Annotated in this window: 100 protein-coding genes and 1 pseudogene (1 of these 101 running past the window's edge); 61 read left to right on the top strand and 40 right to left on the bottom strand. The window is 41.7% G+C overall.

The features are described 5' to 3' along the window. On the top strand, window positions 1-775 hold the 3' end of the coding sequence (locus tag RM553_RS10000; protein WP_311534779.1) for a ligase-associated DNA damage response DEXH box helicase. Its footprint begins 1,694 nt before the window's first position; only the last 775 of its 2,469 coding nucleotides appear in the window; its start codon lies beyond the left edge, outside the window; it ends in the stop codon at window positions 773-775. Here RM553_RS10000 and RM553_RS09995 read toward each other — a convergent pair whose 3' ends face one another. Then, window positions 776-1,279, bottom strand: coding sequence for a DUF1440 domain-containing protein (locus RM553_RS09995; RefSeq protein ID WP_311534778.1), 504 nt, complete (start codon window positions 1,277-1,279; stop codon window positions 776-778). Between the two features lie 100 nt (window positions 1,280-1,379). Between RM553_RS09995 and RM553_RS09990 the strand changes: the two genes are divergently transcribed. After that, window positions 1,380-2,159 (top strand): amidohydrolase, encoded by a 780-nt coding sequence (locus tag RM553_RS09990; protein WP_311534777.1) that lies wholly within the window; start codon window positions 1,380-1,382, stop codon window positions 2,157-2,159. On the opposite strand, the gene RM553_RS09985 is transcribed toward RM553_RS09990, so the two are convergent. Then, window positions 2,146-3,759: an Ig-like domain-containing domain gene (locus RM553_RS09985; protein WP_311534776.1), complete on the bottom strand. Its 1,614-nt coding sequence runs from the start codon at window positions 3,757-3,759 to the stop codon at window positions 2,146-2,148. The two genes, RM553_RS09990 and RM553_RS09985, sit on opposite strands and share 14 nt — an antisense overlap. Before the next feature lie 54 nt (window positions 3,760-3,813). Continuing rightward, window positions 3,814-4,494: a ComF family protein gene (locus RM553_RS09980; protein ID WP_311534775.1), complete on the bottom strand. Its 681-nt coding sequence runs from the start codon at window positions 4,492-4,494 to the stop codon at window positions 3,814-3,816. Window positions 4,495-4,554: 60 nt separating this feature from the next. Between RM553_RS09980 and RM553_RS09975 the strand changes: the two genes are divergently transcribed. From RM553_RS09975 to RM553_RS09950, 6 genes are all read left to right on the top strand, one after another. Next, complete coding sequence (locus RM553_RS09975; RefSeq protein ID WP_311534774.1) at window positions 4,555-5,439, top strand: DUF8428 domain-containing protein; 885 nt, start codon at window positions 4,555-4,557, stop codon at window positions 5,437-5,439. A gap of 65 nt (window positions 5,440-5,504) precedes the next feature. Beyond that, a complete protein-coding gene (locus RM553_RS09970; RefSeq protein WP_311534773.1) occupies window positions 5,505-7,043 on the top strand; it encodes a glycine--tRNA ligase in 1,539 nt (512 codons plus the stop codon). Window positions 7,044-7,160: 117 nt separating this feature from the next. After that, window positions 7,161-10,127, top strand: coding sequence for a GEVED domain-containing protein (locus RM553_RS09965; RefSeq protein ID WP_311534772.1), 2,967 nt, complete (start codon window positions 7,161-7,163; stop codon window positions 10,125-10,127). 90 nt (window positions 10,128-10,217) lie between these two features. Continuing rightward, on the top strand, window positions 10,218-10,979 hold the full coding sequence (locus tag RM553_RS09960; RefSeq protein WP_311534771.1) for an exodeoxyribonuclease III: 762 nt from the start codon (window positions 10,218-10,220) through the stop codon (window positions 10,977-10,979). A gap of 10 nt (window positions 10,980-10,989) precedes the next feature. Then, window positions 10,990-11,943: an OmpA family protein gene (locus tag RM553_RS09955; RefSeq protein ID WP_311534770.1), complete on the top strand. Its 954-nt coding sequence runs from the start codon at window positions 10,990-10,992 to the stop codon at window positions 11,941-11,943. Between the two features lie 213 nt (window positions 11,944-12,156). After that, entirely contained in the window at window positions 12,157-13,191 is a 1,035-nt protein-coding gene (locus RM553_RS09950) for an NADP(H)-dependent aldo-keto reductase (protein WP_311534769.1), read from the top strand. A 1-nt stretch (window position 13,192) separates the two neighbouring features. Here RM553_RS09950 and RM553_RS09945 read toward each other — a convergent pair whose 3' ends face one another. From RM553_RS09945 to panC, 6 genes are read right to left on the bottom strand one after another with little or no spacing between them, the layout of a single operon-like run. Beyond that, window positions 13,193-14,326, bottom strand: coding sequence for a peptidoglycan DD-metalloendopeptidase family protein (locus RM553_RS09945; RefSeq protein WP_311534768.1), 1,134 nt, complete (start codon window positions 14,324-14,326; stop codon window positions 13,193-13,195). Between the two features lie 44 nt (window positions 14,327-14,370). Next, entirely contained in the window at window positions 14,371-15,735 is a 1,365-nt protein-coding gene (gene radA, locus RM553_RS09940; protein WP_311534767.1) for a DNA repair protein RadA, read from the bottom strand. Window positions 15,736-15,756: 21 nt separating this feature from the next. Continuing rightward, on the bottom strand, window positions 15,757-16,905 hold the full coding sequence (locus tag RM553_RS09935) for an alpha/beta hydrolase (protein ID WP_311534766.1): 1,149 nt from the start codon (window positions 16,903-16,905) through the stop codon (window positions 15,757-15,759). A gap of 39 nt (window positions 16,906-16,944) precedes the next feature. After that, window positions 16,945-17,910: a lysylphosphatidylglycerol synthase transmembrane domain-containing protein gene (locus tag RM553_RS09930; protein ID WP_311534765.1), complete on the bottom strand. Its 966-nt coding sequence runs from the start codon at window positions 17,908-17,910 to the stop codon at window positions 16,945-16,947. Between the two features lie 6 nt (window positions 17,911-17,916). Then, on the bottom strand, window positions 17,917-18,267 hold the full coding sequence (gene panD / locus RM553_RS09925; RefSeq protein ID WP_311534764.1) for an aspartate 1-decarboxylase: 351 nt from the start codon (window positions 18,265-18,267) through the stop codon (window positions 17,917-17,919). Between the two features lie 9 nt (window positions 18,268-18,276). Further along, on the bottom strand, window positions 18,277-19,128 hold the full coding sequence (gene panC, locus RM553_RS09920; RefSeq protein ID WP_311534763.1) for a pantoate--beta-alanine ligase: 852 nt from the start codon (window positions 19,126-19,128) through the stop codon (window positions 18,277-18,279). A 110-nt stretch (window positions 19,129-19,238) separates the two neighbouring features. Here panC and RM553_RS09915 point away from each other — a divergent pair, with 110 nt between their 5' ends. The 5 genes from RM553_RS09915 (at window position 19,239) to RM553_RS09895 (ending at window position 25,637) form a co-directional block, all read left to right on the top strand. Continuing rightward, window positions 19,239-20,051 carry a glycogen/starch synthase gene (locus RM553_RS09915; protein WP_311534762.1) on the top strand — a complete coding sequence of 271 codons (813 nt, stop codon included), beginning with the start codon at window positions 19,239-19,241 and terminating at the stop codon, window positions 20,049-20,051. A 10-nt stretch (window positions 20,052-20,061) separates the two neighbouring features. Beyond that, window positions 20,062-21,639 (top strand): BamH family beta-barrel-assembly machinery protein, encoded by a 1,578-nt coding sequence (gene bamH / locus RM553_RS09910; protein WP_311534761.1) that lies wholly within the window; start codon window positions 20,062-20,064, stop codon window positions 21,637-21,639. Window positions 21,640-21,644: 5 nt separating this feature from the next. Beyond that, window positions 21,645-23,492 (top strand): glutamine--fructose-6-phosphate transaminase (isomerizing), encoded by a 1,848-nt coding sequence (gene glmS / locus RM553_RS09905; RefSeq protein ID WP_311534760.1) that lies wholly within the window; start codon window positions 21,645-21,647, stop codon window positions 23,490-23,492. A gap of 264 nt (window positions 23,493-23,756) precedes the next feature. Then, a complete protein-coding gene (atpD, locus tag RM553_RS09900; RefSeq protein WP_311534759.1) occupies window positions 23,757-25,268 on the top strand; it encodes a F0F1 ATP synthase subunit beta in 1,512 nt (503 codons plus the stop codon). A gap of 81 nt (window positions 25,269-25,349) precedes the next feature. After that, on the top strand, window positions 25,350-25,637 hold the full coding sequence (locus RM553_RS09895) for a FoF1 ATP synthase subunit delta/epsilon (RefSeq protein ID WP_311534758.1): 288 nt from the start codon (window positions 25,350-25,352) through the stop codon (window positions 25,635-25,637). Window positions 25,638-25,891: 254 nt separating this feature from the next. Here the strand turns inward: RM553_RS09895 and RM553_RS09890 are convergent, their stop codons facing one another. Genes RM553_RS09890 through RM553_RS09880 form a run of 3 tightly spaced genes read right to left on the bottom strand, consistent with a single transcriptional unit; the run spans window position 25,892 to window position 28,283 of the window. Continuing rightward, on the bottom strand, window positions 25,892-27,664 hold the full coding sequence (locus tag RM553_RS09890) for a M61 family metallopeptidase (RefSeq protein WP_311534757.1): 1,773 nt from the start codon (window positions 27,662-27,664) through the stop codon (window positions 25,892-25,894). Between the two features lie 46 nt (window positions 27,665-27,710). Next, a complete protein-coding gene (locus RM553_RS09885) occupies window positions 27,711-27,920 on the bottom strand; it encodes a helix-turn-helix domain-containing protein (RefSeq protein ID WP_311534756.1) in 210 nt (69 codons plus the stop codon). 3 nt (window positions 27,921-27,923) lie between these two features. Beyond that, window positions 27,924-28,283, bottom strand: a complete 360-nt coding sequence (locus RM553_RS09880; protein WP_311534755.1) for a DUF2975 domain-containing protein — start codon at window positions 28,281-28,283, stop codon at window positions 27,924-27,926. Between the two features lie 418 nt (window positions 28,284-28,701). On the opposite strand from RM553_RS09880, the gene RM553_RS09875 reads away from it, so the two are divergent. The 7 genes from RM553_RS09875 to mnhG are packed head-to-tail and all read left to right on the top strand — an operon-like array spanning window position 28,702 to window position 34,467. Then, window positions 28,702-31,011 carry a putative monovalent cation/H+ antiporter subunit A gene (locus tag RM553_RS09875; RefSeq protein WP_311534754.1) on the top strand — a complete coding sequence of 770 codons (2,310 nt, stop codon included), beginning with the start codon at window positions 28,702-28,704 and terminating at the stop codon, window positions 31,009-31,011. Window positions 31,012-31,026: 15 nt separating this feature from the next. Further along, the gene (locus RM553_RS09870) at window positions 31,027-31,440 is read left to right on the top strand and encodes a Na+/H+ antiporter subunit B (RefSeq protein WP_311534753.1); all 414 of its coding nucleotides are present in this window, start codon (window positions 31,027-31,029) and stop codon (window positions 31,438-31,440) included. 4 nt (window positions 31,441-31,444) lie between these two features. Beyond that, window positions 31,445-31,798: a Na+/H+ antiporter subunit C gene (locus tag RM553_RS09865; protein WP_311534752.1), complete on the top strand. Its 354-nt coding sequence runs from the start codon at window positions 31,445-31,447 to the stop codon at window positions 31,796-31,798. Continuing rightward, window positions 31,795-33,309: a proton-conducting transporter transmembrane domain-containing protein gene (locus RM553_RS09860; protein WP_311534751.1), complete on the top strand. Its 1,515-nt coding sequence runs from the start codon at window positions 31,795-31,797 to the stop codon at window positions 33,307-33,309. The genes RM553_RS09865 and RM553_RS09860 overlap by 4 nt, the downstream gene beginning before the upstream one ends. A gap of 11 nt (window positions 33,310-33,320) precedes the next feature. After that, window positions 33,321-33,797, top strand: a complete 477-nt coding sequence (locus RM553_RS09855; RefSeq protein WP_311534750.1) for a Na+/H+ antiporter subunit E — start codon at window positions 33,321-33,323, stop codon at window positions 33,795-33,797. Next, complete coding sequence (locus RM553_RS09850) at window positions 33,794-34,066, top strand: cation:proton antiporter (RefSeq protein WP_311534749.1); 273 nt, start codon at window positions 33,794-33,796, stop codon at window positions 34,064-34,066. Before RM553_RS09855 ends, RM553_RS09850 begins: the two co-directional genes overlap by 4 nt. After that, window positions 34,063-34,467: a monovalent cation/H(+) antiporter subunit G gene (gene mnhG / locus RM553_RS09845; protein ID WP_311534748.1), complete on the top strand. Its 405-nt coding sequence runs from the start codon at window positions 34,063-34,065 to the stop codon at window positions 34,465-34,467. The genes RM553_RS09850 and mnhG overlap by 4 nt, the downstream gene beginning before the upstream one ends. 10 nt (window positions 34,468-34,477) lie before the next feature. Here the strand turns inward: mnhG and RM553_RS09840 are convergent, their stop codons facing one another. Beyond that, window positions 34,478-34,909 carry an MgtC/SapB family protein gene (locus tag RM553_RS09840; RefSeq protein WP_311534747.1) on the bottom strand — a complete coding sequence of 144 codons (432 nt, stop codon included), beginning with the start codon at window positions 34,907-34,909 and terminating at the stop codon, window positions 34,478-34,480. Between the two features lie 36 nt (window positions 34,910-34,945). Between RM553_RS09840 and RM553_RS09835 the strand changes: the two genes are divergently transcribed. From RM553_RS09835 to RM553_RS09800, 8 genes are all read left to right on the top strand, one after another. Beyond that, window positions 34,946-36,091 (top strand): aminotransferase class I/II-fold pyridoxal phosphate-dependent enzyme, encoded by a 1,146-nt coding sequence (locus tag RM553_RS09835; RefSeq protein ID WP_311534746.1) that lies wholly within the window; start codon window positions 34,946-34,948, stop codon window positions 36,089-36,091. A 2-nt stretch (window positions 36,092-36,093) separates the two neighbouring features. Then, a complete protein-coding gene (gene bioD, locus RM553_RS09830) occupies window positions 36,094-36,708 on the top strand; it encodes a dethiobiotin synthase (protein ID WP_311534745.1) in 615 nt (204 codons plus the stop codon). A 79-nt stretch (window positions 36,709-36,787) separates the two neighbouring features. Then, entirely contained in the window at window positions 36,788-38,083 is a 1,296-nt protein-coding gene (gene bioA / locus RM553_RS09825) for an adenosylmethionine--8-amino-7-oxononanoate transaminase (protein WP_311534744.1), read from the top strand. Between the two features lie 85 nt (window positions 38,084-38,168). Next, complete coding sequence (locus RM553_RS09820) at window positions 38,169-38,756, top strand: SET domain-containing protein (RefSeq protein WP_311534743.1); 588 nt, start codon at window positions 38,169-38,171, stop codon at window positions 38,754-38,756. A 90-nt stretch (window positions 38,757-38,846) separates the two neighbouring features. Further along, window positions 38,847-40,004, top strand: a complete 1,158-nt coding sequence (locus RM553_RS09815; protein WP_311534742.1) for a beta-ketoacyl synthase N-terminal-like domain-containing protein — start codon at window positions 38,847-38,849, stop codon at window positions 40,002-40,004. A gap of 65 nt (window positions 40,005-40,069) precedes the next feature. After that, window positions 40,070-41,161, top strand: coding sequence for a biotin synthase BioB (bioB, locus tag RM553_RS09810; RefSeq protein ID WP_311534741.1), 1,092 nt, complete (start codon window positions 40,070-40,072; stop codon window positions 41,159-41,161). A 179-nt stretch (window positions 41,162-41,340) separates the two neighbouring features. Next, complete coding sequence (locus RM553_RS09805; protein ID WP_311534806.1) at window positions 41,341-42,222, top strand: cupin-like domain-containing protein; 882 nt, start codon at window positions 41,341-41,343, stop codon at window positions 42,220-42,222. Between the two features lie 165 nt (window positions 42,223-42,387). Next, a complete protein-coding gene (locus tag RM553_RS09800) occupies window positions 42,388-42,801 on the top strand; it encodes an ester cyclase (RefSeq protein WP_311534740.1) in 414 nt (137 codons plus the stop codon). Window position 42,802: 1 nt separating this feature from the next. Here the strand turns inward: RM553_RS09800 and RM553_RS09795 are convergent, their stop codons facing one another. From RM553_RS09795 to RM553_RS09785, 3 genes are all read right to left on the bottom strand, one after another. Then, window positions 42,803-43,285 carry a regulatory protein RecX gene (locus RM553_RS09795; RefSeq protein ID WP_311534805.1) on the bottom strand — a complete coding sequence of 161 codons (483 nt, stop codon included), beginning with the start codon at window positions 43,283-43,285 and terminating at the stop codon, window positions 42,803-42,805. A gap of 243 nt (window positions 43,286-43,528) precedes the next feature. Then, a complete protein-coding gene (locus tag RM553_RS09790; protein WP_311534739.1) occupies window positions 43,529-45,067 on the bottom strand; it encodes an Rne/Rng family ribonuclease in 1,539 nt (512 codons plus the stop codon). 299 nt (window positions 45,068-45,366) lie between these two features. Continuing rightward, the gene (locus RM553_RS09785) at window positions 45,367-45,660 is read right to left on the bottom strand and encodes an HU family DNA-binding protein (RefSeq protein ID WP_311483323.1); all 294 of its coding nucleotides are present in this window, start codon (window positions 45,658-45,660) and stop codon (window positions 45,367-45,369) included. Window positions 45,661-45,798: 138 nt separating this feature from the next. Here RM553_RS09785 and mutY point away from each other — a divergent pair, with 138 nt between their 5' ends. The 5 genes from mutY to RM553_RS09760 all read left to right on the top strand — a co-directional run bounded on the left by mutY (window position 45,799) and on the right by RM553_RS09760 (window position 50,759). Continuing rightward, window positions 45,799-46,845: an A/G-specific adenine glycosylase gene (mutY, locus tag RM553_RS09780; RefSeq protein ID WP_311534738.1), complete on the top strand. Its 1,047-nt coding sequence runs from the start codon at window positions 45,799-45,801 to the stop codon at window positions 46,843-46,845. Between the two features lie 430 nt (window positions 46,846-47,275). After that, window positions 47,276-47,755: a single-stranded DNA-binding protein gene (locus tag RM553_RS09775; RefSeq protein ID WP_311534737.1), complete on the top strand. Its 480-nt coding sequence runs from the start codon at window positions 47,276-47,278 to the stop codon at window positions 47,753-47,755. Between the two features lie 22 nt (window positions 47,756-47,777). Further along, window positions 47,778-49,100, top strand: a complete 1,323-nt coding sequence (locus tag RM553_RS09770) for a gliding motility-associated protein GldE (RefSeq protein ID WP_311534736.1) — start codon at window positions 47,778-47,780, stop codon at window positions 49,098-49,100. After that, entirely contained in the window at window positions 49,097-49,657 is a 561-nt protein-coding gene (gene gldD, locus RM553_RS09765) for a gliding motility lipoprotein GldD (protein WP_311534735.1), read from the top strand. The genes RM553_RS09770 and gldD overlap by 4 nt, the downstream gene beginning before the upstream one ends. A gap of 196 nt (window positions 49,658-49,853) precedes the next feature. Further along, window positions 49,854-50,759 (top strand): DMT family transporter, encoded by a 906-nt coding sequence (locus RM553_RS09760; protein WP_311534734.1) that lies wholly within the window; start codon window positions 49,854-49,856, stop codon window positions 50,757-50,759. A 51-nt stretch (window positions 50,760-50,810) separates the two neighbouring features. On the opposite strand, the gene RM553_RS09755 is transcribed toward RM553_RS09760, so the two are convergent. Together RM553_RS09755 and RM553_RS09750 are read right to left on the bottom strand one after the other, a co-directional pair. Further along, window positions 50,811-52,880, bottom strand: a complete 2,070-nt coding sequence (locus RM553_RS09755; protein WP_311534733.1) for a M16 family metallopeptidase — start codon at window positions 52,878-52,880, stop codon at window positions 50,811-50,813. A gap of 20 nt (window positions 52,881-52,900) precedes the next feature. Continuing rightward, window positions 52,901-54,223 carry a M16 family metallopeptidase gene (locus tag RM553_RS09750; RefSeq protein WP_311534732.1) on the bottom strand — a complete coding sequence of 441 codons (1,323 nt, stop codon included), beginning with the start codon at window positions 54,221-54,223 and terminating at the stop codon, window positions 52,901-52,903. A gap of 174 nt (window positions 54,224-54,397) precedes the next feature. On the opposite strand from RM553_RS09750, the gene RM553_RS09745 reads away from it, so the two are divergent. The 3 genes from RM553_RS09745 (at window position 54,398) to rpmA (ending at window position 55,766) form a co-directional block, all read left to right on the top strand. Continuing rightward, window positions 54,398-54,862: a DUF4199 domain-containing protein gene (locus RM553_RS09745; protein ID WP_311534731.1), complete on the top strand. Its 465-nt coding sequence runs from the start codon at window positions 54,398-54,400 to the stop codon at window positions 54,860-54,862. Between the two features lie 116 nt (window positions 54,863-54,978). Continuing rightward, window positions 54,979-55,476, top strand: a complete 498-nt coding sequence (gene rplU, locus RM553_RS09740; RefSeq protein WP_311534730.1) for a 50S ribosomal protein L21 — start codon at window positions 54,979-54,981, stop codon at window positions 55,474-55,476. Window positions 55,477-55,505: 29 nt separating this feature from the next. Beyond that, window positions 55,506-55,766 carry a 50S ribosomal protein L27 gene (gene rpmA / locus RM553_RS09735; RefSeq protein ID WP_311534729.1) on the top strand — a complete coding sequence of 87 codons (261 nt, stop codon included), beginning with the start codon at window positions 55,506-55,508 and terminating at the stop codon, window positions 55,764-55,766. Window positions 55,767-55,925: 159 nt separating this feature from the next. On the opposite strand, the gene RM553_RS09730 is transcribed toward rpmA, so the two are convergent. The 13 genes from RM553_RS09730 to RM553_RS09670 form a co-directional block, all read right to left on the bottom strand. Next, a complete protein-coding gene (locus RM553_RS09730; protein WP_311534728.1) occupies window positions 55,926-57,398 on the bottom strand; it encodes a vWA domain-containing protein in 1,473 nt (490 codons plus the stop codon). 405 nt (window positions 57,399-57,803) lie between these two features. Then, window positions 57,804-58,079, bottom strand: a complete 276-nt coding sequence (locus RM553_RS09725; protein ID WP_311534727.1) for a hypothetical protein — start codon at window positions 58,077-58,079, stop codon at window positions 57,804-57,806. A gap of 468 nt (window positions 58,080-58,547) precedes the next feature. Further along, window positions 58,548-58,682 (bottom strand): hypothetical protein, encoded by a 135-nt coding sequence (locus tag RM553_RS09720; protein ID WP_311534726.1) that lies wholly within the window; start codon window positions 58,680-58,682, stop codon window positions 58,548-58,550. Between the two features lie 85 nt (window positions 58,683-58,767). Further along, window positions 58,768-59,073, bottom strand: a complete 306-nt coding sequence (locus RM553_RS09715; RefSeq protein ID WP_311534725.1) for a heme-binding domain-containing protein — start codon at window positions 59,071-59,073, stop codon at window positions 58,768-58,770. 20 nt (window positions 59,074-59,093) lie between these two features. Next, on the bottom strand, window positions 59,094-60,431 hold the full coding sequence (locus RM553_RS09710) for a DUF3570 domain-containing protein (protein ID WP_432271456.1): 1,338 nt from the start codon (window positions 60,429-60,431) through the stop codon (window positions 59,094-59,096). Next, window positions 60,416-60,625, bottom strand: a complete 210-nt coding sequence (locus tag RM553_RS09705; RefSeq protein ID WP_311534724.1) for a DUF4266 domain-containing protein — start codon at window positions 60,623-60,625, stop codon at window positions 60,416-60,418. Before RM553_RS09705 ends, RM553_RS09710 begins: the two co-directional genes overlap by 16 nt. Continuing rightward, the gene (locus RM553_RS09700) at window positions 60,622-61,614 is read right to left on the bottom strand and encodes an FAD:protein FMN transferase (protein ID WP_311534723.1); all 993 of its coding nucleotides are present in this window, start codon (window positions 61,612-61,614) and stop codon (window positions 60,622-60,624) included. Before RM553_RS09700 ends, RM553_RS09705 begins: the two co-directional genes overlap by 4 nt. Then, window positions 61,614-62,051, bottom strand: coding sequence for a thioredoxin family protein (locus RM553_RS09695; RefSeq protein ID WP_311534722.1), 438 nt, complete (start codon window positions 62,049-62,051; stop codon window positions 61,614-61,616). Before RM553_RS09695 ends, RM553_RS09700 begins: the two co-directional genes overlap by 1 nt. Window positions 62,052-62,096: 45 nt before the next feature. Further along, entirely contained in the window at window positions 62,097-62,621 is a 525-nt protein-coding gene (locus RM553_RS09690) for an HD domain-containing protein (RefSeq protein ID WP_311534721.1), read from the bottom strand. A 143-nt stretch (window positions 62,622-62,764) separates the two neighbouring features. Then, window positions 62,765-64,168 carry a sensor histidine kinase gene (locus RM553_RS09685; RefSeq protein WP_311534720.1) on the bottom strand — a complete coding sequence of 468 codons (1,404 nt, stop codon included), beginning with the start codon at window positions 64,166-64,168 and terminating at the stop codon, window positions 62,765-62,767. Further along, entirely contained in the window at window positions 64,165-64,833 is a 669-nt protein-coding gene (locus tag RM553_RS09680; protein ID WP_311534719.1) for a response regulator transcription factor, read from the bottom strand. Before RM553_RS09680 ends, RM553_RS09685 begins: the two co-directional genes overlap by 4 nt. A gap of 10 nt (window positions 64,834-64,843) precedes the next feature. Further along, window positions 64,844-66,439, bottom strand: coding sequence for an ArnT family glycosyltransferase (locus RM553_RS09675; protein ID WP_311534718.1), 1,596 nt, complete (start codon window positions 66,437-66,439; stop codon window positions 64,844-64,846). 320 nt (window positions 66,440-66,759) lie between these two features. Continuing rightward, the gene (locus RM553_RS09670) at window positions 66,760-66,918 is read right to left on the bottom strand and encodes a hypothetical protein (RefSeq protein WP_311534717.1); all 159 of its coding nucleotides are present in this window, start codon (window positions 66,916-66,918) and stop codon (window positions 66,760-66,762) included. 401 nt (window positions 66,919-67,319) lie between these two features. Between RM553_RS09670 and RM553_RS09665 the strand changes: the two genes are divergently transcribed. From RM553_RS09665 to RM553_RS09570, 20 genes are all read left to right on the top strand, one after another. Next, a complete protein-coding gene (locus RM553_RS09665; protein ID WP_311534716.1) occupies window positions 67,320-68,345 on the top strand; it encodes a glycosyltransferase family 2 protein in 1,026 nt (341 codons plus the stop codon). 19 nt (window positions 68,346-68,364) lie between these two features. Further along, window positions 68,365-69,231 (top strand): ABC transporter permease, encoded by an 867-nt coding sequence (locus tag RM553_RS09660; protein WP_311534715.1) that lies wholly within the window; start codon window positions 68,365-68,367, stop codon window positions 69,229-69,231. 6 nt (window positions 69,232-69,237) lie between these two features. Continuing rightward, window positions 69,238-70,515, top strand: coding sequence for an ABC transporter ATP-binding protein (locus RM553_RS09655; RefSeq protein ID WP_311534714.1), 1,278 nt, complete (start codon window positions 69,238-69,240; stop codon window positions 70,513-70,515). Window positions 70,516-70,531: 16 nt separating this feature from the next. Next, window positions 70,532-71,539, top strand: a complete 1,008-nt coding sequence (locus tag RM553_RS09650; RefSeq protein WP_311534713.1) for a glycosyltransferase family 2 protein — start codon at window positions 70,532-70,534, stop codon at window positions 71,537-71,539. Window positions 71,540-71,549: 10 nt separating this feature from the next. After that, window positions 71,550-72,803 (top strand): glycosyltransferase family 2 protein, encoded by a 1,254-nt coding sequence (locus RM553_RS09645; protein WP_311534712.1) that lies wholly within the window; start codon window positions 71,550-71,552, stop codon window positions 72,801-72,803. 2 nt (window positions 72,804-72,805) lie between these two features. Next, window positions 72,806-74,437, top strand: a complete 1,632-nt coding sequence (locus RM553_RS09640) for a glycosyltransferase (RefSeq protein WP_311534711.1) — start codon at window positions 72,806-72,808, stop codon at window positions 74,435-74,437. Window positions 74,438-74,446: 9 nt separating this feature from the next. Beyond that, window positions 74,447-75,460, top strand: coding sequence for a polysaccharide deacetylase family protein (locus tag RM553_RS09635; protein WP_311534710.1), 1,014 nt, complete (start codon window positions 74,447-74,449; stop codon window positions 75,458-75,460). A 409-nt stretch (window positions 75,461-75,869) separates the two neighbouring features. Further along, window positions 75,870-78,614 carry a histidine kinase gene (locus RM553_RS09630; RefSeq protein WP_311534709.1) on the top strand — a complete coding sequence of 915 codons (2,745 nt, stop codon included), beginning with the start codon at window positions 75,870-75,872 and terminating at the stop codon, window positions 78,612-78,614. 223 nt (window positions 78,615-78,837) lie between these two features. Next, window positions 78,838-81,843, top strand: a complete 3,006-nt coding sequence (locus tag RM553_RS09625) for a SusC/RagA family TonB-linked outer membrane protein (RefSeq protein ID WP_311534708.1) — start codon at window positions 78,838-78,840, stop codon at window positions 81,841-81,843. A 49-nt stretch (window positions 81,844-81,892) separates the two neighbouring features. Beyond that, on the top strand, window positions 81,893-83,329 hold the full coding sequence (locus tag RM553_RS09620; RefSeq protein WP_311534707.1) for a RagB/SusD family nutrient uptake outer membrane protein: 1,437 nt from the start codon (window positions 81,893-81,895) through the stop codon (window positions 83,327-83,329). A 152-nt stretch (window positions 83,330-83,481) separates the two neighbouring features. Continuing rightward, entirely contained in the window at window positions 83,482-84,864 is a 1,383-nt protein-coding gene (locus tag RM553_RS09615; RefSeq protein WP_311534706.1) for a glucoamylase family protein, read from the top strand. Between the two features lie 160 nt (window positions 84,865-85,024). Next, window positions 85,025-85,837 (top strand): carboxylesterase family protein, encoded by an 813-nt coding sequence (locus RM553_RS09610; RefSeq protein ID WP_311534705.1) that lies wholly within the window; start codon window positions 85,025-85,027, stop codon window positions 85,835-85,837. After that, complete coding sequence (bglX, locus tag RM553_RS09605) at window positions 85,812-88,106, top strand: beta-glucosidase BglX (RefSeq protein ID WP_311534704.1); 2,295 nt, start codon at window positions 85,812-85,814, stop codon at window positions 88,104-88,106. The genes RM553_RS09610 and bglX overlap by 26 nt, the downstream gene beginning before the upstream one ends. A gap of 291 nt (window positions 88,107-88,397) precedes the next feature. Continuing rightward, window positions 88,398-90,209, top strand: coding sequence for a family 43 glycosylhydrolase (locus tag RM553_RS09600; RefSeq protein WP_311534703.1), 1,812 nt, complete (start codon window positions 88,398-88,400; stop codon window positions 90,207-90,209). A gap of 442 nt (window positions 90,210-90,651) precedes the next feature. Next, window positions 90,652-91,899, top strand: a complete 1,248-nt coding sequence (locus RM553_RS09595; protein WP_311534702.1) for a glycoside hydrolase family 172 protein — start codon at window positions 90,652-90,654, stop codon at window positions 91,897-91,899. Further along, complete coding sequence (locus RM553_RS09590) at window positions 91,899-93,455, top strand: sulfatase family protein (RefSeq protein ID WP_311534701.1); 1,557 nt, start codon at window positions 91,899-91,901, stop codon at window positions 93,453-93,455. Before RM553_RS09595 ends, RM553_RS09590 begins: the two co-directional genes overlap by 1 nt. A gap of 41 nt (window positions 93,456-93,496) precedes the next feature. Then, entirely contained in the window at window positions 93,497-95,167 is a 1,671-nt protein-coding gene (locus RM553_RS09585) for a sulfatase family protein (RefSeq protein WP_311534700.1), read from the top strand. A 130-nt stretch (window positions 95,168-95,297) separates the two neighbouring features. Then, window positions 95,298-96,926 carry an alpha-amylase family protein gene (locus RM553_RS09580; protein ID WP_311534699.1) on the top strand — a complete coding sequence of 543 codons (1,629 nt, stop codon included), beginning with the start codon at window positions 95,298-95,300 and terminating at the stop codon, window positions 96,924-96,926. Next, window positions 96,923-98,566, top strand: a complete 1,644-nt coding sequence (locus tag RM553_RS09575) for an alpha-amylase family glycosyl hydrolase (protein WP_311534698.1) — start codon at window positions 96,923-96,925, stop codon at window positions 98,564-98,566. Before RM553_RS09580 ends, RM553_RS09575 begins: the two co-directional genes overlap by 4 nt. Window positions 98,567-98,685: 119 nt before the next feature. Further along, entirely contained in the window at window positions 98,686-99,294 is a 609-nt protein-coding gene (locus tag RM553_RS09570; protein WP_311534697.1) for a hypothetical protein, read from the top strand. 67 nt (window positions 99,295-99,361) lie between these two features. Here RM553_RS09570 and RM553_RS09565 read toward each other — a convergent pair whose 3' ends face one another. Next, window positions 99,362-100,393, bottom strand: a complete 1,032-nt coding sequence (locus RM553_RS09565) for an endonuclease/exonuclease/phosphatase family protein (RefSeq protein ID WP_311534696.1) — start codon at window positions 100,391-100,393, stop codon at window positions 99,362-99,364. Window positions 100,394-100,662: 269 nt separating this feature from the next. Between RM553_RS09565 and RM553_RS09560 the strand changes: the two genes are divergently transcribed. Then, window positions 100,663-101,352: a hypothetical protein gene (locus RM553_RS09560; protein WP_311534695.1), complete on the top strand. Its 690-nt coding sequence runs from the start codon at window positions 100,663-100,665 to the stop codon at window positions 101,350-101,352. A gap of 154 nt (window positions 101,353-101,506) precedes the next feature. On the opposite strand, the gene RM553_RS09555 is transcribed toward RM553_RS09560, so the two are convergent. Together RM553_RS09555 and RM553_RS09550 are read right to left on the bottom strand one after the other, a co-directional pair. Next, window positions 101,507-102,304 (bottom strand): response regulator transcription factor, encoded by a 798-nt coding sequence (locus tag RM553_RS09555; RefSeq protein WP_311534694.1) that lies wholly within the window; start codon window positions 102,302-102,304, stop codon window positions 101,507-101,509. A 138-nt stretch (window positions 102,305-102,442) separates the two neighbouring features. Continuing rightward, window positions 102,443-103,429: an aldo/keto reductase gene (locus RM553_RS09550; RefSeq protein WP_311534693.1), complete on the bottom strand. Its 987-nt coding sequence runs from the start codon at window positions 103,427-103,429 to the stop codon at window positions 102,443-102,445. A gap of 145 nt (window positions 103,430-103,574) precedes the next feature. On the opposite strand from RM553_RS09550, the gene RM553_RS09545 reads away from it, so the two are divergent. Then, complete coding sequence (locus RM553_RS09545) at window positions 103,575-106,055, top strand: glycoside hydrolase family 2 protein (protein ID WP_311534692.1); 2,481 nt, start codon at window positions 103,575-103,577, stop codon at window positions 106,053-106,055. A gap of 80 nt (window positions 106,056-106,135) precedes the next feature. Here the strand turns inward: RM553_RS09545 and RM553_RS09540 are convergent. The 5 genes and pseudogenes from RM553_RS09540 to RM553_RS09520 form a co-directional block, all read right to left on the bottom strand. Then, window positions 106,136-107,716: pseudogene (locus RM553_RS09540) on the bottom strand (carboxylesterase/lipase family protein). Window positions 107,717-107,846: 130 nt separating this feature from the next. Further along, entirely contained in the window at window positions 107,847-108,065 is a 219-nt protein-coding gene (locus RM553_RS09535; protein ID WP_311534691.1) for a hypothetical protein, read from the bottom strand. Between the two features lie 32 nt (window positions 108,066-108,097). Continuing rightward, complete coding sequence (locus RM553_RS09530) at window positions 108,098-108,829, bottom strand: SDR family oxidoreductase (protein ID WP_311534690.1); 732 nt, start codon at window positions 108,827-108,829, stop codon at window positions 108,098-108,100. Window positions 108,830-109,266: 437 nt separating this feature from the next. After that, window positions 109,267-109,710 (bottom strand): hypothetical protein, encoded by a 444-nt coding sequence (locus RM553_RS09525; RefSeq protein ID WP_311534689.1) that lies wholly within the window; start codon window positions 109,708-109,710, stop codon window positions 109,267-109,269. A gap of 91 nt (window positions 109,711-109,801) precedes the next feature. After that, entirely contained in the window at window positions 109,802-110,047 is a 246-nt protein-coding gene (locus RM553_RS09520; protein WP_311534688.1) for a hypothetical protein, read from the bottom strand. Between the two features lie 211 nt (window positions 110,048-110,258). Between RM553_RS09520 and RM553_RS09515 the strand changes: the two genes are divergently transcribed. Both RM553_RS09515 and RM553_RS09510 read left to right on the top strand, forming a co-directional pair. Next, window positions 110,259-110,783 carry a hypothetical protein gene (locus tag RM553_RS09515; protein ID WP_311534687.1) on the top strand — a complete coding sequence of 175 codons (525 nt, stop codon included), beginning with the start codon at window positions 110,259-110,261 and terminating at the stop codon, window positions 110,781-110,783. Window positions 110,784-110,964: 181 nt separating this feature from the next. Continuing rightward, window positions 110,965-113,331: a TonB-dependent receptor gene (locus tag RM553_RS09510; RefSeq protein WP_311534686.1), complete on the top strand. Its 2,367-nt coding sequence runs from the start codon at window positions 110,965-110,967 to the stop codon at window positions 113,329-113,331. 109 nt (window positions 113,332-113,440) lie between these two features. Here RM553_RS09510 and RM553_RS09505 read toward each other — a convergent pair whose 3' ends face one another. Continuing rightward, window positions 113,441-113,677, bottom strand: coding sequence for a hypothetical protein (locus tag RM553_RS09505; protein WP_311534685.1), 237 nt, complete (start codon window positions 113,675-113,677; stop codon window positions 113,441-113,443). Window positions 113,678-113,977: 300 nt separating this feature from the next. On the opposite strand from RM553_RS09505, the gene dinB reads away from it, so the two are divergent. Beyond that, window positions 113,978-115,198, top strand: coding sequence for a DNA polymerase IV (dinB, locus tag RM553_RS09500; RefSeq protein WP_311534684.1), 1,221 nt, complete (start codon window positions 113,978-113,980; stop codon window positions 115,196-115,198). Window positions 115,199-115,343 lie beyond the last annotated feature (145 nt).

The raw sequence follows: 115,343 nt of genomic DNA, 5'->3' as shown, positions 1-115,343 counted from the left end.
AATGAGCGAGCTGCTAAGGCAGGAAATGTATGCGGCGGCTGCTTCGGTTTCCGGAGGCACAAATTCGGCTGAACTTACTGCGCTAAGGCCTATTTTGGAAAGGCAGCAAAAAGAATCGATAATTCCCGATAACCAACAGTTTTTGATCGAGACTTTTGAAACCCGCGAAGGGCATCACGCGATATTTTATCCTTTTGAAGGCAGGTTTGTACACGAAGCTTTGGGAAGCCTGCTGGCTTACAGGATAAGTTTGTTGTCGCCCATCAGTTTTTCACTCGCTTTTAACGATTATGGTTTTGAGCTGCTATCTGACCAGGAAATCGATATGCAGCAGGTGCTGGACAATGATCTTTTTTCTTCGGAATTTCTAATGGACGACCTTTATAAAAGTTTGAATGCTACTGAAATGGCCCGGCGCAAATTCAGAGATATTGCGGTTATTGCGGGGCTCGTTTTTACCGGTTATCCCAATAAAATGATAAAAAGCAAACACCTGCAGTCCAGCTCGCAGTTGCTTTTTAGTGTGTTTCGCGATTATGAAGAAGATAATTTGCTTTACCAGCAGGCTTTCAGGGAAACTTTTGAACACCAGTTGGAAGAAGGGAGGCTGCGCCTGGCCCTGGAACGAATCGCCGGCCAAAAAATCGTTTGGAAAAACTGTGAAAAACCCACCCCTTTCTCTTTTCCTATAATTACCGACAGGCTGCGGGAAAAGCTGTCTTCAGAAAAAGTGGAAGACCGCATCAGGAAAATGCTGAAACAGCTGGAGAAATAACTATTCCTTCAGCTTCTTATTCACGTAATTACGAACCAACTCTGTGGTTACCCCAAATAAGACATGGGCAAAAAGCTCATTTGCCTGCATCTTTAAAGGCACATCCACAGGTTTTGCCTCCAGACCCAGGATGGGAAGGGAAGTGGGATGGGTGGAGATCCAGGTAGAACTGCCCAGGATAATTCCGTTTTTGATATTGAATTCGTTCTTTTCCCGATGCTTATAACCATAGGCGGCGCCTAAACTCGCACCAACCGGCAGGTTCAAAAGTTGTTCCGCTAAAGCTTCGTTCTGTACGCTAATGGGGCTCCCGGTGATTTTTGTGGAAAGATCATCTATAATTTTAATCTGGGCAGAGCGGTGTTCTATTTTTCGTACCTCGATAAATTTCTCAACCAGGCTTTTTACCGCGGTCCCTGCAAGGCCGCCTATCACTCCCGAAATTATGCCGCGGCCGGTTTTTGAAAGCGAAGTGTTTCCCTTAAAAAAAGTAGCTATACTCATTTTTGATGGTTTTAAAAATAAAGCTATTTATTTGACTGTTGATCTACAATCATTTAACAATGATTTGGCAGCACAATCTTAAAATTTGATAACTTTACGTATGGCCAAAAATCTAAACATAGCGATGCTTCAGGTGAATCTTAACTGGGAGCATCCGGAAAATAACAGGGGTTTATTCAGCAAAGAAATCAATGCGCTTTCAGAAGATGTAGACCTGGTAATCCTGCCCGAAATGTTTACTACAGGTTTTAGTATGAATGCCAAAAAACTGGCTGAGGAGACTCATGGGGCTACTCTGCTTTGGATGCAGGAACTGGCAGAAAGAAGGAATTTTGCCATTACGGGAAGTGTGATCATTACTGAAAATGGCAATTATTACAACCGGCTTTTTTTTGTATACCCAGACGGTTCTTTTAAAACCTACGATAAGCGCCATACCTTTACCCTTGCGAAAGAAGACCAGACATATACGGCCGGAAAAGAGCGTTTAATTGTGGAGTACAAAGGCTGGAAAATTTGTCCGCTGGTATGTTACGATCTTCGTTTCCCTGTTTTTTCACGGAATACGGTAGATTACGATTTGCTGATTTATGTTGCCAACTGGCCCGAAAAAAGGGTGGCTGCCTGGGATGCTTTGTTAAAGGCCCGTGCCATCGAAAATATGAGTTTTTGCATTGGCGTTAACCGCACGGGAATAGACGGGGACGGGTATAAATATAACGGCCATAGCGCCGCATACAACTGCCTTGGAGAACTGCTGACCGAAGTAGATGTGGAGGAATCTTTCTCCAAAGAGATAAGTTTGGATTCCTCCCACTTGCAGGAAACCCGGGACCAGTTTAAATTTTTGCTGGACAGGGACGAGTTTAGTTTAAAATAAATTGTTCGTTCTGGTCCCAGTTGGCACGGACTTCAAGTGTATCGGGAAAATATTCGATGCGCTCGGGTTGTCTTTTTTCAAGATAATTTCCCGTGTCCCATTTTCGATTCTGGTTGCGGTCAAAAACCAGGCGCATAAAAAATTCTCCCGGGTTTAAGTTTTCAAAATCAATCACGCTTTTTTCTTCGGAATATTGCTCCCTCTGGACCTCCCCTTTTAAATTAGTAAGCTGCACAATAATGGGAAACTCCCGTAAGTTCTGAAGCGTGAAAGTTAAAGTTCCAAATTCTGAAAGTGCTTTGGTAGTTACCTGTTGGATAATCGTATCATTAGTGGCTTCAAATAAATCGGTTACTGTTCCCGGTAAAGCCTGTACGATATACTTATTGCTTTCAGTTTTATTAAAAGAAATATGCAGCTCATTTTCGAGCAGCCTTAATTCCGTAGAAAACGGAACAGCGGCAGAATCTTTGTCCAGAACGGTTATTTTGCTTTCGTCACTTGCCACCAGAGGGGTGTTTGCTTTAAAAATAAAATCCTGCTCAAAAGCAATACTTCCGGAAGGTTCTGTTGTAACATTTAAAGAATCCTTGGGCTTATCTGCGATTTTTGTAAAAAGGGTATCGCGGCTGGCAGGACTAATAATTTCAAAGGCGAGGCTATCGGTTTCAATTTTGGGCTCGTACCAGTAATAAAGCGAATCCGTTTTAGGATCTTTTATAATGCGGGATTGGAAGCCAAATGGTTTTTGGGTAAGAAGTTCAATTTGAACACTGTCCAGATCGGTCACTCCTTCATAGCCAAAAAGAATTTGCTGGCCATTGAGTTGTTTTGGCCGCTGAATTTCGAACGGCAGGTTTTCCTCAAAAATGGTAATCTCGTAAGTAGAATCTGTGGGAATGGTGATATGGTGTCCTATAAATCCTATTTTTTCATTCTTTGGATTAAACAGGTAGTTGTCGTTCTTATCCAGCACAGCCAGCATCTGATATGTTCCGGCCTTAAGGTTTTCCAGGTTAAAAATGTTGGTACTGTCAAGAGTGTAAGTAACATATCGCGGCGTTTTCTTATACACTGCGGAATCTGAAAAAGTAGAATCAACTTCATAAAGAAAAATGGAGATAAAATCTGCCGGTTTTTTTAGATAGGCATCTTCCACGGTGCCGCCAACTTCCAGCGAGTCTATATAATCCCCGGTAGAAAAAACGTATTTAAAATAATTAAGCGGGTTCCCTTCATTATTGTCGGTAATGCTTTTTCCGAAGTTAACGGTATAGGTGGTATTTTCTTCCAGCGTATCAGAAATTTGAATCCTTACATCCCTTCTGGCCGCCCCCAAAGGTAGAATGGAAGGTCTGGGATCCATTGGTGGCGAGATAATAATCTGCTGTTGCGGGTTTTTTAGCTTTACGTATTCATTAAAAAAAATACGGATTTCCTCTGCATCAAAATTGGTGGTGTAATTTTCAGGATTTGCCCTTATAAATCTTGGCGGCTCCTCGTCTTCAGGACCTCCTTCGGGCATTCCTTTTTTCGCACATTGGATAAGCGTAAAAAGCAGAAGAATAACAATGATGAAGCCGGGAATCCTGTATTTCATTTGGAAAAAATATTTTTAGCAAAGAAACGATTATTTTAAAATTTATTGCGCCGATTAATTTGTAAAAGCCATAGTGGCAAGGCTCACTTTCACGCCGTTTATTGTATGCAGTTTATTGATGCAGGCCTCCAGTGTAGCGCCGGTGGTTATAATATCATCAACCAGCAGGATGTGTTTGTTTTCCATCCCCGCCGGGTTTTCCAGGACAAATATTTCTTCCATGTTGCCCCAGCGGGAAAGGCGGCTTTTAAGAGTTTGCGTTTCGGTGGCAGATTTCTTTACCAGCACATCACTTCTGAATTCTGCATTTAAGATGCTTGCAATTTTCTCGCCAAAGAGGGTTACCTGGTTGTATCCGCGCAATTTGAGCTTTCTTCTATGCACGGGAACGGGAATGACGGAATTTATGTTGTTGTAATTGCCGCTTTCCAGCAGCAGGTTGCCCATCCACTCCCCCAAAAATCCACCAATCTCTTCATGCCCGCGATATTTTAGGTTATGGATAAGCTCCTGCACTTTCCCTTTTTTTCTGAAGAACAGCAGCGATGTGGCCTGTGCTACGGGGGCCCGGCCGTAAAAGGTTTTTTTTACAGGGTTGTCCTGTTGCAGGTGGAAATTGGTGAGCGGCAGGTCATAAAGGCAGGAAGTGCAAACAATATTTTCGTTTCTGGCAAGTTCTGCATTACAACAGCTGCAGATCTTAGGATAAAATAAATTCGCCAAATCGTCAAACATATGTTAATGCATTGTTTATTACTCTGTTAAAAGCTAAATTTACAAACTAAATTCAATTGTATGGCCACTGAAACCAAAAACAACAAAGCATTAAAAATCCTAGCCGGGGTGCTGGCAGTTGCACTTATCGCGCTGGCAATTTATACCATTTCATTTTATAATGAACAGAAGGAAAACCGGCAGATCCTTCAGACTGAAAAAACAGCCATAGAAAACGAGTTAAATGACCTTATCGTTAAATATGACGAGGCTATTGAAGAGAACGAGGTAATGGATCAGAATATGGTTGAGGCCCGGGAGCGTATTACCAGACTGCTGGATTCAGTTAAAGACAATGAGGCCAATATCGCCTTAATTGCGCGCTTTAGAAGGGAGATAGGCAATTTAAGGGCAGAAAAGGACAGGTTATTTAGAGTGGTGGATAGCCTTAGCGCTCAAAACCGGCAGCTCACCACTTCCCTGGACAGTACAAGTACTCAGCTTGAGGAGCGAACAAGGCTTTCAGATTCACTTCAAAACACCAATTTAACCCTGGCAAATAAGGTAAACCGTGCTTCAAGGCTGCAAATAACAGGCCTTAGAGGTGAAGGGGTAATTGTAAGGAATAGTGGTAAGATTGTTGAAAATGACCGTACGAGAAGGGTAGACCAGATAAGGGCCTGCTTCACAATTTCTTCTAATGATTTGGCCGAGCCGGGCGAAAAAGATCTTTATATACAGGTTTATAACCCCGAAAATGAACTGGTGGGCGACCAGATTGCCGTACAGCATGAAGGCGGGGTAATGGTCTACAGCGCTTCTTCTAAGGTTTTTTACGAAAATGAAGAGCTAGATGTTTGTATGCTCGCAAATACCGCCGAGGAAAAACTTATTGAAGGGGAATATAAGGTGTATGTATATTCCGGCCCTTACTTAATTGGGACTTCCAGCTTTAGCCTTAGATAATTTAAAATTCTAAAAATAAAGGCCGTCTTGTTAAAAATCAGGGCGGTTTTTTTATTTTTGCTCCTATGGCAAAAAACGACGATTTATTTAAAAATGTAATTTCACATGCCAAAGAGTATGGTTACATTTTTGCATCCAGCGAAATTTACGACGGGCTGAGCGCGGTTTACGACTATGGGCAAAACGGCGCGGAGCTTAAGAAGAATATCAAAGATTACTGGTGGAAGAGCATGGTGCAGATGCACCAGAATATTGTGGGTATAGATGCGGCTATTTTAATGCATCCTACTACCTGGAAAGCTTCCGGGCACGTAGATGCCTTCAACGACCCATTAATCGATAATAAAGATTCCAAAAGGCGTTACCGCGCCGATGTGTTAGTGGAAGATTATGCTGAAAAGCTGCTTCAGAAGGCACAAAAGGAAATTGATAAGGCCAGAAAACGCTTTGGGGAAGATTTTGACGAAGAGCAGTTTACTTCCACAAATCCGCGTGTGATGCGCTATTTGGGGCAGCGGAAGGAGATTTTGGAACGTCTTGGCAGGTCGCTTACCAATGAAGACCTGACTGATGTAAAAGCTTTAATTGAAGAACTTGATATCGCCGATCCCGAAACCGGTTCCAAAAACTGGACTGAAGTGCGGCAGTTTAACCTGATGTTCGGGACCAAACTGGGAGCTTCGGCCGAATCGGCCACCCAATTATACCTTCGTCCTGAAACCGCCCAGGGGATATTTGTAAACTTCCTTAATGTGCAGAAAACCGGGCGTATGAAGGTCCCGTTTGGAATTGCCCAGATAGGTAAGGCTTTCAGGAATGAAATCGTGGCCCGCCAGTTTATCTTCAGGATGCGCGAGTTTGAGCAGATGGAAATGCAGTTTTTTGTGCGCCCCGGTGAAGAGCTGAAGTGGTATGAACACTGGAAGGAAGTACGCCTTAAATGGCATTATTCCCTCGGCCTGGGTGAAGAAAACTACCGTTTTCACGATCACGATAAGCTGGCGCATTATGCCAATGCCGCGGCCGATATAGAATTCGATTTTCCATTCGGGTTTAAAGAGCTGGAAGGAATCCATTCCCGTACAGATTTCGATTTAAAAGCGCATGAAGAGCATTCGGGGAAGAAACTTCGTTTTTATGATCCTGAACTCAAAGAAAACTATGTGCCTTATGTAATAGAAACATCTATAGGTTTAGACCGTATGTTCCTGTCGGTACTTTCCGCATCTTTAAAAGAGGAAGAACTGGAAGACGGGAGCAGCAGGACGGTTCTTAAGTTGCCTGCCGTACTCGCGCCCACCAAAGCAGCAATCCTGCCATTGGTGAAAAAGGATGGGTTGCCGGAGCTGGCACAGGAAATTGTTGAAGAACTGCAGTGGGATTTTAAAGTGCAGTACGACGAAAAAGATGCTATAGGCCGAAGGTACCGCAGGCAGGATGCTGCCGGTACGCCGCTTTGTATCACCGTAGATCATGATTCTCTTGAAGACCGTACGGTAACAGTTCGTTTTAGGGATTCCATGGAGCAGAAAAGAGTGAAAATTTCAGAATTGGAGGCAATCGTAAAAGAAGAAACCGATTTTAAAAACTGGCTGAAACCTTAGGAAAGCCTGGTATTTTTTAAGAAACGTTTAGAAGAGGCAATTATTTTTAATTGCCTCTTTGGTTTAAAATAAAACAGGATTACCTACTTTTAAGGCACATTTGAAGATACTGCTATTATGATGAGAAATGTTTTTTTCCTTTTTGCGCTTTTTTGTCTTTTTCATCCTGAAGCCCGGGCACAAAAAAAAGAGATTTCAGGCCCTGTATATATAGATTCAGCCAAAGCAGTTCCATCTACACCTCTTTCCAAAGGAAAATTAGTTCCGCCTTCTTCAGAATTTAAGATCTACAATCCGCGCAACCGCGGAATAAATAAAATTGTGCCAGGCAAGGGGTTGCCAAAGGTTAAAGACCCCGCGGTACAGTCTAAAATGGGAGATATCCCTTCCAAAGAACCAATTTTATCCTACGAGGCGGTAAGTTCACGCTCTACGCCAACAGATCCCACGGGAGTGGTGGGGCCTAATCATTATGTGAACGCGTGGAATTCGGCTTTTTCCATCTGGGATAAAAATGGTAACCAGTTAATGCAACCCGCATCCCTGGCAAGTATAGGTGGGGAATTTGCAAATGAAGTTTTAGGAGATCCCATAGTGGTTTATGATGAATTTGCCGACCGTTACCTTATAAGCCAGTTTAGCGATACGCCCGAAAGTTTCCTGATTGCCGTTTCCCGAGGGCCAGACCCGCTAAACGATGGCTGGTATACCTATCGATTTGAAACCAACGAAGTTTTGCCAGATTATCCCAAAATCTCGGTATGGGGAGACGGTTATTATATCACCACCAATAAAAACACCAATACCGCATATGAAAGCCAGGTGCTGTACGTTGTGGAAAGAGATCAAATGTTACGGGGTGAAACCGCCGGCATAGTTTCTTTTCCGTTACCGGGCATTCGTACCAACGGGTTTTACAGCCCGGCGGGATTTCAGGCCATCGGGGATATTCCTCCTCCGCGTGGAAATTCTCCGATTATTTTCATGCAGGACGATGCCTGGGCGGGCGTGGCACAGGACCATTTAAAAATCTGGCTTATAAATATGGATTGGGACGAGCCTGCATCTTCTACTATTTCCGAATCCCAGGAGCTGGGTGCCGCTGAAGGTGTTTCTCCTTTTTCGGCTACTTTTGATGGTGGGTCCTTCAGCAATCTTTCCCAGCCTGGCGATGCCCCCGATGTTGATGCCCTCCAGGCCACCATGATGTACATGACGCCTTACCGGCGGTTCGAGAATTACAGCGCTGTGGTGATGAACTTTGTGGTAGATATAGATGCTACCGCCGCAGAACATGCCGGCATTCGCTGGTATGAGCTCCGCCAGAACAATATTGGCGGGCCCTGGTATGTTTACCAGGAGGGAACCTACGCGCCAGACAAAAGCGACAGGTTTAGCGGGAGTATTGGCATAGATGGCCAGGGTAATATCGGGTTAGGCTTTACCGTGCTGGACGACAGCCCTGAAAACCCTGTTTACCCCTCAATAAGATACACGGGAAGGTACGCGAGTGATGAATTGGGGATTATGACCATTGAAGAGCAGAGTATAGTTGAAGGAGAAGACCCCGATCCCAACAGCCGCTATGGAGATTATGCCCATTTGACCATAGACCCGGAAGATAACCTAACTTTCTGGCACAATGCCGAATATTTTGAAGGTGTGCAAAGAAAGAACCGCGTAGGCGTATTTCGTATTGCTCCAGATAATGCCAATGATATTGGCGTGATTTCCCTCGTAGGCCCGCGCGATGCTACTTTAGGCACTTCGGAAGTAATCTCGGTAAGGGTAAGAAATTTTGGTGAAAATGCGCAATCTGGGTTCCCGGTTAGTTATACCGTAGAGGGAAGGGAAACCGTAACTGAAATATTTACAGAAAGCCTGCCTGCAACATCATCGGCCGAATTTACATTTTCCCAAACCGCAGATTTTTCTGAAGTAGGGGAATCTTATGAAGTGACTTTTACTACCGGCCTTTCCAATGATGAAAATCCTGATAACAACACGCTGGTAAGCGAAATCAGGAACCTGCCGCCAAAAGATGTAGGGGTGACTTCCATAGACGTGCCCATTACCGGCCAGGATCTTACCGAAAGTGAAGAGGTGGTAATTACCATAGAAAACTTTGGGGGAGAACCCCAGTCCAATTTCCCTGTGTCGTATCAAATTGGTAATAATTCGCGGGTTACCGAAATGTTTTCCGGAACGGTGGAAGTTGGGGAAAATGAGGTGTATACATTTAATCAAAAAGCCAATCTAGGCTTTTCGGGAAGGTACCGCGTGGTGGCCAGGACAAATCTTGAAGACGATTTTAACCCTACCAATGATCCTGAGGTAAAATCTATCGCCAATCTTAACTGTATTCCTGAAGGCTCCGATTGCAGCTATGGAGACGGGCTCTTTTATTTTGAACTTGCCAATGTATTAAATGAGCGTATTCCCTGTGATGATGGATATATAGATTTTATCACCCTTACGGCCGATCTGGACAGGTCCCGGGACGAATTTGCCGTTACCGTGAAATCTGTTTTTGCTGAAGAAGAAAATGAACGCTTTTCTATGTGGATAGACTTTAACGACAATGCTGTTTTTGAAGATAACGAGAGGCTGGTCACTTCTAAAGTGATCCCACAACCTAATACTGCCGTTTCCGAAGAATTTACTGTTCCCGGGGATGCGCCGCTGGGCCAGCACCTGCTCCGTATTAGGGCGGGCGATACATCTTATGAAGGCGACCTTAACGATCCCTGCGAGGTGATGGGATATGGTACTACACACGATTATTCTGTGAACATTTTTGACAGTACGCTGGATATAGAGGATTTTATCCTTAACGAGGCTGAACTGGTGGTGATAGATGAAGGAGACAGCCAGTACCGCGTAGTGATGGAAACCGATTATGATGAAACCCTCAGGATAACTGTTCATGATATCCTGGGGCAAAAACTGCTGGAGAATAAGGTAGAAAACAATGGCCAGGGCTATGTTTATGATCTGGATATGTCTTATGCAGCCCGTGGTGTTTACCTCGTGCGGTTTGGTACAAGAAAAGTCGGTAAAGTGAAACGCTTTATTGTAAAATAAAAACTGCTTCTGAAAATTTAAAAATATCGCCTTTTCCACTGAAATTGGTATTTCTCTGGGAGAGGCTTATTTTTGGGTAAAACATACTTGATGAAGATAATTTCTTATAATGTAAATGGCATACGTGCCGCCCTAAGAAAAGGCTTTCTGGAATGGCTGCAACAGGCGAACCCAGATATTGTTTGCCTTCAGGAAATAAAAGCGCAGCCGGAACAGCTTAATCTCGAGGAATTTGAAGAAGCCGGTTATCCATACCACTACTGGTACCCGGCGGTTAAAAAAGGCTATAGCGGAGTGGCAATTTTAAGTAAAACAAAACCTCAAAATGTAACCTATGGCACGGGAATAGATTATATGGATCATGAAGGCAGAAACATTCGGGCAGATTTTGAAGGTTTTTCTGTGATGAGCCTTTACCTTCCATCGGCAACCAATATTAACAGGCTGGAGCTTAAATTGCAGTACATGGCCGATTTTCAGGAATATATTGATGCGCTTAAAGTTGAATTCCCAAACCTGGTAATTTGCGGCGATTATAATATTTGTCATGAAGCCATAGATATTCATGACCCCGTAAGGCTTAAGAATGTTTCCGGTTTTTTGCCTGTAGAGCGGGAATGGATAGGCAATTTTATGGAAAGCGGTTTTGTGGATTCCTTTAGGCATTTTAATGAGGAACCTCACCAGTATTCCTGGTGGAGCTACAGGGCAAACGCGCGTAATAACAACAAGGGATGGCGTATAGATTATAACCTCGTATCAAAACCTCTGCAAGAAAAGATGAAACGAGCCGTTATATTACCGGAGGCATATCACAGCGATCACTGCCCTATTTTACTGGAACTTGAATAAAATTTATATTATGCTTAGGAAACCCTTCTTTCTTTTAACTGTAGCCGCTTTAACATTTAATTCCTGTGTATCTTCAAAGGTTTATGATGAGCTGGAAAGGAAACATGCCGGCCTCAATCGGGAAAATCGGGAAATGGCAGGGCAAATCAGGGAGTATGAAAAAATGCAGCGGGAATATGAAAGCCTGCAGCAGGCTCATGAACAACTTTCTGCTGAACGTGCCGATTTAGCTGAACAACATTCTAACCTTACTTCCAAATACGATAATTTGAAGAAATCGTACGATGCCCTGGAGCAAAACAGTTCTGCTGCTATTGCTGAAAATTCCCGCCAAAACCGGGAGCTGCTGGCCCAGCTGGAAGAGAAGGAAAGTACCCTGGCCGCCGAGCAGGCCAGGCTCGAAAAACTTCAGAAAGATTTACAGGCGCGCTCCAGGAGAATTGATGAGCTGGAGGGACTTATTGCCGCTAAAGATGCCAAAATGAATGCCCTGAAGGACGCGATCTCTAAAGCGCTTACCAATTTTGAGGGCAAAGGCCTTACCGTGGAGCAGCGCAACGGGAAAGTATATGTTTCCATGGAAAATAAACTGCTTTTCGATTCCGGGAGCTGGGCGGTTAATGCCGAAGGTAGAAAAGCCGTGCAACAGCTTGGGCAGGTGCTGGCTCAAAATCCTGACATTGCCGTACTTATTGAAGGGCATACCGATAATGTACCTTATGGCGGCAGCGGACCTTTAAAGGATAACTGGGATTTATCTACCAAAAGGGCAACGGCTATAGTTCAGATTTTGAAGGAGAACAATAGTATAGACCCTCAAAACCTTACGGCGGCGGGAAGGGGCGAATACGCTCCCGTGGCAGGCAACGACACCGCTGAAGGAAGGGCGAAGAACCGGAGGATAGAAGTTATTCTTACTCCTAAACTGGATGAAATTACAAAACTTCTGAACGATACAGAATAACTTATAATTTTTGGAACTTAACCTGCAAGGTTTCCAAAACCTTGTAGGTTTTTTATTAAAAGTACGAATCAGTATCTTATAGTTTAAGTGGAAAGATTAATAAAGGGTTAGATGTATTGTAACTAATTTTTCATGTAATTAAAAGTAAGCCATAGAAGCCCTGGGAAATTAAAAAAGTAAAAGCGTAAGAGCTTTCAGAAAAAAAAGAAGAAAATGAAGTACACAAAATTACCAAATACAGATATAGAAGTTAGTAAAATCTGCCTGGGCACCATGACCTGGGGAGAGCAGAATACAGAAGCTGAAGGGCATGAGCAGATTGAGTATGCCCTCGAGAAGGGGGTGAACTTTCTCGATGCCGCCGAGATGTATCCAGTTCCCGCAAAAGCTGAAACCCAGGGCAGAACCGAAGAGATTATTGGTACCTGGCTGAAGAAAACCGGCAGGAGAAAAGATATTGTGCTGGCCTCTAAAGTGGCCGGACCGGGAGAAATGGTCTCCCATATAAGGCCCAGCCTGGGATATCATAAAGCGGCAATTGAAGAGGCGCTGGAAAAAAGCTTAAAACGACTGCAGACAGATTATCTGGACCTTTACCAACTGCACTGGCCGGAGCGGCAAAGTAACTTTTTCGGGAAAAGAGGGTACAGGCATGAGGAAGACGAGTGGGAAGATAATTTCCAGGAAGTGCTGCAGCACCTGGATGAAATGGTAAAAGCCGGAAAAATAAGGCATATCGGACTCTCCAATGAGACTCCTTACGGCCTGATGCGATTTCTCGAAGAAGGTGGGAAAAATGATCTTCCACGAGTGGTGACTGTGCAAAATCCTTACAACCTTTTAAATCGTAAGGATGAAATAGGGCTTACAGAAATTTACCATCGGGAGAATGTGGAACTTTTGCCATATTCCCCGCTTGGAATGGGGACTTTAACCGGCAAACACCTTAACGGGATCAGGGAGAATACACGGCTTAGTTTGTTTCCGCAGTACAGAAGGTATTCCGGAGAGCAGGCCACAGAGGCCACTAAAGCATATAAGGAAATCGCGCTGAAGTACGATTTGAGCCTTACCCATCTTGCTTTGGCATTCATCAATCAGCAGCCATTTGTTTGCAGCAACATTATTGGCGCAACAAGCATCGATCAGCTGTCTGAAAATATTGAAAGCATCAACGTGAATCTTTCCGAAGAGATTTTAAAGGAAATCGATGAGGTTCAGGAAAAATTTCCCAATCCCGCACCCTAATCTAGATTGGGGTTACAAGGCTTTGGTGTATAAAAGAAGCCTTTTTCTGCGGGGTTCTAACATGGTACCAGTCATCAGATTTTCCTAAAATCTGCAGCGTGTCGCTGGCTTTGGAAGAGCCTATAACCCTGGAATTAGAGGTGGTGGGCTTGTTTCTTAAATTGGCGCGCGCTGCTTTGGTAAGGGTTCTATGCGGAATGGCAGAAGGGAGCAGTTCTTCTTCATCTATAATTTTGGGCTGGAAAACGTAGGCCATAGGATTGATGGCACCTTCAAAATTCCTGTAAATCCCAAAATGTAAATGTGGGGGAGTAGTCCTGGCATTGCCCGTATTACCCACGAAGCCTAAAGTGTCTCCTGCCTTTACCGTTCCCGAGAGAGGTTTTATACTGTCCAGATGGGCGTAGTAGAGGGACTGGCGCCTGCGGCTGTCCCTTAGCCAAACCTGCTTTCCGCCCAGGCCTTTTTCCCCTGTATACGTTATCCGTCCTGAAGTTGCCGCAATTACAGGCGTCCCTCTTTTAGCGAAAATATCTATACCTTCATGGTTACGGGCGCCTCCATCACGCTGGTCTCCCCAAAAGCTTTGAATGGAAGAATTACTTCCCGAGGCAACAGGAAAAAGGTACACCGGCGTTTTGGTTATTTTCAGCAGAAAAGCGGAATGTGCTTCTATTGCCGGCTGTAATACTACTTTATATCTTCCTTCAGAAGGGGCTTCAAAATTTAAGTTTTTCTCTCCATAAGCAGCGCTTTCTACTTTTTTAAACCGGGAAAGGCTGTCTCCGGTGTCCCGATAAACATCGATAAAAACAAGCTCATTAAGCGAATCGGTTTTAACTTCAAGGTTAAAAAGTTCCCCAGGAGAGAGGTCAACTTCATAAGAATAGATAGGAAAAGTACGAGGCAGAAAAAGCCCTTTTTCAATATATGGCGCCTCTACCTGCACACTGTCGTTAAGCGCCAGCTGCACCTGGTTTTCCCAAAGGCCGAAGAGCGTGTCGGAGACATTAAAATCCCTTTTATAAACGGCCTTTGCCGAGGGATTAGTAATATAATCTGAAGCTTTATTTAACTGAGAGCAACCTGCAATTGCCAGCACCACCAAAATTCCCAAAACTCTCAAATACTGCATATAATTTTCTTTTTCAGCACATTATGAGCACGAACTGTGCCAGATTACCCAAAAAGATGGCTCACCACGTCTTCGATTTTAGCTAATTTAATAATCTTTATCTGATTATTGTTATTTGGAACTTTACTTTGTTTAGAAATTAATATGGTGGCGAAGCCTAGCTTTTCGGCTTCAATAATTCTTTGCTCCACGCGTGTCACAGGGCGTATCTCTCCTGCCAGTCCTACTTCGGCGGCAAAACAAACATCTTTTGCTACAGGTATGTCTTCGTTAGAACTTAAAATGGCCGCCACAACTGCAAGGTCTATGGCGGGATCGTCTACCGAGATTCCGCCGGTTATGTTAAGAAAAACATCTTTTGCCCCCAGTTTAAATCCGGCTCGTTTTTCCAGAACGGCCAAAATCATATTCAGCCTTTTGGCATTATACCCTGTAGTAGAACGCTGCGGGGTACCGTAAACGGCCGTACTTACCAGTGCCTGAATCTCTATCATGAGCGGGCGCATGCCTTCCAACGTGGCCGCAATAGCGGTGCCGCTTAAATCTTCGTCATTTCTGGAAATAAGGATTTCAGAAGGGTTACTTACTTCCCTTAAACCGCTTCCCTGCATCTCGTAGATGCCAAGCTCGTGCGTTGAGCCAAAACGGTTTTTATGCGCGCGCAGGATCCTGTATACATGGTTGCGGTCTCCTTCGAACTGGAGAACGGTATCTACCATGTGTTCCAAAACTTTCGGGCCGGCTATGCTTCCTTCTTTGGTAATATGGCCTATAAGAATTACCGGAACCGCGCTTTCTTTGGCAAATTTTATAAGTTCGGCGGTACATTCCCTAATCTGGGAAATGCTGCCGGGTGAGCTTTCAATATAATCGCTGTGCAGCGTCTGGATAGAATCTATAATAACCACTTCGGGGGAAATGGCCTCTATTTGTTTAAAGATGTTCTGGGTTTTGGTCTCGGTAAGAATATAGCAGTTCGCAGGATTGGGGTCTATTCGCTGGGCGCGCATTTTAATTTGCTGCTGGCTTTCTTCTCCCGATACATACAGCACTTTAAATTTAAACTGAAGCGAAATCTGCAGTAGCAAGGTGCTTTTGCCAATTCCGGGTTCGCCGCCCAGTAAAGTAAGGGAGCCGGGCACGAGTCCGCCGCCCAGCACGCGGTCCAGTTCATTGTTCCCGGTTTTCCACCTGTTTTGCGGCGCATTTTCAATTTCAGCAATTTTAAGCGGCCTGGATGTTCTTTTAGCTTCCCTGGCAGCGGGAGATTTCCAGTCTTTGGGGTCGGGCTTTTGTACAACCTCTTCCACAATGGTATTCCACTCCCCGCACGAAGTACACCTTCCCTGCCATTTTGCATATTGGGCGCCACAATTCTGGCAATAAAAAGTAGTTTTGATTTTTGCCATTCCTAAACTTGCATTTTACTGCTAATAACCGAAATCTCTTTTAATTGCGTTGGCTTTTTCCAACATAAAATCTACGGTTAGAAAGGCAATTTTTTCCTGGCCGTAAGCATTTTGATAGGTGCGCATGGCTTTTTTTGGATTCCCGGTTTCTTCTTCATAACGGGCTTCAAAATAAGTGGCCAGCATGGTGCCGGGAAAATTATCGGCAGCCATTTTGCTGAGCTCCTTATATTCGTCCCAGCGCCTGGTTTTTTCAATAGCGTGGTGAACTGCCATAAAATCATTAAGCCTTATTTTTTTTTCTATTCCGAAGAGATTATTGATAGATTCATATTTTTCTTCCAGGTATGCTGTGGGAGATACCGTGGTTTGCAGTAGCACTTCGTTGTAATCTTTGGAAGAGATGGGCCGGAAAACGCTGAAGATTCCCTCTATGGCTGAAGGAATGGCTTTGCCCACCAGTGAATAATGTGTGGCGCCGTTAAAGTTGTCGAATTTATAGGAAACCATATCATTGTCTATGGTTTGAAGCTGGTTGTTGAAGGCGAGAATATTTTCCTGCAGCTGCGGGATATCTTCACTCCCCGTGGCCAGATAATACCATTTTTTTGATTCAGCCGAACTTAGGGCACTGGTGATCCTTTTGTTCATTTCCGGAGCCATATCGGGGCTTAGGTTGATGTAGCCCTTAAAAACAGGATCGGGTTTGAGCAGGTAGTAATTTATAAAATTTGAAGTAAAGTCATGGCCCACAATAATCCTGAAGGTGGAGGTCCTGTACTTTTCGTCTATTCTTTTTAGAAGTTCCATCCCGAGGAACTCAAAAAATTGAGCGCCCTGTTTTTCAGGCAGAAACCTGTTCTGGTCATAAGCGGCATCCTGCTGCCGGGTGCCATCCTGGTTTATGCCCACCACGATCATTTCCGGGATGTCTTCCCAGTATGAGTAGTAGTCTATCATGCCGGCAACAGGCTCAAACAGGTAATCCCCATCCAGGACAATTGCCACCGGATAGGTTTTTTCTTTATTTTCTTCGTAATCCCTGGGAAGCTGAATTTTAATTTCCCTGTCTTCCTGCAGTTTCGCGGAAGGAATGGTTTCATAAATAACCTGGGCAGAGCTGAGTACAGGGCACATCAAAACTGCCGTAAGCAGTAGTTTTTTTATCATAGGTGTAGGTAGATAGGTTTACCCGTACAATATAGGTATTTATTTCTTTTGGTTTAAAAGGGGGAGCAAAAGGAAAGATAATCCTCCCAAAACCAGTACCAGCAGGGTTTGTGTGCCCCAAACAATCCAGCCGAAAGCTTCGCCGTGCTGCCTGGAAATTCCGTAGAACAGGAGAATGGCGCCAATGGCTAACGGGTAAACCCCAATCCCCCCGTTGGTTGCCGAGATGGCAAAAGAACCTACTACAAAGGCAGCCATAATGGCTTCCAAACCTGCGTTGGCAGTTTCGGGAATGGTAAAGGTAACCACATAAAACATGAGAATGTACATGAGCCAAATAAAGAGGGTGTGGAATATGAAAGGCCATTTCTTCTTCATTTTAAGGATGCTTCGCATGCCCTCCAGAAGGCCACTGGCCATTTTTTTGATTTTTACGGCGATCTTCCATGAAGAATTTTTAATAAATGACAGCATAAGCACCCCTATGGAAACAATAAGCAGGAGAATTCCAATGCTCAACACGGGATTAATATCATTAGCTTCAAAATAAGAAAAAAGAATATCGGTCTGGATGGTGAGGGATAGCAGAACAATGGCTAAAAGCACGATAAGATCGGCGATTCTTTCAGAAATAATGGTTCCAAAGCCTTTTTCAAAAGGTATCTTTTCATAAGAAGAAAGGGTGGCGGCACGAAGCACTTCCCCCGATCTGGGGATGCCCAGATTAGCAAGATAGCCTACCATTACAGCCATAAAACTATTGGCAAGCCTGGGTTTATGGCCCAGCGGCTCCAGCAGGTATTTCCAGCGGTAGGCACGGGAAAGATGCGATAGTGTGCCAAGGCAAAGCGACAGTAAAATCCACCACGGATTAGCTTTAAGAATATTGTCCAGCAGTTCCTGCCGTTCCTGTGGTGTTGCGCTTTGAATGGAATACCATATTAAAAAAATCCCCAGGGATAGCGGGAGTGCTATTTTTAGTAATTTGAGGGTTTTCTTCTTCAAAAGCGATTAGGTGAGAAGATTGTTTTCTTCGTTTGGGAAAACGAGGGAAGGTTTAAAGGTTTTGGCTTCTTCAAAATCCATGATGGCATAAGCGATAAGGATTAAAATGTCTCCTTTTGCCACCTTCCTGGCTGCAGCCCCGTTCAGGGTAATTTCTCCGGAATTCCTGGGCCCCGGGATTACATAAGTTTCCAGCCTTTCGCCATTATTGTTGTTTACAATCTGGACCTTTTCTCCTTCAATAATATTGGCAGCCTCCATAAGATCCTCGTCTATGGTAATACTGCCAATGTAATTTAAATCGGCCCCTGTAACTTTAACTCTGTGAATCTTCGACTTTACTACGTGAACTTGCATGTTGCAGAATCAATTATTTAAAGGCATGTTGTCAATAAGCCGTACATCGTCGGCATAAGCGGCGATAAAAGCTCTGTATTGATTTCCTTTACGTTTTCGGTTAATTTTTTTTAATGTCTTGGTATTGGCAATTTCGAAATACTCCAGTTTCAAAAAAGGATCATTACGGAACTGCTCTTCTACCCATCGGGTAATATATTCAGCACTTTTTGTGCCAAACAGTTCTTTGGATTTAAGCAGGGTTTGGTAAATAAACGCGGCTTTTTCCCGATGTTGTTTGCTTAGTCGTTCATTCCTGGAACTTCTTGCAAGCCCGGAATCTTCCCGCAGGATAGGGCAGCCCACTATTTCTACCGGAAGCTCCAATTTTTCGGTAAGTTTTCTTATAATTTGAAGTTGCTGATAATCTTTTTCCCCGAAAAATGCTTTATGTGGCTCTACGATGCTGAAAAGCAGCTTGATTACAGTTCCTACCCCATCAAAATGTCCGCTCCGGAACTTCCCTTCCATAACGCTCTCGAGCCCTTCAAAATTAAAATGTTCTGAAGTAACCGTTGGGCCATAAAGTTCGCTGGCATTAGGGACAAAAACTATAAGGTCTTCCCTGGCCTGTTGCAGGAGTTCAAGGTCTTTTTCGAGCGTGCGCGGGTATTTTTCCAGATCTTTAGGATTGTCGAACTGGGTGGGGTTCACAAATATGCTCACCACTACCCGGTCACAGGTTTGCAGAGCCTCTTTTACAAGAGAGAAATGCCCCTCGTGCAAAGCGCCCATGGTGGGAACCAGTCCTATAATTTTTCCGTCAGATCTAAGACCGTTCAGGGTGCTTTTTAGAGCTTCTTTTTCCTTAAAAATCTGCATTTTATTATAAAATTAACAGCGTGCAAACTTAATATATTACTAGCACTCTGCATAAATTTTTGTAATTTTGCGTGTTTTTTATTCGCAATCGCATTTAAAGCAAAGATTTTATGAAAGATAAGAGAGTATTGTACGTCTCCTCTGAAGTTATACCCTACCTGCCTGAAACTGAAATTTCATCAACCTCCTTTGAAGCCGCAAAAATGGTCAATAATGCCGGGGGACAGATTCGTATTTTCATGCCCAGGTTTGGGAATATCAACGAGAGGCGGCATCAATTGCATGAAGTAATAAGGCTTTCAGGAATAAATCTGGTGATAAATGATCTGGACATGCCTTTAATTATAAAGGTGGCCTCCATTCCGAAGGAAAGAATGCAGGTTTATTTTATTGATAATGAAGATTATTTCAAAAGAAAAGCTACTCTTACCGATGAAGATGGAAATCTTTTTGACGATAATGATGAAAGAGCGATCTTTTTTGCCAAAGGGGTAATTGAAACCGTTAAGAAATTAAACTGGTCTCCGGATATTATTCATGTACACGGGTGGCTGGCCTCCCTTTTGCCGTTGTATTTAAGGAACTACTACGGGAACGAGCCATTGTTCAGCGATGCAAAAATTGTGACCTCCATATACAATCAAAGCTTCGATGAGACGTTAAATACAGAAATGCAGGAAAAAGTTTTGTTTGACGGGATGGAAGAAAACAATGTAAAGCACCTGGAAGAGCCCGGGTATGTAAACTTAATCAAAACAGCCGTAGATAATTCTGACGCCATCATTATTAGTGGCGATAATGTTCCCGACGAATTGAAGGAATATGTCAACAGGCTCAATAAACCGGTCCTTCCGTATAAAAATAGAGAGGAATTTGCGCAGGCCTATCAGGATTTTTATGCTACCAAAGTCCTAAAACAGTAAAAGACAGCTAATGAATTTTAAGAGATTGATAGTGAAAATAGCAACATTTTCTGTTGTTGTTTTTTCTTTTTTTGCATGTGATAAAGATTACAGTACCATAGGCGGGGAAGTTATAGAAAATCCCACCGATGTTGAGGTGAGCGAAGTAGAGGTCACCGCATGGTCCAGGAAAATAGATACCGTGCAAACCAATGCCCTGCCGGCTTACCTGTTAGGAGTTTATGAAAACGAAATTTACGGGCAAAGCCAGGCGAGCCTTGTAAGCCAGTTGTCGCTTTCTACGGCCAATCCTGATTTTGGTACAGATCCCGTGCTGGATAGCGTGGTGCTTAGAATCCCTTATTTCAGCACTACTGTAAATGGTGCCGGGACAGATGAGGTGGAGTATGAATTAGATTCTCTATACGGTAGTCCTACCTCTCCCATTAAATTATCAATTTACGAATCTGGCTATTATCTTAATGATTATGACCCGGAGAGCGGGTTTGAGGACAGGCAACGGTATTTTTCCCACCAGCAGGGCCTTATTGAGCAGAATGTTAAAGGGGAGGCGCTGCTGGAAAACGACAATTTTGTACCCTCAAATCGCAAGATCGTTTCCTATGAGCCGACGGCTAACGGTGAAAATGATACCGTGGTTTCGGCTCCGGCATTAAGGCTGAAACTGCCTGTGAATTATTTTAAGGATAAAATTATTGCGAAACAGGGAAGCGCCGAATTAACCAACAACTCCAACTTTAGAAATTATCTTCGGGGGCTTTTTATAAAAGCAGAAGCCGTAAACCAGGAAGAAGGAAATATGGCTTTGCTGAACCTTGCCAGTGCTGATGCCGGGGTAACATTGTATTACAAGCGCAGTATAGAAGTAGAGGATGAAGAAGATACCCTTATTAGGGACAGTTATAAACTGAATTTGGGAACTAACGCTTTTAATACTTTTGAGGGCGAATACCCGGCAGATATACTTCAGCATATCGCGGCTTCTGATTCTATTGAAGGAGCGGAAAATCTTTACCTTAAAGGAGGGGAAGGCAGTATGGCGGTAATCAGGCTTTTTCCAGATGAAGCTGAACTTGAGCAGCTGCGCCAGAACAACTGGTTAATCAATGAAGCAAATCTTAGCTTTTATGTGGATCAGGAAGCTGTGGAAGGCGCGGAAGAACCGGAGAGAGTATATTTGTATGACCTTGATAATAACCGGATCCTGGTAGACTATACTTACGATACGGGGACCAGTACTACAGATCCTGTAAATTCCCGTACATCTTTTTCTTCAAGGTTGATCAGGGAAGAAGATGGAACAGGGATAAGGTATACTGTCAGGATAACGCAGCATATCAACAATCTTCTTAATGAAGATGCTGAAAATGTGAAATTAGGGCTTGTTATAGTGCCAAATATAAATGCTGTGGTGCAAAACGGAACAACTACGGCTAATAATGTGCTGGTAAAGGCAGATAACGAGGTGGAAACTGTGCCTGCCATTTCCATACTTTCCCCAAGGGGGACAGTTCTATACGGTAATCTTGCCGGGGATGAGGCCAAAAGATTAAAGCTCAGAATCTATTATACAGAAACAAACCAATAAAAATTATGTGTGGAATTGTAGGATATATTGGACATAGAGATGCCTATCCTGTTGTTTTAAAGGGGTTGCAAAGGCTTGAGTATCGTGGTTACGATAGTGCGGGTATAGCCTTGTTTGATGAAGGAGAATTGAAACTTTGCAAAACAAAGGGTAAGGTTTCAGATCTGAAAGAGAAAATGGAAAGCACGGTGGATACAAGCGGGCATGTAGGCCTTGGGCACACGCGCTGGGCGACACACGGGGAGCCGAATGATTTGAATTCACACCCGCATTATTCCAATTCCGGAGACCTGGTAATTATCCATAACGGGATTATAGAAAATTATGACTCCCTAAAAAAAGAACTGAAAACCCGTGGGTATACCTTCAAAAGTGAAACCGATACCGAGGTGTTGGTAAATCTTATTGAAGATGTAATCCGGAAGGAGGATGTGAAATTGGGCAAAGCGGTGCAGATTGCTTTAAACCAGACCGTGGGTGCTTATGCGATTGCGGTTTTCGATAAAAAGAAGCCGGATGAAATTGTGGTGGCCAGGCTTGGAAGCCCTCTTGCCATCGGGATTGGCGAAGATGAATTTTTTGTAGCTTCAGATGCTTCGCCTTTTATTGAATTTACCAACAATGCGATTTACCTGGAAGACGGGGAAATGGCCGTGGTAAGGCGGAACAAGCAGGTTAAAATAAGGAAAATAAAGGATGATTCTCTTGTAGACCCCTATGTGCATGAGCTTCAGATGAACCTTGAGCAGATCGAGAAAGGTGGTTTTGAACATTTTATGCTGAAAGAGATTTATGAGCAGCCAGATGCCATAAGCGATACCTACCGTGGTAGGATGCTTCCCGATAAGGGTATCATCAGAATGGCGGGGGTAGATGATAATATTGAAAGGATTTCCAATGCCAGGAGAATTCTTATTGTGGCCTGTGGGACTTCATGGCACGCAGGCCTTGTAGCCGAATATATTTTTGAAGATTTTGCGAGGATCCCTGTTGAGGTGGAGTATGCTTCAGAGTTCCGCTACCGCAATCCTGTAATTTCCGAAAATGACGTGGTAATCGCCATTTCCCAAAGTGGCGAGACGGCTGATACTATGGCAGCCATTAAGCTGGCCAAAGAAAAGGGAGCCTTTGTGTTTGGGGTGTGTAATGTAGTGGGGTCTTCAATTTCCCGGGAAACCCATGCGGGGGCTTATACCCACGCCGGTCCAGAGATTGGTGTTGCTTCAACTAAGGCTTTTACCACGCAAATTACGGTGCTAACTTTAATGGCGCTAAAACTTGCCAAACATAAAGGTACGATCTCAACTTCCGATTTCCAGTTCTATCTTCAGGAGATGGAAAGGATCCCGGAAAAGGTGAAACTGGCGCTTAATTCAGACGAACATATTCAAAAAGTTGCCGATATTTATAAAGAAGCTACCAACTGCCTGTATCTTGGCCGTGGTTATAACTTCCCGGTGGCTTTGGAAGGGGCCTTAAAGCTTAAGGAAATTTCTTATATACACGCTGAAGGTTATCCTGCCGCTGAAATGAAACACGGGCCAATTGCGCTTATAGATGAACAAATGCCGGTGGTGGTGATTGCCACTAAAAAAGGCCACTACGAAAAGGTGGTAAGCAATATACAGGAGATAAAATCCAGAAAAGGAAAAATTATTGCCGTGGTAACAGATGGGGATATTGAAGTAAGGGAGCTGGCAGATCATATTATAGAAGTGCCGGAAACTATCGAATCTTTAACCCCTTTGCTAACTACCATACCCTTGCAGTTACTTTCCTATCACATAGCAGTAATGCTTGGTAAAAATGTTGACCAGCCAAGGAACCTGGCAAAATCGGTTACTGTGGAATAAATTTGGTTAAATTTTAAATTTCAGAATCCCTTGCTTATTAAGCCGGGGATTTTTTTATGCCTTTCCGTAGTGAAAATGTACGCGATGAGGCGTGAAAACAGGGCTTGTATATGAGGTAAAAAAGTTATTTCTTGCGCTCTATGAATTTATAAAGAAAAAACTATCTTTGCAGCCTGAAAATGGCTGTTTTAGGGTTTACAGAATTATAAGTCAGCCCAATAGGTTTTTTCAGATTTTGAATATTAAACAATAAAGAATTAGATAATGTCTAAAGTAACAGGTAAAGTTGCCCAGATTATTGGTCCTGTGGTTGATGTTGTGTTCGACACAGAAAACAGTGAATTGCCGAGAATTTACGATTCTCTTGAAATTTCAAGAAAAGACGGTTCCACTTTGGTGTTGGAGGTACAGTCTCACGTTGGTGAAGATACTGTAAGAACAATATCGATGGACTCTACCGACGGTTTGAGCAGGGGAGTTGAAGTGCTTGCCACAGGTTCTCCTATACAAATGCCCGTTGGAGGCGATGTTTATGGCCGGTTGTTCAATGTAATTGGAGACGCGATTGACGGCCTTGGAAATCTTCCAAAGTCAGGAAAAGATGGTCTATCAATTCACCGTGAAGCGCCAAAATTTGAAGATTTATCTGTTTCTACTGAAGTGCTTTTTACCGGGATTAAAGTGATCGATCTTATCGAGCCTTATTCCAAAGGAGGGAAAATTGGTCTTTTTGGAGGTGCCGGTGTTGGTAAAACAGTACTTATCCAGGAGCTTATTAATAATATTGCCAAAGGCCATGGTGGTCTTTCGGTATTCGCCGGGGTAGGTGAAAGAACAAGGGAAGGTAACGACCTTTTAAGAGAGATGCTTGAATCTGGAATTATCAAGTACGGGGAAGATTTCATGCACTCTATGGAAGAAGGCGGATGGGACCTTCAGAAGGTAGATAAAAATGCCATGAAAGATTCCAAGGCAACCTTTGTATTCGGGCAAATGAACGAACCACCGGGAGCACGTGCGCGTGTGGCCCTTTCAGGTTTGACCATAGCTGAATATTTCCGTGACGGAGCGGGAGAAGGACAGGGAAAAGACGTTCTTTTCTTTGTAGATAATATTTTCCGTTTTACGCAGGCAGGTTCAGAGGTGTCCGCACTTCTTGGCCGTATGCCTTCAGCGGTAGGGTATCAGCCTACACTTGCAACCGAGATGGGTGCGATGCAGGAGCGAATTACCTCAACCAAAAACGGATCGATTACTTCTGTACAGGCGGTTTACGTACCTGCGGATGACCTTACCGATCCCGCGCCGGCAACAACTTTTGCCCACCTGGATGCAACCACCGTACTTTCACGAAAAATTGCCGAGCTGGGTATCTATCCCGCGGTAGATCCATTAGATTCCACTTCAAGGATTCTTACTCCTGAAATTTTAGGAAAAGATCATTACAACTGTGCCCAAAGAGTAAAAGAGTTGTTGCAACGTTATAAAGAATTGCAGGATATTATTGCCATTCTTGGTATGGAAGAACTTTCTGAAGAAGATAAACTTGCCGTTTCCCGTGCAAGACGTGTACAGCGTTTCCTTTCCCAGCCATTCCACGTGGCCGAGCAGTTTACGGGCCTAAAAGGAGTTTTGGTAGATATTAAAGATACCATTAAAGGCTTTAATATGATTATGGATGGTGAACTGGATCACCTGCCCGAAGCGGCCTTTAACCTGAAGGGTACCATTGAAGACGCGATTGAGGCCGGAGAAAAAATGTTGGCTGAATCTTAAATAGTATTGAGTATTGAGTAGTTAGTATTGCGATATTATTCAAACTAACTGCTCAATACTCAGTGCTCAATACCAATAAACATGTATTTAGAAATAGTAACTCCTGAAGCAGTGGTTTTTGAAGCTGAAGTGGATGCGGTAAAAGTACCCGGCCAGAACGGTGAATTTCAGATGCTCAACAATCACGCGCCTATAGTTTCTACATTAACCAAAGGGGAGGTGAAAATCAACCTTTCGGCTGGTGCGGAAACCGAAAATTTTAATAAGGAGATCAGGAAGTCTTCTTCAGAGGCTAATGTACTGTATTATGCCATTGAGGGCGGGGTTCTTGAAATGAAGGACAATAAAGCGATTATCCTGGCCGATTAAAGCCCTGAGAATTGCTCGATAATAATAAAAAGCCTGTTATGATTATTTCATGACAGGCTTTTTTGCTAAAAAGATTTGGCAGGATTTTTAAAATCTGGCAGGTCTAATCTATAGGAAGAAAAAGGATTGGATCACAGTACTGGCTGTTGGAGTGCAATAAACGATACAAAGCGCTAAAAAAGGGTTCTTATCTGAAAAAGAAAAAGGATTTTAGCTCCTTCTCTTCTTCACTCATTCCCTCTTTCGCTAAATTTTTATTTAGCTGAAAGCCATTTTTCCCTCGCTGCTTTTGCTGAAGCAGAAGCATTTTCGTCAATATTTATATTGTAGGTTGGGTCCGGCTGAAGTTTTACCTCTGCTGTTCGTTCCATACCGTAACTGGTAACACTGATTTTAAATGTGTCACCGGGTTCAAAATTTGCCATTTTTTGATCCCATTCCTCTTTATTGCTGATTTGGGTGGAATTAATAGTGTTAATTCTATCTCCTTCTTCCAGCCCCGCGATATATGCAGGAGTTCCTTTTTGCGGTCCCCGGCTAATTACAAGTCCCTTTTCTGTATCACTCACAGAAGCACCAATATAAGCCTCACTTTCATTTTGGGAGATATCTAATCCAACGCTTGCAAAAAGCTTTTTATAATCGGGCATATTGCTGTGGTAGATATAATTGCTGAAAAAGTCTGAAGCGAATTCCTTGCCTGCGTATTTACTTAAACTTAATTCCAGGTCGTCAATGGTATAAGGGTTTTCAGGTTCGCCGTAAGTTTCCCAAACGAGTTTCATAAAATCATCCAGGTTAAGGCCTTTTTCTCTCAGTTTAAGGTCCAGCGCAAGTCCAAGAATACTTCCGTAGGAATAATAGGAAATAAACGTGTTCTGGCGGTTCACGGGGTCTACTGAAGTTGCCGCATCTACAAAAGGTGCCTGGAAACTCATTTCAATCGGATTAAAATATTGTCTTGCCGGAGAGTTCCATACGTAATTAAAGGGGCCGTTGAGGCTGTTTACATATTCTTCAGGAGTGGTGATGCCGGCGCGGCAAAGGATAAGACCGGTGTAATAACTGGTAAATCCTTCGGCAAACCAAAGGGCGCCACTCATATTGGCTTCGCTAAAATTAAACGGCTCCAAAGATTTTGGCCGGATGCGTTCCACGTTCCAGGAGTGGAAATATTCGTGGGAAACTGTGCCTATATTTCCCTTCATTCCACCTTCGGCTAAGCTTTCCACATCGGTTAAAACGGTGCTGTTGCGATGTTCCATTCCGTCGCCGGATACATTGGGCATATAACAGGCGAGGAAGGTATATTCGCCAAAATCATAATCGGGCAGTTCTCCATAAACCGCTTTTTCCTGCGCCACGATTTTTTTAACCTGCTCCCAGTATTTGTCAAATTCCTGTTCGGTGCCGGGGTGGTGCAACACAAACCGGATATTTTGCCCGTCTACCGTATATTCCCTCAGATCAAAATCACTGATCTCTGTTGGGCTATCCATAAAATAATAAAGATTGGGAGCAAAATACTTATTTCCGTTTAAATGCTTCAGCTGGGTGGCAATTTTCCAGTCCGGATGACCTTCAGTATTAAAAGTCACTTCTATGAGGCGCTGCTTTAATTCTTCAGCATAAATAAAAGTGGCGGGAATATTTAGGTGTGCATGAGTTAAATCCACCTGCGTGTAAGTGCCATCGGCACGGTTGGCAAAAAGTGTATATTCTATATTTACGGTGCCGTCATGGCCGGAAATTTCCCAGGAATAGGCATCGGGCCTGGTTACTTCCAGTTCTTCCCCTTTGCTGTTGGTGGCTTTTACGCCGTAAACATTTTTAATAAACTCGTGCAGGGCATACCTCCCTGGAGAAGTGCGGCTCATCCGGAGGGTAAGCACTTCAGAATTCAGCTCTGGAAAAGTGGCTTTGATATTTGCCTCGTGATGTATAGCGTTTTTAAAAGAAACATTGTAGGTGTTGGTCTGTCCAAAACAAGTTACAGAAACCAGTAAAAAAGCGATTAATAGGCGCATGTGAAAGTTTTTGGCGGTAAATTAAAAAGAATATCAGAAAAGGCTGTTATTCTTCTTCGGTATATTTCAGAATATCTCCCGGCTGGCAATTCAGCGCCCTGCAAATGGCTTCCAAAGTAGAGAACCGCACAGCTTTGGCCTTTCCGGTTTTTAAAATAGAAAGGTTGGCGGTGGTAATCCCTATTTTATCAGCAAGTTCATTGCTTTTCATATTCCGCTTTTCCAGCATCACGTCTAAATTAATCATTATCGGCATAGCTTAGACGGTTAGCTCGTTTTCTTCTTTTAGTGTTCTGGCACTTTGAAAAATCCTTCCCAGGAACATGAAAAATGCGCCCAGAGCAATAAATAACCAGAAGTCCGGGAAGCTGATGTTAAATTCCATTCTGCTTTCTATGAGCATTTTTATTACAAATTCCCCTATGGCATCAATAACGATATACCAGATAATTAACTGGCCCACTAAGTTAAAACCTGCAATCTGGTACCTGGTGAATAACGGACCCTGAATAAGGTTTCGCAACAGTTTCCTGATGAGATAGACAAGGTATATCATGAAGCTGTAGTTAAAAAGAAAGTGTATCAAGGTAATGATGAGGGAGGTAGTTGAATCTACCACAAAATCTCCTGAAAATCGTTTGACGGGATATTCTATCGTACCGCCGGTAACAGTGTAAATAAAGAAAATCAGTAGGATACTCCAGCCTAATATTAATAAAGCTGATGTCCAGTATGGATTTCAATACTTTTGAAGGATTCATATTTTTAGTTATTATCGTTTATCAATAACAAACATAGATATAATTATTGATATTCGATAATTTTTTTAGAAGGCTTTATCTGAATTATTTTTAAGTAAAATGTAATAGAGAAATTTCATTATCTTCAAGAAGATACTTCTAATGTCCTGCCTTAGAGGAAGGCAAAACTTAATCTTTTTCTTTTAGCATCTGCAGCAGCAGATAAGTGCTTCTTCAATTTCCAAAAACTTAATAAATACTATTATATTTGCCTAGACACGGAATTTTTTCGAAAATATGCTCACAGCAATACTTTTAGGATTTTTATTTGCAGTTTTCCTGGTCTTTGCGGGAAAATTTTTCAAAGGAAAATTCTCGGTTCTGGCCTCTCTTATCCCGCTGGGACTTTTTATTTATTTCTGCAGGTTTATTCCTGAAGTTGGCAGTGGGGAAGTTATCAGACAAACTTACCAGTGGGTGCCGTCTTTTGGCGTGAACCTTAGTTTTACACTCGATGGTTTGTCTCTCCTTTTTTCCCTGATGATTACAGGAATAGGCTTTCTGGTGTTTGCCTATACTTCTTCTTACCTGAAAGGGCACGAATATCTGGACAGGTTTTACGGTTACCTGGCCGCTTTTATGGGGGCGATGCTTGGGCTGGTACTTTCAGATAACATGATCTCCCTGTTTACCTTTTGGGAATTAACCAGTATTAGTTCTTTTTTCCTGATTGGTTTCAATAATACCAGCGAAGCTTCAAGAAAATCGGCTTTAACGGCATTGGGAATAACGGGAATAGGTGGTTTGTTCCTCCTGCTGGCCGGCCTGGTGCTTGGAAATATATCAGGCACCTACAGCATTTCTGAAATGCTGAACATGAAAGAAGCGATAGCTGGACATGAGTATTATGTGATCGCCGTGATTTTTATTTTTATAGCGGCGTTTACAAAATCGGCCCAGTTTCCTTTCCACTTCTGGCTTCCTGGCGCCATGAAGGCTCCTACACCGGTTTCTACCTACCTGCATTCGGCTACCATGGTAAAGGCAGGGATTTATCTGTTAATGAGGATGACGCCTGTTTTAGGAGGTGAAGAAATCTGGAATACCACATTAATTATAGTAGGGGCGGTGACCATGGTTTATTCTGCCGTGCACACGCTTTTCAGGACAGACTTAAAAGGCATACTTGCTTATTCCACAATATCGGCGCTGGGAATTTTGGTTTTTCTCATAGGAATGGGTACCCGGGATACCTTTTTGGCAGCGGCTGTTTTTATTATAGTACATGCTTTGTATAAAGCGACTTTGTTCCTGGTAACCGGAATTATAGACCATGAAACAGGCACAAGGGATGTGACTGCCCTGGCAGGGCTTCGCAAAGTTTTAATGCCGGTGGCCGTTGCGGGATTTTTCGCGGCGATATCGAGTGCGGGAATTCCCCCAAGTATTGGATTTTTGGGGAAAGAGCTTACCTACGAAGGAACGCTGCATCCTGAAGTTTTCAATATTCTTCTTGTTGTTTCTATAGTTGTCACGAAGATTTTATTGCTGTGGGCAGGTTTTGTGGCAGGAATAAGTCCGTTTAAGGGGAAGCTGCCGGAGCGTTTTCAGAAAATCCATATGCCTCCTTTGGTAATGTGGCTGCCACCATTGTTGCTGGCAACATTGGGAATGGCCTTTGGGATTTTTCCCGCGCTTATTCAGGATAACATCATAAAACCAGTGGTTACCGCATTGGGGCAAAATCCGGAAGAAATCCACCTTGCCTTGTGGCACGGCTTTAATATGGTTTTTATTCTTAGTCTCGTGACCATTGTGGTAGGAACCATAATGTATTTTGTTATAAAGCCTTCAGAGAAATTGGTAGGTTTTATCTCAAGGTTTAATCCTGCTTCGCCCAAAACGATCCTTGAAAAACTTAATAGCGGTTTTATCATTTTTTCAGCCTACTGGACAAAGATATTTCAGAATGGGTATTTAAGAAATTATGTTTCTACAATTATTGTCTTTCTTGTAGTACTGGTGGGATATACCATGATTGGAAATACGAAGCTGGACCTGGATTATTCCTCTCTCACCAAGCTTTCAATATATGAAATAGTAGCGACCGTTATTTTAATTGTTGGTGTTTTTTATACCGTTTTTACAGGTTCCAGGCTGGCAGCAGTAGCAGCTATGGGGGTGATTGGCCTTGCCATTTGCCTCATTTTTGTTTTTTACAGCGCGCCGGATCTGGCAATGACGCAGTTTTCAATAGATACCCTTACCGTAATTTTATTTGTCCTGGTTTTATATAAATTGCCGCGATATTTAACGCTGTCTGATTATAAGATGCGGATTAAAGACGGGATTATTTCCTGCGCCTTCGGGCTAATTGTGGGAATTTTGGCTTTGGAAGTACTTTCTGAACCTGTACATAATGAGATTGGGGATTTCTACGCCAGAAATGCCTACATTATGGCTCATGGGAAAAACGTGGTAAATGTGATATTGGTAGATTTCAGGGGGGCAGATACGATGATAGAAATTTCGGTTTTGGCCATATCGGCAATTGGCGTATTTGGATTGTTGAAGCTTAGGCTGAAAAGTTCAGATAGAGTAAAATAATTAGTAGAATAACGCATGAAAACATTAATATTAAGAACAGCGTCTAATTACCTCTTGCCGGTACTTTTGCTGTTTTCTATTTTTATTTTGCTAAGAGGGCACTACCTGCCTGGTGGAGGCTTTGTTGGAGGCCTTATTGCAGCCATCGCTTTTGTGTTGCATTCCTTCGCCAACGGATTAAAAAACACCAAGGAGCTGCTGAAGATTCATCCCGGATTTCTTATGCCTACCGGATTGGCAGTTTCTTTTTTAAGCGGAATGGCACCCGTGCTTTTTGCAGATATGCCTTTTATGACAGGCCTCTGGATGCATGGGCATATTCCCGTGCTGGGTTCTATAGGCTCTGCCATGTTTTTTGATATTGGGGTTTACCTGGTAGTGGTTGGCGTAACCCTAACGATAATTTTCACAATTACAGAATCGGCTTAACGCAATGGAGATACTTTTAGCTTTAATGATAGGGATTCTTTACGCTGCCGGCATTTACATGATTTTGCGCCGCAGCCTGGTAAAGCTTATCATTGGGATTATTCTTATTGGAAATGGCGCAAACCTGCTGATCTTTCTTTTAGGAAGGATTACCAAAGGCGCGCCGCCTATTATTCCCGAAAATTCTGAAGTTTTCCTGGATGCCTATGCCGATCCCGTTCCCCAGGCATTAATATTAACTGCGATCGTGATTAGCTTCGGCCTTCAGTCTTTTGCCATTATCCTGGTAAGAAGGGCGCATAAAGTAGTGAAGACCGATGATTTAGATGAAATGAACGCAACCGACGAAGATTCATGACACAGCAAATTATAATATATCCCCTCTTTCTGCAGATTCTGCTTGCCATTCTCCTGATGTTTTTCTGGAACAGGATTAATGCGCAACGCGTTATCAGTATTATTGGAAGTAGCGCCAATCTGGCTCTTACCATCTGGATTTTTTCTGAAATCTGGCAAAATGGGATTTATTCTGTTCAGGCGGGGAACTGGGAGGCGCCCTTCGGGATTACCTTTGCCGCCGATACTTTTTCGGCTACCCTGGTGCTGCTTACGGCAATTTCGGGTCTCGCAGTTTCCGTTTTCTCCTCTGGCTCGGTAATACCAGACAGGTTGCGGTTTGGCTATTTCCCCATTTTCCACTTCCTGCTCCTGGGCCTTAACGGGGCTTTTCTAACAGGAGATATTTTTAATTTGTATGTATGGTTTGAGATTATCATTATCAGTTCTTTTGTACTTATCACCATTGGCGGTGAAAAAGCCCAGCTGGAAGGGGCTGTAAAATATTTTACGCTGAATATACTTGCGTCTATAATCTTTTTAACGGCCATAGCGGTTTTATATGGTTTAACGGGAAGCCTTAATATGGCCGATCTCGCCGGCAAGGTAGCCGCGGTAGAAAACCGTGGCCTTGTTGAAGTAACAGCAATTTTGTTCCTGATAGGCTTCGGGATTAAAGCAGCGGTTTTTCCTTTGTATTTCTGGTTGCCCGCCTCATATCATACCCCGCCGTCTGCAGTCTCTTCTATTTTTGGGGGATTGCTAACAAAAGTTGGGGTGTACGCGCTTATTCGTGTTTTTACGCTCATCTTTGTGGGAGATGTTTTCCTGGACCAGATCCTTATTGCCGTGGCAATTTTCACCTTAATCAGCGGTGGGTTGGGAGCGCTGGTACAAAATAACGTGAGAAAGGTTTTCTCATATCTTATTATTTGCCATATTGGGTATATGATCGCCGGGCTGGGCATGTTTACTGAAGTTGCTGTTGCCGGAGCGGTTTTTTACCTTATCCACGATATTGTGGTTAAAACAAATTTATTCATGCTTAGCGGTCTCCTTTATAAAATCAAGGCTTCCAACAGCATGAAAGTGCTTGGTGGATTTTACGCGCAGTATCCAAAACTCAGCTTACTGTTATTTATTCCCCTGTTTTCCCTGGTTGGAATTCCGCCTCTGTCGGGTTTCTGGCCTAAGATCTCTTTGATCCAGGCAGGTTTCTCCGGAGGAAACTACTGGACAATTGGCGCCATCATTTTTGCCAGTTTTATTACCTTGGTGATCATTGCGAAATTGTGGGCCGAGGTTTTCTGGAAAACGCCTGAAGAACGGCCAAGGCATTCCAGCTTTGAATATTTCAGCGATATTAGCAAACTTAGAAAGCTGCAATTTGTTGCTCCTGTTGTTTTTCTAAGCCTTGTGTCGCTTTACATTGGTTTTGGGGCAGAGCATGTTCAGCTGCTGTCTTCCAGAATCGCAGATGAGTTGATAAATAGTAATCAGTATATAGATGCTGTCCTGCACGGCGGTATGTAAATGATTGAAGAATGAAGAACAGGTTTGTATCAAATTTACTGCTTACCCTGGTATGGGTAGCCTTAACGGGGAATTTTAACTTCGCCAATTACCTGTTTGGCTTTGTGCTGAGTTTTATAATCCTCAGGGTGATTACAAGGGGCTCGGGGACAGCCAAATATTTTACTATTGTTCCCCGTATTATTGTTTTTATCCTGTATTTCTTTTACGAGCTGATAAAGGCAAACCTGCAGGTGGCATATGAGGTGATCACGCCCCATTACAGGATGAAGCCCGGGATTGTAAAAATTCCGCTGGATGTAAAGTCGAATATCGGGATTACCCTGCTGGCCAATTTAATTTCGCTCACCCCGGGCACTTTAAGCCTCGATGTTTCAAACGACAGGAAGGTGCTGTATGTTCATGCTATGTATATAAAAGACAGGCAGGATTTTATTGATAGCATAAAAAATGGTTTTGAAAAACGGATTTTGGAAATTTTGAGATGACGCTAAACGAATACTTATATTATATTATTTTACCCGTACTTATGGTGGCGATAATCCTTATTGTTTATCGCTTCCTTAAAGGGCCCAATATCGCAGATAAGGTAATTGCGCTGGACCTTTTAATTACAACAGGAATTGGGATTATAAGTGTTTACAGCATCCTTTCGGGCAAATCGGCTCTTCTGGATGTTGCCATGATCCTGGCGTTAATCGCTTTTCTTAGTACCGTAGCCCTGTCTTATTATCTTGAAAAAAGAAATAGAAAATGAGTTCTACTGTAATAGCCGTAATTGTAACTTTTGGAGCCCTGTTCGTGCTGCTCGCGGCCGTTGGGCTGGTAAGGATGCCCGATACCTATTTACGTATATCGGTAACCACCAAGGCGGCAACGCTGGGTGTTGGATTGCTCTTAATAGCCGTTGCGCTTCATTTTAACGATCTTTCCACCACTTCCCGCTCCCAGGTAATCGTGATTTTTATTTTCCTTACCGCGCCGGTTAGCGCGCACCTTATAGGAAGGGCTTCTTATTTTATAGGAATTAAACTCTGGAAGAAATCGGTTATGGACGATCTTCGTGGAAAATATCAGAAGAATTCCCATGTTCTAAAAAGTGAAATAGACGATACCCCTGAAGACAATATAGACCATACCAAAATGGAAGATAAATAGCTTCAGCCAGCTATTCCTCGTCTGGCTTGTCCTTTAATACCTTTTTCTCAAAGGCGCTAAAGCCAAGGTTAATCGCCAGGATAAAGAGGCTAATCACGGCAAGTTCCTGGTAAAGCCCGAACGCGGCTATAGAACCAACAGCTGCGCTGCACCAGGCGGTGGCTGCCGTAGTGAGGCCTTTTACATTTTTGCCGTGTTGTAAAATGGTGCCGGCGCCAATAAAACCAATGCCCACCACAACCTGCCCAAGCACACGGGTAATATCCACATTATCGTCATTGTAAAATCTTAGGGAAAGCAGGATAAATACACAGGAGCCAAGGGCAACAAGGCAATTGGTCCTCAAACCCGCGTTTTTGCCTTTCAGTTCTCTTTCCAGGCCAATTAGTAATCCGGCAACAGCTGCCAATCCCGTTCGCAAAGCAAATTCCTGCCATTCCATATCTTCAGACTTTTCTAAAGTTGTAATTTTGTTCTTATGTCCAAGTTACCATTAAAATTAGAGAAAAGCCTTGAGAACAGGAAACGGCAGTTGGCTTTTCGCACCCTTGGAAGTAGCCGGCAACTCTGCGATTTTTCTTCTAACGACTACCTGGGTTTCTCTTCTTCTGAAACGATTTTTGAAAATGCAGCAGAAATTTTGAAGCAGTTTAATTTGGTGCAAAACGGCGCCACCGGTTCCCGACTGCTTTCTGGGAACCACCATCTTTATGATATAGCTGAAGAATTTATACGGAAATTCCATAATGCGGAAGCAGCCCTTATTTTCAATTCGGGTTACGATGCCAATATTGGGTTTTTTTCAGCAGTACCACAACGCGGCGATTTTATATTTTATGATGAATTGGTGCATGCCTCTATTCGCGATGGAATAAAAATGAGCAATGCCAAATCTTTCAATTTTCGGCATAACGATTTAGATAGTTTGAAATTGAGGATCAAAAAAGTGAAACCCCAAAACGGCGATATTTTTATAGTAACCGAATCCATTTTTTCTATGGACGGGGACGCTCCTGATCTCAAATCTTTAGCCGATTTCTCTTCGGAAAATAATTTTTTCCTGATTGTAGACGAAGCCCATGCTACCGGGGTTCTTGGAGAAAATGGAGAAGGCCTTGTGCAGCAACTTGGGCTGGAAGAGCAGGTGTTTGCACGCGTTAGTACCTTCGGGAAGGCCCTGGGTTGTCATGGCGCCGCCATTTTAGGCAGCAATCGGCTTAAGGATTATCTCATCAATTTTGCCCGAAGCTTTATTTTTACCACCGCTTTGCCGCCACATTCCGTAGCCACAATTTTCTCTGCCTATCAATATTTAGCTGAAGAGGCCGGGCAGCAGCTTCAGCAGTTGACTAAAAACATCAGTTACTTCAGGGCGCAGCTTAAAAAATACAATTTGCAAACCAGCTTTGTGAAAAGCGATTCGGCGATCCAAAGTTGTATTGTTCCCGGCAATGCTGAAGTAAAGGCGGCTTCAGAAAAACTTAGGAAAGGAGGTTACTCGGTAAAACCAATATTGTCTCCTACGGTGCCCGTGGGAAAAGAGCGGCTGCGGTTCTGCCTGCATTCTTTTAATTCAGAAGAAGAAATAAAACGTGTTTTGCAATTGTTATCGAATTCAATTTAACCATGAAAAATAAATATTTTATCACCGGCATAGGAACGGAAGTGGGGAAAACCATAGTTTCGGCCATTGTTACCGAAGCCCTGGAAGCCGATTACTGGAAGCCTATACAGGCGGGAGATTTGGCAAATTCCGATACCCATAAAATCGGGAAATTTATCAGCAATAAAAAAACGGTTTTTCATCCCAATGCTTTCGCTTTGAATACCCCCATGAGCCCGCATGCGGCCGCTGAAATTGATAATGTTGAAGTGGCTTCGGAAAAAATCATCGAACCTAAAACTGAAAACCACCTGGTTATTGAAGGTGCAGGCGGCCTGCTGGTGCCAATTAACGATAAAGAAACCATTTTAGATCTCATCAAACCCGAATATAAGGTGATTCTGGTTTCGAGGCACTACCTGGGCAGCATCAACCATACCTTGCTTAGCCTGGAAGCCCTCAAAAATCGTGGGCTTGATTGCTTCGGAATTATCTTTAGCGGTGAGGAAAACCCTTCTTCCGAGGAAATCATCAGTAAAATGGGCGGGGTGCAGATATTGGGAAGAATTGAGCAGGAACCTTATTTTGACCGGAATGTGGTAAAAGAATACGCTGAAATTTTTAGAAGTAGATTATAAGTTTCTCCAGGTTAAAAAGACCTCACAGGTTTCTAAAACCTGTGAGGTCTGGCAAACAAGGGAATAAACAAAAAGGATTATGTCAGATTTCAATCAAAATATAAAAGAGCAAAAACTTTCAGAAAGGGATAAAAAACACCTTTGGCACCCGCTTACCCAGCATAAGATTTATCCGGATATGCTGGCGATTACCAAAGCCAAAGGCGCGATTTTGTATGGCGAGGATGGCAAAGAATATATAGACGGGATTGCTTCCTGGTACACCTGTATGTACGGACATTGCAATGAATACATAACTTCCAGGGTTTCGGAACAGATGAAAAACCTGGACCAGGTGGTGTTTAGCGGCTTTACCCATGGTCCTGCGGTAGAACTTTCAGAAGCTTTGATGCAGATTTTGCCTGCCGGCCAGCAGAAGCTTTTCTTTAACGATAACGGTTCCACGGCAACCGAAATCGGCATAAAAATGGCATTGCAGTACCATCATAACCTCGGGAATGACCGTAAGGTGATGCTGGCTTTTGAAGAAGGTTTTCATGGCGATACTTTTGGGGCTATGTCTGTCTCTGGTCTTTCGGTTTATAATGGCGCTTTTGAAGAGCATTTTATAGCCGTGGTACGTATTCCCGTGCCTACGGGAGAGAATAATGCTGAGGTGATAAGAAAGCTGAAAAATCTGATTACTGAATATAAAATCGCCGGTTTTATTTATGAACCCCTGGTACAGGGCGCAGCCGCGATGAAAATGCATGATGCCGAAGGCCTGGAGCGAATCCTTCAAATTTGTAAGGAGAATGAAATTATTTGTGTGGCAGATGAGGTGATGACTGGTTTTGGCAAAACCGGGAAATATTTCGCTTCAGATTACCTGGAAACCAAGCCTGATATTATTTGCATGTCTAAGGCGCTTACCGCGGGATTACTGCCCATGGGTTTAACTTCGTGTACTCAAAAAATTTACGATGCTTTTTATTCAGATGATATTGGAAAAGGACTTTTTCACGGGCACACCTATTCCGCCAATCCCCTGGCCTGTGCAGCGGCTTTGGCTGGAGTGCAATTATTGCTTTCCGAAGAAATCCAGGCAGATATTAAAAGAATAACCAAATCTCACCAGGATTTTCACGAGCGTATAAACGGCCATCTAAAAGTGACCAATACCAGGCAGCTTGGGGTAATTTACGCTTTCGACCTTAATGTGGAAATGGAGCGCTACGGCAACATTAGAAATAAGTTGTTTAAACATTTTATGGACAGCGGGATTTTTCTGCGCCCGCTGGGGAACACCATTTACATCCTGGCACCTTTCGTAACTTCAGATGAAGAGCTGGGGAAAATTTATAAAAGCATAGAAGCCGCGCTGGAAATTTTTTAGCTGAAATTTTAACGTTTCAGGATGGAAAATTCTTTGTGTTCGCATTCTTTTATTTGCGAATTTTAATAGATAAAATCCTGAAATTATGATGCACCCGGACACGGAAATCCGTTTTATCAGCGAAGAGATTGGTTATGGCGTGGTGGCTTTAAGGCGCATTCCCAAAGGCACGATTACCTGGGTCCAGGATGAACTCGACCAGATTTATACGCCGGAAGAGGTGGGGGAAATGAGCGAATTTGCAAGGCAGATGATAGATAAATATACCTTTAGGAACAACAAGGGCAATTTTGTACTATGCTGGGACACCGCGAAATATGTAAACCATAGTTTCCGCTCCAACTGCCTCTCCACGGCCTACGATTTTGAAATTGCCGTGCGTGATATACGGGAAGGTGAAGAACTTACCGACGATTATGGTTATCTTAATGTGACCGAGGCTTTTAGGGCCAAAGATGAAAATACCGAAAGAAAGGTTGTCTATCCCAATGACCTGGAGAAATTTTACCCCCTGTGGGACCGGCAGCTTCAACAGGCTTTTGGCCATATAAACAGCGTTCCGCAGCCCTTGCGGGCAATTATTCCGGCTGAAATACAAAAAGAAGTGCTGCTGGTGATAAAGGGCAAAAAGGAGATGAAATCTATTTTACATTGTTACTATAATGAAGATTAAGCCGGGAATATGGATTTCTGAAGAAATTTTATTGCCTAAAATTTAGCAGAAGCTTCCGCAGGCCTTATTTTTGCTGAAAAATTTCAGCTTTTGAAAAATCCTGTATCCATTACTTCAATCGCTTCGGTATCTGCCCTTGGAAAATCTTCAGAAGAAATCTGGCAAAATTATTTAAACCCTGCCCACCACCTCAAAAAAGGAGATTTTGAAGGAGATGAGGCCTACGCGGGGTTCCTTCCGCAGAAAGTAAAAGAAGAGATCGACAAGTTACGGTCTGGAAATGCCAATTTTCGATATGTGGATGATTCGGTGTTATACGCGATTTTCGCGGCAAGGCAGGCGGTGAAGAATGTCAGCTGGGAAAATGATAACAATATTGGGATTAATATTGGCAGTTCCCGTGGTGCTACAGGATTGTTTGAGAAATTTCACAAATCTTTTCTCGATAAAGGAAAAGCCGAAACCCTGGCTTCCCCAACCACCACTTTAGGGAATATTTCTTCCTGGGTGGGGCAGGATCTGGAGGCGGAAGGGCCGCAGTTTTCGCACAGTGTTACCTGTTCTACAGGGTTGCATGCTGTGGTGAACGGCATTGCCTGGATGCAGGCGGGTTTTGCAGATAAGTTTCTGGTGGGTGGCAGTGAGGCGGCTCTCACCCCGTTTACCATTTCCCAAATGAAGGCCATGAAGATCTATGCTTCCGAAGATCTGGATTATCCCTGCCAGGCGCTTAACATGCAAAAATCCCGAAACTCCATGGTGCTTGGAGAAGGGGCGGGCATTATCTGTATGGAAACGGGGAAAAAGGACGGCGCTATAGCCCAAATTTCAGGAATAGGTTATGCCACCGAAAAACTGAAGCACAGCGTTTCTATTTCTGCGGAAGGGGAATGCCTTCAGAAATCGATGAAAATGGCAATGAAGAATATTAATGTTGATGAAGTTGATGCGGTGGTTACACATGCCCCGGGAACACTGAAAGGTGACTTGGCTGAGGTCAATGCCATAAAAGCTGTTTTTGGCAAAGAAATTCCCGCGATAACTTCTAACAAATGGAAGCTGGGGCATAGCTTTGGCGCCTCGGGAGTGTTAAGTATGGAAATGGCAATTTTAATGCTTCAGCACCAGCAATTTATTCCCGTGCCTTTTTCAGAATTCAGCAAAAGCCCGCGCAAACTGGATAATATTCTGGTGAACGCGGTAGGCTTTGGCGGCAATGCGGTTTCGATTTTACTTAGTAAAGCTTAAAATCTTTGCCGCGGAAGGCTTATTAAACTGCAGTTTTAGTTATTTTTGAATACAAATTAAATTTCATGGCTACAAAACACGACTGGACCAAGGAAGAAATTCTCGATATTTATAATAAACCTTTAATGGAGTTGCTTTATGAAGCGGCCACGGTGCACCGGCAATACCACGACCCCAATACCGTGCAGGTTTCCACGCTTTTATCTATAAAAACAGGAGGTTGTCCTGAAGATTGCGGATATTGTCCGCAGGCAGCCAGGTACCATACCAACCTGGATGGTAACGATCTTATGAGTGTAAACCAGGTAAAGGCGCAGGCATTAAGGGCAAAAGCCGCGGGAAGTTCCCGAGTTTGCATGGGCGCCGCCTGGAGAAATGTAAAAGACGGGGAAGAATTTGATAACGTGCTGGAGATGGTACGTACCATCAATAAACTGGAAATGGAAGTTTGCTGTACCCTGGGAATGCTCACCGAAAACCAGGCGCAACGCCTTGCAGAGGCCGGTTTATATGCTTATAACCATAACCTGGATACTTCAGAGGAATATTATAAGGAAGTGATTTCTACCCGTGGGTATGAAGACAGGCTGAAAACCATAGATAATGTACGCAAAACCAATGTTACGGTATGTAGCGGCGGGATTATAGGAATGGGGGAAAGTGCCGATGACCGGGCGGGAATGCTTGTGGCGCTTTCAACATTAAATCCGCAGCCGGAATCTGTGCCGATCAACGCACTTGTGCCGGTTGAAGGTACGCCCATGGAGGAGCAGGAGCCGGTTTCTATCTGGGAAATGGTTAGAATGGTGGCTACTACAAGGATTGTGATGCCGGAAACACAGGTAAGATTATCTGCGGGTAGAACCCAGATGAGCAGGGAAGGACAGGCCATGTGCTTTTTCGCCGGTGCCAATTCCATATTTGCAGGGGATAAATTGTTAACTACTCCTAATCCCGATGTAAATGAAGATATGGAAATGTTCAGGGCGCTGGGCTTAAATCCGCAGAAGGCGTTTGAGAAAAAAGAACAGCCACAGAGCGTGGATGCCGAAAATTCACAATTCAGGCCTTTGGGAGAAAAACCGAAATGGACAAGGCCAGGACACGTGATAGAAAGGAACCTTCAGGCGCAGGAAAAACTGAAAAGCAAGGCTTAATTTCTTCAGGTAAGGCAATAAGATCTGCTAAATCATAGCCATGATTGATGTTTTTTAAGAGGAATAAAAAAATAAGCTATTTTATTCCGAAGAAATCTAAAGAAAGTGAAGAGTTGGATTGAATTTTAAATTGAGCAAGCTGGAAAAAACAAACATAGAAGTGCAGAAATTGAATGATGATGAAGGATGAAGGTCTGAAATTAAAGCAAATTCCCAGGGAGGAACGTATTTCCAAAGAAGATTTTTTGGAGAAATATGTGCGTCCTCAAAAGCCGGTGGTTATAGAGCATCTTATCGAAGACTGGCCTGCGTATAAAAAATGGAACCTGGATTATATAGAGCAGGTTGCGGGAGAAAAAGTGGTGCCTTTATATGATGACCGCCCTATTTCTTCAAAATTTAAATTTAACGAGCCGCATACCAGGATGAAAATGTCTGAGTACATTGAGCTCCTGAAATCCAAACCTACCAATTACCGCATATTTCTTTATCATATGCTTAAGGAGGTGCCAAAGCTGCAGCAGGATTTTAAATTCCCAGATCTTGGCCTGCGCTTTTTAAAGCAGTTGCCCACCTTGTTTTTTGGAGGGGAGAATTCTAAAGTGTTCATGCATTACGATATCGATTTTGCCAATATCCTGCATTTCCATTTCCACGGAAAAAAGCAATGTATTTTGTATCCTCCGTCAGAAAGCCAGTACCTGTACAAAGTCCCGCATGCCCTTATTTCACGAGAGGATATTGATTTTACCAATCCAGACTTTGATAAGTTTCCCGCGCTAAAAAAAGCCCGGGGTTATGTTACGGAATTAAAGCATGGTGAAACACTTTATATGCCTGAAGGATACTGGCACCAGATGACATATTTAACGGCCGGTTTTTCCATGAGTTTACGTGCAACTCCCAGGACGGTTACTAATTTTTCCAAGGCGGTTTATAACCTGATCTTTATGCGGCACTTCGATAATTATATGCGCAAATGGAAAGGCCAGAAGTGGATAGATTATAAAAATGAGCAGGCTGTAAAGCGCACCCACCGGAAGAATAAAATAGAAAGCTAATTTAGTAGTTCTTTCTATTCTCTTGTTTTTACATTTTATAGTGGTATCTAATGGATTACACAGCTGTTAAACCCTGTTAATCATTGCTAAAACTTCTAAAATAATTTTTTTAAGGCGCATTCTTTTTGGAACTTCAGGAGAAGAATATTAAAAAAATTAATTGTTATGAGTAAAGAAAAGAACCAAGAAGTTCAGCAAAAATTTGGAGAAGCAATAAATACCGGAAATCTTGAAAAAATCAGGGATTTAGTGGCAGATGATGTAAAAGATCATGATCCTGCTCCCAATCAGGGGCCTGGCCCACAGGGATATATCGACTTTTTTACCATGATGAGAAATGCATTTCCCGACATGAAAGTGGAAGTAGAGCAGTTGGTGGCCGATGAAGATAATGTGGCTTTTGCGTATACGCTTACCGGAACACACCAGGGAGATTTTATGGGAGTAGCCGGGACCGGCAAATCCATAAAGGCGCGTGGTATGCAAATTAGCCGTTTTAAGGATGGAAAATTAGTAGAAAGGTGGGGAAGCAGCGATGAGCTGGGAATACTTAAGCAAATAGGAGCAAATCCTGTGTAAGCTAGTCAAAGAAACTGCTGGAAACATCAAATACCAGGTGGGCTTCATAGCCTTTGCGAAGAAGATAATCACTTAATTTTTTCTTCTTTTTAAAGCTGTTGGGCTCAGGAATAAGAGATAATTTTTTCTCTGCCAGTTCGTGCAGAGTGGCAAAATAATCGTCCTCATCAATTTCGGTGAGGGCGATTTTTATTATTGGAGAGGAAATTTCCCTCAGCTTAAGCTCCTGTTTTATTTTAATTCTTCCCCATTTTTTTATTCTGAATTTCCCCCTTACAAAACTTCTTGCAAATCGTTCTTCATTTAAAAATCCTTCCTGCATCAGCTGAATAATAATTTGTTCCTGGGCTGCAGGGATCATATTCATCTCTTTCAGTTTTTCTTCCACTTCCTTATGGGAGCGGTCGCGGTAGGCGCAGAACTGCATCAGCTTGAGGGTGGCTTCTTTTAGGGTGTAGGATTTATGGGAGGAGTTCTTTTTCATCATAGCAAAAGTAAGAAGGAAGTTGGAAATTGGAAAAAATTGGATATAGAGGAAAGTGTTCAGTGGAAAGCGGGAAAAAATAAAGCAGAAAGAATTAGATTTATAAAAAGCGCTTAACTGGAATAGTGAAGAATAGAAAGAAGAAGTAGATATGATTGGAAATGAAATTAGCAATCTCAATTCTCTTTTCTAACTTCTAAGTACAAAAAAACGCCTCCCGAATTAACGAAAGGCGTTTTTTAGTTATATAATTACTTTCCCGTCTTTATCGTGAAAGTGGTATTCTAAATACGTGTAAGCGTCTCTAGGTAATATTTTCACCCAGCGTTTATGGTCCATAAACCATTGCGAGCGGGGAGATGGAAAACCTTTAGTTAAAAAGGCTGCAATAAAGGGGTGCGCACTAAGAGTTATCTTCTTATGATTTTTCTTAAGTAATTTCTCAAAGTCGGCCTTAATCTTGTTTATTAAAATTATTGGTGCCTCAATTTCACCACTTCCGTTAGGGTTAATCTCACGGGTTTTAATATTCATTTCAGGCCTTACGCGTTGTCTTGTAATTTGAATCAATCCAAATTTACTTGGTGGCAAAATCTTATGTTTTGCCCTGTCATCACTCATTTCTTTTCGCAGGTGATCAAAAAGTTTTTTCCTGTTTTCGGCTCTACCCATATCGATAAAGTCAATAACAATAATGCCACCCATATCGCGAAGTCTTAGTTGGCGGGCTATCTCGGTAGCACTTATTAAATTCACCTCGAGTGCGGTATCTTCCTGGTTTTTGGATTTGTTAGACCGGTTACCACTGTTTACGTCTATAACATGCATGGCTTCGGTATGTTCTATCACCAGGTAGGCGCCTTTACTCATAGAGACGGTGCGCCCAAAAGAAGTTTTTATTTGTCTTTCGATACCGTATTTTTCAAAGATTGGTACATTGGATTGGTACAATTTTACTATTGATTCTTTTTCGGGGGCAATCTCGCCCACATAGTCTTTAATTTGTGTATATAAAGCCTCTTCATCTACCACTATAGAAGTAAAGCTGTCGTTAAAAATGTCTCTTAACAGGGAAGATGCCCTGTTGAGCTCGCCCAGTACTTTAGAGGGATGGTGTGGCTTATACAGTTTTTTGCACATTGCTGTCCAGCGACCCATTAAATTTTGGAGGTCCCTGTCCAGTTCTGCTACTTTTTTGCCTTCGGCTACGGTTCTAACAATTATCCCAAAACCTTTGGGTTTAATGCTTTTTACCAATCTCTTAAGGCGTTCCTTTTCTTCCTTGCTCTCAATTTTTTGAGAAACCGAAATGCGGTTGGAAAAAGGTACCAGTACGATGTACCGGCCGGGGAGGGAAAGCTCAGAGCTTATCCTTGGGCCTTTTGTGGAGATTGGTTCTTTTACTACCTGAACCAGTATCGATTGATTTGACTTTAAGACATCGGCAATACTGCCGTTTTTGTCTATGTCTTTTTCAAAAGTAAAATTCTTTAGAGAATAATCTTTTAATTTACCTGTGCTTACACGTTTTATGAACTTCAGCAAAGAAGAAATTTGAGGACCCAGGTCGTGATAGTGTAAAAAACCATCTTTTTCATAACCTACATTTACAAATGCGGCATTTAGCCCGGGGACAGATTTTCTAATTTTGGCAATAAAAATATCGCCAACATTAAATTTGTTGTCATCTTCTTCCTTGTTGAGCTCAATAAGTTTTCCATCTTTTGTTAAGGCAAAATCTACAGCAGAGGATTCGGACCTGATAATTAATTCTTTGTCCACTCTTTTAGATTTTTATCCACATCTGCCTTGGCAGACATAGATGGATTAAACATTATTTTCTCACAGGGTTTTCAATCCTGAAGAAACTTTAAACCTAATGCTTAAAGTTTCGATTTCAATGAACGTTTTAACTAAAAAAAGTAGTGCGAGACTACTTTTTCTTGTGACGGTTAGCTCTTCTTCTTTTCTTACGCTTGTGCGTGGCTACCTTATGTCTTTTTCTTTTTTTACCACTTGGCATAGTGTTGTCTTTTTAATTAGTAATTTTCTCTTATAAAAACTGTATTAAAACAGCGCTGTTATTCTTTAACTTCAACGTTGCTCTTTACTCCTTCTACAAAGATTTTTGCAGGTTTAAAGGCAGGAATATTATGAGCAGGAATTTTAATTGTAGTATTTTTAGAAATGTTTCTTCCGGTTTTTTCTGCCCTTGTTTTAACCACAAAGCTTCCAAAACCTCTTAAATAAACGTTGTCTCCACTCTCCAGTGAAGTTTTAACTTCCTCCATAAAGGATTCAATAGTAGCCTGAACATCACCTTTTTCCATTCCTAGTTTTTCTGAAATGTTTGCTACGATATCTGCTTTCGTCATTTTCGATCTATTTAATTATAAATGGGGTTTAAATTTTCAAGGGTGCAAATATAAGAATTATATCTTCAATATTTCAAGCCTAATTCATTAAATAATAAAGGAATAAACAATTATAATTGCAATTCCATAATTTAGTCTATGAATTTTTCCCGACAGCTGGTAAGCTGGTATTTAACAAATAAAAGAGATTTGCCCTGGCGCCAAACCCGTGAGCCATATAAAATATGGCTTAGTGAAATAATGTTGCAGCAAACCCGGGTGGAGCAGGGAATGCCTTACTACTATCGTTTTGTTGAAGCATTCCCTACTGTTTTCGACCTGGCTGAAGCTTCGCAGCAGGAAGTTCTTAAACTCTGGCAGGGACTGGGTTATTATTCCCGTGCCAGGAACCTGCATGAAACCGCTAAATATATAGCTGGAGAACTTTCTGGTGTTTTTCCTGATAACTACAAAGGCCTGCTTGAACTGAAAGGGATTGGAGATTATACCGCCAGCGCAATTGCATCTATTTGTTACAATGAAGCGGTAGCGGTGGTAGACGGTAACGTGTATCGTGTGCTGGCCCGCTATTTTGCTGTTGAAACGCCTATAAATACACCTGCCGGGATCAGGGAATTTAAAAAGCTGGCCGCTGAGATGCTGGACCATAATAATCCTTCTACCTATAACCAGGCAATAATGGAATTTGGGGCGTTGCAGTGCAAACCAAAAAATCCGCTTTGCGAAACTTGTCCTTTAAATAATAGTTGCCTGGCACTTCAGCAGAAAAAGATTGGCGTTTTACCTGTCAAGCTGAAAAAGGGAAAAATCAGGAAGCGGTATTTTAATTATCTTGTTTTTCAGAATGAGGAAAACACCACACTTCTCCACCAGCGTACAGGCAAAGGAATCTGGCATGGTTTGTATGAATTCCCCCTGATTGAAACCAAAGAGCAATTAACTGCCAAAGAGTTCCTTTCCGCAGAAGAAGTGAAGGCAGCTGTGGGAGAAAACAGTACAGTGCAACTTTATAATGAAATGCCGGTAGTGCACAAATTATCGCATCAGCATATTTATGCGCGCTTTTGGCTGGTGGAAAGTGGAAATTTGTCAACAGAGGCTATTCCCATGGATAAAATTGAAGATTATCCGGTGCCGGTGCTTATCCAGAATTTTCTGAATGAATACGAACCTTCAGATTATTAGCTGAGTTTCCTCCGAAACTCAAGTTAAAAAGAAAAAGAGTTAAAAAGTTAAAAGTTTGGATTGCTGTATTTCCATTCTCCATTATCAACTGTCCATTTCCCTATCACTCTTCACTTTGTAGGCTTATATTGTAAACTGTAAGGTGGGCTCTAAATTTTAACTCTTCCCTCATTTTTTCTCTTTTCTTTCCTCTTGGCTCTTTACTCTTCTACCTATTTTTTCCTGATTCTTGCAGCGGTCATTTCTCTTTAATAGAGCAATACTGCTTTCATATAAATTTTCTGTCGATAAGATTATTGCGCCGGCAAAATTTTCTGTATTTTACATCTTATTATTTTTAACATGGTTGCCTGGATTTATCTTCCTGAAGCTAATTATTTTTAGCTTTGCGGAAATTTTCAGTACAACAACCAGGAGAAATTTAAGAAAGATGACAGGAACACTTAACAAAGTAATGCTCATTGGGCACACAGGAGATGATGTAAAACTGCATTATTTTGAAGGTGGCGGTGTTATTGGGCGTTTTCCATTGGCTACCGATGAGAGTTATACCAACCGAACCACCGGGGAAAGAGTGAACAACACCGAATGGCACAACGTGGTGGTAAGAAACAAAGCTGCTGAAGTTTGCGAAAAATATCTCAAGAAAGGAGATAAGGTTTATGTGGAAGGCCGTATTAAAACCCGCAAATGGCAGGATGACCAGGGAAATGAAAGGTATTCTACCGAGGTGCAATGTACAGACTTCACTTTTCTAACTCCAAAAGGAGAGAGTGGAGGCGGTTCTTCTGCTCAAAATACTCAAAATTCGCAGGGATACGGCGCTGGAAACCAGTCCAAAAATGATACCTTTGCAAATCAAAATCAACCGATTGGACAAAACGAAGAAGAAGACGATTTGCCATTCTAGAGTTTAACTAAAATTTTCGCCTTTGGATCCGGAACCTCCCAGTTTGTTTTTATTTTGGGCCGCTTTCAATTTTACCCAGGTAATAAGCCTCATTATCTTATTGCTTTTATTATTCTGCTCGGCACTCATCTCGGGAGCCGAAGTCGCTTTTTTTTCCCTTACTCCGGCTAATTTTATAACCGAAGATGGAAAAAGGACCAAAACCCAGGAAATTGTTATCAGCCTTTTGGATAAACCCAAGAAGCTGCTGGCAACTATACTTGTTGCTAATAACTTTATCAATATTGCCATTGTCCTGCTTTTTGATTCTTTAGCCGATGCTCTTTTTGGCGGAATGGATACCGAACTATGGGGTATAGATTTTAGGTTTGTGCTGGAAGTGGGGGTAGCTACATTCCTCATCCTGCTTTTTGGTGAAATTTTACCGAAGGTTTATGCCAGCAGGAACAACGTCCGGTTTTCTAATTTTATGGCTTATCCGCTAAATGTGCTCGATACACTTTTATCTCCGTTAAGCACTCCTATGCGGGAAGCCACGCTTTATATTCATGAGAAATTTGGGAAAAAGCGTTCTTATATTAGTATAGATCACCTGTCCCAGGCGCTGGAGCTAACCAGCGAGGAAGACACTTCTAAAGAGGAGCAAAAAATCCTGCAGGGAATTGTTTCCTTTGGGAATACCGATACCAAGCAGGTTATGCGGCCAAGAATGGATATTTTCGCCCTGAATGAAGCCGATACTTACCAGGAAATCATTCCTGCTATTATAGAAAATGGTTATTCCAGGATTCCGGTTTATAAGGAGAATATAGATAATGTTTCGGGTATTTTATATGTGAAAGATTTGTTGCCTTACCTGGAAGAAAAAACTTTTGAATGGACCAGCCTTCTTCGGGAGCCGTATTTTGTTCCTGAGAATAAAAAACTGGACGATTTGCTAAACGATTTTCAGAGTAAAAGAAATCACCTGGCGATTGTGGTAGATGAATATGGCGGGACCAGCGGGCTAATTTCCCTGGAGGATATTATTGAAGAAATTGTAGGGGATATAAGTGATGAGTTTGATGATGAAGATCTTATTTTCTCAAAACTGGATGAAAATAACTTCATTTTTGAAGGTAAAACTCCGCTGAAGGATTTTTATAAGATCATAAAGCTGGAAGATACCACGGGATTTGAAGAGCAAAAAGGAGAAGCCGAAACCCTGGCAGGATTCCTCCTGGAGATTTCGGGAGGATTTCCGAAGAAAAATGATGTGATCACTTTTCTTAATTACAGTTTTAAGGTTGAGGTAATAGACGACCGGCGAATCAAACAAATAAAAGTAAGCATCGCACCAATATGAAGCTGAAAAATGTAATTTTAATTTTTCCCTTCCTGCTTTGGGCCTGTGCAGATGATCCGCAGCCTAAGCCTCGCGCTTTTCTGGCCCTGGAATACCCTGAAGCCGAATATTCCCGCGTGGATATTGGCTGTCCTTATTCTTTTGAAAAAAATGAGCTTGCTGCTATTTCTCCTTCACTTACCAACACTCCCTGTTGGATAAACCTGGATTATGGATCAATGAACGCTGCTATTTATCTCACCTACCAGCAGGTGCATAATAACCTGGATTCTCTGCTGCGCGATGCTCAAAAGTTACCTTTGCAGCATACCATTAAGGCAGACGCCATTGAAGGTGATGTTTACACAAACGATGTGAGGAACACATACGGGATGTTTTATGAAATTTCCGGCGATGCTGCCTCCCAGGCACAGTTTTATTTAACTGATAGCACAGAGCATTTTCTTACCGGCTCTGTTTACTTCAATAGCTTGCCTAACTATGACTCTATAGTCCCTGCAGCCGATTATATTGAAAGAGATATGCGCCACCTCATGGAAAGCCTGAGCTGGGAATAATCTTCCTGAGGGCAGTATCAGGGTCATTAAATCAGCACATAAACCGGTATATAGTACACTAAAACTTCTTTAGTTTAGTACGGATCATTTTCCAAATATTTCTGCGGAAGAAATTAGGCTCCCGAAAGAGGAAAAACTTTATTTAATGCTTTGAAGCTTCGCAGGAATTTCGATTTTTGCGCTCTAAAACTTTGTAATGCCTGCGAAAAATTTAAAATGGATTTACCTGATCTTGCTTTCCCTTGTTTGGGGAAGTTCCTTTATCCTTATTAAAAAAGGGCTTGTGGGCCTGTCGGCCTTGCAGGTAGGTTCCTTCAGAATTATTTTTGCCGCTTTGTTCCTCATCCTCGTGGGCTTTAAATCTATCCTGAAATTAACAAGACAGCAGTGGAAGTGGGTTGTAATTTCAGGTTTTCTTGGCTCCTTTTTTCCGGTTTATCTTTTCTCTTTTGCTGAAACAGAAATCGACAGCGCCATTGCTTCTATCCTTAATGCCACGACACCCTTACTTACTCTTATTTTTGGCGGACTTTTCTTTAAAGCAATTTTTACGCAGAATAAATTATTTGGGGTGGTAATTGGGTTATTAGGAACAGCCGGGTTAATTCTTAGCCGAGCAAGTGTAAATCCTGGCCAGAATTACTTTTACTCCGGATTGGTGGTTTTGGCTGCAGGATTCTATGCCATAAATGTGAATATCCTGAAGACTTACATGAGCGACATTTCAGCATTAGGGATAGCAGCAGGAAACTTCTTTGTATTGCTTTTTCCTGCACTGGGGATGCTCTGGTTTTCCGGATTTTTCTCTTCGGAATTTCCCGGGCCTGAAGTTATTTCTTCCATGGGCTTTGTGGCGATATTAGGAATAATTGGCACCGGAGTAGCCATGATTATCTTCAATAGATTAGTGCAAATTTCAGATCCTGTTTTTACCACTTCCGCTACCTATACCATTCCTGTGGTGGCTTTGGGCTGGGGAATTCTGGATGGCGAGGTATTTAGCTTCTGGCAATTGTTTTCAGCGGCAGTTATTTTGCTAGGGGTTTTTATTGTGAACCGGGCAAAGAACCTTTATACAAAAAAGAGGAAACAGGCCGTATAAAAAAAGCCGGCTTCTTTATAGAAAACCGGCTTTTCCAACATTAATAAAAAACTATTCCTGGAAATCTGAAGCATCTACGCCTTCATTTACAAGAATCTCGCTAACATTAAATTCAAATGTCTGAGGTCCTGCAGACTGCGTGATTGTGTAAGGAAATTTTACACCGCTTACTTCCTGATAATTACTGTAGCCGGTTGGAACACTCATGGTTTGCCCTCCCTGGCTTACTGTTTTCACAGATTTTACTTTTAAACCGCTTTCCACATCATAGTACACAGTTTGGTTTTCACTGGGAGCTATTGCATAAGCATCTTTCCTATCTACCTGCTCTATTCCTTTTAGTTCTGCGCCTGCTGCATCAAGTTCAGGAAAAGGAGAGGCATCGGCTTTGGCAGCTTTAATTTGCTCGTCGGTATAAGGGATTTTTTGCCCCTGTGCCAAAATAAATCCGGTTTCTCCGTTGAATATCTGTTTATTCATTGTGTTTCCTCCCATAGAGACTTCCTGGGCGAGTTTTCCTTCGCTGGTCCTCTTCATTTCAAGGCCCAATTTCATGCCCTGTACTTCTGCTTCAGCAATTATAACTACGCTTTCCACATCATTTACGGCGTCTTCGCCACCAATAGCTTCAATATACTTGTTATATACTTTTTCAACAGTCATGGAAGGATCCATGTTTTTATTGTAATCTGGCTTTTCGGTAGGTTCCGCATATTTATTATAATATTTCACCGGAATATCTTTCCCGTTATAGGAAACTTTCTCCAGGTTTTCCAGTACTTCACTGCCTTTTCCCACCACAATTATGCGGGCGTTGTCGGCAAGGAAATATTTTTTGGCAACCCTCTCAACATCTTCAACGGTCACCTCATTGATCCTTTGGAGGTAAGTCTCGTAAAAATCTTCTGGTAAATCTTCGGTTTCCACATCTAAAGCAAGGCTGGCAAGGGTCGCAGGTTGTTCCAAAGACAAAACAAAATCTCCGGTGTACTTAGCTTTCGCATTTTCCAGTTCCTTTGTACTAACCTGCTCATTTCTCATTTTATAGATTTCATCTAAAAAAGCCACTACAGCACTGTCAGTCACCGCGTTTCTTACACTTGCACTGGCAACAAAAGTAGCCGCGCCATATTTGTCATTTCCAGTCCTGGAATAGGCACCGTAGGTATAGCCTTTATCCTCCCTAAGGTTAAGGAATAAACGGGCTTCCCCGCCACCACCAAGGATTTTATTGGCTAGAAGAGCAGGGAAATAATCCTCGTCCTTCATTTTTAGGTCTATGGTATTTACAACAGCAATTTCACTTTGCACCGCATTTGGCATATCCACAAAATCAATTTGCGTGTTATCCACATTGGTTACTTCAGGAATATTGTTTTCAGGAAGGCTGCGTTTTTCCCAGCTGTTGAAATTTTTCTTTACCAGCTTTTTTACATTGCTATAGTCCACGTCTCCCACTATAACCAGATAAGCATTTTGTGGTACAAAGTAATTTTGGTAGAAATTCTTGGTATCTTCAAGGCTAATACCTTCAACTGTTTCCTGAGTGGTAAATTCGCCGTAAGGATGTTCTTTGCCATAGGCAAGGGCAGATCTTACCCTGGAGGCAGTAAAGCCTACGTCTTTCTGGCTTGCCTTTAGGTTCTCGATTTGCCTGTCCTTGGCTTTTTCAAATTCTTCCTGAGTGAACTTAGGATTCAAAGCTCCGTCTGCCATTAGCTCCAGGATCCTTGGGAAATATTTAGAAAGAGCATTGGCATTAGCCCCGCTGGAATAAAAATTAAGCCTTGCCCCAAGAAAATCTACTTCTTCGTTAAATTTATCTTTGGAGATGTTTTGCGTTCCTGTACCAAGCAGGTCTCCTGTAAGTCCGGAAACGCCGGCTTTTTCTCCTTCGGTAAAAGGTGGGTTGTCCAATCTTAGCGCCATGGAAACTCTGGGAAGTTTGTGGTTTTCAACAACCATGACCTTTAGTCCGTTATCCAGGGTGAAACTTTTTGGCTTTTCTACATTTACTTTTGGAGCCGGGCCTGGCTCGGGTTGTGTGCTTCGGTCTATTTGCGCACTGGCTCCAACAGAGATGAAAAGGAGGAGTGCAAAAGCTAATATATTGTTTTTCATTATTCTTAAAATTTAATTTTTTATTCTACGTTGCTGCTTTCTGGTAAATACTCAAGAACCACTCTTTGGTTAGGCTTAAGATATTCGTTGGCCACTCTTTTAATATCTTCTCTTGTAATTGATCTGTAAATTTCAATTTCTTCATTTATAAGATCGGTATCCCCGTATAACAGGTAATTACGGGCTAAAGAATTGGCTATTCCGGCAACGCTGGAATTTGAATTTACGTAGTCGCTTTCGGCTTTATTCTGAAGTTTCTGAAAGTCTTTTTCAGAAATAAGTTCATTTCTGAGTTTGGCGATTTCCTCTTCCATTTCCTGGTTAAGGGTTTCTAAAGAAGTGTCTCCCAGCGGAAGGGCGAATATGAGGTACATCCCGTAATCTTCCTGCTCAAGGTTAAAAGCGGCTACCTGTAGCGCCTGTTTTTGATCGTCTACCAGCTTTTTGTAAAGCTTGGAGCTGTTCCCGCCACTCAGGTAATCGGAAATCATGTTTAGGATATAAGAGTCCTTATCGGTAAATTCCGGAGTTCTGTAAGCAAGAACGGTGGCAGGAATCTGGATGTTTGGATCTGTGGCAGTAGCGTTAATCTGCTCTGTGATTGGCTCTTCTTCCGGGAGGTTCCTGTTGATTTCTTCCCCTGAAGGAATAGGGCCGAAGTAATCCTGGATCATTCTCTTTGTTTTGGAAATATCAATGTCCCCGGCCACTACTAAAACAGCATTATTAGGTACATAGTACTTGTCGAAATATTCTTTAAATTCATCAAGCGTTGCAGCATCAAGATCTTCCATGTATCCTACGTTTGGATCTTTGTATGGATGCTTTTCGAAAAGATTTGATGAAACAGATTGTAACAGGTTGCCGTAAGGAGAATTATTGTATCTCATTCTTCGTTCTTCCTTTACCACTTCATTTTGGGTGTCTACACCTTCCTGTTTAATTATTGGGTGCATCATCCGTTCGGATTCCATCCAAAGGCCCAGTTCCAGGTTATTGGAAGGAAAAATTTCATAATAGTAAGTCCTGTCATTGGTGGTATTGGCATTGTTGCTCCCTCCATTGGAGCTTACAATTTGGAACCATTTGCCTTTTGGAATATTTTCGGTTCCTTCAAACAGCAGGTGTTCAAAAAAGTGGGCAAAACCCGTCCTGCCTTCTTCCCGGTCTTTCCCGCCAACATGGTACATTACTGAAGTAGCAACTACCGGGGCAGTGTTGTCCTGATGTAAAATCACATGCAGGCCGTTATCAAGGTTATACTCGGTAAATTCTACCTCCTGGGCGTTACCATAGCTCCCAATAAAAAGGGCTATGGCCAATGTGGTAATCTTGTGGATCATTTTTTAACAGTTTTTTTTAATGCACAATATAAGGATATGAAATGTTCTATATGTTACAGGATTATGACTTTTATTGAAAAGCCCCTGTTATATAGGGTTAAAAAACAAAATTAACATGCTGTTAAGGCATATTGCGTCATATTTTCCTGAAATTTATATCAAATAAGTTTGATCATGAATAAACTAAGCATCCCCTTAAAATACGGAATTTTTACAGCTATTGCGTTAATTGCCTATTTTTTGATCTTATCGCTTTTCGGGTTGAATGTTTTTCCTGCTTATAGTCTATTTAACGCGGTAATTACCGCAGCTGGAATGTATTTAGCTATAAAAAAATACAGGGATAAGAAGGGTGATAAATTCAAATACCAAAAAGGCTTCGCCACCGGAATGTATACAGGCTTTGTTGCCACTATCCTTTTTACGGTCTTTTTCGCTGTTTATGCTGCAGATATCAATCCGGAATTTTTCCATGAACTGGTCGGCATGTGGGAATCTGAATATGAAACCCCGCTCGGCCTGGTGATCTTTGGAGTGGCACTTATGGGGGCTTCTACCACTGTTGCCCTTACACTTACTTATATGCAACTTTTCAAAAGATCGTGGAATACTAAAGAAGGAAATAAACATCGTTTATAAATTTTCAGAAAACAGATAAAGGCTTTGCTAATTAATTAATTAGAATTATATTTGCACCCGCTTATAAATAAGCGAGATTATCTTTAGATAAATAAATTTAATTAATTAAACACGCTATGTACGCAATTGTAGAGATAGCAGGGCAGCAATTTAAAGTTGCAAAAGACCAGAAAGTATTTGTACACCGTTTGGCGGGAGAAGAAGGAGACGACGTTTCTTTTGACAAAGTTCTTCTTGCCGGTGATGGTGACGATGTTACTCTTGGCGCCCCGGCTATAGAAGGCGCTCTTGTAGGAGCAAAAATCACCCGTCACCTAAAAGGGGACAAAGTAATTGTTTTTAAGAAGAAAAGACGTAAAGGTTACCGTGTTAAGAATGGTCACCGCCAGGCTTTAACTGAAATCCAGATTGGAGATATCACCCTTAAAGGTGGTAAGAAATCTTCCTCTTCAGAAAAGACTGAAAAGAAAGAAGAAACCAAAGCTAAATCTGATAGCACTTCTGAAGACCTAAACAGCAAAACTGTTGTGGAATTAAAAGAAATGGCTAAAGACAGAGGAGTTGAAGGGTATTCTTCAATGAAAAAAGCAGAACTGATTGCTGCATTAAGCTAATTTTATTAATATTTTAAAACTGAAATAAGATGGCTCACAAAAAAGGAGTTGGTAGTTCCAAGAACGGTAGAGAATCAGAATCGAAACGCTTAGGTGTTAAGATCTTTGGAGGACAGGCTGCCGTAGCCGGGAATATCATAGTAAGACAAAGAGGAACTGCACACAATCCAGGTGAGAATGTGTATGCAGGGAAAGACCATACATTACACGCCAAAGTAGACGGTGTAGTGAAATTTACTAAAAAGAAAGATAATAAATCTTATGTTTCTGTAGAACCATTTGAAGCATAGGGAATTTCTTTTCGAAATAAGATGAAGCCTCCGGACAACCGGAGGCTTTTTTGTTATAAAATCAATCCATTGAAAGGATTATATTAGGCATTTCAATGTGTCGTCAGGCTTCGCTGGTTCCTTTTCCGGAAGTAAAAACCACATCATCTTGTATAAAACTCATAGCCCCTTAGCTTTTTCAACGATCTGTTTAAACTCAGCTTTAAAACCATGTTCATCGGGAAGATTTACTTCATCTAACCAATATAGTACTTTATCATAGCTGCTGGAGCCTTTAAACTGGGAATCTGATAATAGCATAGAAAAAGAAGATATGCTTGCCGTAAATTTCATATAATCAGAGGACTGTTCAAAAGAATTTTCATCGTCAAATATCTCTAATTCCATAGCTGAACTTGTATTACTGGCTGGTTGCTTGTATCGAAAATCTATAGTAAAAGCCGGTAGCTCAAAATCAGAGTTAGCGGCAGGAATAATCTCATAAAGTGCAGTTATATTCTGCCCGGCACCAATTTCGCCGGCATCTTTTTGGTCGTCTTCAAAGTCTTCTTCATTTAAGATCCTGTTTTCATATCCTATAAGCCGGTAGGCTTCAACATTTTTCGGGTTAAAGTTTACCTGTATTTTTACATCTTTAGCTACAGTATAAAATTTATTGTAGTCGTAGATAAAAACCTTTCGAAGTTGCTCAAGGTTGTCCAGATATTCGTAGGTGCCATTTCCGTTGTTGGCTATTTGTTCCAGTGCCGCATCGTTTAAGTTACCCCGGCCAACTCCAAGTACTGTTATAAAAATTCCGGATTCCCTTTTTTCTTCAATAAGGTCTACAAGTTCCTCCTGGCTGGAAATACCTACATTAAAGTCCCCGTCAGTTCCAATCACCACCCGGTTATTTCCATTTTCAATAAAGTTTTCCTGAGCTATTTCATAAGCGGTTACAATACCTTGTGCACCAGCCGTACTGCCTCCCGCACCTAACTGATCTATAGCATTCTTAATCTTCTGTTTTTCGCTCCCCGGAGTAGATTCCAAAATCACCCCTGCAGAACCGGCATAGGTCACAATTGCTACTTTATCTTCATCGTTCAGTTCATCTACAAAATATTTGAAACCGTTTTTGAGCAATTCCAGTCTATCTTCGCTGCCCATGGAGCCTGAGACATCAATTAGAAAAACGAAGTTCGAAGATGGCAGGCCTGCTTTTTCAATAGATTTGCCTTTTATGCCAATGCGTACGAGTTTGTTGGCATTATTCCATGGGCTACGGCTAATCTCCCCGTTGAGAGCAATAGGGTGGGAATCATTGTTAAAGTTATAATCAAGGTTGAAATAATTGATCAGTTCTTCAGTTCTAATTGCTCCTTTAGGAGGTAGCTGGTTTTCCTGCATAATGAACCTTCTTACATTCGCGTAAGAGGCGCCATCAGCATCTATTGAAAAAGTTGAAACAGGTTCTTCTGCAGTGTAAATAAACTGATTTTCTTCATATTCGTTGTACGAATCTCCCGGTAATGAAATTATTCCGGGGCCATACGATTCATTGCCAATGTACCTTTCTGTACCGGTTTGATCTGTTTCGCAGGAGAGCTGGATTAAAGCAAATAAAATCAGAAAGCGTTTTAAATTTTTCATGTCTAAGAGGTTATTATTTAATAGATGCAGAAATATTAAAATAGTTGCGTGGGTGCATCAATCGATTTTATAGACAGGGAAGCCCGACTTTAAGTGGAGAAAAAAACATGAGAAATATTAAAGCTGTTCATGTTTTTAAAATGATGCTATGCCGGCTATAATTTTATTTTTCTGTTTTTTTATACGTGATTTATTCCGATATCACTGAGGCTTTTGATTTATGAGCATTACCAATGCCGGTTTAGCAAATAGAAGATGTACTCAAAAAAACTACTTAAATAAAAATTTGAACCACTGCCCAATGTTCTTCTTTAAAATATACAATTTGGAAGGCATTAATTTTTCTAAATCCAGATTGCCGGTGATTTCTGTAATAGTTTCTCCGTGGACAAAATTCAGCTTTTTTCATGTTTCAGGTTCCAGATAAAATAGGTTTTTGAACTTATGATAATTTTCCTGGTTAACTTCTCTCCATTTCTTAAGGAAATCCTCTGTGCTCATTTGGTGGGAATGTCCCCAGTTGTTAAGTTTAGTCCTGATTTCTTCTTCACTACGGGAGAGGCATTCATGTATTACCAGTGTAGGGATGTAGATCACCTGCTTTTTTGTAGTTCTCCCGGTAACATAATTTGGGTAATTAGTCGCAAACTTTTTATTTCGCAACCGGGAAACATATGTCATCTTTGGTATATTATATAGGTTCACATAGTAGCCGGCAATTTGGATCTGGTTTTCTGCGGCTCCTTTAAATACAATTTCTTCGCTTTAGTTCTTTGGTAATCTTTAAAATTTACAAAGTATTCATCGCTGTCTATTTGGATAATTCAGTTTCCGGCTCCCATCTTTAGTTCTCTCACCTTATTTTCCATAACATTAAGATGCGGGTCGTAAAAACTATCACGATAAACCTCTATCTTATTCCGGTGATCATAAGAAGTAAGCCAGTTAAAAAAGCTTTCCTCAACTCTAAAATTTTGTCCGGACCAGGTATTTAAATTTTTATTGAGAGCTATGGTGATAGATCGGCTTCTTCATATGTCAGCGGAAGTGAATTATTAAGCAGTCTCTAATCGTAAGACATTAAAAATCCAACCTGAATTTTTCTCATTTACCTGTTTTTGAAGAAGTGTAATAATAATGAAATTCTGGCTAAATACGTTTAGCATTTTGAAAAGTAGCTCGTTTTGATAGTTTTCCTGATTTAGAAAATAACTTTTCAATATGTCGTAGTAATTTCCTGCCAACAACGTCATCCGCTCCAAAGTTTAGTCTTGCTGCAGCCATTGGTAGAATTTTATCGAGTTATCTAAAAGCTCGCAAATACATTAGCCGGAATCCAGCCAAGCGTTTAGACCCAAATCAATCCGCTTTATCCAAAGTTAGCCCATTCAGAAAAATTAAGATGGCGTTTGCCATCTTTAACATGATTATTTAAAAAAAGGTTTACCGGCGCAATATTATTGTACCAGGGATAAGCGGTATTATTTGAGTGGCAGTCATAACAGGATTCCACTAGAATATTTGAAACTGCTTTGGACATATTCTCAGTTTTGGCGATATCTGTTGTAGGAACTTCGTTATAAATATTTTTCTCAGGCCTGAAAAACTGCAGGCCGAGCAAAATTATTATCAGTACAATTAATCCTGATTTGATTATTTTCTTCTTTTTCGCCACCTTAAAAAACTTAAAATTACCTACTCAACGATAAAATTTATTCCTGCTGAAATTAAATTTGATTTCAGCCCGGAGTTTCGCTTATAATACAAATATCGCAGGTCAATACTTTTCATATGTAAGCTCCACAGATGAAATTGTGTAAAAATATCGGTATAATTTACCCCAAAGCTATATTGGTTAGCTGAAAACCGGGATAAATCGTAATCTGAAGTATAATACTCTTCACTGGAAGTATGCATTTCATAACCTGCAAAATAATCGGCTGCGGTTTGCATGTAATATCTATATGAGGGATATAAGGTGAATTTGGTTCCCAACTTTATGGGGATTTCAAGGCTTGCTGTATGAGATTGGATTCCCCAGTCATCATTATAAAACCGGTAATATCCCCTTAATACAAAGATTTCGTTCAGGTAATAATTTAGTCTTCCGCCGGCCGCTACTTTAAGGCGGTTATCAGGTAATTGCTCAATGGCATCGGCTAATTGGAAATCTTCAATAAACGAATTTTCTATATCTCTGAAATACACCCGCTGAAAGGGTGTAGACAACAATCCGCTTTGCTGCACAAGATCTAACGCAATGGAAGCCTGCATTCTTTCTGTTAGGATTTGGGAAAAATTAAAGCCTAATGAATATGAATTTCGCCCTTTATCTGTAAATTCAGAAAAAACAGGATTATAACCGGCATTTCCGGTGATATGGTAGCGGGAAAATAATGCATCGCCGAGCCTTTTCCCATGTTCACCAAACGGCCTTAATTCATAGGGGTAAATGGGATTCCAGGTATCGAGAAATACATTCCCGTTTACGGTGAGTTCTGTATTTTTATCGTTCCACAATTTTGTGAAACTTCCTCCAAAACCTAGAGAAAAATAATCATATTCACTTGCTACGGAAAAATTAGCCGTCCAAATCTTGTTGCGGTCATTGGAACTATGGCTGTAAGTAGCATTAAGATTCGCCCAGGTATCACTTTGAGAAGCACCTGAAGAAGCGGTAAAAGGATCTGCCGGCCCCGAGCCATCAAAAGGGTCTACATTGCTCGAAGAGGTTGAAGTATAAGCGGAAACCCCGGCATCAATCGTTAACACATCATCTGCATTCAGCGGAATGGAAACCACAATAGTAGGAGTGAAATCTGTAAGTTCCTCGGTTCCTTTTCCTCCGGAAACCGCGGCGTTTTCACCGTCCTGCGAATAATAGCTGGTTAGGAAATCTATTTCGGTATTTTCCAGAACCCTTTTCTTATAAGCGTTTTCTTCGGAAACCTGCTCCTGGGCAGAAACACTAAAAATTCCGAAAATAGCGAAAAATACCAGCAGGTTGAATTTAAGTTTTAATTGCACCCGCATCCTCCTCCTGTTTTTCCTCCATTGGCACCGGAAGCTGCTTCCCGGTAAGAATGGAAATTTGTTTGAAAGCGGTCCAGTTTCTTTGTTCCCAAAACCATATCGGGATCGTTAATGTAAACCTTCTCGTATTCTTTAACTGCAGAGCAGGAAAAAAGGCTTACCACACCAATCCCGCATATTATTTTTTTAATCATTTATATGCATTGATTTCTATATGATCTGAAGTGAAAATCTTCCCTTCAGAATCAATAATTATACATTCAATTTCTGGTAGCTGGTTTATCCTGTTTAGGCCCACTTCTTTACCCATTACAAATACCGAGGTCGCCAGGGCATCGGCCAGTTCAGCTTTGGGGGCAAAAACGCTAACGCTAATAATGCCGGTGGCCGGATAGCCGGTCCTGGGAGCGATAATATGAGAATAACGGGTGCCGTTAAATTCTACAAATTTTTCATAATCTCCGGAGGTTACCACCGCTTCATTATTCACAGGCAAGAGGGCAAAAGCCTTGTTTTTATCCAGCGGATTGGTAATGGCAACTTTCCATGCTTGCCCGGTAACCTGTTCGCCCCAGGTATTCATATCTCCGGAAGCGTTTATGATTCCTGCTACGACTCCTTTTTGCTGAAGTAAAGCTTTGGCCTTATCTGCCGCATATCCTTTCCCAATAGCGCCAAAACCAATCTTCATTCCTGGTAATTTCAGGAAAACGCTCTGTTCTGCTTCATTAAGAATAATATTTTCGAATCCCACCTTTTCAACTGAAGCTGTTATCATTTCTTCGGAAGGCATCGTTTTCATGCTGCCATCAAACTTCCAGATCCTGTCCATGGAAGCATAACTAATATCAAAAGCGCCATCGGTAAGTTTTGAAATTCCCTTAGCTCTTTTAATCAATTCGAAGAGTTCGCTGCTGACCTTAACCGGACGTAGGCCGGCATTTTTATTAACAGCCGAAGTTTCTGAAGATGGATCCCAGGAAGAGATCATCTTTTCAATCCGGCTAATTTCGGCAACAGCGGTATCTATATATTTATTTCCTTCGGCTTCATCCAGTGCCACAACCGTAATATCAAACCGGCTGCCCATTAACTTCAGGGTTCGTTTGATGGTGGTTTGCTGGGCTTCCGCAGAAAGAACCGTTAATAAGAATACTATGAATAACAGTTTTTTACCAGTCATTAATTTATATATGAATTAAGCATGGCGATATATTCCTTCGGTGTCGTTTTTTTATACCCGGCGTCTCCCAAGACCCTGCCTTTTTCATCTAAAATCACCACGTATGGAAAGTATCCTCTGGAATTATATTTTTCTGCCAGTTTATCGTTTTTTGCCTGTTGCTCTTCAGAAAGGGCATTTTTGATTCTACGTGGGAAATCTGCCAGCAACATCACGTAATGGTCCTGGGCATAATTTTTAAATTCTTCTGTGCTCCAGATTTCTTTGGTAAGTTTTATACACGGCGCACACCAGTCCGATCCCTGGAAAACAAGAACAATAGGTTTGTCCTCTTTTGCCGCTTCCTTTTTCGCAGTTTCAAAATCTGTTTTCCATTCCTGTGCAGCAGTTATCTGAAAGCTGAATAAAACTATAAATATTATGATTAGTTTCTTCATATTTTTTCTGTATTCACCCGGCATTATTTTTTAATGCCTATTTTTTTAGAGTATTAGCAATTTGTCTTTTAATTGTGCGATATTTTGTGATTTTCCTTTCTCCAAAATTTCTCTTCCGAAGGAGGTCGAAAATCTTTGGGATTCAAGGAAACTTATGTTCATAGCCAGCCAATCTTCTTCAGAGTAATGATGATTGAAGATAATTTTCCATTCTTCCCTTAACAATTGATTTCTTTCAAAGAAATCAGAAGTTCCTAAATGAAAAATATCTGCATCACAAAGAATTTTACTTTCCAGGTTTTGAGGCTGCTGTGGCATACGAGTGGCAGCAATGCATTCTTCAATCTTTTTAATTTTGGAAAACGAAAACCCTTTGGAAAATAAGAAACGGGAAGCCAGGCAGATACTAAATTTCTCATGCTGTTTATAAGATTTTAGAAATCCAATGTCGTGAAACCAGCCGGCAATAATTACCGGCTCCATAAACGTTGCAGGGAGGTTTAAAAAATTTCCTATAGTTGCTATATGCTCTACAACCTGCCGGGTATGATCCAGATTATGATATGGCATTGACGTACAGCGTGGTGCCGATAAGAGATTTTCGCAATGCAATCTTACTTCATCAATCAATATATTTCTACTTTTAATTATCTAAAAGTAATTTTTCTACATGCTCTGTTTTTATATGCTAAAAGTAATTTCTTATTCTAAAGTTATGCTGAAGACTTTCTTAAGATTGGCTTAAAAACAACGCTGAAGCTGCTCCCTTTATCTTTAGTGCTGGTAACCTTAATTTCGGCCTCAATAGCTTCAGCGGCTTTTTGTACTATGGAAAGTCCTAACCCGCTTCCTTTGATTTCTGAATGTTCCAACGCCGATGAACGATAAAACGGATTGAAAATTTTGTCTAAATCCTCCTGTTTTATCCCAATTCCTTCATCTGTTATCTTGCATAGTAGTGTATCATTATTTTTGGTGAGTTGAATTGTTAATGTTGAATTGTTATAGGAATATTTAGTAGCGTTTCCTATAATATTATTTAGAATAGCAAAGGCGTAGTGGTAATGCACGTAGAATTCTCCGGCATTTTCAGCATTAAAAATCAGTTTTAGGTTTTTGGCCTTTAATTCTCCGGAATGCAAAGAAATAATTTCGTCTAAAATAGTCACGATTTCAATATGTTCTTCTGTTTTGTTGACGGCCTTTTTATCATAACGGGCAAGGGATAGCAATTGTTCTATTATAACGCTCATTCTGTCAATTTCAGACAAGCTGTATTTAATTGTATTTTCATATTCAGCTTTACTTCGTTCCTTTCTTATCAGTACCTCAAGGTTACCTCTAATGGAAGCTATTGGCGTACGCAGCTCGTGGGAAGCGTCACTGGTAAACTGTCGTTCCCTTTCCAGGGCTTGTTCTATCCGGTCCAGCAGTTCATTTATGGAGAAAGAAAGATCGAATAATTCATCTTTATTCTCCGGCAGGCTTACGCGTTCGTTAAGATGATACCTGCTTATCCTGTTAGTGGTCCTGGTGATTTCAGTAATAGGCTTGATACTTCTTCCTGCCAAAAATCGTGAGATAAAAAATAAGCCAAATAAAATTACGGGATAGCAAATAATTAGGATCCATGCAAGCCTGGAAATAATTTCCTGCGAAGCTTCAAAAGACATGGCGGTAATAATATACCCGTAGTTTTTCCCATTTTCTGAAAATCGAACCTGGACCTGCCGTATAAGCTGATCTTTTAAATAAGTGTTGAAATGCGAGCCGTTCTCTTTTTTCGGAAAAAACAAAAGTTTATCTTCTTTAAGGTTAGGAGATTTATCTGAAATATACCTTCCTGTACTATCCATTATCTGGACAAAAACCGGGTTTACCTGTACTTCCCTATGTTCCCGCTCCTCCCATTCTTCCCTGTCCAAAAATACAGGCTTCCCATTTTCCAAGCCTGTTTCGCGAAGATGCATGGCAGCTTCGTAAGAAAGGTCTTCATCCAGGTTTTGATAAATTGTACTTTTAACCAATATAAAAACGGTGAAAAAAGCAATAGCAATAACAAGTGCCGTTGCCAGCATATAATATAACGCCACCCTGCTTCTAAAGCTTAGTTTCATATTTCTTTTGCTATATAACCTAATCCTCTTACAGTTTGAATGTAGTTTTCATCCTGCCCCAGTTTGAGCTTTTTTCTAAGTGCATTAATATAAACATCAATTACCCCGGTATTGTAACTGAAGTTGATATCCCAAACTTTCTCAATAATCCTGGTGCGGGTACAAACCCTTTCTTTGTTGCGTATAAGAAATTCCAGAAGTGCAAATTCTTTGAAGGTGAGGCTTACTTCTTCCCCATTTTTAAAAACCTGGTGAGTGCCAGTGTTTAATTCTACAGGCCCCAGAGTAAAAAGCATGTGTTCACCTGATTTTGGCCTCAGCTGTACCTTTATCCGCTCCAGCAGTTCCTGGAAATGGAAAGGCTTTTTAATGTAGTCGTTGGCTCCTGCCTGCAGTCCAAAAATGGTTTCCTCCACAGTATCCTTTGCAGTTAAAAAAATTACCGGAGTTTCCTTGTCTTCATCCCGTAACCGGCGGCAGATTTCAATACCGCTGATTCCCGGGATCATCCAATCCAGGATTATAAGGTCATACTGGTTGGACAAAGCTCTGTCCAGACCCTTCCTCCCTTCTGCAACCACCTCTACAAAAAATGACTCTTCTTCCAGGCCCTGTTTTATAAAACCGGCAATACCAGGTTCATCTTCTACTACAAGAATATTCATAACGTGTAATTTAGTTACTGTAAAAATACCACTCGCCAATTTTGGTCTTTTTCGGTTTGTATTCCCCAAGATCAACAGGTAAACTTTCCAGGTCCTTCTGTTTTATCATCAGGATGGTTTCCGGGTTTGCTAATTTTTGTTTCAGGTTTTCAACCTGTTTGGTATTGGCAATATCCAAATAATTGGCAGCCATTTCTCCAGGTTCAAACTGGGTTTCCCTATTGGACCTGAAATTCTTATTATGAATAGTAATCACATTTTTATTTGTGTAAATCCTTGCAGACGGAATTAGTTGATCATAAACCAGTAAAGTAGATGAATTGGGAAAAGATTTTTCTGCTTCTTCAAAAATATTTTTGTAGCTGTGAATAGCGGAAGGTTTATTAAAGCCGAAGCTTACGAATAGATATACCAACAGCATCATAAGACCTATGTTGCCGGTTGTGATAGTAAAAACGGCTTTTGTGCGGCTGTTCCAAGCCAGGATAGCTACCAATACAAGAACTAACACCGAAGAAAGTAAATAAAAACTGTTTAAAAACAGGTAAATACACCCACTAAAACCAATGGTGAAAAATTCAACCAGGATGATGTTCTTTGTGAACCGGTGCAGTTTATTTGAACCGTATGTTAAGATCTTCGCAGCCATAATAGCCACAAATGGAGCCGATGGAAGTAAATAAAGTATTAGTTTGGAAGAAAAGCAGGAGAAGGCAAAAAGATTTAGGATTATAGTCCATGTAATTATTTTGTCGGGCCTGGCACTCTTATCTTTTGAAGTGAAAAATTGATAGGTAATAATATAAAAGAATGGAAAGCAGAGTAATGGGATAAATGCTAAATAGTACCAGAAGTTTTCTTCCCGGTGAAACACTTCGGCATTCATTACACGGTCCTTAATGTGGTGGTTTATAAAATAAGTCCACAATTCGGGTTTTTCAGAAATAATTAAAGCAAACCATGAGGTAGCCAGCAGGAGGCAAAAGATTGTTGCTGCTATTTCATGGAAACCTATTTTCCAGGAGGATTTAGAGTAGTATTTATGCAGTGTTACAAAAATTAAAAACGGCAAAAATGCAACCGGCCCTTTGGTGAGAACCCCCAGCGCTAATAGTAAAGCGATAAGGTAGTGGTATATCTTCTTCTTGTTAGTAAAATGGCGGAGATAGCAATAAATTGACCCAAGCACAAAGGTGTTCAGGTAGGCATCGGTTGTTAAGTTAAGTACTGAAATTAACACCAGGGGAAGGCTGGCGTAAATCACTATGGCAAGCCTGCTTAGAGAAATATTCCGGTATAATTCCCAGGCTATCTGGTAGACAAGGTACATTTGTATTGCTACGGCCAAAACCAGGAAGAACCTTGCGCCAAATTCATTTACACCAAAAATTTGATAGCCTAAACTTGTAATAACATAGGTTAGTGGGGGTTTATGAAAATGTAAAATTCCCAGCAACCTTGGGTGTATCACGTCTCCAGATTTATACATTTCCATGCCAATTTCAGCATACCTGGCCTCACTGCTTTCGGTAAGGCCTGGAAAATTTATCGCAATAAGTAAAAATAATACAATCCCAATAGAGTAATTAATACTTGTCCTGTCCATTTACCTCTTTAATCTTACATTCGATTACCTAAAATGGGCCTGCTCTTCCATTCTTTCTTTTGCTAACTTAGATTGCTATTCTAAAGATTTGCTTAAGATTGATGATTATCTTTATAGAACTAAGGCTCATACTTTTGCGTTGAAGGAGGCTGAAATAAGTGCGGGTGCGAAAATAAAATAGAAATTTTCAGGCTTTTAGAAATTTCATATATTTGCAATCTTTAGAATTTACCGGTTTCTGCCGCTTTTTTTGTTTTGAAAAATTCTATAAGAAATAGCTGAAAAAGATTTCATTTAATTAGAATAAGAAGTTGTGTTGTTTATCCCGGGCAACCGGGAGAACAGGTTAAGATGCTGATTTTTTCAGCATAACCAATGAGAAGCTTTTTTCCATTCAATTGGAAAGAGGCTTTTTTGTTTTTTTTGGCTTCTTCCCCCATTTCTATCCATAAATTAAGATCTTCATTTTCCCGATTCATGCATATCCTATAAAATCCGCCGCGGTTACTGAGCACGCAAACCATTAATAAAGTATAGGGTTGAATGAACCCGAACTTAGGAATAAGTTTCACATGAATTCCCAGTTACAGGAATTGATAGATAATACCTATTTTAATGTTTCCGGCCACAATAAATTTAATTTGTGGTTATATTTCAATTTTTGTAATTTTTAATATACATTTAAATCTTTTAACTATTTTTTTATTTTGTTAAGCCTCATATTCTGGTATACCTGCAAGATCTTGAAAGTTTAATGTGGATGAACGCGCTGTGAAGATAACAGACTTATTAAAAAATTTTAGATTCAATGATAGCAAATATTCTTCAGCCTTATTCATGTTTGATACCTATCAAAAATACTATACACATTCACTGATCCATGTATGAGCGTATTCCCGAATTTCCTCCACATATAGCGCCGCTTCCTGAGATAGAGCGACCTGTTTGGTCTGTAATTATCCCTGTATATAATTGCATTAATTATCTTGGGGAGGCACTGGAAAGCGTTCTGCTACAAGCTCCTGCCCGGGAGCTGATGCAGATAGAAGTGGTGGATGATTGCAGTACAGATGGTGATGTCGAAAAACTGGTCAATACTATTGGAAAAGGGAGGGTTGGATACTACAGGCAAGAGGAGAACCGCGGAAGTTTGAGAAATTTTGAAACGTGCATTAATCGTTCAAAAGGCAAGTATATACATCTGTTGCACGGGGATGATAAAGTGGAAGAGGGTTTTTACCAGGAGATAGCAAATCTTTTTCGTGATTATCCAGAGGCTGGGGCGGCTTTCACCAACTTCAATTATATAGATCATAAAAGTGAAATTGTCCCCATTAAAAATGAAAGTATGCTGGAAACCCCCGGGATTGTTCCCGATTTTATGGATAAAATTGGCGTAAAGCAGTTAATCCAACCCCCGGCCATGGTCGTTAAACGTTCTACCTACGAGGCAGTAGGCAGTTTTTATGCAGTTCATTTTGGTGAAGATTGGGAGATGTGGGCAAGGATAGGGTCTAGATTTCCCATGGCCTCTTCCCCTGAATGTTTAGCGTCTTACCGAGTAGGCCATGGGATAGGCATCAGTCACAAAAGTTATCTTAGCGGCCAGAATGTAAAAGATATTAAAAAGGTAATAGATATTATACAACAGCATTTGCCTGAAAACCAACGCTCAGAGATTAAAAAGAAGGCTTATGCCTACCATGCCAGGTTTTCGGTAAGGGTTGCCAATACCCTGCTGCTCAGTCATACTAAAGCTGCTTTGAGGCAGGCCCATGGTGCCTGGGGTATGAGTAAAGACTATATTACCCTCTTTTGGATGCTGCGCTTTTATGCTATGTATGGCTTGAGGTATAAGCAGATAGAAAATATATTGCGGAATAGAAAAGAAATGCGCAAAAGATAATTTTGATAACTACTATTAAATGAATCAAAAACCGAACAGCAGTGGGATAAAGCATTGGGAGTGGGAAATTAAGCCGGAAACCTCATGGTGGGATATAGGGCTTGTGGAGCTGTATTCTTATAAGGACCTGATGCTACAGTTGGCCAGAAAGGATTTTCTTGCACTATACCAGCAGACGTTGCTGGGACCGTTTTGGGCATTGTTGCAGCCTTTGCTTACTGTTATTACCTATGTGCTGGTCTTCAACAAAATAATTGGTATTCCTACAGATGGCGTACCACCTTTGCTGTTTAATATGGTAGGAATCACCCTTTGGACACTTTTTTCAGAGGTTTTCCTCCAAATCTCAAAAACCTTCTCCCAAAATGCAGAGATATTTAGTAAAGTCTATTTCCCAAGAATAATCGTGGCGCTCTCTACCCTTTGGCTTCAGCTGCTATTGTTTGGGATCCAGCTGCTTCTGCTTTTTGCACTTTATCTGCTTTTTCTATTTAAGGGACAGGTGGAATTTAACGCTGGGCGGCTGTTTTTAATTTTTCCTGTTATTGCAAATACGGCAGGTATAGGTTTTGGCGGGGGGCTTATTTTCTCCGTGCTTACTGCAAAGTACAGGGACCTTATGGCCTTGATACAACTCATAATAAGGCTGTTAATGTTTGTGTGCCCCGTATTTTATTCGCTTGCCATGGTGCCGGAAAATGTGCGATGGTTGGTAAATCTTAATCCCCTATCCTCTTTATTTGAATATTTTCGATTCGCTTTTTTAGGCGTGGGTAGCTTAAATGGCTTTCTCTTGCTGTACAGTGCGGGGTTTATGTTAATGATTGTTTTTTTTGGAATCCTGCTCTTTAACAAGATGAGCGATAAATTAATGGATGTTTTATAAAAATTTATGTCAAAAGCAGTAATACAGGTCAGTGATATTTCTAAGCTCTATAATCTCGGTACCATTGGGTCGGGTTCGCTACGGCGTGATATGCAGTTATGGTGGCAAAAGAACATTCTTAAAAAGGAAGACCTGAACCAGAAAATAAGAGATGGTAGAAAGATTGATACCAGTGAACATATCTGGGCGCTTAAAAATGTAAGTTTTGAGCTAAAAGAGGGGGAGGTACTGGGGATCATTGGCCATAACGGTGCCGGGAAGTCAACTTTATTGAAAATCTTATCGCGCATTATAAAGCCCACAGAAGGCCTTGTGAGGGGTAGCGGTCGCATCAGTAGTTTACTTGAAGTGGGTACGGGGTTTCATTCTGAACTTACCGGCAGGGAGAATATTTTTATCAGCGGGCATATCCTCGGAATGAAAAAGGAGGAGATATTAAAAAAATTTGATGAAATCGTGGATTTTTCCGGAGTGGAGAAATTTATAGATACGCCGGTAAAACGTTATTCCTCGGGAATGTACGTAAGGCTCGCCTTTGCTGTAGCCGCACATCTGGAGCCTGATATCTTGATTGTTGACGAGGTATTGGCAGTGGGAGATGCCGAATTTCAGAAGAAATGCCTGGGGAAAATGAATGATGCATCCAGCCAAAGCGGCCGCACAATTATATTTGTAAGCCATAACCTGCAGGCGGTAAGTAACCTTTGCTCACAAGCACTTTGGCTGGATAGAGGGAGTGTGCGTGCGAGAGGAAAATCGAAAGGGGTACTCAATGAGTACCTTAGCGCACTACATAAAAAAAGCTGGATCAAAGAGTTTTCAACCGTGAGGGAAGCGCCTGGTAATGATATGATAAGGGTTCTTTATGTTGAATTGCTCCCTCATTTTGATGATCCCCTAAGCGTAATCGATATCAGGACTGCCTTAACCGTAAAGTTCAGGTTTTATAATGCCACTGATAACATTGTCTTATCTACAGACCTGTTGCTATTTACCCTGGCGGGCGAGTGCATATTTGACATACCATCAAAACCTGAAATACACAATAAAGGAATGATCGAGGGGGAGTGTACTATTCCGGGGAACTTTCTTAATAACGGTTCTTACACGTTCACGCTCCATTTTTCAAAAGACACATCTTCAGAACTTTATTCCTATCAGGAATGTTTGATGTTTGACGTAGCAGACTATCGGGAAAACACCAATTGGTACGACAAATGGTGGGGCTACGTAAGACCCGATTTCCCTTTAATCCTTAAACCGTTAACAATAATGAGTAAATAAATAGCAGTGATTTAATATGCAAAGGATACCTACATCACCCCCTTATATAGCACCCATTACCGATGGTCTTTCCCGCCCATTATGGTCTGTAATGATACCGGCCTATAACTGTTCCGATTATCTGGCAGAAACTATAGAGAGTGTTTTGCAGCAGGATATGGGGGAAGATCTTATGCAGATAGAAGTGGTAGATGATTGCAGTACCGATGCTAACGTAGAAGAGCTGGTGAGAGTCTGTGGAAAAGGGCGCGTTAGCTATTATAAACAGCATGTTAATGTAGGCAGCCTTAGGAACTTTGAAACCTGCATAAATCGTTCCAGAGGGAAATATATCCATTTACTTCATGGCGATGACCGGGTGAAACTTGGGTATTACGCATCACTTAACAAGCTTTTTGATAAATTCCCTGAAGCCGGAGCTGCTTTCTGCGCCTGGGAACATATAGATAGCGAAGGGAATTTCTCACATCAATCCCGTACAGAGGCCAAAGAACCATGTGTACTCCGGAACTGGCTTCATAAACTGGCGGAATTTCCACGATTACAATATGTTGCCATTACAGTAAAAAGGGAAGTGTATGAAAAACTGGGAAGTTTCTATCTAGTACATTATGGAGAAGATTGGGAAATGTGGGCGCGGATAGCCAAAAATTATCAAACAGCATACACCCCCGAGTTTCTTGCTGAATACCGTGAACATAAAAATTCTATTACCTGGCGGAGTTATCAATCTGGGCAAAATATTAAAGACATTGCAAAAGTTACGGCGGCAATAATTAGTTATTTACCCAAAAAAGATCAAAAAAAGATGCTGAAAACGGCCAAACGGAATTACGTCTATTGGATACTAAATGAAACTTTTAGCGCCTGGTTTATATCAAAAAATAAAAAAGTAGCCTATAATCAAATCAAAACTGTTTTAGGGATCTACAGGGATAATTATGTTCTTTCCAGGATATCGCTTCTTTTGCTCTATATATGGACTGATCCCTACCGGATATATTTTAAGAGAAGGACAATTTAAACCACTATTTATGCCTACAATAGCTCCTTACCTCATTCATCATGTTCAATTGAATGAACAAGATATAGCACATCTTCCAAATCCGGAACCCGGCAACAGGTATTATTTTGTTTTTTGGTGGTATAGTATCCCTCTAGGCCATCTCTATATAGAGGAGAAAGGATGTGAAGATTTTTTAGAAGCTATTTTAGATATGATGGCTTCTACGTTAAAAGCTTACGGAGGTAAAGAGCAGGTAGAGCAAATCGCCGCAGCAGCTAACTCTAGAGAAATTCAGGCCCTTTTGAATTTAACAGAACAAATACTCTCTCCATACATAACGAAAAATATTCCCGGGGAAGTAGATATTTCTGTGGTAATATGTACGCGCAACCGTAGCGAGAGTTTAAAACACTGCCTGGAGAGTTTAAATAAACAGGTTTGCAGGCCCCGGGAGATCATTGTTGTAGACAACGCCCCCACAGATGATCGCACAAAGCTGGCCACAGAAGCATTTAATACAGTTACATATTGTAAAGAGGCACGCCCAGGTTTGGATATTGCACGAAATACAGGTGCCCGCCTGGCCAAATCATCCATAGTTGCCTATACAGATGATGACGTAAGCGTTGATGTCTTGTGGTGCTATCGCGTATGGGAAAGCTTTCTACAAGAAAACACAGATGCAATGACTGGCCTGGTAATAGCATCGTCGCTTGAGACGGAAAGTCAGCAGATATTTGAAAAAAATTGGGGGTTCAACAAGGGATATGAAGATATCCACTTTAACAGTGATTTTATCTATAAGTCTTCAGGGGCTCCAAAAGTATGGCAGATAGGGGCGGGAGCCAACATGGCCTTCAAAAAAAAGGCTCTTGAGGTTGTTGGATATTTTGACATCAGGCTGGATGTTGGTGCAGCGGGCTGTAGTGGGGATTCCGAGATATGGTTTAGGATGTTAGCTAAAAACATGAATATTCATTATAACCCCCGGGCAATAGTGTATCATGCACATCGGAAGGAACTAAAAGAACTACACAAACAATTGTTTAATTATATGCGTGGTCATTCCGCTTCTGTCCTCATACAGCATGATCAAAATAAAGAAATAGGCTACAAAAAATACCTGTATTTAGAACTAATGAGGTATTATCTATTTTTACTTAGGAATGGATTTCCCAAATATAGTTTTCGCTATCGAACGCTATGGAGCGAATTTAAGGGCATCAATTCCGGAATCCGGTTCTATAGAAAAAATAGAAAAAGACCTTCAATAGTTCCTTAGCCATGCCACTACCCGAGCATTTAATAAAACAATTGGTATCAGTAATCATTCCCTGTTATAACCACGGGAAATATCTGGCACACGCTATTGATAGCGTTTATGCACAATCCTACCGCTTTTTTGAAGTCATAGTGGTGGATGATGGCTCTGTTGATAATACCAAAGAAGTATGTGGCAAGTATCCAGAAGTGCGTTATGTTTATCAGGAAAATCTGGGTCTGTCCGCAGCCAGAAATACGGGAGTCAAAAATGCCAAAGGGGAGTATCTGGTTTTTCTGGATGCTGACGATTGGCTCCTGGAGCATGCTTTGGAACATAATATTGGTTACTTAAAATCTGATACCCGGGCTGCGTTTGTGGCCGGGGGCTATCAGTTGTATTACGAGCCTGAAGATAAGACCTGGCTTATTCAACAGGAAATAACCAATGACTATTATTGTGAATTACTGGAAGGAAATTTTATAGGTATGCATGCAGCCGTAATGTATCGGCATTGGATATTTAAATATTTCAGTTTTAATACCGCTTTGCGCTATTGTGAGGATTATGATATGTATCTTCAAATAACAAGATTATTCCCAATTTTTTATCATACAAATTTGATTGCAGTTTACAGAAAGCATGATGATAATATGTCTGCAAATTATTCCGGAATGATGGATTATGCCTTGCGGGCATTATCTTTTCAGAAGAAAAATCTTAAGAATAAAGCTGAAAGGAAGTCCTATAAAAAGGGGAAGAATTATTGGAGGTCTTATTATTCCAGAAAGATTTATGACAATTTACTGGGTAATCTCTATGCTGGAGAAGTTGTATTTGACAGGAAGGAAATAGAAATCCTTAAAAAATATAATAAACACCTTTACAAGAAATTTACAAATCAGCCTTTCCAAAAATATGAGGGTAAGAGGAAAGATATTAAAAAGTTGCCGATGAATATTATCAGAAAAGTATTCTTTAGGATAAAAAAGAAACCAAAATTACCTAAAGTAAAAAAAATAGATCTTGGTGATCTGGAACGCACAAGCCCTTTTAGTACCCAGTTTGGTTACGACCGCGGTGGACCTTTAGACAGGTATTATATTGAAAATTTCCTGAAAACATATTCGCCACAAATCAAGGGTCGTGTTCTGGAAATAGGAGATAATGCGTATACCATGAAATTTGGAGGTGATGAAGTTACAGAGAGTGATGTTTTACATGTTGATGATTCCAACCCCCGGGCAACATTTGTAGGCGATCTTAGCAATGCCCCGCATATTCCTTCAGATAGCTTTGACTGTATTGTGCTTACACAAACCCTACAGCTCATTTACGACTTTAAGGCGGCCATTGCCACCTGCCACAGAATTTTAAAAACGGGAGGAATTTTATTAATCACCGTACCAGGTATCAGCCATATTGCACAAGATGGATGGGGTAAATATTGGCTGTGGTCATTTACCGATGCATCCATGCAGCGGCTAATGGAAGAGTATTTTTCCTTAGAAAATATTTCAGTAAATACCTATGGTAATGTTAAGGTCGCAAGCGCATTTCTTTATGGAATGGGATTGCCGGAAATTAAAAAGAGGGATATGGACATACATGATCCCCATTACCAGGTAATCGTGAGTGTAAGTGCCATTAAATAAAACCTGTGGATGATGTGGAGCCGGATGAGAGCATATTTTAATCAGGCAGGTGCTAAGGCAGTTGTGCTAATGTATCACAGGGTATGCATTCTCAAAACAGATCCCTGGCAATTGGCCGTTAGTCCGGGGAATTTTGAGTCTCAAATAAAAATGCTTAAGAAAAACTTTAAGGTATTGCCACTTTACAGACTTGAAGAGCAATTGCGCATCGGTAAACTGAAGCATAAAAGTGTTTATATTACCTTTGATGATGCCTATACCGATAATTATTTAAATGCCAGGCCAATTTTAGAACATTATAACTGCCCGGCAACTTTTTTCGTGCCCTCGCATTTTATAGGAAAGGAGCAATTATTCTGGTGGGACGCATTGGAGGCCATTATTCTTCATTCCCCTGATCTACCATACCAATTAACCCTGTTAATTGATGATAAGTCACATGAATTTTATCTGAAGCCTGAGCGTTTAACAAATGACGTTATAAAAAAGCAGGAGGCCTGGAAATGGCCAGCCCCGCCGCCGACCAGGCGATGTGAACTGTATTTGAAAATATGGGAAATTTTACAACAACTTTCTCATAACAAGATCGTGAAGGTGATAAATGATTTACAGAAATGGGCTGGTTCTTCCTGTAGGCATACACCTGCGGATTGCACTATGACAGATGTGCAGCTAAAGGATTTTGCTTCTAATAAGCTTTTTAGTTACGGTGTACATACCCATACTCATCCTGCCCTGGCAAGTTGTTCGCCAGAAAGGCAGTTTCAGGAGATCGCGGTGAACAAAAAATATTTAATTGAACAGGGTTATCCTGTTATTAATGCCGTGGCCTATCCTTATGGTAATTACAATGACGCTAGTATTAAAGTGGCTGGGCAAAACGGGATGAAAATGGGTTTTAGCACAAAGAGAGAAGTGGTTAGCCGCGATTCAATGGCCCTTAGTCTGGGAAGGGTTCAGGTGTATAATACTGAAGGATCAGTTTTGAAGAAAGAGCTAACGCAATTATTCAAAACAGAATAAAGTTCTGCTACTGTTGTCCCACAGGCTTCAAGATTAACCTGATTTAAAAAAGATTGGAACAAATAAGATGCTGTTATTGGTATCAGGGACATCAATTATTACAATATGTGGGAGCGATTATGATATTTATAATTCAACATTAGCGTAATTTCTAAGCTGAATTTTTTACAAAAGAGTTAGCCGGAATTGAAAACATTCTATAAAGTCTGCAACTCCGATTTCGATGCTATTATTTACCGATTGCCATACAGGCTATTCCTTTTTGAAATAAATTCTAAAAGAACCTCCTCTGGGAACATTGGCAGCATCTGCATTTTCTGCCTTCCTCGTTGGCTAACACCAGCCTAAAAAGCTATCTTTGTAGCCTTAACTGCCAGTAAATTTAACTGCACAAAATTACTACAGGACTGTGAGGGATAAGGTGTTTTGCATACTGATAATCTGTACATTATGCTTTTATAAGTTAACTGCACAAGGGTTAAACCCACCTATACAAAATTTTTCTGCTGTAGATTATGATGCAGCCAGTCAAAACTGGGATATAGCCATAGATAAAGACGGAATAATCTATTCAGCAAACAATCAGGGTTTGCTGAGTTATGATGGTCAGCGATGGGAACTTTTTCCTTTGGAGACAGGTGCCACCATACGATCTGTTTACCCTTATAAAGGCAAAATCTTCACCGGTTCCTATAGGGAGTTTGGGTATTGGGAACGGGACGTTAACGGTAAGATGCACTATAGATCAGTAATGTCAAGCCTTGGAAATTATCCCGTATTAAGCGAAGAATTCTGGGAAATATTAGCTTTTGATGATGCCATTTACTTCAGGTCATTTGGAGCGGTGTATAAGTACGAAAAAGATAGCATTAAGCCAATCCGGAGGTTAGTAGCCAATAAAATTGCTGTTTATAAAAATAAACTGCTGGTGGCTGTGAGTCAGAGAGGCCTATATTTTCTTAGTGATGATGGAGTTCTTGAGCCCCTACCAAACCAGGAGGTTCTGGAAGGGAAAACAGTTTTGGATGTTATGGTGCAGGGGGACACATTATTAGCAGGCACAAGAGATTCCCTTTACAAATTTGACGGGGAAACCTTTTCTGTTTATCCGGATTACCAGTTAAATAATGCTATTAAAGAATATGAATTTAATCATATCATGCAGATTGCAGAGAATGAGGTGGTAATAGGCACGGTAAAGAATGGAATTATACATTATAATCTAAAGAATCACAAATTCAGGGTTTATAACCGCAACAGGGGGCTTCAGAATAACACCGTATTGGGAATGGCAAAAAAGGATGGGAAAATCTGGCTTGGTCTTGATAACGGGATTGATAAAATGGATCTTGATTCCCCTATACATTTTTTTACAGATGAATCTGGCGAATTAGGAGCTGTTTACGATCTCACCTTTTATAATGGAAAACTTTTTATGGCCAGTAATACTGGTGTTTACACTTTTAATAATGCTGGAGATCTTGTTATTATCGAGGGTTCGCAGGGGCATACCTGGAACCTGGAAGTTCTGGATAATAAACTGTATGCTAATCATAACACCGGACTTTATACAATTGATAATGGCAATTTTTTACCAGTGGAAAAGCGTACGGGAAGTTTCCAGATTACTCCCTTGCCAGGCAATAACCAATATTTGATAGGTACGTACACCGGGATAAGCAGCTATATGCCTGCTGTACGGGGAATGCAACAAATGGATAGCATTGATTTTCCTGTAAAAAAGATTGTTTTTGAGGATGAGGATGTCATTTGGGCGGTGCATCCTTACGATGGGGCGTATCGTATTAGGCTTAAAAATAATGATAAGGAAAGTCCTCAGGTTAAAGAAGTTAATAATATTGAAGGGCTTCGTAATTCGAAAGTTGATGTTGTTACTATTAACAATAATATCGGGATTCTACATAAGAACCATTGGTACAGGTATAATGTTTTCCGGGATAGTCTGGAAAATTTCAGGGAGCTGGATGCTTTCAAAAATCACCGGTTGATTTTTAATGAAAATGATAAATACTGGTTTGTCAATCTGGAAAATAATTCACTGGTTTATACTGATTTTATAGATGTTAAAATCAGTATTGCTTTTAAAGAATTGGATCAGCGTTTAGTGAAAGGGAATGAAAAAATGCTTCAGGTTAATGATTCTGTTTATTATGTCACCCTAAATGATGGTTTTGCTAGCATTAACCTTGAAAAAATGCTTAGGGAGAAAAATCAAAAATTTGTGGCCAGACCAATATTAAGAGGGATAGCAGATAAGAACAGGGATTATCCTTTAAATAATACTCCTGACATTCCTTTCAAAAGCTCCCGTGAAATCACCATTCGAGCGGCCCTTCCGGCATCAGATGCTGCTATGCTGCATTATGAATTAGAAGGAAGTTCTGGAATGGGTGGTGAGGTTAGGAATGGATTGATCAAGCTGCAAAACCTGCCACACGGGGATTACCGGCTTAAACTTTTTGCTCTTGGCCCACAGGATGATATTGCGGGGTCGGCTAACTATTCTTTTAGCATTAATCCACCCTGGTATCTTTCTAATCTTATGAAGCTTGTTTATGTCTTTCTGTTCCTGGGGTTAATAGGTTTCCTTTATTGGTTTAACCAACTTAAACTTAACAAACATCAATGGCTACTCGAGCAGAAATTTGAGGAAGAACATCGGGAGCGGATTAATGAAATGGAAAAGGAGCGTTTAAGAAATGAAATTACCCTCAAAAGGAAAGAATTAGCTAACTCTACTATGATGGCAGCAAAGAAAAATGAAGTCCTTATGGATATCCAGGGGGAGCTAAATAAAGACCGGGATAAATTCTCAAACCAGTTTCGGCTTAAGCACCTTATGAATAAGATCAATACCGCTATTAAAAATAAGGATGAATGGCAGGTATTTGAAACCAATTTTAACGAACTGCATGAGGATTTCTTTAAAGACCTTTTGGTTAAATATCCTAAACTTACCAATAAGGATTTGAAACTTTGTTCCTATCTGAAAATGAATTTAACATCTAAAGAAATAGCGCCTCTTATGGGGATTTCGGTTAGAGGTGTGGAAGTACACCGCTATCGGTTAAGAAAGAAAATGGATTTAGATAAGGAAGAAAATCTCACAAATTTCCTTATCAAAAATTTCTGATTTCATAAAAACAGGAATGATTTTTTAAGAAATTGCACTACATCATCACTACATCAGTTTATTTTCGGGCATGTTAAAATTTACTTCAGTCGTTATGTAAAACATTAATTATTAATTTTTTACAATTGAATTTTTAATGATGTAGTAGTTATGTACTATAACGTTTGCGTAGATTTAGGTACTAGACGTATCTTTCGTTAAAATTTAATGATTTAACAGCCGTATGAAACTAAAATTACTCACTTTGCTGGCTTTTTTTATTACAACTATAGTAGTAGGCCAGGAAGCAAAAACAATTACCGGTACAGTTCAGGATCCATCAGAAATACCTTTGCCTGGAGCAGAAGTAAAAATTGTAGATAAGGACAATTTTGATGTTACCGATTTTGACGGAAAATTTACGTTGGAAAACGTGGAAGAAGGAGATGTTCTAAGGATAACGTACCTGGGTTTTTCTCCTCAGGAAGTTACCATTACAGAAAGTAACGACTATATCATCACACTACAGGAAGATGCAGCAGCATTGGATGAAGTGGTGGTGGTGGGTTATGGTACTCAGCAGAAACAGGATATTACAGGTTCCATAGCCGTGGTGAGCGGAGAAGAACTAAACAAGCAACCAAACGTAAACCCACTTAGTTCTGTTCAGGGTAAAGTTGCTGGTGTAAATATTACAAACTCCGGCAGGCCGGGTTCATCACCAAATGTTAGGATAAGAGGTGTGGGGAGCGTTAGTAACTCAGATCCTTTGTATGTAGTTGATGGAGTGCTGACAGATAACATAGACTATCTTAATCCTGCTGATATTGAAAGCTTAAACATTTTAAAAGACGCTTCCAGTGCGGCTATTTATGGGATAAGAGCTGCAAATGGTGTGATTGTTATTGAAACAAAAAATGGCCGTGGCGAAGGAGTTTCTGTTTCTTACGACGGCTATGCAGGTTTTAAAAAAGTAACCAATATTCCTGATTTGGCAAATGCCAGCCAATATATACAATTATATAATGAAAAGCAGGCTTTTGAAGGTTCTGAAAATCTTTTAGATCCTAATGATTATAATGCGGATACAGATTGGTTTGAAGAAATTATAAAAGATGCTCCTGTTATTACCTCTCATAACTTATCGGTGTCTGGTTCTTCTGAAAAAACCAGGTATTATATAGGGGTGGGATATTTTAATGAAGAAGGGATCTTAGATGCCGGCCGTAATATAAATTCCGGAAACGATTATACCAGGATTACGGGCCGTCTTAATATTGATTCAGATATTAATGATTATATATCTTTTGGTGGTTCAATTGCCTATACAGATACACGTAGCAATGATGTTCAGGAGCCTTTTTACCAGGCTTACATAGCACCTCCTATATTTAATGCTATTAATCAAGATGGCACCTACGGGTTTCCTGAAGGTGTTGGGAACTTTGCAAATCCACGGGGAACACTGGATTTCTACAGGGGTAAATCTGAAGGAAACAGGGTTCTTGCGAATGTATATGCTGAAATTAGCCCTATTGAAAGTATCCAGTTTCGTACCAGTTTCTCTGGTGATAATAGAAGCAATAAAGGATTTTCATATACGCCTGAATACAGGATTAGTACCAACCAGGGTTCTGATATAAGCACACTTAACAGAAACAATGCTGAAAATGACAACTGGCTTTGGGAAAATACCCTTACCTGGGATGAAACTTTCGGAAAACACGACATCACGGTCTTAGGAGGCTTTTCCAGGGAAGAAAGAAGTTTTTACAGAATAGAGGGAATAGCCAACGGTGTAGATTTTAATGGCGACGATGCAATTCTATACCTGGATTTAGGCGATGTGGATTCTGAAAGAGTGAATGACGAAGGAACAAAAACACACTTCCAGTCTTTATTTGGAAGGGTACAATATAAATTTGATAACAGATACCTCTTGAATGCTACTATTAGAAATGATGGAGCATCTAATTTCCCTTCAGAAAACAATACCGAAATTTTCCCTTCTGTAGGGCTTGGATGGATTGTTTCTAATGAAGAATTTATGCAAAACACCACAGCAATAAATACCTTGAAATTTAAAGGAAGCTGGGGGCGCCTTGGTAATGCTACTGTGCCCAGAGGTTTTGATGTAACAGCAACTAACCCTGATATTTATTTCTTTGGAGAACAATCTGCTATTGCCAGGTCAATTAGTGAATTTTCCGATCCAAGTATTTTTTGGGAGATTGTTGAAGAATATGATGCGGGCGTAGAGTTTACACTTTTTGAAAATAAATTAGATGGCGAAGTAAACTATTATAACAGGGAAACACAAGATGCAGTTTTTAACATCACTCAGCTCGCATCATCAGGTGCCACTAATACAAATCTTCTAACAAATGCCGGAAGCTTCAAAAATACCGGCGTTGAGGTTTCACTTAATTGGGCAGATCAAATAAACACAGATCTTAATTACAGTATCTATGGAAACCTTACTACTATTTCTAATGAAATAACCAATATCATTGGAGCATCATTTTTAAATACAGGCCCTGGCCTTTTTGGAAATCCAATTATACGATTGGAAGAGGGAGCTGAAATTGGAGCTTATTACGGCTACCAGGTAGATGGAGTTATTCAAACAGAGGCAGAGGCAGCAGAATATAATTCTAGGGTTGGTGCATTTCGTTTTGCAGATTTAAACGGAGATGGATTAATTGGCGAAGATGATAAAACATTTTTGGGTAGTCCTATTCCAGAGTTCACCTATGGATTTGGTTTCTCCTTAAACTACAAGAACATTGATTTTGGGATGGATTTCGTTGGCGTGGCAGGAAATGAGATTTATAATTTCAACAGGAATTCACGATTTGGTAATGAGAATTGGGACCTGGACTTCTATGAAAACAGATGGACTCCTGGTAGTAATATAAATAATTATCCAGCGCCAAATTCTGACCAGAACTCCTCCAGGCCAAGCTCCTTCTATGTAGAAAAAGGCGATTACTTCAGGATAAGGAATATCCAGTTAGGATATACCCTTCCTCCTTCTATAGCCGGAGATTCAGAATTATGGGATAGTTTCAGAATTTATCTGAATGCGCAAAACCCTTTAACAGTGTTTGAATACAACGGATTTTCACCAGAGATCAATGGAGGAAGCGTTGATAATCCTCCCGGAGGAAGTGTAGTGAATTCAGGAATAGACAGAAATGTTTATCCTCTTTCTGCTACTTATAATCTTGGCGTAAGTTTAAATTTCTAGTAATAATAAATGAGTTTGCTTTTTAGGTAAACAGGTAAAAATATAGAATATGAAAAAATTAATATTTACATGCAGCCTACTTGCTCTATTTTCCTGTAGCGATGATTTTCTGGATGTGCCGCTTGAAGATAGAACGCCGGCAGAGGAATTCTTTGTAAGCCAGGAGGATGCGATAGAAGCTACTAATGCAATTTATAATCAGCAATTGGCCTGGGAAAATTCAGGATTCCCTTATTTGGCAATAACCGAGATAACTTCAGATAATACAGAAAAAGGAAGTAATCCAGGTGATGCAGCTTTTCTAAATGATTTTAATAATTTCACTTTTAGTTCTTCAGCGTTTGTGTTTAATGATTATTGGACCGGGCAATATAGGGGAATTAACCTGGCCAACCAGGTAATTACCAATGTTCCGGATATTTCTATGGATGAAGATTTAAAAGCACGCCTTATAGCTGAAGCTAAATTCTTTAGAGGGTATCACTATTTTAACCTTGTAAGGGCTTTCGGTGGAGTGCCAATTTATGACGGGATTCCTGAGGATGGCCTTTATAATCTTCCGCGTAATTCTGAAGAAGAGGTTTACAATTTTGTTATTTCAAACCTTCAGGATGCTGCTGAAGACTTACCCGCTTCTTATTCCGCAGGTAATACAGGAAGAGTTACACAGGCTGCCGCTAAAGGATTTTTGGCTAAGGTTTATATGTATCAGGAAAACTGGAATCAAGTGCTAACCCTTACCCAGGAAGTTATGGGAATGGGATATGAACTTTACCCTGACTACTATGAATTATTCAGGTGGCAAAACGAATATAATTCAGAGATCATTTTAACCATCAATTCCACGGCTGATGGTAACTGCCAGGCAAATTCTCAATTTGGACAGGTACAGGGTGTACGGGGGCAGTTTGGCTGGGGTTTTAACTCTCCTACAGAAGATCTTGCTGCAGCTTATGAAGAGCAGGATGTAAGAAGAGATGCCAGTATATTGTTTGTAGGCGAAACTACTCCTGAAGGTGACCTTATTACTGCTGGAGATGATCCTTCTAATCCACAGCGATATAATCAAAAGATCTATGTTTCTTCAGAATTTTTCAGAAGAAATAACTGCCAGGAAAATTCAGATAGCAATATTGTATTGCTGCGTTATGCTGAAATCCTTTTAATGAATGCCGAAGCTAATATGGAGCTTGGAAATATTGAAGCAGCTCAGGAAAGTTTAAATGCAGTAAGAAATCGTGCTGGCCTGGAAGATGTGGATGTAACAGACCAGCAGCAATTAAGAATGGCTATCTGGCATGAAAGAAGGGTGGAATTGGCCATGGAGGGAGACAGGTTCTTCGACCTTGTTAGGCAGGGAAGGGCTGCAGAAGTTTTGCAAGCCAATGGCGCACAATTTACAGCCGGTGTAAACGAAGTTTTCCCTATTCCAGCCAATCAAATTTCTTTAAGTAATGGTATGCTGGAACAGAATCCGGGATATTAGGAGCATAAGGGAATTCTTATTTTTCTTATAATAGTTAAGAACTGCCCCGTGATCTTTTTCCGGGGCATTTTCTTAATATACACACGCAATTATTGAGCTGTATATGCGGAGCTAAAAATTATTAATAACAGCCGTTTAATCCCCCTTCATAAATGACAAAACCCAATACACTACTGTTTATTTTCACAATGTTCCTTTTAATTTCATGTAAGGAATCAACTGAAGATGAGGATAATCAGGCCAATGATCTTGTTGTTAATCAGGAAACAGAACTATCCGATGATGAACTCCTAGAAAAAGTGCAGAAGCAAACGCTTAAATACTTCTGGGATTTTGCTGAACCAAATTCGGGTATGGCCCGTGAGCGGTATCATCCCGATGGCAATTATCCCAAAAATGATCCCGATGTGGTGACCACAGGTGGTACTGGGTTTGGCCTTATGGCCATTGTCGTGGGGATGGAGCGCGAATATATTCCACGAGAAGAAGCTGTGGCGCGCCTTGATACCATTGCCGATTTTCTTAAAAATGCCGACCGCTACCATGGCGCCTGGGCCCATTGGATTAATGGGAAAACCGGCAGGACCAGCGCTTTTAGTGAAAAAGATGACGGTGGGGATATTGTGGAAACTTCCTTTCTCGCCCAGGGATTCCTGGTGGTTAGGGAATACCTACAAAAAGGGAATGAAAATGAGCAAAAAGTGGCTGCCAAATATGATGAATTATGGAATGGAATTGAATGGAACTGGTACACCAACAACCGGGATGGAATTTTGTGGCACTGGTCACCAAAATTCGGTTTTGAGAAGAATTTTCTTATTGAAGGATATAACGAATGCCTTATTACCTATGTAATGGCGGCTTCTTCTCCAAAGCATGCCATTGAACCTTCAGTATATCATGAAGGCTGGGCAAGAAGTGGAAATATCACTACAAAAAATGAAGCTTATGGATTTCCACTGGTCTTAAAACACAATACTTCCGGGGATAAAGGCGGCCCGTTATTCTGGGCGCATTATTCCTATCTCGGATTAAATCCTACAAATTTGACCGATGAATATGGCAATTACTGGGATGTTACCCGAAATCATTCTTTGATCAACTACAAATATTGTGTGGAGAATCCCGAAAATTATGAGACCTATAGTAAGCAGTCATGGGGACTTACCGCAAGTTACACGCGTAATGAAGACGGGAGTATTGGATATACGGCACATTCTCCCGATAATGACAGGGGCGTGGTTTCCCCAACTGCCGCAGTAAGTTCCCTACCCTATACTCCTGAAGAATCTCTGAGAGCCATGCGCCATTTTTATGTGGATTTAAAGAATTTACTCTGGGGCCCGGCCGGGTTCTATGATGCTTTTAGTATGGAAGGGGAGCCATGGGTGGCCGCAAGGTATCTTGCCATAGACCAGGGACCGCAGGTGGTAATGATAGAAAATTACCGTTCCGGTCTAATCTGGGACCTCTTAATGGGCGCGCCCGAAGTGCAGCAGGGGTTAGAAAAATTAGGATTTTCTGTTCAGAAATAAATAATGTGGAAGGTACCTGGTGATTTCCTGCAAGGTTTTTAAAACCTTATAGGTTTAAACTTTGAAGTGTAAAGAAATTTTTCAGGGATGAATTGAAAAAAAAGAAGGTTTTTAACCTGTGAAATTTAAGTGGAAAAATAGAAACAATATTTTTATAATTATGAAAAATAAACTACTGCTTGTTTTGGCAATTATGGTCCTGCCGCTAAGCCTTTCGGCGCAGCAGGAAGCTTATCAGCGGGAACAATATGTCCAGGGAAACGATACTTTAAAATACCGTATTCTGTTTCCGAAGGACTTTTCCGAAGAAAAAAAATACCCGGTACTGCTCTTTCTGCACGGTGCGGGAGAACGTGGAAGTAATAATGAATCCCAACTGGTGCATGGCGGCGATTTATTTCTGAAAGAGGGAATAAGGGAAGAATTTCCTGCTATTGTGATTTTTCCGCAGGTGCCAAAAGAAGATTACTGGGCAAATGTTGAAGTTAACCGGGACAGTTTCCCGCTGCAGTTTAAATTCAAAAACCTGGAGGCGCCAACAACATCTATGAAAATGGCCATTTCGCTGATGGATTCTATTACACAACAAAAATTTGTTGATAAGGAAAAAGTTTATGTAGGCGGGCTTTCCATGGGCGGAATGGGAACTTTTGAAATTCTTTCAAGAAAACCCGAAATGTTTGCCTCGGCTTTTGCCATTTGTGGCGCGGCAGATCCTGCGGTGATTGATAAATATAAAGAAGATCTTGATATCTGGATTTTCCACGGTGAGCAGGATAATTTGGTGCCTCCGGAATATTCTAAAATGATGGCCAGGGAAATCAATTCCAGTGGCCGCGACGCGAAATTGTCTCTATATCCCAATGACAACCATAACAGCTGGGATTCCGCACTGGCAGAACCTTACCTGCTGCCCTGGCTTTTCTCAAAATCTTTAAATAATGCACATGAAATTGAAAAAAAAGATGAATAAAAAATTATCAATACTAATCCTTGGACTGATTTATAGCATTTCCGGGTTTGCACAATCTCAAAGTGAAATTCCTGAAGTAGAAGAACTGCTTTCCAAAATGACCCTTGAAGAGAAAATTGGGCAGTTAAACCTGCTTACTCCCGGCGGTGGTGTGGCTACCGGGGCAGTGGTGAGCAAAAATGTGGAAGACAAAATCAAAGCAGGGAATGTCGGCGGACTTTTTGGCGTTGCCGGGCCTGATAAGATAAGAATAGCCCAGGAATATGCCGTAAATGATACGCGGCTGGGAATCCCGCTGCTTATAGGTTCTGATGTGATCCATGGATATAGAACAACTTTTCCTATTCCGCTGGGGCTTTCTTCCAGCTGGGATATGGACCTTATCCAGAAAACGGCTTCCATCGCGGCTACCGAGGCTACAGCCGATGGGATAAACTGGAACTTTTCGCCTATGGTGGATATCGCCCGCGATCCGCGCTGGGGAAGAATTGCTGAAGGCGCAGGGGAAGACCCTTTCCTGGGATCTGCCGTGGCCCGGGCTATGGTTAAGGGCTACCAGGGAGAAGACCTTACAGATCCTACAACCATGATTGCCACCGTTAAACATTTCGCCCTTTATGGCGCTGCCGAAGCCGGCCGGGATTACAATACCGTGGACATGAGCAAGATCAAAATGTTCAATCAATACCTGCCTCCCTACAAGGCTGCTATTGATGCCGGCGCCGGCAGTGTGATGACTTCCTTTAACGATGTGAATGGCATTCCCGCCACTGGAAATAAATGGTTGCTTACCGACCTTCTAAGAGACCGCTGGGGCTTTAATGGGTTTGTGGTTTCAGATTATACTTCTTTAAATGAAATGATCGCCCACGGAATGGGGGATTTGCAGGCGGTATCTGCGCTTGCCCTAAATGCCGGGCTGGATATGGATATGGTGGGAGAAGGTTTTCTTACAACTTTAAAAAAGTCTGTTGAAGAAGGAAAGGTTTCCGAAGAAGACATCACCGTGGCGGCAAGAAGGATTCTGGAAGCAAAATATAAGCTGGGATTGTTTGAAGACCCATATCGCTATTTAGATGAAACACGTCCTGAAAAGGATATTCTTACGGAAGAACACCGTGCAATGGCCAGGAAAGCCGCAGCCAGATCTTTTGTTTTACTGAAAAAAGAAGGAAATGTTCTTCCGCTGAAGAAAAATGCGAAAATTGCCTTAATAGGCCCGTTAGCCAATAATAAGAACAATATGCTGGGCACCTGGGCGCCTACCGGGGATCCACAGCTCTCTGTGCCCGTGCTTCAGGGGCTTAAAAATGTGGCGCCAAATGCAAAAATTAGCTATGCGAAAGGAGCAAATATTACTGATGATGCTGAGCTTGCTGAAAAAATTAATGTTTTTGGCCCCCGTGCCGAAATTGACGAAAAATCTCCTAAAGCATTATTAAAAGAAGCTTTACAAACCGCAAAAAATGCTGAAGTGATCGTGGCAGTTGTAGGCGAGGCTACTGAAATGAGTGGAGAGGCCGCCAGCCGAACAGATATTACTATTCCCCAAAGCCAGAAAAAACTCATCAGGGAACTGGTAAAAACCGGGAAACCTGTAGTACTGGTGCTTATGAGCGGCAGGCCTCTTGTAATTTCCGAAGAAATGGACCTGCCGGTGAGTATTTTACAGGCCTGGCACCCGGGGGTGGAAGCCGGACATGCAGTGGCCGATGTGCTTTTTGGGGACTACAATCCTTCAGGTAAGCTTACCGCCACCTGGCCACGCAACGTGGGGCAAATTCCTGTTTACTACGCCCAGAAAAATACTGGGAGGCCTGAGCCAAACCCTGGGGAATTTGAAAAATTCAAATCCAATTACCTGGATGTCCCAAATTCACCATTATTGCCCTTTGGTTATGGCCTTAGTTATACCCAATTCGAATATTCCAATGTAGAGGCAAGTGCCGGGGAGCTGGCTGAAAACGAAAGCATAAGCCTGAGCGCCACCATTACCAACACCGGCAATTTTGACGGGGAAGAAGTGGTACAGCTTTATATTCATGATAAAGTGAGAAGCATCACTCCGCCGCTTAAGGAGTTGAAAGGTTTTAAAAAGATTTTCCTTAAAAAAGGAGAATCCAAAACGGTGGAATTCAATATAAGCGTAGAAGATTTGAAGTTCTATAATGCCGGCCTGGAATATGTTTTTGAACCCGGGGAATTTGAATTTTTTATAGCGGGAAGCTCAGACCATCCCTTTACCGGAACGTTTAAAGTTGAAGAATGATTGGGATGAGTGAAGCTACGGATAGGATTTGTAAGGTATAACCAATTATTTTCCCGGCCTATCCTAAGTTTATCGTAAAATTTGAAGTGAAAGCGCCGTTAAATTTTTTGGCTGTCTGAGCTTTTTGAATTTGTTGCTTTAAACAAATTTCGTTGCGAGTTCCTAAAATTTAGGTGCTGAACAAAAAATTTAGATAAAGTTTCGTCAGCCTAAATTTTTTTGGTTCGTTTTTTCATCAATGGAAAAAATGAACAGAAACTTATTTGTTATAAAATGTTCTAAGATCTAAAAATGAAAGCTAGTTGTAAACAAATTATCATTTCAGTACTTGCATTTATCGCTGCAGGAAATTGTTTCTCGCAAAATGGTGCAAAAGAGCGCCACTTCAAAACATATTGTAACCCTATAGACATAGATTACACCTATATGGCGCTGCATGCGCATACAGGAGTATCCTATAGAGCGGGGGCCGATCCCGCTGTGATCAACTTTAAGGGCAAGTATTATATGTTCGTTACACGCTCTTTTGGCTACTGGGTTTCAGAAGATATGAGCAACTGGGAGTTTGTTACGCCCCAAAACTGGTATTTTAACGGAAGCAATGCGCCGGCCGCGGCTGTTGAAGGTGATGAGGTGATTGTTGCTGCCGATCCTTCCGGGCGAATGGCGGTAATTAAAACCGATACCCCGGAAGTAGGCGACTGGCAAACGCAGTTTGGAGTGATTCCTATAGAAATTCAGGATCCCGCTCTTTTTGTTGATGATGACGGGAAGGTGTATTTATATGAAGAGTCTTCCAATGTCCATCCCCTGCATGGGGTGGAGTTAGACCCGGCCAATCATTACATGCCTGTGGGAGAGGAGCAGCCCCTGGTAAGCCTGCATCCTGAAGAACACGGCTGGGAGCGGTTTGGTGAAAATCATTCTTCAGATATGGCACCGTACCTGGAAGGCCCCTGGATGACCAAACACAACGGCACCTATTATTTGCAATATGCCGCGCCGGGTACCGAATTCAATGTATACGCCGATGGGGTTTACACCAGCGATAATCCCCTTGGCCCGTTTGAATATGCTCCATACAACCCCGTTTCTTATAAACCTGGCGGATTTTTAACCGGGGCCGGCCACGGGAGTACTGTACAGGACAATAATGGTGATTTCTGGCATTTTGCCACTATGCCCATCTCAGTGAATTATAAATTTGAAAGAAGAATTGGCCTTTTTCCCGCGGGGTTTGAAGATGACGGGCAGATGTATGTCAATACCGCTTATGGAGACTATCCCCAGCTGTTGCCGGGAACAGAGGTTGGGGAGCATCGAAACCGTTTTGCTGGTTGGATGCTGCTCTCTTACAACAAAAAGACAACCGCAAATTCTGTTATAGAAAAAGGCATTCAGCAAAGGGTGATAGGGCCAACCATGGAGCCTGTTCTAACTTCAAAAGATACCGAATACGATGCTTCCAAACTGGTAGATGAAGATATTAGTACTTTTTGGGTGGCCAATGGGAATAACGATTCGCTGCAGGTAAGCATCGACTTGGGGAATAAAATGAGGATAAACGCCCTGCAGGTGAATTTCCAGGAGTTTAATGCCAGGCTCTTCGGAAGGCTAAAAGGCCTGAAACACCAGTTTATTATCGAAGCTTCCCTGGACGGGGAAAAGTGGAATACACTGGTAGATTATTCTGAAAATCTTCGGGATCAGCCTCATGCTTATATCGAACTTGATGAGCCTTCAGATGCCCGCTATATCCGCTACCGCAATGTAAACACCCCAAATGAATACCTGGCAATATCCGAATTTCGGGTTTTTGGAAAAGGCTACGGAAAACTTCCGAAGCAGCCTTCAGAATTTGAAGTTTTAAGGCAGGAAGATAAAAGAAATGCCGATGTAAGCTGGAAAGAAGTGCCCGGGGCTATGGGTTATGTATTGTATTGGGGAATAGAAAAAGAAAAACTTAACAATTCAGTAATGATCTATTCTGAAAATGAATATGAACTACGGGCTTTAAATACAGACCAGGAATATTACTTCCAGGTAGAGGCTTTCAGTGAAAACGGCATCTCTGAAAGGAGTAAAACTGTTCATGTAGAATAGGTTTTTGAAACGCATTCCTGGAAGGTCTTAAGACCTTGTAGGTATTTTAAAGTTTAATCCCGGGCTGGAAAGACCTACGAGGTTTTGAAAACCTTGAGGACAGCGAAATAGAAAATAAAAATTTCTTTGGAATAGCTCCTCCCCTTTTTTCAAGGGGAGGTGGCCCAAGGCCGGAGAGGTTGTTAGAAGTTATGCCCAGCAATGTCTTTTTCGATTTTGTAGGTGTAAAAAGTTAATCCTGATTCAGGAAGACCTACGTGATATTAAAAATTTTGCAGGAAAAAGTAATATAGGCAGTACCTCATTAGCAATAGCTCCCCCCTTTTTTCAAGGGGAGGTGGCCAAAGGCCGGAGGGGTATAAATAGGAAGTCAAAAACACTCTGAAACCTGTTTCTGATAATCCGAAACCGAACTAAAAAGAACATCTTAAATTTTAAACACATGAGAAAAATTAAAAAATTGAAAAGTGGAGTTTTCGTTGTTTTATTCGTTTTGGGATGTATACCGCTTTCCAGGGCTCAGAAGATCTACGAAATGCCTGAAAAGAAGGTGGAAACACGCTGGTCCAGTTTTGAGAACCTCAGTGCCGGTAAGGCTTCAGGAGGTTTGGAGAACAAAGGGGCCAAAGGGCACCCCTTCAACAGGATTAATGCCGGGGAAAGCATTTCTTTACTGGATGTAGAAGGAAGCGGAACGGTGCAGCGAATCTGGCTTACCTTTAGCGACCGCAGCCCTGAAATGCTGCGCTCCCTGGTAATCAATATGTACTGGGACAATAAAGAAAAACCTGCGGTGTCTGTGCCAATTGGCGATTTTTTCGGCGTGGGGCTGGGCAAAAAAGTGCCTTTCGAAAGCGAATTTTTTGCCGATCCTGAAGGTCGGTCTTTCGTGTGTTTTATTCCCATGCCTTTTAAAGAAGGTGCGAAAATCGAAGTTGTGAATCAGTCACAGAAAGATCTGAAAGCTTTGTTTTATGATGTAAATCTTACGCTGGAAGATCATCCTGAAGACCTGCTTTATTTTCATGCCTACTGGAACAGGACACCTAAAACCACGTTGGGTGAGGACTTTAAAATCCTGCCCCAGGTTGAAGGGAAAGGGAGGTTCCTGGGAACCAATATAGGTGTTGCAACAAACAAGGATTATGAGGATTCCTGGTTTGGAGAAGGAGAGGTAAAAATTTATCTTGACGGAGATACCGGTACTCCAAGCCTTGTAGGTTCAGGTACTGAAGATTATGTAGGTACCGCGTATGGACAGGGAGCTTATTCCCAGCAATTTCATGGTTCTCCAATAGCCGATAAAGAGAACGGCGAATTTGCCTTTTATCGCTATCATGTGCCGGACCCCGTTTATTTTTATAATGATATTAAAGTTACCATTCAGCAAATGGGGGGTGCACCACAGGCACGGGTTAAGGAATTTATGAAAAACGGGGCGAAACTTCAACCTGTAACCATAGATGCTGAAGACGGGTTCTACCGCCTGTTAGGTAAAGATTCAAATATCAACATTAACGATGAAGGCGCGCCAAAAGGCTGGACAAATTTTTATCGTGAAGATGATGTTTCGGCTACAGCTTACTTCTATCTCAATAAACCCGTAACCGACCTTCCTTCCCTGCAGGCCTTAGAGGTTCGCACTAAAAACCTCACAAAAACGAATACTAATAAAAGTTCAGGATTGTAATGAAGAAACTGCTGTTGTTCTTGCCCTGTTTTCTGTTTATAGCTGCTTCTTTGGCTGCACAGGTGCGCAGGGCGGTAAAGCCAAACGTGGTCTATATTAATGTAGATGACCTGGGATATGGAGACCTTGGGGTGTACGGGGCCACAAAAGTGCATACGCCAAATATAGACAAACTTGCTTCACAGGGCATGCGGTTTACCGATGCCCATACCGTCTCTGCCGTTTGTACTCCTTCCAGATATGCGTTCATTACCGGGGAATATCCGGTTAGGGCGAACAACCTTTCCAGCGCTATTTTTGATCGCGATTCTTTAATTATAGATCAGGACCAGCTTAGTGTAGCCGATATTTTTAAGGAACAGGGATACGCCACCGGGATCGTGGGGAAATGGCATCTGGGCTTTGGAACCCAAAGGCCGGTAAACTGGAATGAGGAATTAAATCCGGGCCCGCTGGAGCTTGGCTTCGATTATTATTTTGGGGTTCCTGTTTTAAATTCCCATCCGCCGTTTGTATATGTTCGCAACCATTATGTGGTGGGACTGGAAGAAGACGATCCTTTTGTCTGGGGAGAGGAAGCCAACACCCAGCCTTTTCCTGAAAAATGGAACAAGTGGGACCAGAAAATAGGAGGGGCAGATAAGGCGCATTCCCTTTATAAAGACCGGCTGGTGGGAACTACATTGAAGGATTCTGCGGTGGCCTTCATCAAGCGGCACAAAGATGAGCCTTTCTTTTTGTATTATGCCACAACCAATATCCATCATCCGTTCACTCCTGCAAAGCGTTTTGTGGGCAGCAGCGATGCGGGCCGCTATGGCGATTTTATAGAAGAACTGGACTGGATCGTGGGAGAGGTGATGCATACCCTCGAGGAAGAGCATCTTGCTGAAAACACCCTGCTCATCCTTACCAGCGATAACGGCGGAATGCTGAACATGGGTGGCCAGGACGCCTATAAAATGGAACATCATATGAATGGGGATTTGCTCGGCTTTAAATTTGATGCCTGGGAGGGCGGCCACCGCGTGCCCTTTATTGTACGCTGGCCGGGGAAAGTGAAGGAGAACAGTGTGGCTTCACAGCTGCTGAGTAGCAATGTGGATATGGCCGCTACTTTCGCTGCCCTTTTTAACAGGAAACTGAAGAAAGGCGAAGCGGTGGATAGTTACAATATGCTGCCGGTTATTTTGGGAGAAACCACTAAACAAATAAGGAAGGAAATGCTTATCGCACCCAATAACCTCGAAAATATTGCCCTGAGGCAGGGCGATTGGGTTTATATTTCAGCGCAGGGAGGCGGCGGGTTTAATGCGCCCCATCGCGGGATGCATGATTTTGGCGGCCCGGCAGCCACCACTTTTACCGGGCAGCAAAACAGCGATATTCAGAACGGGCAGATAAAGGAAACTGCCCCGCCGGCTCAGTTGTATAACCTTAAAGAAGACCCTTCAGAGAAGGTGAATCTTTATAACCAGTATCCTGAAAAGGCTAAAGAAATGAGGGACAGGATAGAAGAAATACGGTCCTCCACGCAAACCCGTCCGCAGCAGTAAATTTTCAGCATAAAAAAGAAACTTCAGCTAAAACATACATTATGAACAGATTTTTGAAATTTTTGTTATTCAGCATTTGCTTTTCAATTTCACTATCAGCATGTAAAGATTCCGCTTCCGAAGAACAAAAAGCCGAAACCGATAAAAAGCCCAATATCGTCTTTATAATGTCTGACGATCATGCCCTGCAGGCCATTAGCGCTTACGGCCACCCGCTAAGCAAACTCGCGCCTACTCCAAATATCGACAGGATTGCTGAAGATGGGGCTACTTTTTTCAGGAATTACTGCACCAATTCCCTGTGCGGGCCCAGCCGGGCAACCATCCTTACCGGGCAGTTTAGCAATGAGAACGGGTTTAGGATGAACGGGGATAAATTTGATGGCTCGCAGGAAACGCTGCCAAAAGTACTGCGCGAAAATGGCTATACCACGGCCATTATTGGGAAATGGCATTTGGGCACCACTCCAACCGGCTTTGATTACTGGGAAATTTTAAACGACCAGGGGCATTACTATAATCCCGATTTTATCAAAAATAATGATACCACCCAGGTAGAAGGCTATACCACAGATATTATTACCGATAAAAGCATCGCCTGGATGGAAGCACAAAAATCTGCAGATAAACCTTTCTTTCTAATGGTGCACCATAAAGCGCCGCATCGCAACTGGATGCCTCCTTTGCGCTATGCAAATGAATTTGACAGTACAGAATTTCCGCTTCCCGATTCCTATTTCAGGGAGTTTGATTCTACCCAAATTGCCGCACGGGACCAGTTGATGACCATCTATAAAGATATGTATGAAGGTTACGACCTGAAAATGACCCTGGAAGAAGGAAGTCCTGAACTGGCACACGATCCCTGGCATAACGAATTCAGCAGGATGACTGCGGAACAGCGCGCGGCCTGGGATAGTGCGTATCAGCCAAAAAATGATGCCATGCATAAGGCAAATTTAAAGGGAAGAGCGCTGGATGAATGGATGGGGCAGCGCTTCCTGCAGGAATACCTGGCAACGGTGAAAGCTGTAGATGACGGGGTGGGGAAAATCCTGGACTACCTGAAAGCTAATGGTATGGATGAAAATACGCTGGTGGTCTATACTTCAGATCAGGGTTTTTTCCTGGGGGAGAACGGCTGGTTTGACAAGCGCTACATGTACGAAACATCATTTCGTATGCCGTTGTTAATGAAGTATCCCGGCCACATAAGCAAAGGCCAGGAAGTTTATGCGCTTACACAGAATCTTGATTTTGCAGAGACTTTCCTTGATTATGCCGGCGCTCCCATTCCGGAGGAATTCCAGGGGAAATCTTTTCGTCCCGTGCTGCAGGGAGAGGTGAAAGATGAAAACTTCAGGGATGCCATCTATTATCATTATTATGATTTTCCGGCTTTTCATATGGTGAAAAAACATTACGGGGTAAGAACAGATCGTTACGCGCTCATGCATTTTTATGATGATATAGACCAGTGGGAAATGTACGACCTTGAGAATGATCCAAGGGAGAGGAACAATATCTATAATGATCCCGGTTATGCTGAAGTCCGGCAACGGCTTCATAAGAAATTGGATTCTTTACAGGAGGTATATCATGTAACCGAAAAGGAATTTGAAACCACTTCTCCGGAAAAAGTGCAGCGGGCTTACGATATGTTTTCTAACATCAAGGGCGAAGAACCAGGATATTATCCGCGGAAGAATTAATGCTTTTCCGGGTGCGCATAATGTTCTTATATTCAATTTCTTAGCTTAACAGTCTGTTACGAAACGTTTAGTATTTGTTATGATTTCCCGCGCTTAATATTTTATAGCTTAGGGATGGAAACAAATGCTTATGAACAGGTTCTGGTATAAGAATGCGATTATTTACAGTCTTGATGTGGAATCTTTTATGGATTCTGATGGTGACGGAATTGGAGATTTTAAGGGCCTGCGCCACCGCCTGAACTATCTGAAGCACCTGGGAGTAGATTGCATTTGGTTGCTGCCGTTCTACGACACTCCAAACCGGGACAATGGTTACGATGTACGGGATTATTACCAGCTGGACAAACGTTTGGGCGATCTTGGGCATTTTGCCGAATTTGTTGAAAATGCCCAGGAAATTGGGATTCGGGTAATTATAGACCTCGTGGTGAACCACACTTCAGAAGAGCATTTCTGGTTTCAGGAAGCACGTAAAGATAAAAATTCCAAATACCGCGATTTTTACATTTGGGCAGATGAAAAGCCTGAAGAGCATGGCACCCATGCCATTTTTGGTGAAGATCAGGGCGGTACCAACTGGCATTTTGACCAAGAAGCGGGGCAATTTTATTACCATTCCTTTTATCCTTTTCAGCCAGACCTTAATCTTTCCAATCCTGCCGTACAGGACGAAATTATGAGGATAATGCATTTTTGGCTAAAACTTGGGGTTTCGGGTTTTCGTATGGATGCAGTTACCCATATGCTGCGAAAGAAAGGAAATGTTGCGTTTGAAAACGACCCTCATGATGTATTAAGGAAATTCCGCAGGTTCGTTCAGGAGAAAAAAACCGATGCTGTATTGTTGGCTGAAGTAGATGTGGACCCGAAGCGGTATAAGGATTTCTTTGGGAAAAGTGACCAGATGCATATGCTCCTTAACTTTTATGTGAATAATTACATTTTTCTGGCACTGGCCCGTGGGGAGGCAACTGCTTTGGCCCGGGCTATAGAACAACTGCCGGTGCACTCTCAAAAAGAACAGATGGCAAATTTCCTGCGGAACCATGATGAGCTTGATTTGGAACGCCTTACTGCAAGTGAGCGGGAAGAAGTATTTAAAGACTTTGCGCCGGAAGAAAACATGCGGATTTTTGGCCGCGGAATTAGAAGGAGACTTGCACCAATGTTAAATAATGACCGGCAAAAACTGGAACTGGTGTACAGCCTGTTGCTAAGCCTGCCGGGAACACCGCTTATAAGGTATGGGCAGGAGATCTCTATGGGAGAAGATCTAAACCTGAAAGGCAGGAACAGCGTGCGAACCGTAATGCAGTGGAGCTCCCGGGAGAATGGAGGTTTTTCCACAGCCAAACCTGAAAAACTGGTAAGAAAAGCAATAGCAGAAGGTGCCTATGGATACAAAAATAATAGTGTTGAAAGTCAGCAAAGGGATTCTTCTTCCTTTTTAAACTGGATCAACCGGGCAATAAATTACAGGAAGGAATGTCCTGAATTCGGAAAAGGGGAGGTTGAAATTCTTGAAACCAATAATAAGAAGGTGCTGGCGATTATGAGGAAAACAGATTCCGGAATGGCATTGGCCATACATAACTTTTCAGGTAAGGATCAGGAAATTAAGCTTTCTCTGGGCGAAGATACAGAGATGCTGGAAATTTTTGCAAACAAGGAATATTCCCGTTCAAAACTAGAAAACCCTACAGAAATTTCTTCTTACGGCTACAGATGGTTTCGGGAAAAAAGAAATTTTTTATGATGAAGGAAAGCGAATTTAAATGGTGGCAAAAAGAGGTGGTATATCAAATTTATCCCCGTTCTTTTATGGACAGTGATGGAGATGGTGTTGGAGACCTGGCGGGAATAGAGCAAAAGCTGGATTACCTGCAGCAGCTGGGGGTGGGCGCTATCTGGATATCTCCTATTTATCCTTCTCCCATGGCCGATTTTGGCTATGATGTAAGTGATTATACCGGCATTCATCCTCTTTTTGGGAATATGGAAAAATTTGATCAGCTGTTGAAAGAGGTACATGAAAAAGGCATGAAAATGATCCTGGACCTGGTGCCAAACCATACTTCCAACGAACATCCATGGTTCCAGGAATCCAGAAAGTCAAGGACAAATCCTAAAAGGGACTGGTACATCTGGAAAGATCCTGCGGCAGATGGCGGCCCGCCAAATAACTGGTTGAGCGAATTTGGAGGTGATGGCTGGGAGCTGGATGAGCAAACCGGCCAGTATTACTATCATGCTTATTTAAAAGAGCAGCCAGACCTTAACTGGCGAAATCCGGAAGTGCACGAAGCCGTTTTTAAGGCCATGCGGTTTTGGCTGGACAAAGGAGTAGACGGGTTTAGGGTAGACGTGATGTGGCATATGATAAAAGATGATCAGTTCAGGGACAATCCGCCTAATCCCGATTATTCCCCGGAGACCATGTCGCCCTATCGCAAACTGATTCCCGCTTATTCTACAGACCAGCCGGAAGTTCATGAAGTGGTAAGAAAAATGCGGCAGGTAACCGATGAGTATACAGACCGGGTGTTAATTGGGGAAATTTACCTGCCGGTGGAGAAACTCATTATGTACTATGGCGAAGGAAATAAAGGGGCGCAGCTGCCTTTTAATTTTCAACTTATAGGCTTGCCGTGGGATGCCGCTAAAATTTTTGCGGCAGTCAATGATTATGAAGGAGCCTTACCCGAAGGAGCATGGCCAAACTGGGTTATGGGAAATCATGACAAATCCCGCCTGGCAACAAGGGTGGGGAAGTCCCAGGCCAGGGTTGCCGCTATGCTGCTGCTTAGCCTTAGGGGCACGCCAACCATGTATTATGGAGAGGAAATTGGTATGGAAGACGTTCCTATTCCGCCAGAACAGGTACAGGATCCGCATGAAAAAAATGTACCGGGTAAAAACCTGGGCCGCGATCCGCAAAGGACGCCTATGCAGTGGGATGATTCTTCAAATGCCGGTTTTACTACGGGAGATCCATGGCTGCCGGTGGGTAACTACGGGCAATGTAATGTTGCTGGCGAATGGCAAAAAGAGGACAGCCTGTTATCCCTTTACAGGAAACTTCTGAAACTGCGAAACACTGAACCCGCGCTTCATATTGGCGATTACTTTCCTTACAAATGCCAGGATAATCTGCTTTCATATTTCAGAAGTGATGGAGAAAAAACTTTTCTAATATTGCTGAATTTAGGTTCTTCTGAAGTCACTCTTCAGCTTGAAAATATCAGAGAAAATGGAATTTGCAGGTTGGGAACTGTCCGGTCCTCTGAAGGCGAAGAAATTTCTGGCGAAGTGTCCCTTGCTCCCGATGAAGGAAAAATGCTGCAATACAATAATGCCTATAAAGAACTTACCGGCAAAGATGTTGGTGCCCGGTAAATGCAGTTTTTCTGGTTTGGTGAACTTTAAACTTTCATTAGGAAACATTTAGCAAGGGGAATTTACGCTTTTGTAAGTTTTCGGGTAATTTAAAAATGCTAATTAAAAAAACATATAATATGAAAAAGTTAATTCTATTATTTGCTCTAATATTTACAATAGGCTCTTCTTTTACAGCCTGTAAAGACAACGAGAGCAAAACCGAGGAGATGCTGGAAAATGATTTTGACAATGATATTATTGAGGAAGACGAAAATGCCGGGCCTTTTGATGAATATGATGAAGACGGTGACGGCGTTTGGAATGAAGATGAGTTTGGAAATTCTGTCGAAAATGATTTTGCCAACTGGGATAGTGATGGTGACGGTTCTTTAAATGAAGATGAGTTTTATGAAACCACCTTTGGAAATACAGATGCCAATGACGATGATTCTATAAGTGAGGAAGAATGGAACCAGGGTTATAGCAGTATGTATGGCAATTATGCGGCAGAGGGCGATTTTGATGCCTACGATACCAATGATGACGGCATGCTGGATAGCGCGGAGTGGAGAGAAGGTTTTTCAGATTCGGAATGGTTTGGTACTTATGATGGTGATGACGATGATGAAATGATTACCGAATCGGAATTCAATGACGGGCTTTACGGTGACTGGGATACTAATAGTGATGGGCGCATAGATGAAGACGAATTTGTGGCCTATAACGGCTATTATGAGAACTGGTAAAAATCACCAATATTATAAATTTACCTGCCCGGAGAATATTCTCCGGGTTTTTTATGCGGAAAAATAACTATTCTGAAGCATTGCTTTCTATAGCCAGTTCGGCAAGAATAGGGAAATGATCGGAGTTAAACTTTGGTAAGCGCTGAATTTCAACTACAGAAAATTCTTTGGAAACAAAGAAGTGGTCCAGCGGCCAGCGCATTATAAGTGATTTCGCGTCAAAAGTATTGTAAAGTCCCCGGCCGATCCTCACGTTATTAAGAATATCATCCTTTTCAAGCAGCCTGGAAGTATGGGACCAGGAAACATCATTAAAATCGCCTGCCACAATAGAAGGGAGGCTGTCCCTGGCAACCATGCTCCCCAGCTTCTGCATGGCTATTTCCTCCTGTTCATCCTGCCTTCCATCTCCAATATTTTCAGGATATTTATCACTGGGAAAAGGAGCTACGGGATGCATGCCGTGAAACCTGAAGCTTTTACCGGAAGGCAATTCCACTTCAGCATGAAAAGAAGGCACACGGCTATGGTTAAAAAATTTAATTTCTGAATTTTTTAGTGGCATTTTTGAATAAAGTACCATTCCGTAGGCATTATCCAGGGGCAGGCTCATCTGGTACGGGTAATCCTTCTTCAGGCTTTTAAGGTGCTCCACCCACCAGTCATTCACCTCCATGGCCAGGACCATGTCTGGATCATTGTTTCGGATAATATTCAGGAATTCTTCAGCATGATGATTTGTAATTAAAACATTGCCCAGCAAAATACTTACTGTATTTTCTGGTTTAACAATTTTCATATTGGCATTGGGAACAGATTTTTCTGCAATAAAATAAGGAAGGATAAAATCCAGCTGAATGCCGATGGAAGCCACCAATCCTGCCGTGAGAAGAATGGAAGCTGTTTTCCATTTTCTGTTAATGAGGATAAACAGAATCAGAAAAATTACCGCGCAAATTAAATATTGGGTCCTGGGAAAATCCAGGACTTTTAGGTACCAGCGCGGAATGTCATATATAAGCGAAAGCAGGGTGCAAAGAATAAGAAGGGTACAGCAAAAAATAATAAAATAGTAGAGGATTTTCCAAAGAAGCTTCATAGGAATACAATCTAATTTACAGGTGCTTCTAATTTACAGATAATTATTGGCAATTATGCAGCATTGTGGGTGGAGCGTTATTTTCACTTTTTGTAATTAGCTGTTAACAGAAATTCTGCTTTCTGTACGGTATATCAATTTGGAAGTTACGAATATCCCTATTAATGGGTATTGATATAAGATCTTTTCATAACTATTTTTACTCTGGTTGTAATGCCCGCAACAGTCTTAGTTTCAGCTATTAGTGATAATCAATTAAAACATGAATAATGAAAACTTCAAGAATTTTAGTTATCGCCATTTTAATGGGATTAAGTGGTGTTTGCCGGGCACAGGTGATGGATCAGGAAGGCAGCCAAAGTACAGAAAATGTCAGGCCATTCCGAATTGGGCTTAAATTGGGATTTCCCAACATTATTGGAGGAAATGTTGAATATGTGACTCCACTAATAAACCATAAGCTGTCCGTGAATCTTGATTATTCAAAACTTGATTACGGCTTTTTGTCAGATCTGTTTGTCGAGGAACAAGAGGAAGATGAAACTACAAATCTTACCTTTACGTATTTCCAGGGCGGACTTAATTATTACTTCTTTAAACCAGGAAAAGGCCTGTATGCCGGGGTGAATTACGGGGCTTTAAAGCTTGAATTTACCGAGACTGATTTGGAATCCAGCGAGGATCCAGGCAAAACTGGTGTCGCTACCATGGAGTTTAAAAGAAATTCCTTTAGCCTAAAACTAGGAGCTAAACTTGGAGGCCTTTTTTACTTCAGGCCCGAGATAGGATATGCTTTTGAGGAATTGCCCAAGAGCGTGGATACAAAAGTGCGGTTTGATGATGGCTCAACAGAAACGCAAACCTATTATCTTGATGATTATTTTGATACAGAAAGTTCCCCGCAGAAGTATTTGTTTGAGGGTTTTATAGCCAATATAGGATTTGGATTTTCCTTTTGACGTACCATTTCAGGAAACCTGTATTAAGCAGAGCCTGGCTGCAACAATTTTATTCTTTGGTTTCAGGCAAGAGTAAAAATAAATCTGGATAATTTTTATCATCCGGTAAAGAGATTGGTCGCAGTTTGTAGGGGACTGTGGCTAATCTTCTTTTTTATTGCAGGATTCCCGCCATCATACTTTCAGCAATGAGTTCGGCCGTGTTTTTACACCCGCTTTTTGCAAGCACATTTTTCCTGTGGGTATGAACGGTATGGATAGACAGGTTCAGGTTATTAGCGATTTGTTTGGCGCCATAGCCTTTGGCCAGAAGATCTATAATTTCTTTTTCTCTCACAGTAAGCGTTACCGAGATATCAGGCTCATCATTGCCGGCTTTCGGATTAAATTTACCGGTTTCTGTAGGAACGTTAAAAAAGGATTTTCCACCTTTAAGATTCATAAAGGAAACCTTTCCGGTACTAATATTTCCAAAATGGGAAATATCACTGTGGATCGTGAGCACATGCAGGGGAGTATTGTTTTTATCAACAGATAAAGGAGTGGCCTGCATAAGCATTAGCCTTTTTTTCTCTTTATAATCCTCCATCCTGTAAGTATATACAAGCTTGTAGTCCAGAAATTCTGAAGGACTGAGATAATTGGTGAAAAAATCTTTAATGACCATTTCCTTTTTTTCCAGTTTCTCAATCTCTTCAGGTAAAGCCAGGTTGAGCAGCTGTTGCATAGTGACATTTTCAGCGCAAATATCAATAAACTCATTTACGCCAGGGGAAACATAATCCAGTTCCAGGTTGTGCATATTAAGTATATAGAAATACGATTCCCCGGGTGCAAACATTAAAGCGAACTTCTGGAACTGTTCTGTGATCTCATACCGGGAATACTTTAAAATATGTGAAGAGTATTGCTTTTTCCATAATTCAGCTATCTTATTTTCTTCTTTTGACATATATAAGGAAAATTTACTATCAATATAGGAAAATTTAGCGGATACTGTTTTTTTATTGTTAATCATTTTAACTTTATTCCTAATTAAAAAACCTGCCTCAGAGGGCAGGTTTGAACAAGATAATATTTCGATGGCTGCCTACCAGCGCTGGTGTACCTGTGGTTTTATATACTTCTTATATATGGCATTCATCTGCTGAATCTTCTCATCAGTTAAAGCAGGTAATTTATAAACAGAAGTATTGGACAGCAGATGGTCTTTTTTGGAAGCCCCGGGGATAATACAACTTATTTCCTCAAACTGTAAAATCCATTGCAATGCGATTGGCGCAAGGTTTTCCATATCCGGAAAGAGCTTTTTGAGTTCCTCCACGGCTTTAAGGCCCTGTTCATAATCTACGCCAGAAAAAGTTTCCCCCTGGTCAAAAGCCTCACCGTTACGGTTAAAATTACGATGATCTTCTTTGTCAAAGCTGGTGGATTTATCAAATTTCCCCGTAAGCAGTCCGCTGGCCAGTGGCACCCGGGCGATAATTCCCACGTCATGTTTTTTAGCTTCCTCAAAAAACAGTTCTGATGGTCGTTGGCGAAAAAGGTTAAAGATAATCTGCACCGTGCTAACGTTGGGATATTGCATGGCTTTTATGGCTTCTTCCACTTTTTCCACGCTCACTCCAAGATTGCGGACTTTCCCCTGCTCTTTTAAACGCTCAAAGGTTTCAAATATCTCCGGGCGATAATAAACATCTGTGGGCGGGCAGTGCAATTGTACCAGGTCCAGGGTATCGAGCCCGGTTCTTTTAAGGCTGTCTTCCACATATTTTGTAAGCACTTCAGGAGTGTAATTTTCATTTATGTGCGGGTTGATCTGCCGGCCGCATTTTGTGGCCACATAAATTCTTTCTGAACGGGAGCGTACCACTCTTCCAACCGCGGTTTCGCTCATGCCGTTTTCATAAACATCGGCGGTATCTATAAAATTCACTCCCTCATCTATGGCGGTATTCAGGATGTCGTCTGCCTTTGCATCATCAAAGCCGGAGCCCCATTTACCTCCAACCTGCCAGGTTCCAAGGGATATTTCTGAAATTTCTAAATCTGTTTTTCCTAGTCTTCTGTAATTCATAACTTCTTATTTTTTCTAAATTTAGAAATTTTAATTGCCATTAAAAAACCGAAATTTTTCCCAGGCATAAATTTGTTAAAAAGGACAGGTCTTCTTCAAAGAAAATAGTTTCAATTTGTTTAAATTGGAATCCAAAATTTTACAAATGCACCGGTTATTTCTCCTGTTTCTGTTATTTTCTTCAGTAGCTCCTGCGCAAAAGAAGGAGCTGACCACCTGGCGGTTTTCTTCGGAAAAAAATCCTGAAGCAATGCAGGTACAGCTTCCGCATACCTGGAATGTACAAGATGCTTTTGACGATGAGCCCGGATACTGGCGGGGGAAAGGGATTTATGAAAAAACCATTCAGGTTAATGATACTTCCCAGGTTTATTATCTTCAGTTTGGCGGAGCAAACCAGGATGCTAAGGTTTATATGAACAATCAACTGGTGGGGGAGCATAAAGGCGGCTATACCGCTTTCCAGGTTCCGCTCTCTTCCGCAGTAAAACCTGGTGAAAATAAAATAAAGGTGGAATTGAGCAATGCCCATAATGAGACCATTCCTCCCCTTGATGCGGATTTTACTTTCTATGGCGGGCTGTACCGAAAAGTATGGCTGGTGGCAGAAAATAAGGTTCATTTTAGGAAAGAATATGGAACCGATAAGGTAAAAATCAGCCCGGTTTTAGATGAAAATTATGATGCTGAGGTAAAACTTTCAGGAGAAATTGAAAATCCTGAAAAGGAAAAGCTGAAGCTCAAAATTTCCCTTTTTAATCCTGAAGGAAAAGAGGTTTATTCCGAAGAAAAAAATACTGCGGAAAATTTCAGCTTAAATTTTCCTGTAGAGCAGCCAGCATTGTGGTCGCCGGCAGCCCCAAATTTATACAAGCTCAAAATTGCCATTTTTAAAGATGCCTCAAGTCTGGTGGATTCTTATGAGCACAACATTGGTTTTAGAAAGTTTGAAGCTGCTGTGGAAGGTTTTCAGCTTAATGGAAAGGAGCTCAAGCTTATTGGCGTAAACCGGCACCAGGATTGGCAAGGCATGGGCAATGCCGTGCCTGTGGAAATGCAGCTTCAGGATATGGTGAAAATTAAGGAAATGGGGGCGAATTTTCTACGGCTGGCGCATTACCCGCAGGACCAGGCAATCTATAAAGCGGCAGACAGCCTGGGGCTTATCTTATGGTCTGAAATTCCTGTGGTAAATAAAGTGCCGGTGGCAGAAGATTATAAGGAGTATGAAAAAAATGTGCTGCAGATGCAGCGGGAGCATATCGCCCAGAATTACAACCATCCTTCCTTTATTTTTATCGGGTATATGAACGAGATCTTTATCAGGATGGTTTTTGATAATGCTGAAGGCCAGGAAAAGCAAAATATTATAGACCACACCCTAAAGCTGGCTCAAAAACTTGAAAATCTTACCCTGGAGCTGGCCCCGGAGCATATAACGGTTATGGCTATTCACGGCAACCAGATCTATAATCAAACAGGGATTACAGATTTACCGATGGTGCTGGGCTGGAACCTTTACTACGGCTGGTACGATGGGAAAATTGAAGACCTGGGAGGATTTTTGGATATGGAGCATCAAAAATTCCCTGAACGGCCAGTGATAATTTCGGAATATGGCGTGGGCGCCGATGCGCGCCTGCACAGCAATACTCCTGAAAAGTTCGACTTTAGCGAAGAGTACCAGCTGCTGTACCACCAGGGGTATCTTGAACAGGTGCTGGCGAGGGATTTTGTGATAGGAATGACCGCATGGAATTTTGCCGATTTTGGTTCAGAATTTCGGGGAGATGCCATGCCTCATATCAATCAAAAAGGCCTGGTGAATTATGACCGCTCTCCAAAAAACATCTATTACTGGTACAAAAGCATGCTACGTCCCGATGAGAAATTTAGCAGGATTTACCGGGACCTGCCGGTGCATATTAGTTCTTCCGCAGGAAAAGAACTTAAAATTATCTCCAACCAGGAAGTGGTTATAAAACTGAATGGTGAAAAAGTGGCAGAAAAAATTCCGGAAGATGGTGTTGTGAAGGTAAACCTGGAATTAACTAAGGCTTCTAATAAAATTGAAATCCTGAACAGGGAAGGTAAAATAGAGGACGAAATGCAGCTTGTATGGCAAAAACCTGATTTTTCAGCCGGTGACTGGCTGGGAATTAATTTTGGCAGCAACACTTATTTTCTTGATGATAAGGACAGGCAGTGGCTGCCAGCTTCAGCATTAAAAACCTTACAAATTTCAGAAAGCGCCAAACCGGTAAAAAGCAGCACGAATATCAGGAATACCAAAAATGATCCTCTTTTCCAGACCGGGATTACCGATGTTCAAAATATAAAGATCAAGGTGCCTGAAGGTGATTATAATGTAAGGCTGCTGTTTGCCAACCTGGGCAAAGATAAAAAGCTGGCTTACGAGCTGAACAGGAAAAGTGCCGGTACGGGAACTTCTACAGATGGTTTTGAGTTACTGCTGAATGGGAATAAAATTAAAGTATCGCCTGCGCCGGAATTTCATTTTGTTGAAAAAACCTTACAGGTAAAAGCTGAAGGGAACATAGAAATTCAAGCCGCAAAAGGGACAGCTTTTTACATTGGCGGAATAGCATTGCAAAAGCTGGATTAGCTTTAGGCTCTTTAATGAATTTGATCAGCCAGCTGAAGCATGGCTGATATTTTATGATTTACAGGTTTGGCAAAAATCTATTATTCAGTATTGCCGTAGGCTTTATCAAGAAATAAATACCGGGCATCGTCTGGTGCATCTTCAACTTTAAATTCCGTATCTATAATCATCACAGGAGGATTGGTGCCTGCAGTTTCTGCAGAAGGCCATTCCGGCAGCTTACCGCCATTAGGATTACCGGTTTTGATGAAATTGACCAAATATTGCTGTATTGTTTCAGAAACTTTATGATCTTCAGCAGTCCATTCATACTCATTTGTAAGCTCAAGATTTCCGAGGAAATAAGGGATTTCCGAAGCATGGGGCGCACCAACAGGTTGGCTTTGGGGTGGTGTGTTGGTTGTTAGCGGAGGCCTTATTTTGCTGAAAAGATAACGGTAAACCGGCTCTTTGCTGTTTTTACGATGAAGGTCAAACCATTTCCATGTGCTGTAGGAAATAAAACGGTCTGAAGCCAGCGCGGTGGCAGAGCTTTCAATCTCTTCTTCGGAAGAGTGGGGATAAAGCTCCAGTACTTTTTGATAATCTTCAGGATAAGTCTGCTTCACTTTCTCTATATAATTTTCTTCGGAATAAGGCTGGCCCTGCATAAAGGCCATTCCGGGAATTTCAGCAGAATTCTATCCCACCAGCAGCGGCACCTGCGCCTGTTTCCCTTTTCTGAAAATCTCCGGAAGGCTTTCCGGAAGGAAATACCCGTTAATAACACTTGGGAAACCAAAAGCCTGGGAAGCTTTATATTTTTCAAAAATCTCTTCAGTGGAAGCAGTTCTCATCGTGGCAAGGGAAGAATATCCGGCTTTTTCAGCAAATTGTTTCCCGTTTTGTTCAGCTTCAGCTAGAGACACGGGTGCAAGAGTGGGTTTTATAGCAGCACCGCTTTCTCCAATTGCGCCGGCAATAAGATTTTTGGAAAGGGGAGAGGCCATTTGCACGCTCACCGAAATGGAGCCGGCAGATTCCCCCGCGATGGTTATTTTTTCCGGGTCGCCACCAAAAGCGGCTATGTTTTCCCGTACCCATTGCAGGGCGGCATACTGGTCTAAAAGTCCGTAATTGCCGGAAGCGTGGTAAGCTGCTTCCTCGCTGAGTTCAGGATGGGCAAAAAAGCCAAAAATATTAAGCCGGTAATTGGTGGTAACGCTCACAATGCCTTTTTGGGCCATAGCAGCACCGTCATACCGCGGTTCCGATCCGTCACCGGCAACAAATCCGCCGCCGTAGAAGTAAAGGAGTACAGGTAGTTTTTCAGTATTTTTTTCCGCAGGAGTCCACACATTAAGGTACAGGCAATCTTCACTTTGGCCGTCTCCCCTAAAAACCATATCCCCAAAAACATCTGCCTGTACGGGGGCCGGGCCAAAAGATTTGGTTTCTTTTATCCCGCTCCAGTCTTTGGAAGGCTGTGGCGCTTTCCAGCGTAAATCTTTTACAGGAGGCTGGGCGAAAGGAATTCCAAGGTAGATGTTCAGGTTTTTTGCTGGATCGTGGTATCCTTCAATAGTGCCGTTTTGGATTTGAGTTTGCACCGGATTCTTATCCTGTGCAGACAAAATTAGCGGAAGCGAAAACAAGATTAAAAGCAGTAAATTTTTCTTCATGAGAAAGAGATTTGTATTAAAGATACTGCTTTCCATAAAAAACTGCCGGAATTTTTAAACGTCTTCTGGAAATTCCAAAATGACAATTAAATTCCGGCAGTCGGTTTTATAGCCTGAAAGGAAGAAATTCTTAAACAATGATCTTTTTGTCTCCTTTCACTTCTTTATAATTTTTGCTTAAATCTTCTTCATTCTTTTTCTTGAAGATCTTATAAGCCAGATATCCTACTCCCGCGGCAGCTCCCAGTGCGGCCCCTAATACTCCGCCGTTGGTTACAACTTTTTTTCCTGCTTTAAAAATTGCGCCTTTTGCTAAGAATTTACTTCCTGTTGCTAATAAATCGCTCATTATTTTAATATTTTAAGGTTAGTAATTAATTGTTATGCTTTGCCCGTAGGCTTAATTAATAATTCGTTTACATTCACCGAGTCGGGTTGTGAAATGGCGTAAAAAACCGCGTCTGCTATGTTTTCAGTATTCAGGCTGGGTTCCTCCTCATCATAATCCTTATTCTGCAATAGTTCGGTGTCTGTAATATCTTTCCGGAGATTGGTTTCCACGGTGCCTGGTTCTATGGCGGTCACTCGAATATTAAATTCAGGGGAAAGTTCCATTCGCATTGCTTTGGAAAGCGCTATAACGGCAGCTTTGGAGGCGCCGTAAACCGCCCCGCCTTTAAATAATTCTTTTCCGTCTACCGAAGCAATATTTATAATATGTCCGCTTTTTTGGTCTTTCATACCGGGTAACGCCGAATAAATGCAACGCAGGCATCCTTTTAAATTAACCTCCACCGTTTGTAGCCACTCGTCCAGGTGCCGGTTTTTAAGGTAGGTAAGCGGCATAACCCCCGCAGAATTCACCAGGATATCAATTCCTCCCAATTCGTTCTTTATCTTTTTAAAACCTGCCACCACACTCTCGGTTAAGCTTACATCCATTTCTACCACCAGGCTTTTGCCGGGCAATTCTTTTTGCAGCTCCTTAAGCTTATCGGTGTTTCTGCTGGCAAGGGCAACATTACAACCTTCTGCAGAAAGCTTTTTCGCAATTGCTCTTCCAATCCCGCTGCTGGCCCCTGTTACTACCGCTATTTTATTCTCAAGCATCATATATCTTACTTCTCCGGTTTATTTAAATATCCAAATTTCTGGCGGCTATGCACGTTAAGGGCTTTCTAAATAACAAGATTTTAACGGGAAAAAATGGAAGAGGGAATAGTGAATAATTGAGTTTGATAATGAGCAATTGAAATTAAACAAAGGACAATTGATAATATATCGGAGGAGCATTTCCGGGCTTTGTTGTCCCGGCAGCCTGGAAAAGCGAAAGTTATGGGAGTTGAAGTGCTTCAGAGAAGCCGGAGAAGGCGCCTGTGAGGTTATTGAAAGTCAGATTGTCGATTACGGCTCCCGCCAGTGTGCGGAATTAAGCACACGGAGTTGTCGGCTTAATATTTTGTTGTTTGAGTTCTAAGTTATCGATTTTGATTGAATACCACATATTGGCCGTTAACCGACTTTGTTGTGCCACGTGCCTTAGTCAAAATTTATGTTTTTAGAAATCTTGGGAATAAAAACGCACCGTAAATCAATCCTAATATTCCGCCAGCTATTATTGTTGAAAAATCAATTGCTATGTACCAACCAATTCCCATTGTCCAATAAAAGGAAATTAATCCGATTGCTAAACCTCCTAAAGTCGAAAAAACAATTCTATTATATCCGAACAATCTAAAGATGCGGAATAATCCGAAAATTATTAATAATGATACTAATATGTAAATTCCGAGAAATGATATAAAGCCTCCAATCATTGAAATTCCTTGCCAACTTAAAATGTTACCATCATTTTGCCATCCTGGGCCTGGTCGATCTGAATACGGAAGATATCCTATTATTTGAACAATAATCATATAAAGGAAAAGTCCGCCTAAAACTATCAATGAACTCCAAAGTATATGTTTTCCTAAATCTTTAAGTATTTTTTTCATTCAATTCTGGCATTTGCCACAACTTTTAATAATGGGGAGTGGTATATAAACAGGTAAAAATAATTTTTCAGAAGAAAAAAGGGAATAGCTGTTAATTTAGGGAGCGGTTAAAAGCCTTCATCATTTTATAAGCGCACCTGAAAATTTTTTCTTTCTTAGACCTGCGCGACTTTTCCATGTTTATACTGATAAACTTTCCTCCTAACTTGTAAAAATTGAGGTTTCTGGCAGGGATCAATATTCCGTTTGGATCTATTTTAAAGCCGTCTTTTTTCCTGAAAATAAAATTTCCTGTGCAGTTTTCTATGAGCTCCGGATTTTGAAATGCATCTTCCATAATGTTGAATTTATAAATTGCAAGCCTTTTAATTTACGAAAAATTAATTATTGCTATATGGAATTGATTGTAATTTATTTTTATGCTTAAAACTATAAGAGTATCGTAATGCTGATGCCTTTTCTTTCGCTTTTTGGAAAACGGGCGGCTTAATTGCAGCTGCACAGCATTTTTTAGTTACTTTAGTTCTTCAAATTTTAAGTTTCAGCTTTTGAAGAAAGCTTCCGCGATATTGCTGCTTTTTATTTTTTCTTTTAATTCTGTGGGATTTTACATCGCCTTCGGAGTTCAGCTTTATCAGATTAAACAGGAAGTCAGGCAAAAAATTATTGATGGTACTCCTGAAGAGGAACTGGTTCAGCTAAAATATTCTTCAGCAACAAAAAAGGAATTTCACTGGCACGAAGACGGGGAGTTTAGCTATAAAGGCAAATTGTATGATGTGGTAAGAGCTGAAAAAAAGCATGCTGCCACCATCTACTATTGCATTGTGGACAAAGAGGAGACTATTTTGCTGGCCAGCCTTAAAAAGCAGCTGGAGAAAAATTCCAGGCGAAATAAAAGGAATGGAAAGCCGGCGAAATCCCTTAATAAAGTTTTTTTCCAGCCCAGGAATTTACCTGATGCGCTGGCAATGCATTCTTCAGAAGAGAATAATCTTTCCAATTTTCAGTATTTCAATTTTTACAAGCCGCCGGGATTAGAACCTTCCGGCCCACCGCCAAAGCGGATTTAATATTCCAGGTTCTGCTTTCTAAAGTTTTCGCTTTTAATTTTTATTCCGGAGAAGTTTTCCGGGTAATTCTAATATTGCCTTGGGTGAATCCTAGGCTAGGAAGAAGAGTTGTTTCAAATAAACAAAAGCGGCCATTTTTATGGTTGCTCAAATCTGATATTAAACCTTTTAAATTGAATACATGATAAGATTTTTTTTATACCTGATTATATTAATGGTTACTGCCCTGGGTTTTGGCCAGAACAACCGACTTAGAGGAAGTATTTATGATGCTGAAACCGGGGAACCACTCACAGGAGCCAGAATAAGTATTAATAAGATGCCCGCTGGCAGTAGCGGAAATAACGGGCGCTTTGAGGTGCGCTGTAAACCTGGTGCGGAACTGGAGGTAAGCTTTGTGGGCTATACCAGCTGGAGCACGAAAATTGAAGATTGTGGCCGCGAACTTAGGATCGTCCTGGTTCCTGCGGTTGCAGAACTTGGGGAAGTACAATTAAAAACTGCCATACATTTGCAGCGGGCGCTGCAGAATCCGGTTTCTGAAGTACAGCTGAACCCCGTGGAGCTTAACCGCGGGACCGGCCTTTTTCTGGATGACGCGATAAATGCGAATGTTCCCGGGGTGAGTATGAACCGGAGGGCGGTTTCTTCAGGCCAGCAGTTCAACATCCGCGGATATGGAAACGGAGTGGGCTTTAGGGGCGCCACCAATAATTTTGACGGCCAGGGATATAAGGTGTACCTTAACAATATCCCGGTTACCGATGCCGAAGGCGTAACCTTGCTGGATGATATCGATTTTGCTTCCATAGGTTCTGTAGATGTGCTTAAAGGGCCTGCCGGAACAAAATTTGGCCTTGCCATCGCGGGGGTGGTACAGCTGCAAACGCAACGGCCGGAAGCGGGGGAGACTTCCCTGGGGCAGAACCTCACAGTGGGTGATTACGGACTTTTCCGCTCTACCACCCAGTTTGCCACGGCCACAGAAAATACTTCGCTGCTGCTGAATTACGGCCACCAGACCTCCGATGGATATATGGCCCATACGGCTTCCACCAAAGATTTTGTAAACGCCGTGGTAGATTACCGGCCAAACCAGAACCAGTACCTTTCAGCCTATTTTGGCTACAGCAACAGTTATGATGAGCGCGGCGGCGAGCTTACCATCGAGCAGTACAACAACCTGGATTACAGCGGGAGCGCGAGATATATTAAGAACAATGCCCATTCTGAAGTGATTAGCTTCAGGGCAGGCCTCAGCCATTCCTATTTGTTTAATAACTGGCTTTCCAACACCACCACTGTTTTTGGCTCGGGTGTTAGCAGTAACGCCAGCTCGGCAGGAGGATGGACAGATAAAACGCCGGTAAACTATGGCGCCCGTTCGGTTTTTGATTTCAATTTTAAGCTGAACAATAATTTTGCCCTTAGCGGAAGCGCAGGTTTTGAACTGCAGGAGCAACGTGCGCAGATTGTTGGCTACGGAATGGTGGAAAATCCTGAAGACCCTGAAGGATATAATATTATTGGAGGCCTGAGGAGCAACCAGTTTGCCATTTCCAATAACTCCAATATTTTTACCGAATGGACGCTGCAAATGCCAATGGATTTTTCCCTTACCGCGGGCGTGGGAATGAGTGCTATGAATATAGACCTGGAAAACCGAATGTATGAAGCCGGCAGCGATTTGGAGAGAAATGTAAATGCCGATTATCATCACCTGGTATCGCCGCATTTCGCGCTCAATAAACTCTTTAACGACAATGTTTCAGTTTACGCATCTTACAGCAGGGGCTACAATGCGCCGGTAAGCGGCAATATTGTGCTTTCTACTTCAGGAGAACTCAACACCGGGCTGGAGCCGGAAGTTGGCGACCAGTTTGAGATAGGTTCTAAAGGCTCGCTTTTCAGCAATCGCTTGTATTATGAACTCGCATTTTTTAACGCTAAGTTCAAAGACAAATTCACCTCGGTGGCCGTGCCGCTGGATGAAAATACCACCGCCTATACCTATATCGCCAACGGCGGAAAGCTGGATAATAAAGGCGTGGAATTGCTGCTGAAATTCAACGCGTACGAGTCGGCTACAGGTTTTTTCAGGAATATACGCCCATACGGGAATTTTACTTATTCCGATTTTGAATATGAAGATTACGCATATGAATCTTTAAATTCTGAAGGGGAAGCCGTACAGGTGGATTACAGCGGGAATGCCGTGGCCGGCGTGGCGCCCTGGGTGGTGAACGCCGGGGTGGATTTTCTGGCCAATGCCGGTTTCTACGGAAATATTAATTATTCCTATAGAGATGCCATGCCGTTTACCTCAGACGGTGCAAATGTGACCGATCCTTATAATTTGCTGAACGCGAAGCTGGGGTACCGTCATGATTTTGGCCATTTTGAAGCCGATCTTTATGCCGGCGTGCGCAACATTACCGTAAGCCAGTATTATTACATGGTTTTTTTAAACCAGTTGCCCGATGCTTATTTGCCCGCGCCTTATGAAGCCAACTATTTTGGCGGACTTAGCCTGAAGTATAATTTTTAATACTTAATGCTGAAAACAAAAGCTCCCGGAAACGGGAGTTTTTTGTTATTTATGGCTGTTGAAACTAAAGAGGTTCAATCAGGTTAATTTGAATCTAAAAGAACATTCATTATTTGTTTCTCCCGTATAAATGTCTGTCTTCTCTAACCTTTTCCTGCCATGCAACAGGGTCAGGTATGGATTTAATCCCTCCTGAAGCAGATTTTTCCTGCATTAGGCGTAACAGTTCTTTGGAATTTGATTTTTTCCGAGTTTCTGTGGAATTTACTTCGAGCCCCAATTTTTTAGCTATTTCAGAAACTTTGTTAAGATCCTCTCTGTTTTCTCCGGATATTATTATTTTCATAATCAGACCTTTTATTAAAAGTAGGGAATTGGATAAACTTCTTGGGTATTTTTTAAATACATTATTTGTTGATGACAACAAATTTATGGTCAAATTGTTATTACGGATTGCGAATTCTTTCCGGTATCGCAGCGTTGAGTTTTTCTTATGGCTTTTTATGATAAACTGCTGAGTCCCTCTTGATGAGCTGACTAATTCACCTGAAAATGAACTGTTGATAAATTTAACTCTTTATTGCTTATTTACTCCCCTGACATTTTATAATTTTGGAAAAAATCCATTTAAAAGGAAATATTCCAAATGAGTAAGAATAGGTCAATCATTCACCTGGATCTGGATAGCTTTTTTGTTTCGGTAGAGCGGGTGCGGGATTCCCGGCTTAATGGCCGGCCGCTTCTTGTGGGCGGGATGGGAGACCGCGGCGTGGTAGCGGCAGCGAGTTACGAAACGCGGGAATATGGCGTACGCTCCGGCATGGCTATGAAAGTGGCCCGGCAATTATGTCCCCAGGCGATTGTGATAAAAGGGGATGCCTCTGTTTATTCCAAATATTCCCATGAAGTAACCGAAATTATCCAAAACAGGGTGCCGGTTTTTGAAAAAGCAAGTGTAGATGAGTTTTATGCCGATCTCAGCGGAATGGATAAATTTTTCGGGATCAGGAAATTTGCTTCAGAGTTGCGACAGACCATCATTAAAGAAAGCGGACTTCCCATTTCTTTCGGCTTATCACAGAACAAAATCGTTTCCAAGATCGCCACCGGGGAGGCTAAACCCAATAATGAGCGTTTTATTGAAACAGGAACCGAAAAAGATTTTTTAGCCCCGCTTTCTGCAGGGAAAATCCCCATGATCGGGAACAAAACCTTTCAGAAATTAATGAGCCTGGGGATCAGGGAAATAAGAACTATTCAGCAAATGCCGGTAGAAATGCTGGAAAGTGTGCTGGGCAAAAACGGGCGTACCATCTGGAAAAGGGCACACGGGATAGATGAGGTGCCCATTATTCCTTTTCATGAGCGCAAATCGATTTCGGCCGAACGAACCTTTAACAAGGATACTATAGATATGGTGAAGTTGAAGGCCACTTTGGTGGGCATGGCCGAGAACCTGGCGTACCAGCTGCGGCGGGGAAATAAGCTCACTTCGAGCATAAGTGTGAAAATTCGCTATTCCGATTTCCAGACGGTGACCAAACACGCAAAAATTGCCTATACCAGCGCCGATCATATCTTGATTCCCAAGATTGAGGAGCTTTTCCGGCAGCTGTATACCCGCCGATTGTTAATTCGGCTTATCGGCATTAAATATACCGGGCTTGTAGGCGGAAATTACCAGATTAACCTGTTTGATGATAGCGAGGAGATGCTGAATTTGTACAATTCTATAGATAAGATCAGGAACCGGTTTGGGGAACATAGTGTGGTGAGGGCCGTTACTTTTGGCGGTACCAGCGTGGGGCGGGGAGAAAATCCGTTTAACGGGCAGCCTCCTGTGGTACTCGCGCACAGACATCGGTAAGGTTGAAGTTAGAAGTACGAAGTAAGAAATACGAGGTACTAAGTTAAAGTTAAGGTTAAATGAATAATCGATAATGGAGAATGTGCAATGTGATTTGTGGATAGAAAAAGTGAAGAGTGGAAAGTGAAAAGTTCGGAGTTAAAAA

The sequence above is a fragment of the Autumnicola tepida genome (genome assembly GCF_031846485.1).
Classification (GTDB): domain Bacteria; phylum Bacteroidota; class Bacteroidia; order Flavobacteriales; family Flavobacteriaceae; genus Autumnicola; species Autumnicola tepida.
The sequence above is the reverse complement of the archived record's forward strand: the minus strand, read 5'-3'. Positions and strand labels throughout refer to the sequence as shown.

Bases quoted from the DNA above. Each gene is read 5' to 3' on its own strand.
- rpmA (WP_311534729.1), top strand. From the start codon at position 55,506: ATGGCTCACAAAAAAGGAGTTGGTAGTTCCAAGAACGGTAGAGAATCA.
- RM553_RS09760 (WP_311534734.1), top strand. From the start codon at position 49,854: ATGCCTGCGAAAAATTTAAAATGGATTTACCTGATCTTGCTTTCCCTT.
- RM553_RS09995 (WP_311534778.1), bottom strand. From the start codon at position 1,279: ATGAGTATAGCTACTTTTTTTAAGGGAAACACTTCGCTTTCAAAAACC.
- RM553_RS09505 (WP_311534685.1), bottom strand. From the start codon at position 113,677: ATGAAAATAATAATATCCGGAGAAAACAGAGAGGATCTTAACAAAGTT.
- RM553_RS09965 (WP_311534772.1), top strand. From the start codon at position 7,161: ATGATGAGAAATGTTTTTTTCCTTTTTGCGCTTTTTTGTCTTTTTCAT.
- panD (WP_311534764.1), bottom strand. From the start codon at position 18,267: ATGCAAGTTCACGTAGTAAAGTCGAAGATTCACAGAGTTAAAGTTACA.
- RM553_RS09795 (WP_311534805.1), bottom strand. From the start codon at position 43,285: ATGAAAAAGAACTCCTCCCATAAATCCTACACCCTAAAAGAAGCCACC.
- RM553_RS09595 (WP_311534702.1), top strand. From the start codon at position 90,652: ATGAGAAAAATTAAAAAATTGAAAAGTGGAGTTTTCGTTGTTTTATTC.
- atpD (WP_311534759.1), top strand. From the start codon at position 23,757: ATGTCTAAAGTAACAGGTAAAGTTGCCCAGATTATTGGTCCTGTGGTT.
- RM553_RS09580 (WP_311534699.1), top strand. From the start codon at position 95,298: ATGAACAGGTTCTGGTATAAGAATGCGATTATTTACAGTCTTGATGTG.
- mnhG (WP_311534748.1), top strand. From the start codon at position 34,063: ATGAGTTCTACTGTAATAGCCGTAATTGTAACTTTTGGAGCCCTGTTC.
- RM553_RS09805 (WP_311534806.1), top strand. From the start codon at position 41,341: ATGAAGGATGAAGGTCTGAAATTAAAGCAAATTCCCAGGGAGGAACGT.
- RM553_RS09855 (WP_311534750.1), top strand. From the start codon at position 33,321: ATGAAGAACAGGTTTGTATCAAATTTACTGCTTACCCTGGTATGGGTA.
- RM553_RS09675 (WP_311534718.1), bottom strand. From the start codon at position 66,439: ATGGACAGGACAAGTATTAATTACTCTATTGGGATTGTATTATTTTTA.
- RM553_RS09620 (WP_311534707.1), top strand. From the start codon at position 81,893: ATGAAAAAATTAATATTTACATGCAGCCTACTTGCTCTATTTTCCTGT.
- RM553_RS09550 (WP_311534693.1), bottom strand. From the start codon at position 103,429: ATGAATTACAGAAGACTAGGAAAAACAGATTTAGAAATTTCAGAAATA.
- RM553_RS09785 (WP_311483323.1), bottom strand. From the start codon at position 45,660: ATGACGAAAGCAGATATCGTAGCAAACATTTCAGAAAAACTAGGAATG.
- RM553_RS09565 (WP_311534696.1), bottom strand. From the start codon at position 100,393: ATGAAGCTTCTTTGGAAAATCCTCTACTATTTTATTATTTTTTGCTGT.
- RM553_RS09755 (WP_311534733.1), bottom strand. From the start codon at position 52,880: ATGAAAAACAATATATTAGCTTTTGCACTCCTCCTTTTCATCTCTGTT.
- RM553_RS09775 (WP_311534737.1), top strand. From the start codon at position 47,276: ATGACAGGAACACTTAACAAAGTAATGCTCATTGGGCACACAGGAGAT.
- RM553_RS09655 (WP_311534714.1), top strand. From the start codon at position 69,238: ATGTCAAAAGCAGTAATACAGGTCAGTGATATTTCTAAGCTCTATAAT.
- bamH (WP_311534761.1), top strand. From the start codon at position 20,062: ATGAATTTTAAGAGATTGATAGTGAAAATAGCAACATTTTCTGTTGTT.
- RM553_RS09985 (WP_311534776.1), bottom strand. From the start codon at position 3,759: ATGAAATACAGGATTCCCGGCTTCATCATTGTTATTCTTCTGCTTTTT.
- RM553_RS09730 (WP_311534728.1), bottom strand. From the start codon at position 57,398: ATGAAAAATTTAAAACGCTTTCTGATTTTATTTGCTTTAATCCAGCTC.
- RM553_RS09945 (WP_311534768.1), bottom strand. From the start codon at position 14,326: ATGCAGTATTTGAGAGTTTTGGGAATTTTGGTGGTGCTGGCAATTGCA.
- RM553_RS09800 (WP_311534740.1), top strand. From the start codon at position 42,388: ATGAGTAAAGAAAAGAACCAAGAAGTTCAGCAAAAATTTGGAGAAGCA.
- RM553_RS09570 (WP_311534697.1), top strand. From the start codon at position 98,686: ATGAAAAAGTTAATTCTATTATTTGCTCTAATATTTACAATAGGCTCT.
- RM553_RS09695 (WP_311534722.1), bottom strand. From the start codon at position 62,051: ATGAAGAAACTAATCATAATATTTATAGTTTTATTCAGCTTTCAGATA.
- RM553_RS09975 (WP_311534774.1), top strand. From the start codon at position 4,555: ATGGCCACTGAAACCAAAAACAACAAAGCATTAAAAATCCTAGCCGGG.
- RM553_RS09875 (WP_311534754.1), top strand. From the start codon at position 28,702: ATGCTCACAGCAATACTTTTAGGATTTTTATTTGCAGTTTTCCTGGTC.
- RM553_RS09545 (WP_311534692.1), top strand. From the start codon at position 103,575: ATGCACCGGTTATTTCTCCTGTTTCTGTTATTTTCTTCAGTAGCTCCT.
- RM553_RS09590 (WP_311534701.1), top strand. From the start codon at position 91,899: ATGAAGAAACTGCTGTTGTTCTTGCCCTGTTTTCTGTTTATAGCTGCT.
- bioD (WP_311534745.1), top strand. From the start codon at position 36,094: ATGAAAAATAAATATTTTATCACCGGCATAGGAACGGAAGTGGGGAAA.
- RM553_RS09615 (WP_311534706.1), top strand. From the start codon at position 83,482: ATGACAAAACCCAATACACTACTGTTTATTTTCACAATGTTCCTTTTA.
- glmS (WP_311534760.1), top strand. From the start codon at position 21,645: ATGTGTGGAATTGTAGGATATATTGGACATAGAGATGCCTATCCTGTT.
- RM553_RS09700 (WP_311534723.1), bottom strand. From the start codon at position 61,614: ATGACTGGTAAAAAACTGTTATTCATAGTATTCTTATTAACGGTTCTT.
- RM553_RS09955 (WP_311534770.1), top strand. From the start codon at position 10,990: ATGCTTAGGAAACCCTTCTTTCTTTTAACTGTAGCCGCTTTAACATTT.
- RM553_RS09585 (WP_311534700.1), top strand. From the start codon at position 93,497: ATGAACAGATTTTTGAAATTTTTGTTATTCAGCATTTGCTTTTCAATT.
- RM553_RS09640 (WP_311534711.1), top strand. From the start codon at position 72,806: ATGCCACTACCCGAGCATTTAATAAAACAATTGGTATCAGTAATCATT.
- RM553_RS09650 (WP_311534713.1), top strand. From the start codon at position 70,532: ATGCAAAGGATACCTACATCACCCCCTTATATAGCACCCATTACCGAT.
- RM553_RS09670 (WP_311534717.1), bottom strand. From the start codon at position 66,918: ATGAATCGGGAAAATGAAGATCTTAATTTATGGATAGAAATGGGGGAA.
- RM553_RS09660 (WP_311534715.1), top strand. From the start codon at position 68,365: ATGAATCAAAAACCGAACAGCAGTGGGATAAAGCATTGGGAGTGGGAA.
- RM553_RS09890 (WP_311534757.1), bottom strand. From the start codon at position 27,664: ATGCGCCTATTAATCGCTTTTTTACTGGTTTCTGTAACTTGTTTTGGA.
- RM553_RS09560 (WP_311534695.1), top strand. From the start codon at position 100,663: ATGAAAACTTCAAGAATTTTAGTTATCGCCATTTTAATGGGATTAAGT.
- RM553_RS09645 (WP_311534712.1), top strand. From the start codon at position 71,550: ATGCCTACAATAGCTCCTTACCTCATTCATCATGTTCAATTGAATGAA.
- RM553_RS09865 (WP_311534752.1), top strand. From the start codon at position 31,445: ATGGAGATACTTTTAGCTTTAATGATAGGGATTCTTTACGCTGCCGGC.
- RM553_RS09625 (WP_311534708.1), top strand. From the start codon at position 78,838: ATGAAACTAAAATTACTCACTTTGCTGGCTTTTTTTATTACAACTATA.
- RM553_RS09885 (WP_311534756.1), bottom strand. From the start codon at position 27,920: ATGCCGATAATGATTAATTTAGACGTGATGCTGGAAAAGCGGAATATG.
- RM553_RS09870 (WP_311534753.1), top strand. From the start codon at position 31,027: ATGAAAACATTAATATTAAGAACAGCGTCTAATTACCTCTTGCCGGTA.
- RM553_RS09600 (WP_311534703.1), top strand. From the start codon at position 88,398: ATGAAAGCTAGTTGTAAACAAATTATCATTTCAGTACTTGCATTTATC.
- bioB (WP_311534741.1), top strand. From the start codon at position 40,070: ATGGCTACAAAACACGACTGGACCAAGGAAGAAATTCTCGATATTTAT.
- RM553_RS09990 (WP_311534777.1), top strand. From the start codon at position 1,380: ATGGCCAAAAATCTAAACATAGCGATGCTTCAGGTGAATCTTAACTGG.
- RM553_RS09705 (WP_311534724.1), bottom strand. From the start codon at position 60,625: ATGATTAAAAAAATAATATGCGGGATTGGTGTGGTAAGCCTTTTTTCC.
- RM553_RS09610 (WP_311534705.1), top strand. From the start codon at position 85,025: ATGAAAAATAAACTACTGCTTGTTTTGGCAATTATGGTCCTGCCGCTA.
- RM553_RS09575 (WP_311534698.1), top strand. From the start codon at position 96,923: ATGATGAAGGAAAGCGAATTTAAATGGTGGCAAAAAGAGGTGGTATAT.
- RM553_RS09535 (WP_311534691.1), bottom strand. From the start codon at position 108,065: ATGAGCGATTTATTAGCAACAGGAAGTAAATTCTTAGCAAAAGGCGCA.
- RM553_RS09850 (WP_311534749.1), top strand. From the start codon at position 33,794: ATGACGCTAAACGAATACTTATATTATATTATTTTACCCGTACTTATG.
- RM553_RS09820 (WP_311534743.1), top strand. From the start codon at position 38,169: ATGATGCACCCGGACACGGAAATCCGTTTTATCAGCGAAGAGATTGGT.
- RM553_RS09970 (WP_311534773.1), top strand. From the start codon at position 5,505: ATGGCAAAAAACGACGATTTATTTAAAAATGTAATTTCACATGCCAAA.
- RM553_RS09710 (WP_432271456.1), bottom strand. From the start codon at position 60,431: ATGCGGGTGCAATTAAAACTTAAATTCAACCTGCTGGTATTTTTCGCT.
- RM553_RS09725 (WP_311534727.1), bottom strand. From the start codon at position 58,079: ATGACATATGTTTCCCGGTTGCGAAATAAAAAGTTTGCGACTAATTAC.
- RM553_RS09980 (WP_311534775.1), bottom strand. From the start codon at position 4,494: ATGTTTGACGATTTGGCGAATTTATTTTATCCTAAGATCTGCAGCTGT.
- RM553_RS09690 (WP_311534721.1), bottom strand. From the start codon at position 62,621: ATGCCATATCATAATCTGGATCATACCCGGCAGGTTGTAGAGCATATA.
- RM553_RS09750 (WP_311534732.1), bottom strand. From the start codon at position 54,223: ATGATCCACAAGATTACCACATTGGCCATAGCCCTTTTTATTGGGAGC.
- rplU (WP_311534730.1), top strand. From the start codon at position 54,979: ATGTACGCAATTGTAGAGATAGCAGGGCAGCAATTTAAAGTTGCAAAA.
- bglX (WP_311534704.1), top strand. From the start codon at position 85,812: ATGAAATTGAAAAAAAAGATGAATAAAAAATTATCAATACTAATCCTT.
- RM553_RS09685 (WP_311534720.1), bottom strand. From the start codon at position 64,168: ATGAAACTAAGCTTTAGAAGCAGGGTGGCGTTATATTATATGCTGGCA.
- RM553_RS09950 (WP_311534769.1), top strand. From the start codon at position 12,157: ATGAAGTACACAAAATTACCAAATACAGATATAGAAGTTAGTAAAATC.
- RM553_RS09840 (WP_311534747.1), bottom strand. From the start codon at position 34,909: ATGGAATGGCAGGAATTTGCTTTGCGAACGGGATTGGCAGCTGTTGCC.
- panC (WP_311534763.1), bottom strand. From the start codon at position 19,128: ATGCAGATTTTTAAGGAAAAAGAAGCTCTAAAAAGCACCCTGAACGGT.
- RM553_RS09510 (WP_311534686.1), top strand. From the start codon at position 110,965: ATGATAAGATTTTTTTTATACCTGATTATATTAATGGTTACTGCCCTG.
- RM553_RS09860 (WP_311534751.1), top strand. From the start codon at position 31,795: ATGACACAGCAAATTATAATATATCCCCTCTTTCTGCAGATTCTGCTT.
- bioA (WP_311534744.1), top strand. From the start codon at position 36,788: ATGTCAGATTTCAATCAAAATATAAAAGAGCAAAAACTTTCAGAAAGG.
- RM553_RS09525 (WP_311534689.1), bottom strand. From the start codon at position 109,710: ATGAAAAAAATACTTAAAGATTTAGGAAAACATATACTTTGGAGTTCA.
- RM553_RS09555 (WP_311534694.1), bottom strand. From the start codon at position 102,304: ATGTCAAAAGAAGAAAATAAGATAGCTGAATTATGGAAAAAGCAATAC.
- RM553_RS09935 (WP_311534766.1), bottom strand. From the start codon at position 16,905: ATGATAAAAAAACTACTGCTTACGGCAGTTTTGATGTGCCCTGTACTC.
- RM553_RS09665 (WP_311534716.1), top strand. From the start codon at position 67,320: ATGTATGAGCGTATTCCCGAATTTCCTCCACATATAGCGCCGCTTCCT.
- RM553_RS09720 (WP_311534726.1), bottom strand. From the start codon at position 58,682: ATGGCTGCAGCAAGACTAAACTTTGGAGCGGATGACGTTGTTGGCAGG.
- RM553_RS09960 (WP_311534771.1), top strand. From the start codon at position 10,218: ATGAAGATAATTTCTTATAATGTAAATGGCATACGTGCCGCCCTAAGA.
- dinB (WP_311534684.1), top strand. From the start codon at position 113,978: ATGAGTAAGAATAGGTCAATCATTCACCTGGATCTGGATAGCTTTTTT.
- RM553_RS09915 (WP_311534762.1), top strand. From the start codon at position 19,239: ATGAAAGATAAGAGAGTATTGTACGTCTCCTCTGAAGTTATACCCTAC.
- RM553_RS09680 (WP_311534719.1), bottom strand. From the start codon at position 64,833: ATGAATATTCTTGTAGTAGAAGATGAACCTGGTATTGCCGGTTTTATA.
- gldD (WP_311534735.1), top strand. From the start codon at position 49,097: ATGAAGCTGAAAAATGTAATTTTAATTTTTCCCTTCCTGCTTTGGGCC.
- RM553_RS09745 (WP_311534731.1), top strand. From the start codon at position 54,398: ATGAATAAACTAAGCATCCCCTTAAAATACGGAATTTTTACAGCTATT.
- RM553_RS09530 (WP_311534690.1), bottom strand. From the start codon at position 108,829: ATGATGCTTGAGAATAAAATAGCGGTAGTAACAGGGGCCAGCAGCGGG.
- RM553_RS09635 (WP_311534710.1), top strand. From the start codon at position 74,447: ATGATGTGGAGCCGGATGAGAGCATATTTTAATCAGGCAGGTGCTAAG.
- RM553_RS09895 (WP_311534758.1), top strand. From the start codon at position 25,350: ATGTATTTAGAAATAGTAACTCCTGAAGCAGTGGTTTTTGAAGCTGAA.
- RM553_RS09520 (WP_311534688.1), bottom strand. From the start codon at position 110,047: ATGGAAGATGCATTTCAAAATCCGGAGCTCATAGAAAACTGCACAGGA.
- RM553_RS09835 (WP_311534746.1), top strand. From the start codon at position 34,946: ATGTCCAAGTTACCATTAAAATTAGAGAAAAGCCTTGAGAACAGGAAA.
- radA (WP_311534767.1), bottom strand. From the start codon at position 15,735: ATGGCAAAAATCAAAACTACTTTTTATTGCCAGAATTGTGGCGCCCAA.
- mutY (WP_311534738.1), top strand. From the start codon at position 45,799: ATGAATTTTTCCCGACAGCTGGTAAGCTGGTATTTAACAAATAAAAGA.